The sequence below is a fragment of the Mycobacterium sp. MMS18-G62 genome (assembly GCF_053877835.1).
On the sequence record NZ_CM132662.1, the window covers coordinates 1,587,328 to 1,702,670 of the forward strand.

Genomic DNA, 115,343 nt, shown 5'->3' on the forward strand with positions numbered 1-115,343 from the left:
TGTCGGCGGTGGTGGCGATGCTGCTCACCGCGGCGGCGGGTCTCGCGGTCTTCACTTTGGCGTCGGCCGCCGTGGCCGGGCTGCGCAGAGTCGTCGACCGGGGGAGTCCCCGTGCCTGGTACGCGGCCACCGCCGCCATCGTCGTGGCCGTCTGCGTCGGCATCGGGGTTGCGTATCTACCACGCGGCCAGTTCCTGTTCGGGGAGAAGTACGACAGGGTGATCGTCGACCAGAAGGACTTGGACGCGTGGGCATATCTGGCCACGCTGCCGGGCGCACACGACACGTTGATCGGTGACGCGAACACCGACGGCACCGCATGGATGTACGCGGTCGCCGGGCTGCACCCGCTGTGGACGCACTACGACTACCCCGTCCAGCAGGGGCCGGGCTACCACCGCTTCATCTTCTGGGCATACGCCGACGACGCCGACACAGATCCGCGGGTCGCCGAGGCGGTCAAGGCGCTGAACATCCGCTACGTGGTGACGAGCACACCGGTGGTCCGCGGGTTCGTCATGCCCGACGGGCTAGTGTCGCTAGATAGGTCGCGGTCGTGGGAGAAGATCTACGACAACGGCGAGGCCCGCATCTACGAATGGCGCGGAGGGAAATGAGCACGAACACCGACGACGACAACATCGAAATCATCAACGGCGGGGCGCGTGCCGCGGCGGGGGAGGATGACGGCGACGGCAAGTCGTTGACCGATCTCGTCGAACAGCCGGCGAAGGTGATGCGGATCGGCACCATGATCAAGCAGCTTCTCGAAGAGGTGCGGGCAGCGCCGCTCGACGACGCCAGCCGCAACCGGCTGCGTGACATCCACCGCACCAGCATTCGCGAGCTCGAAGACGGGCTGGCGCCCGAACTGCGCGAGGAACTCGAGCGGCTCACGTTGCCCTTCACCGAGGACGGCGTCCCGTCGGACGCCGAACTGCGAATCGCTCAGGCCCAGTTGGTCGGCTGGCTCGAAGGCTTGTTCCACGGCATCCAGACCGCGCTGTTCGCGCAGCAGATGGCCGCGCGCCAGCAGCTCGAGCAGATGCGGCAGTTGCCGCCCGGTGTGGCGGGACCCGGACAGCGCGGCGGCCCCGGGACCGGTCAGTACCTGTAGGTCCTGTGACGTCTGCTTCCACGCCACACATCGCGACCCACAACGCGTGGGTGGAGTTTCCGATCTTCGACGCCAAGACGCGCTCGTTGAAGAAGGCGTTCCTCGGCAAGGCCGGCGGCGCGATCGGACGCAACTCCGACAACGTCGTCGTCATCGAGGCGTTGCGGGATATCACCATGTCGCTCGAGCTCGGCGACCGGGTAGGTCTGGTCGGGCACAACGGTGCGGGCAAATCGACTCTGCTGCGGCTACTTTCGGGCATCTATGAGCCCACCCGCGGAGTCGCGACGGTGACAGGCCGGGTGGCCCCGGTGTTCGATCTCGGTGTTGGCATGGATCCCGAGATCTCCGGCTTCGAGAACATCATCATCCGCGGGCTGTTCCTCGGTCAGACGCGCAAGCAGATGATGGCCAAGGTCGACGAGATCGCGGAGTTCACCGAACTCGGCGAGTACTTGTCGATGCCGCTGCGCACGTACTCGACCGGCATGCGGGTGCGCTTGGCGATGGGCGTAGTCACCAGCATCGACCCCGAGATCCTGCTGTTGGACGAGGGTATCGGCGCGGTGGACGCCGAGTTCCTGAAGAAGGCGCAGTCGAGGCTGCAGAGCCTCGTCGAGCGGTCCGGCATCCTGGTGTTCGCCAGCCATTCCAACGAGTTCCTGGCGCGACTGTGCAAGACCGCGATGTGGATCGACCACGGCACGATCAAGATGACAGGCAGCATCGAGGACGTCGTGCGCGCTTACGAAGGCGAGGACGCGGCGCGACATGTGCGCGAGGTCCTCGACGAACATCGCGCGGATTGGCCGGCAACGGTTGCCGATGACTGAGTCTGTATATGCGGTGGTGGTCACGCATCGGCGTCCCGACGACCTCGCTAAATCGCTTGACGCTGTTTCGGCGCAGACCCGCGCCCCGGATCATCTGGTAGTCGTCGACAACGACAACGACTCGCGTGTTCGCGACATCGTTCTCGGTCAGCCCGTGCCGACCACCTACCTCGGGTCGCGCCGAAACCTCGGCGGCGCAGGCGGTTTCGCGTTGGGCATGCTGCATGCGCTGGCTTCGGGTGCTGACTGGGTGTGGCTGGCCGACGACGACGGGCGTCCCCAGGATTCGGAGGTACTCGGCACGCTGCTGGACTGCGCTTCAAGGCACGGACTGGCCGAGGTATCGCCGATGGTGTGCGACATGGACGATCCGTCGCAGCTGGCATTTCCGTTGCGGCGTGGGCTGGTGTGGCGGCGTCATGTATCCGAATTGCGCACCGGTACTTCCGATTTGCTGCCGGGTATCGCGTCGCTGTTCAACGGTGCGTTGTTTCGGGCGTCGACGCTGGAGGCGATCGGCGTTCCGGACCTCCGGCTGTTCGTGCGCGGGGACGAAGTCGAACTGCATCGCCGGCTGGTTCGCTCCGGATTGCCGTTCGGCACCTGCCTGAACGCCGTGTATCTGCATCCGCAGGGCGGCGACGAGTTCAAGCCGATCCTCGGCGGCCGGATGCACACCCAATACCCTGATGACGAGACCAAGCGGTTCTTCACCTACCGCAACCGCGGTTATCTGCTCTCGCAGCCAGGTCTGCGAAAGTTGTTGCCGCAGGAATGGATTCGATTCGGCTGGTTCTTCCTGGTGTCACGCCGCGATCCGGCGGGGATGAGGGAGTGGATTCGGTTGCGACGGATGGGACGACGCGAAAGGTTCGGCCGATGACGTTCACCGACGCTGCCGCCCAATCGAAGACGATGACGCGCGCATGGGGCGACCTGGTGGACGGGTTCGCCAAGCGCGAATTGTGGCTACACCTCGGCTGGCAGGACATCAAGCAGCGCTACCGCCGCTCGGTGCTTGGGCCGTTCTGGATCACCATCGCTACCGGCGCAACCGCTGTCGCGATGGGGCTGTTGTACTCGAAGCTGTTCAAACTCGAACTGTCCGAGCATCTTCCATATGTCACGCTCGGCCTGATCATCTGGAACCTGATCAACGCCTCGATCCTCGAGGGCGCCGACGTGTTCGTCGCCAACGAGGGTTTGATCAAACAGCTCCCGACGCCACTGTCGGTGCATGTCTACCGGCTGGTGTGGCGGCAGATGATCCTGTTCGGGCACAACATCATCATCTTTGTGATCATCGCGATCATTTATCCCAAGCCGTGGAAGTGGACCGACCTCGCGGTCATCCCGGCGTTGGGTCTGATCGTGCTGAATTGTGTCTGGGTATCACTGTGCTTCGGCATCCTGGCCACCCGCTACCGAGACATCAGCCCGCTGTTGTTCTCATTGGTGCAGCTGCTGTTCTTCATGACGCCGATCATCTGGAACGAAGCCACCCTGCGGCAGCAGGGCGCCGGTGCGTACACCAAGATCATCGAGCTGAACCCGCTGCTGCACTATCTCGATATCGTGCGGGCTCCGCTGCTCGGGGCCGACCAGGAGCTACGTCACTGGCTCGTGGTGATTGCGCTGACGATCATCGGATGGGTCCTGGCGGCGTTCGCGATGCGGCAGTACCGGGCCCGCGTGCCGTACTGGGTGTAGTCAGCCGGCGACGCCGCCGTGGTCCGGCTCCGGCCCGAAGATGAACCGCCTGCCGCTGATGTCGGTCGGGGTGATGCGCACGAAGCGCAGCTTCTCCGTGGCGATCCACGGGTACAGCCCGGCATGTTCGGCATCGTGTATCTCGGAGGTGCTCGTCAGCACCCGAGCCGTGCCGCGCACGATGACGCTCCACGCCTCGGCGACGTTGTGGTCATCCGCCTCGAACACCACCTGGTTGTTCATGATCGCGCTCAGCAGCTTGGTGCCTTCGGCGGTGCGGAACAACAGGGTTCGGTGCTGCACGACGAAATTGACCGGGAAGATTTCGGCTCGGCCATCGAAAGTGGTGACCAGCCTGCCCAGCGCACTGCCGGACAACAGCTTCCAGCTTTCGTCCTCGTTGAGTTCTACGACCGGGTGGTCTATTGACGACGTCATGCTCCGATCGTCATGAGTTCCAGGGGTCGGTCGATAGGGCCAGCGGGCCCTGGAGCAGGGCCAAAGGTCCCGGTTATCCCCAGTCGCGATTTCATCCACAGGCAGGGCTTTGAGGTGTCTCGATCGTCGGCGATCTCGGGATAATCAAACATGTGTTCGAACGTTTGGCTGATGGCGAGCTGCTCGACTTGATGGGTGAGGCCCAGCGCGATGAGCGGTCGGCGCTCGCGCGTCAGCTGGTGGCGGTGGGCCGGTTCACGCAGCGCCGCATCGAGCAGGGAACCGACGAGCACAACTTCTGGTGCGTGGACGACTGGGAGGTCATCGCTGCCGAGATCGGCGCCGAACTCGGAATCAGCCGCAGCCGGGCGTCGTCGCAGATGGGATACGGCATCGCGTTGTTGGAGCGCTTCCCCAAACTCGCTGAGGTGTTTGTGGCCGGCCAGGTCGACTTTCGGGTGATCGCGGCGGCGATCTATCGCACGGACCTGATCAAGGACGCCGCGGCGCTGGCCGCCATCGACGAACGGCTGGCGGCCGAGGCGCCGGCGTGGAACAAGCTTTCGCGCGAGAGGATCACCGAGCTGGTCGACTGGATGGTCATCGAACTTGATCCCGACGCGCTGCGGGTGGCCAAGCAGCGCGATCTGGACCGCCACATCGTGGTGAAGCCCGGGCAGAACGGGATGGCCGAAATCTGGGGTGAAGTCCGCGGTCCGGACGCGGCCGCCGTCGATCAGAAGCTCGACCAGTTGGCCGCGACGGTGTGCGGCGATGATCCGCGCACCACGACCCAGCGCCGCACCGACGCGCTCACCCCGCTGGCCGCCGGCGCGAGCAGCATGCCGTGTCTGTGCGGATCGCCGGATTGCCCGGCCGCCGAGGCGGATCGCCCGCTGCCGGCGATCGTCATCAACGTGATCGCGGAAGCCGCCACCGTGCAGGGGACGAGTGACAAGCCGGGGTATCTGCCCGGCTACGGCGCCATCCCGGCCGCGACGGTGCAGGAGTTGGCCAAGTACGCGTCACTGCGTCCCGTTGCCACGCCGAAAGACCTCTCAGCCGAGCCGCAGTACCGACCGTCGGCCGGATTGGCACGGTTCATTGGGTGCCGGGATCTGACGTGCCGGTGGCCGGGCTGCGACCAACCTGCGATGGGCTGCGATATCGACCACACCGTGGCCTACCCATACGGCCCAACTCACCCATCGAATAACAAGCCATACTGCCGAATCCATCATCTGTTCAAGACATTTCACGCCGGACCCGCCGGCTGGACCGAGATTCAGCTGCCCGACGGCGCCGTTGTGTGGACCTCGCCGCGTGGGCGGACCTACACAACCACGCCCACCGGGCCCCGGTTCTTCCCGCAGCTGGCGATCCCGACCGCGAAGTTGGTGCTTCCGAACAGTCCTCCACTTAGTCCGCATCGCGAGCTGGCGATGCCGAAACGAAAACGCACCCGAACCCAAGAGCGGGCGTACCGGATCGAATACGAACGCGGACTCAACCGCGCCCGCTACGCCGCCGACCCGCCGCCCTTCTAACGCTTCGGGAACGGCTTGCGCGTGGTCACCCCGATGCGGTTCCAGGCGTTGATGGTCAATGCCATCGCGATGACTTGGCCAAGCTCGCGCTCCGAAAACGCCTCCGCTGCACGCGTATACACCTCGTCGGACACGTGGCGGTGGGTGAGGTCTGTCATCTCCTCGGTCAGGGCAAGCGCGGCCTGCTCCTGCTCGCTGAAGATCTCCCCGGCTTCCTCCCACGCGGACAGCAGCGCGATCTTCTGCTCGCTGATCCCGCGTTTGCGCGCATCGGCGGTGTGCATGTCGAGGCAGAACGCGCAGTGGTTCATCTGCGACGCCCGAATCTTGATCAGCTCGGCCAGATCCGGATCGAGGTCCTTGGCCGCCGCGTTGCTCAACGCGATCATCGCCTGGTAGAGCTCTGGCGATACGCGATCAAGTTGGATGCGGTTGACCTTGTCGATGGTGGTGGTCATCACGACTCCTTTTCTACGGCAAGCGGATTCAGCGGCGGGGCGGCTGCGAGCGGACGGTCACATTGATGCGGTTCCATGCGTTGATAGTGACGGCCATCGCGATGACCTGACCGAGCTCTTGATCACTGAACACCGCTGCGGCCCGGGCATACACATCGTCTGAGACGTGCCCGTGGCCGAGATCGGTGATGGCCTCGGTCAGCGCCAGCGCGGCCTGCTCGCGCTCGGTGAACAACCCAGCCGCCTCTTCCCACGCGGCCAGGACGTCGAGCTTCTGCTCGTTCACGCCATGCTTGCGCGCGTCCCGAACATGCATGTCGAGGCAGAACGCGCAGTGGTTCATCTGCGACGCCCGAATCTTGATCAGCTCGGCCAGTTCGGCATCGATGCCCTTGCTCGCGGCGTTGCCCAACGCCATCATCGCGTCGTACAGCTCAGGCGTCGTCTTGTAGAGCTTGAGCCGGGTCTGTGTCTCCAGTGTTTGCGTCATGTCAACAACGCTAATCATCAAAGTCCCATCTTTATGGTTCAATCTGACTATGGATTCGTGGGCCAATCTAGGCACCCGTGACCTCCACCTGGATCTGCGCGAAACCATCACGCCGGGCGCCAGGGGAGCCCGCGACCTCCTGCTCACCGCGCTACGCGACGCCGTACGCTCCGGCAGGCTCGCCCCCGGCACCATGCTTCCGCCGTCCCGCACTCTTGCCGCCGACCTCGGATTGGCCCGCAACACCGTCGCCGACGCCTACGCCGAGCTCGTCGCGGAGGGTTGGCTCGCATCGCGCCAAGGGGCGGGCACCTGGGTGGTCAACGTCAGCGGAAACGCACTTCCGGCAAGACCCCGCGGCGTGCGGGTGGTGCCCACCCATGACCTGATGCCCGGCACGCCGGATGTGTCGGAGTTCCCCCGCGCCGCGTGGCTGGCCGCGGCTCGTCGCGCTCTGACCAATGCGCCCACCGAGGCGTTGCGGATGGGTGACCCACGCGGTCGCCCCGAACTACGCGAGGCGCTCACCGAATACCTCGCTCGTGCCCGCGGCGTGCGCACCTCACCCGAGGTGACCGTGATCTGTTCCGGCGTCCGCCACGCCGTCGAACTCCTTGCTCGCGCACTCGGTTCCGCCCGCCCGATCGCCGTAGAGGCCTACGGGCTGTTCATCTTTCGCGACGCCCTCGCCGCGCTCGGCGTGCGCACGCTTCCGATCGCGGTGGACGATCGCGGTGCGGTGGTGTCCGACCTCGATCGGGTGGACGCGTCGGCCGTGCTGCTCACCCCGGCCCATCACAACCCGCTGGGCGTGCCGCTGCATCCATCCCGGCGCACCGCCGTCGTCGAATGGGCGCAGCGCACCGAAGGCTTCGTGTTCGACGACGACTACGACGGCGAATTCCGCTTCGACCGCCAAGCCGTCGGCGCCCTTCAGGCGTTGTGCCCGGACCGCGTCGCATATCTCGGGTCAACCAGCAAGAGCCTGACGCAGACGTTGCGGCTTGGCTGGATGGTGCTGCCCGAGGAGCTCCTGGACCCGGTCATCGAGGCGGCAGGCGGACAACAGTTCCACGTCGACGCCATCGCGCAGCTGACCATGGCAGAGTTCATCACCAGCGGCCAGTACGACCGTCACATCCGCCGGATGCGGGCACGCTACCGGCGCCGTCGGGACACACTCGTCGACGCATTGACCGGTTTCGACGTCGGCATCAGCGGTCTGTCCGCCGGGTTGAACATGCTGCTGACCCTGCCCGACGGAAGCGAGCGCGAAGTGCTGCAGCGGGCAGGCGAGGCCGGTCTCGCATTGCAGGGCCTGTCTCTCATGCGGCATCCGCTCGCCGGACCCGAGGTCCCGGCACCCGACGGCATCATCGTCGGCTTCGCCGCGTCCGCCGATCACGGGTTCAACCGAGCGATCGAGGCGCTGTGCGGGGTGCTGAGGTCCGCCGGCCTGGGTGGCTAAGCTGCCCGGGTGGCCGAGCCCCCGATGTCGCCGAACCTGAGCCTGACGACGCAGGCGTGGCGGTTCATCGTCACCGGCGGCTTCTCGGCGATCGTCGACTTCGGCCTCTACGTGCTCCTCTACAAGGCCGTTGGCCTGCAGGTCGACCTCGCGAAGGCCATCAGTTTCATCTTCGGCACCATCACGGCGTACCTGATCAATCGGCGATGGACGTTCCAAGCAGAACCCAGCACCGCCCGGTTCATCGCCGTCATGGTGCTGTACGCCCTGACCTTCACTGTGCAGGTCGGGCTCAATCATTTGTGCCTGCACCTGCTCGACTACCGAGCGTGGGCGGTGGCCGTGGCCTTCGTCATCGCGCAGGGCACCGCGACTGTGATCAACTTCATCGTCCAACGGGCGGTCATATTCCGGCTGCGCTGAGCCTTAAGCGCCAGGCGGTACCCTCGTCACGATGTTTCAGACCACTCCCCGGCGGCTCACCGGCTGGGCCCGCACTGCGCCGAGCGTCGCGCAGGTGCTGTCCACGCCGGATCCTGAGGTAATCGCCAAGGCTGTGTCGCAGGTCGGCGACCGTGGAGTAATCGCCCGCGGGTTGGGCCGGTCCTACGGCGACAACGCCCAGAACGGTGGCGGCCTCGTCGTCGACATGACCGCGCTCAGCAGAATTCATTCGATCGACGCTGACACCCATCTGGTCGACGTCGACGCCGGCGTGAACCTCGACCAGTTGATGAAGGCGGCGTTGCCGTTCGGTCTGTGGGTGCCGGTGCTTCCCGGTACCCGACAGGTCACCGTCGGAGGCGCCATCGCCTGCGACATCCATGGCAAGAACCACCACAGCGCGGGCAGCTTCGGTAACCACGTGCGGTCGATGGACCTGTTGACCGCGGACGGCGAAATCCGTGAACTGACTCCCGACGGCCCCGAGGCCGAGCTGTTCTGGGCCACGGTCGGCGGCAACGGCCTCACCGGCATCATCCTGCGCGCGTCCATCCAGATGACGCCAACAGAGACGGCGTATTTCATCGCCGACGGCGACGTCACCGCGGGTCTCGACGAGACCATCGCTTTTCACAGCGACGGCAGCGAGGCCAACTACACCTACTCGTCGGCATGGTTCGACGCGATCAGCGCGCCACCCAAGCTTGGCCGCGCGGCTATATCCCGCGGATCACTGGCCACTATCGATCAGCTACCCAAGAAGCTGCAGAAGAATCCGCTGAAATTCGATGCGCCGCAATTGCTTACGATCCCCGACATCGTGCCCAACGGCATGTTGGTTGGCAAGTACACGTTCGCGCCGATAGGCGAGCTGTGGTACCGCAAATCGGGTACCTACCGCGACAAGGTACAGAACTTGACGCAGTTCTATCACCCTCTCGACATGTTCGGCGAGTGGAATCGCGCGTACGGTCCTGCGGGTTTCGGCCAGTACCAGTTCGTGGTTCCGACCGAGGCCGTCGAGGAGTTCAAGGCCATCCTGCTCGACATCCAACAGTCGGGACACTATTCATTCCTGAACGTGTTCAAGCTGTTTGGTCCGGGAAACCAAGCGCCGCTGAGCTTCCCGATTCCCGGCTGGAACGTCTGTGTCGACTTCCCGATCAAGCCTGGGCTCAACGAATTTCTCAACGAGCTCGACCGTCGGGTGCTTGAGTTCGGCGGGCGGCTCTACACGGCCAAGGACAACCGCACGACTGCCGACATGTTCCATGCCATGTACCCGCGAATCGACGAGTGGATTGCCGTGCGCCGCAAGGTGGATCCCAACGGCGTGTTCGCCTCGGACATGGCCCGACGTTTGGAGTTGCTCTAGATGGTCCTCGACGCCGTAGGTAACCCGCAGACCATCCTGCTGCTCGGCGGCACATCCGAGATCGGGCTGGCGATCTGCGAGCGATATCTGCGCAATGCCTCCGCACGGATTGTGTTGGCCGAACTGCCTGATCATCCACTGCGCGACAAGGCCGTCGCGCAGATGAAGGAGGCTGGGGCCAAGTCCGTCGAGCTGATCGACTTCGACGCCCTCGACACCGAAAGCCATTCCAAGGTGATCGATGCCGCCTTCGCAGGCGGGGACGTCGACGTGGCGATCGTGGCGTTCGGCTTGCTCGGAAACGCCGAAGAGCTGTGGCAGAACCAGCGCAAGGCCGTGCAGGTCGCCGAGATCAATTACACCGCAGCGGTTTCCGTCGGTGTGCTGCTTGGTGAGAAAATGAAAGCACAGGGCTACGGCCAGATCATCGCGATGAGCTCGGCCGCCGGTGAACGCGTGCGGCGGTCCAACTTCGTCTACGGCTCCACGAAGGCCGGTTTGGACGGCTTCTACCTCGGTCTCGGGGAAGCCCTGCGCGAGCATGGTGTTCGGGTGCTCGTCATCCGGCCCGGACAAGTGCGTACGAGTACGACGCTCGAGCATTGGAAGTCCACGGGCACAAAGGAAGCGCCGTTCACCGTCGACAAGGAGTACGTCGCCGAACTGGCGGTCACGGCATCGGCCAAAGGCAAGGAACTGGTATGGGCGCCGGGAGCGTTCAGGTACGTGATGATGGTGTTGCGGCACATCCCGCGCCCCATCTTCCGCAAGCTCCCCATCTAGCGATGCGTGGCGCGCTGGCCGTGGTCGGCCAGATGGCGGTCGCTGCCGTCGTGGCGGTGGTGGTCGCGGTCATATCGCTAGTGGCGATTTCGCGTGTGGAGTGGCCCGCATACAACTCGTCGAACCAGCTGCACGCACTGACGACCGTTGGCCAATTCGGATGCCTCGCAGGGCTTCTTGTCTCTGGCTTGATCTGGAGACGCGGACGCCGCACCCTCGCCAAGGCCTGCGCGCTGGTGTTTCTGTCCGCGTTCTCCGTTGTCACGCTGGCGATGCCGCTGGGCGCAACCAAGTTGTACCTGTTCGGCATCTCGGTCGACCAGCAGTTCCGCACCGAATACCTGACCCGCCTCGCGGACACCGCAGCACCGCACGACATGACGTATTACGGCCTGCCGCCGTTCTACCCGCCGGGATGGTTCTGGCTCGGCGGCCGCCTCGCTGATCTGACCGGAACACCGGCCTGGGAAATGTTCAAGCCGTGGGCGATCATCTCCATCACGATCGCGGTGCTTCTCGCTTTCGTCCTGTGGGCCAGCATGATTCGCTTCGAGTACGCGGTCATCGTGTCGACGGCCACCACTGCGGCCACGCTGGCCTACTCACCAGCCGAGCCGTACTCCGCAATCATCGCGGTGCTGATCCCGCCGGTGTTCGTGATGGCGTGGTCCGGACTACGAGGCGCAACCAGAAGTGGCGGCTGGGCCGCGGTGATCGCCACGGGCATCTTCCTCGGTGTCACGGCGCTGTTCTACACACTGCTGCTCGCCTACAGCGCCTTCACGATCACGATCATGGCGTTCGTCCTCGCGGTGTCGCGCAGACGTCTAGAGCCGTTGATAAGGCTCGCGGTCATCGCGGTGATCGCCGGCGCCATATCCCTATTGGGCTGGGGGCCGTATCTCCTTGCCGCTGCGGGCGGTTCACCGGCCAGCTCCGGCACGGCCTTTCACTATCTGCCCGCCGACGGCGCACAGCTGTCGTTCCCGATGTTGCAGTTCACGCTCCTTGGCGGTCTGTGCATGGCCGGCACGCTGTGGCTGGTGGTTCGGGCCCGCTCGTCGACCCGGGCCGGTGCGCTCGCCGTCGGCGTTCTGGCCATCTACGCATGGGCGATCCTGTCGATGCTGACCACGCTCGCGCGCACTACCCTGCTGTCGTTCCGGCTGCAGCCGACACTGACCGTATTGCTCGCCGCAGCAGGCGCATTCGGGTTCGTCGAGGCCGCCGTCGCGCTTGCCCGCCGCTATAGCCCACAGACAGGCCGTCGCATCGTCGCCGCCGCAGCCGCCCTCGGCGCCGTCGGCGCGGTGGGGTTCAGCCAGGACATCCCGAACGTCCTCAAGTCCGACATCGTCGTTGCCTACACCGACACCGACGGGTACGGCCAGCGTGCCGACCGTCGGCCGCCCGGCGCCGAGCAGTACTACCGCGAGATCGACACGAAGATCCGGAACGTCACCGGCCAGCCACGCAACCAGACCGTCGTCCTCACCGCCGACTACAGCTTCCTGTCGTACTACCCGTATTACGGGTTCCAGGGACTGACGTCGCACTACGCCAACCCACTGGCGCAATTCGACGCAAGGGCCGCCGCGATCGAAAGCTGGGCCACGCTGAGCACCGCCGACCAGTTCATCGCGGCGCTGGACAAGCTGCCATGGAAGGCGCCGACGGTGTTTCTGATGCGCCGCGGCGCCAACGACAACTACACGTTGCGCCTGGCCTCGGACGTCTATCCGAACCAACCGAACGTCAAGCGCTACCACGTGCCCCTCGACGCCAAGCTGTTCGACGACCCGAGGTTCGACGTCTCGACCGTCGGCCCATTCGTGCTCGCGATCCGGAGGCCCTGATGGCCACCGAAGCGCCGCCGCACGCAGGCCAATTACCATCAAGCCCCGTGACCGCTGCGGGCAACCATCGCACCGCGCGACTCATCGCCATCGTGGCCGGGCTGCTCGGGGCGGCGCTGGCGATCGCCACGCCTCTGCTGCCAGTCCAGCAGACAACCGCGCAGCTGAACTGGCCGCAGAACGGTGTGCTGCAGAGCGTCAACGCGCCGCTCATCGGATACGTGGCCACCGACCTCACCATCACCGTGCCGTGCCGCGCGGCCGCGGGTCTGGCGGGGCCGCAAAACGCAGGCAAGACCGTGCTGCTGTCTACCGTGCCGAAGCAGGCGCCCAAGGCCGTCGACCGCGGACTGCTCATCGAACGGGTCAACAACGACCTCCTGGTCATCGTCCGCAACACCCCGGTCGTCAGCGCACCGCTCGACCAGGTGCTCAGCCCGGCGTGCCAACGGCTGACATTCACCGCGCACGCCGACAAGGTGACCGGCGAGTTCGTCGGTCTGGTGACGGGCCGCGATTCCGACAACCCAGGCAAGCCCTTGCGCGGGGAACGCAGCGGCTATGACTTCCGGCCTCAGATCGTCGGCGTCTTCACCGACCTCGCGGGTCCCGCGCCGCCAGGTCTTCAGTTCTCGGCGACCATCGATTCGCGCTACAGCAGCTCGCCGACGCTGCTGAAGATGCTCGCGATGATCATCGGGGTGGCGATGACGGTCATCGCGCTCGGCGCCCTTCATGTGCTCGACAGCGCGGACGGCCGAGGGGTGAAGCGCTTCTTGCCGCAGCGATGGTGGTCGGCGGGGCCGCTCGACGGGCTGGTGGCCGCCGTCCTGGTGTGGTGGCACTTCGTCGGGGCCAACACCGCCGACGACGGCTACATCCTCACCATGGCCCGCGTCTCCGAGCACGCCGGCTACATGGCCAACTACTACCGGTGGTTCGGCACACCGGAATCACCGTTCGGCTGGTACTACGACCTGCTCGCAATGTGGGCGCACATCAGCACGAACAGCGCCTGGGTGCGGTTGCCGACCCTGGTGATGGCGCTGCTGTGCTGGTGGCTGATCAGCCGCGAAGTGATACCGCGGCTCGGGCATTCCGTGAAGCAGAGCCGCGCCGCGGCATGGACGGCGGCCGGCATGTTCCTGGCGTTCTGGCTGCCGCTGAATAACGGACTGCGGCCGGAACCGATTATCGCCCTTGGCATTCTGCTGACCTGGTGCTCGGTCGAGCGAGGAGTGGCCACCAGCAGGCTCTTGCCCGTCGCGATCGCGATCATCATAGGCGCACTGACACTGTTCTCGGGTCCGACGGGTGTTGCGGCCGTCGGCGCGCTACTCGTTGCCGTCGGGCCGCTGAAAACCATTGTCGCCGCGCATACCTCGCGGTTCGGCTATCTGGCACTGCTGGCGCCGATCCTCGCCGCATGCACCGTGACGATCATCCTGATCTTCCGTGACCAGACGCTGATCGGCGAACTGCAGGCGTCCACGTTCAAGTCCGCCGTCGGGCCGAGCTTGAGCTGGTTCGACGAGCACATCCGGTACGAGCGCTTGTTCACCACCAGCCCCGACGGCTCGGTGGCACGCCGGTTCGCGGTGCTCACGCTGCTGCTCGCACTCGCTGTGTCGGTGGCAATGTCGTTGCGCAAGGGCAGAATTCCCGGCACGGCGCTTGGGCCGAGCCGTCGCATCGTCGGCATCACCATCATCTCGTTCCTCGCGATGATGTTCACCCCCACCAAGTGGACCCACCACTTCGGGGTTTTCGCCGGGCTGGCCGGATCGCTCGGCGCGTTGGCCGCCGTCGCCGTCACCGCCGCAGCGATGAAGTCGCGGCGCAACCGGGCGATGTTCGCCGCCGCGGTGCTGTTCGTGATGGCATTGTCGTTCGCCACCGTCAACGGCTGGTGGTATGTGTCCAACTTCGGTGTGCCGTGGTCGAACCAGTTCCCGGAGTGGCAGTTCGGTTTCACCACCATGCTGCTCGGCTTGTCGGTCGTCGCGCTCCTGCTGGCGGCCTGGTTCCACTTCTCCGGCCGTGACCATTCTCCGCCCACCCGCCACCGATGGCAGCGAATTATCCAGTCGCCCTTGGCAATTGCCGCGTGGTTACTGGTTTTCTTCGAAGTCCTCTCGCTGACACTGGCGATGATCGACCAGTATCCGGCCTGGAGCGTCGGCAGATCGAACCTCGAGGCCATGACCGGTAAGACCTGCGGGATGGCCGACGACGTCATGGTCGAACAAGACCCCAACGCAGGAATTCTCGCGCCCGTGGGTGTGCCCGTCGCTGACGCGCTTGGCTCCGTCACCAAAGAAGGCTTCGGCCCCAACGGAATTCCCAGCGACGTATCCGCCGACCCGGTGATGGAGAATCCCGGCGCCACCAACTTCGCCGACACCGAGACAGGCACGGTCAGCGCGAACGAGGCCGGCACCGAGGGCGGCACCACAGCCGGCGCGGGTGTCAACGGCTCCCGGGCCCGACTGCCCTACAGCCTCGATCCCGCCCGCACGCCCGTGATGGGCAGCTGGCGCAGCGGCACTCAGCAGCCGGCGGTGCTGCGCTCGGCGTGGTACCGGCTGCCGCCGCGCGATCAGTCGGGCCCGCTGCTCGTGGTGTCCGCCGCCGGGCGCTTCGACCCCGGCGAGGTCGTCGTGCAGTGGGCCACCGATGCACAGGCCGCCAAGGGTGAGCCTGGCGGCGGCATCGGATTCGCCGACGTCGGCTCCGCGCCCGCGTGGCGCAATCTGCGGGCGCCGATGGCGGCGATACCACGCGAAGCGACGCAGATACGGCTCGTCGCCACCGACGACGACCTCAATCCGCAGCATTGGATCGCGATCACCCCGCCGCGCATCCCGCACCTGCGCACGCTGCAGGACGTCGTCGGCTCGCAGGACCCGGTCTTGCTCGACTGGCTGGTCGGCCTGGCGTTCCCATGCCAGCGGCCGTTCGGCCATCAGAACGGCGTGATCGAGGTGCCGAAGTGGCGCATCCTGCCCGACCGGTTCGGCGCGGAGGCCAACTCGCCGGTGATGGACAACCTGGGCGGTGGGCCGCTGGGCATCACCGAGCTGCTGCTGCGGCCCACGACCGTGCCGACCTATTTGAAGGAAGACTGGTTCCGCGACTGGGGCGCGCTGCAGCAGCTCACGCCGTACTACTCGAACGCCCAGCCGGCACGGCTGGATCTCGGTTCGGCAACTCGTAGCGGACTGTGGAGCCCGGCGCCGCTGCGGCACTAACGACGTCGCCTACCATCGAGCCTCGTGCCTGCCCACCGCATCGCCCGCCTGATCGCCGTCATCGCGGGCATCGCGGGCGTGGTGTTGTGCGCACTGGCGCCGCTGCTGCCGGTAAAGCAGACCACGGCCACCATCCTGTGGCCGCAGGCGCCGGGCGCCGACGGCCTGGTCAGCGATATCACCGCCCCACTGGTGTCCGGTGCGCCGCAGGCCCTGGACGTTTCCATCCCCTGTAAGACCATCGCGAGCCTTCCCACAAGCGGCGGGCTGGTGTTTTCCACCGTTCCGCCCGCCGGCATCGACGCCAGCCGCAACGGGCTGTTCGTGACCGCCAACGCCGACGCCGTCGTCGTCGCGTTCCGCGACTCGGTCGCCGCAGTCGCGCCCCGCCCCGCGGTAGCCGCCGGCGCCTGCAGCACGCTGCACATCTGGGCCAACGTGGGCGGTGTCGGCGCCGACTTCGCCGGCATATCGGGCGCCACCGGCACGCTGGCCGCCGAGAAGCGGCCCCAGGTCGCAGGCGTGTTCACCGACCTGCACGTGGCCCCGCAGCAGGGCCTGTCGGCACGCATCGACGTCGACACCCGGTTCATCACCAGCCCGACCGCGCTGAAGCTCGCCGTGATGGTGCTCGGGGTGGCCTGCGTGGTGGCGTCGATCATCGCGCTGGCCGTGCTCGACCGGCGCTCCGGCCGCCGGGTGCGCGACGCATGGCGGCGGTTCTGGCGCGTCGGCATCTCGACGTGGCTGGCCGATATCGGCGTCGTCGGCACGCTGCTGCTGTGGCATCTGATCGGCGCGATCTCGTCCGACGACGGCTACAACCTGACCATCGCCCGGGTGTCCGGCGCGGCGGGATATGTCGCCAACTACTTCCGCTTCTACGGTGCCAGCGAGGCGCCGTTCGACTGGTATCAGAGTGTGCTCGCGCAGATGGCGACGATCAGCACGGCCAGCGTGTGGATGCGGCTGCCTGCCACCGCGGCGGCCATCGGGACATGGCTGATCATCAGCCGCTGCGTGATTCCGCGACTCGGCAGGCGGCTGGCCAACAACAGGGTCGCGGTCTGGACGGCGGGCGCGGTGTTCCTTGCGGCGTGGCTGCCGTTCAACAACGGCCTGCGCCCGGAGCCGTTGATCGCCTTCGGCGCGCTCGCGACGTGGATGCTCGTGGAGAGCGCGATCGCCACGCGACGGCTGTGGCCCGCCGCGATCGCCATCGTCGTCGCGATGTTCAGCGTCACCCTTGCTCCGCAAGGTCTGATCGCGGTGGCAACGCTGCTGGTGGGTGCGCGGCCGATCGCGCGCGTCATCGCCAGCAGGCGTCCCGTCGACGGGCTCGTCGCCCAGCTCGCGCCTCTGGCCGGCGCACTGTCGTTGATCTTCGTGATCGTGTTCCGCGACCAGACACTGGCCACCGTCGCCGAATCCGCGCGCATCAAGTACGTCGTCGGCCCGACCATCGCGTGGTATCAGGATTTCCTGCGCTACTACTTCCTGACGGTCGAGGACAGCGCCGACTCGTCCCTGACGCGCAGGTTCGCGGTGCTGGTGCTGCTCGTCTGCCTGTTCGGGATGCTTGCGGTGCTGCTGCGACGGGGCGGTGTCCCAGGCATGGCGAGGGGCCCGGTGTGGCGGCTGATCGGCGCGACCGCGATCGGCCTTCTGCTGCTGACCTTTACACCGACGAAGTGGGCCGTGCAGTTCGGCGCGTTCGCCGGGCTGGCCGGCGCGCTCGGTGCCGTCACGGCGTTTGCATTCGCTCGGGTCGGCCTGCACAGCCGCCGAAATCTCGCGCTGTACGTCACGGCGCTGCTGTTCGTATTGGCTTGGGCCACATCGGGTATCAACGGGTGGTTCTACGTCGGCAACTACGGCGTGCCGTGGTTCGACAAGCAGCCGGTGATCGCCGGCTCTCCGGTGACGACGATGTTCTTGGTGCTGGCCATCGCGACCGGCCTGCTGGCCGGCTGGCTGCACTTCCGGATGGACTACGCCGGCCACACCGAAGTCGCGAACACCCGGCGCAATCGGGTGCTCGCGTCGACGCCGCTGTTGGTGGTCGCGGTCATCATGGTCGTGCTCGAAGTCGGTTCGATGGCCAAGGGCGCCGCGCAGCGCTACCCCGTCTACACCACCGCCAAGGCCAACGTAAACGCACTTGCCTCCGGGCTGAGCAAGTCCAGCTGCGCGATGGCCGACGACGTCCTCGTCGAACCCGACACGAATGCCGGTCTGCTGCAACCTGTTCCGGGTCAGCGCTTCGGTCAGTTCGGGCCGCTGGGCGGGGAGAACCCCGTCGGCTTCACACCCAACGGCGTCAGCGACACCCTCGAACCGCCCGAACCGGTCACCGCCAACCCGGGCACGGTCAACTCGCCAGGATCGCCGAACGAACCGAACATCGGCATCGGCTTCGCCGCCGGCACCGGCGGCGGATACGGACCCGTCGGCGTCAATGGGTCCAACGTCTTCCTGCCGTTCGGCCTCGACCCCAAACGCACCCCGGTGATGGGCAGCTACAACGAGAACACCGTCGCGGCCAAGGTCACGTCGGCGTGGTACCAGCTGCCGCCCCGTAGTCCCGATCGTCCGCTGGTGACAGTCGCTGCGGCGGGGGCGATTTGGTGGTACGAGGAGGACGGCTCGTTCAACTACGGACAATCGCTCAAGCTGGAGTGGGGCGTGCACCGGCCCGACGGCAGTTATCAGCCGCTCGGCCAGGTGCAGCCGATCGACATCGGCCCCGGCCCGCAAAAGTTCTGGCGCAACCTGAGATTCCCGCTGACCTGGGCGCCCCCGGAGGCGAACGTCGCGCGCATCGTGGCCGACGACCCGAACCTGTCCAGCGACCAGTGGTTCGCGTTCACCCCACCGCGCGTGCCGGTGCTGGAGACGGCGCAACAGCTTCTCGGCTCGCAGACGCCGGTGCTGATGGACATCGCGACGGCGGCGAACTTCCCGTGCCAGCGCCCGTTCTCCGAACACCTCGGTGTCGCCGAACTGCCGGAGTACCGAATCCTTCCGAACCTCAAGCAGGTGGTGGTGTCGTCGAACCAGTGGCAGGCGGCCAGGGGCGGCGGTCCGTTCCTGTTCATTCAGGCGCTGCTGCGCACGTCCGCTGTTCCGACATATCTGCGCGACGACTGGTATCGCGACTGGGGTGCGATCGAACGCTACGACCGCGTGGTGCCGGCGTCGGCCGCGCCGAACGCCGTCATCGAACAAGGCTCGGTGCAGGTGTTCGGCTGGAGCCGAAGTGGGCCGATTAGGGCGCTGCCATGACGGCGACTATCAGCCGCGACGCGGCCCGCGATGTGCGCGATGTGAAGGTCACCCGCTGGGTGGCGACGATCGCAGGCCTCATCGGTTTCGTGCTGTCGGTCGCGACGCCGTTGTTGCCGGTCGTGCAGACCACCGCGACGCTGAACTGGCCGCAGCACGGTCAGCTCAATAACGTTACGGCGCCGCTGATTTCGCAGGTACCCGTGACCATGACGGTGACGGTGCCGTGCGACGTGGTCCGCTCGATGCCGCCGGCCGGTGGCATGGTGCTGAGCACGGCGCCCAAGGAGGGCAAACAGGCGGCGCTCAATGCGCTGTTCGTCAACGTCAACGCTCAGCGCGTCGACATTACCGACCGCAACGTCGTGGTGGCCAGTGTGCCGCGTGCGCGGGTCGTAGCACCCGATTGCCAGCGCATCGAGATCACCTCGTCGGAGGCGGGCACGTTCGCGACGTTCGTCGGGTTGACCGATCCCACCACCGGTAAGGAACTGCGGACAGGTTTCGCCGACCCTAACCTGCGGCCGGCGATCGTGGGGATCTTCACCGATCTCACCGGGCCTGCTCCGCCCGGGCTGAGCGCGTCGGCGGTAATCGATACCCGATTCTCCACGAAGCCAACACCTTTGAAGCTGGCCGCGATGGTGCTGGCGATCATCTCGACGATCGTGGCGCTGGTCGCGCTGTGGCGGTTGGACCGGCTCGACGGCCGCCGCATGCACCGGTGGATTCCGCAGCGCTGGCGCACCTTTACCGCGCCCGACGTCGTCGTCGTTGGCGGCTTCCTGTTGTGGCATGTGATCGGCGCGAACTCCTCCGACGACGGCTACATCCTGCAGATGGCCCGCGTCGCGGGGCATGCCGGGTATATGTCGAACTACTTCCGCTGGTTCGGGAGTCCAGAAGACCCGTTCGGCTGGTACTACAACTTGCTGGCGTTGATGACCAGCGTCAGCGATGCCTCCATCTGGATGCGGCTACCCGACCTGGCATGCGGAATTGTGTGCTGGCTCTTGCTTTCTCGCGAGGTGCTGCCCAGGCTGGGGCCTGCCGTCGCGGCGAGCAAGCCCGCGCTGTGGGCGGCGGGCCTGGTGCTGCTGGCCGCGTGGATGCCGTTCAACAACGGCCTGCGGCCCGAAGGTCAGATCGCCACCGGTGCGCTGATCACCTACGTGCTGATCGAACGAGCGATCATCTCGGGCCGCATGACACCGGCCGCGCTGGCGTTCATCTCCGCGGCGTTCACGCTCGGCATCCAGCCAACCGGTCTTATCGCGGTCGCCGCTCTGCTTGCGGGTGGCCGCCCCATTCTGCGAATCCTGGTGCGGCGGCACCGGATCGTCGGTACCTGGCCGCTGGTCGCTCCGCTACTGGCGGCCGGAACCGTGGTGCTGACCGTGATTTTCGCGGACCAGACACTGGCGACGGTGTTGGAGGCCACCAGGATTCGCACCGCGATCGGGCCGAGCCAGCCGTGGTACACCGAAAACCTTCGGTACTACTACCTGATCCTGCCGACCGTCGATGGATCCCTGTCGCGACGGTTCGGATTCTTGGTGACCGCACTGTCGCTGTTTGCGGCGATGTTCATCATGTTGCGGCGCAAGCGGGTTCCCGGCGTCGCGCGCGGACCGGTGTGGCGCTTGATGGGTGTCATCTTCGGCACGATGTTCTTCCTGATGTTCACCCCGACCAAGTGGGTGCATCACTTCGGCCTGTTCGCCGCCGTGGGCGCGGCGATGGCGGCGGTGGCCACTGTGCTGGTGTCGCCCGCGGTGATGCGGTGGTCGCGCAACCGGATGGCGGTCCTGGCCGCGGTGTTCTTCATGCTGGCGCTGACCTTCGCCACCACCAACGGCTGGTGGTACGTGTCGAGCTACGGCGCGCCGTTCAACAATGCCGCGCCGAAGATCGGCGGAATCACGGTCAGCTTCGTCTTCTTCGTGTTGTTCGCGATCACCGCGATCTATGCGGCCTGGCTGCACTTCGTGTCCAGGGACCATGGCGAGGGCCGCATTGCGCGGGCGTTGACGGCGGCACCCATCTCGCTGGCCGCGGGCTTCATGGTGCTGGTGATGGTGGGCTCGATGGTGGCGGGCATCGTGCGCCAGTACCCCACCTATTCCAACGCGTGGGCCAATCTGCGCTCCTTCACCGGCGGCTGCGGACTGGCCGACGACGTGCTCGTCGAACCCGATCCCAACAACGGTTTCCTGACCCCGCTCCCGGGTAACTACGGCCCACTCGGCCCCTTGGGCGGCGTGGGGCCGGTGGGCTTCACACCCAATGGCGTGCCGGAAAAGATTGTCGCCGAGACGATTCGGATGTCGCTGCCGATGCCCGGCACCGACTACGACTGGGACGCGCCGACCAAGCTCAAGACGCCCGGTGTGAACGGGTCGACGGTCCCGCTGCCGTACGGCCTTGATCCGGGGCGGGTTCCGTTGGCGGGCACGTACGTCGAGGGCCCGCAGCAGCAGAGCCGGCTGACGTCGGCGTGGTATCAACTGCCCCGCCCCGATGACGCCCATCCGCTCGTGGTCATCACCGCGGCGGGGACCATCACCGGGGACAGCGTGTTCAACGGTCGGACCGACGGGCAGACGATCGTGCTGGAGTATGCGCGCCCAGGCCCCGACGGTGCTCCCGTTGCGGCGGGCAGGTTGGTGCCCTACGACCTCGGACCGATTCCGTCATGGCGCAACCTGCGATTCCCACGTTCGGCGATTCCCGCCGACGCGGTGGCCGTGCGAGTGGTCGCCGAGGATCAATCGCTGACGCCTGGCGACTGGATCGCGGTCACACCTCCGCGCGTACCCGAGCTGCGATCGGTGCAGGAGTACGTCGGCTCGGAACAGCCCGTGTTGATGGACTGGGCGGTGGGGCTTGCGTTCCCGTGCCAGCAGCCGATGCTGCATGCGAACGGTGTCACGCAGATTCCGAAGTTCCGCATCACTCCGGACTACAACGCCAAGCGCAAGGACACCGACACCTGGGAGGACGGCCTCAACGGCGGCCTGCTGGGGATCACCGATCTGCTGCTGCGCGCGCACGTGATGGCGACGTACCTGTCGCACGACTGGGGTCGCGACTGGGGATCGCTGCGCAGGTTCGACACGGTAGTGGAAGCTGGGGCTGCCGAACTTCAATTCGGCACCGCGACCCACAGCGGCTTGTACAAGCCGGGCAAGATCCGCATCGGTCCCTAAGTGGCAGACCGCATTCGACTCGGCAACGCGGCTCTCACCCGCGTCGTTGAATGGCAGGTCGACAGCTTGCCGATGACGGTGTTTCCCGAGACACCCCCGGAGGCGTGGACCGGGCTCGCGGACGAGTTCGAGACGTTCTGGAGCGATGACCACTGGCGCATCGCGTTACAGGTCTGGGTTGTCGAAGTGGACGGCCTCATCGTCGTGGTCGACACCGGCGTCGGCAACGACCGAAGCCGCCCCCGGATGGCAGTACTCGATCACCTCCATACCGACTTCTTGGGGTCGCTGAAGGCCGCCGGCATCGCCCCGGCCGACGTCGACGTTGTCGTCAACACCCATCTGCACTTCGATCACGTCGGCTGGAACACCATGCGCGACGGCGACGCGTGGGTACCGACGTTTCCCAACGCCCGCTATCTTGTGCCGGACGCGGACTACCGGCACTTTCATCCCGACAGTGCTGCACAGCAGGCGGCGCCGCGTACCGAAGAAGAGCTGTCGCTGCGCGAGCACGTTCGAACGGTGTTCGCGGACAGCGTTTCTCCCGTCGAGGAGCAGTTGCAGTTGTGGTCCGACGATTATCAGCTGAGCGAGTCACTGCGTCTTCGTCCTGCACCTGGCCATACTCCGGGATCGTCGGTGGTGTGGCTGGATGCCGGTGAACCCGCCGTATTCGTCGGCGACCTCACACACTGCCCGATTCAGTTGCACCGGCCGAATGATCCGTGCGCTTGGGACGAGGACTTCGCCGCCGCCGCGGCCACCCGTAAACGTGTCCTGACAGAGGCGTCCCGTCGACGCGCTGTGGTCATTCCCGCGCACTATCCCGGACACGGCGGTGCGACGGTGGTCGCCCGTGGAGATGCCTTCATGGTCGACGACTGGATGGAGTTGCCGGCCATCTGAGGAGGAGCCCGGGGTCATGTGCTTATTGCCCGCCTCCGAGCGACAAAGTCGCCAGTGGCGACACTGTCGCCGGAAGGCGGGCAAGTCGACACAGTGGGGTAGAGCTACGACGTCGGCGTGGCAGTGGGTGTGGCCGTCGTGTTGCCCTGCAGGATGTCATCGTGACAGTCGAGGCGACTCTGGCCCGTCTGCTCCATGCAAACCAGGACCGGTGACTCGGTCTCCGACGGGTAGACCTCTTCGTTGGGGCCGGCGGTGACCGTCGGGCTCGAGATCTCGCCCGGATACAACGACCAGATCGTCGCGTTCGTCGTCGGAAGATGCGCACAGTAGGCTGGCGCACCCGCTTCGGTGATACCCGCCGCGCCCAGCGTCGCGCAGTTGGCGCCGACCACCACGACCGGCAATGCAACGCCTCCCGGCGGCGCGGGCGCAGTCGATGACGTCGGGTGCGGCCCAGCGGCCGCGCGGTGATCGCGGGTGCGGTCGAACACGACGAAAGCGACTGCGGCAAGGGCGATCAGGACCAACGCGACGGCCGCTGGAATCACGATGCGGCGCTTGGACTTCGCCTGTGTCCTGGAGTGTCGCGGGCCAGTCGCAGCGGCGGCCAGCATGGTCGCGTCGGCCTCGCTGTGCACCTCCGGCATACCGACGCGGTGTGCGAGCGCGCGGGCGAAGTCGATGCAGCGGTCGTACCGGCCCTGAGGAGACTTGGCGAGCGCTTTGTCGAAAACCGGTCCGAGGCTGGACAACTCGGGACGGCGCGTCCCGATAGCGGGCGGATCAGCGGTCAGATGCTGGCTGATCACCACTGCAGGATTGGAGTGCTGGAAAGGCGGCGTCCCCGTCAGTAGCTGATACGCCGTTGCCGCGAGCGCGTACTGATCGGCGCGCCCGTCGATCCCTTCACCGCGCAGCTGCTCCGGCGCGGCGTACGCGACCGTTCCGACCGTCATGTTCGTGCCGGTCAGATTGCTTGTGTCGTCACCCCTGCGCGCGATTCCGAAGTCGGCCAGCATGATTCGCTCATGCTCGGTGTCCGGGTTGGCCATCAGGATGTTGGCGGGCTTGACGTCACGATGGGTCAGATTGCGCGAGTGTGCGTAATCGAGGGCTTCGGCGACGGCCGTCACGATCCGCATGACCTCATCGGGCGGCATCCCGTCCGGATAGCGCTCGGCGAGCAACCGGGCCGCGTCAGTTCCTTCGACGTAGTCCATCGAGATCCACAACCGGCCGTCGACTTCTCCGCGGTCGTGGACTTCGACGATGTGCGGGTGCCACAGTGTGGCCGCGATATCAGCTTCGCGCTTGAACCGTTCGCGATACTCGCTGTCGGCACACACCGTCGCCGAGAGCACCTTGAGCGCATCATGTCGCGGCAACCGCGGATGCTGAGCCAGATACACCTCACCCATCCCGCCGGCACCGAGCGATCGCAGGATGGTGTACCCAGCGATCACCTGCCCGTCTGCTAGCGGCATGTGCGCATCCTCGAAATCCGCGGCTTAGATCGGGATCAGGCCGTGTTTGCGCTGCACGCGCTGAATCTGCTTGTCGCGCAGCAGCCGCATTGCCTTGCGAAGGTGCAAGCGAGTCTGGTGCGGTTCGATCACCGCGTCGACGTAGCCGCGCTCTGCCGCCACATACGGCGTCGCCATATCGCGGTTGTAGCCCTCGATGAAGTTGCGTCGAATCTCCTGCACCTCAGGCGCATTCGGGTCGGGGAAGCGTTTCACGATCAGCTGTGCCGCACCCTCGGCGCCGATCACCGCGATGCGCGCGGTCGGCCACAGGAAGTTGAAGTCGGCGGTCAGCTGCTTGGAGCCCATCACCGCGTACGCGCCGCCGTAGGACTTGCGAACGGTGAGCGTCACCTTCGGCACGTCGGCCTCGACGACGGCGTAGAGGAAACGGCCGCCGCGCTTGATGATGCCGTTCTTCTCCTGCTCGACGCCGGGCAGGAAGCCGGGGGTGTCGACGACGAAAACCAAAGGGATGTTGAACGAATCGCAGAACCGGACGAACCGCGCGGCCTTGTCCGAGGCTTCGTTGTCGATCGCACCCGACATGTGCATCGGCTGGTTGGCGACCACGCCGACGGGCCGGCCGTCGATACGGGCGTAGCCGGTGATGATGGCCTGGCCGGCCTGCGCGGCGACGTCGAGGAAGTCCCCGTCGTCGAAGATCCGCAACAAGATCTCGTGCATGTCGTAGGCGGTGTTGTCGGAATCCGGCACGATCGAGTCCAGCTCGAGGTCGTGCGGCGTGATCTCGGGCTCAAGGCCTGGGTTCACGATGGGCGGTTCGTCGAACGTGTTGGCCGGAAGGAAGCCGAGGTAGTCGCGCACGTAGGTGAACGCGTCCTTCTCGGACTCCACCACCTGGTGGATGTTGCCGTACTTGGCCTGCGCGTCAGCGCCGCCAAGCTCGTCGAGCGTGACTTCCTCGCCGGTGACGTCCTTGATCACGTCGGGTCCGGTGACGAACATGTAGCCCTGGTCGCGGACCGCCACGATGAGATCTGTCTGGATTGGTGAATAGACCGCTCCCCCAGCGCATTTGCCGAGGATGATGGAGATCTGCGGGACGAGCCCGGACAGCAGCTCGTGGCGGCGGCCCAGCTCGGCGTACCAGGCCAACGAGGTGGCCAGGTCCTGAATGCGGGCACCGCCGGAGTCGTTGATGCCGATGATGGGGCAGCCGACCATCGCGACCCACTCCATCAGGCGGGATACCTTGCGGCCGAACATCTCGCCGACCGAACCGCCGAAAACGGTTTGGTCGTGGCTGAATACGCCGACCGGCCTGCCGTCGATGGTGCCGTGTCCGGTCACCACACCGTCGCCGAACAGCGCGTTCGGGTCACCGGGTGTGCGGGCCAGCGCACCGATCTCGAAGAAGCTGCCGGGGTCGAGCAGGGCATGGATGCGGGCGCGGGGGCTGGGGATGCCCTTCTTGTCGCGCTTGGCGGCGGCCTTCTCACCACCGGGTTCCTTGGCCAGCTCCAGTTTTTCGCGCAGTTCGGCCAGCAGTTCCGCGGTGGTCTTGGTCGTCACTTGGCCTGCTTCTCCTCCGCCTCGATCCGGTTGATCGCCTCGCTCAGATGCGCGCCGACCTTCGCAATGTACGGCTCGTCAATCGCCTGGATGTGCTCGCCCCCGATCGGGACGACCTCCAGCTCGGACACAAACTCGCCCCAGCCTCCGTCGGGCTGACGGACCGCGTAGCGCGGCTCGAAGTAAATCGCGTCGTCGTGGTAGCGATCGGCCATATACAGCGTGACGTGCCCGTCGTACGGCTCGATCTTCGCGGTCTCGAGCAGCCGGTTGTCCAGGTAGGACGTCCGCTGGTGTTCGATGATCCCGCCGGGGATCTGCACGCCGCTCTGGCTCACCGCGTCGAGCACGAACTGCACCTGACCCTCGTCGTCGAGGTCCTCGAGCTGCTCGTACGGGATCGGCGGGACCTCGACGTTGAAGGTCCGCTCGGCGAAGCGGGCGTAGCGGTCCCAGCGGGCGCGGGTCTCCTCCTTGGTCTGGGGCACCTCTTCGCCTGGACGCACGGTGTCGATCAGCCCGACGAATTGCACGTCGGCGCCCGCACGCTTGAGGCCGATCGCGCACGCATAGGCCATCGCACCGCCCAGCGACCAGCCGGCCAGAATGAACGGCCCCTTGTGCATCTCCATCAGCTTCGGCACGTACTGTGCGGCGCGCTCCTCAACCGAGCCCTCGACCCGCTCGATGCCGTACATCGGCGTGTCCGCCGGCAGCCGCTTGAGCAGCGGCTCATACACGACGGTCGAGCCGCCGGCCGGATGGAACACGAAGACTGGTACTTTCGACGATCCCGCTGCGTCGTTTGACGGAGCCCGCAGGGTGCGGACGAAGCCGTCGAGCTCACCGGCCTCCAGGTGCTCGCGCACGACCGTGGCCAGCGCCTCGATGGTCGGCGACTTCTTCACGTCGTCGGCGGTGATGGTGCTTTCCGCGCGCTCCGAAAGCCGTTGTGCCAACTTCTCGGCCGTCTCGTCGTCGATCTCGGGCAGCGGGTTGAAGACGCCGCCCGGCGACTTGCCGGTGACGATCGCCCACGTCGCGAACGTCACACGCTCGGCGGCTTCGCGGGGCGGCACGTCGGCGCCAAGCGCCTCGGTGACCGCCTCCTGCGTCAGCACTTGGGCAGCGAGGCTGGCCGCTGACGGCTGGTCGGGGCCTGCGGGGTTGGTGGGTGGCGGCGGGATGCTCGGGCCGCTGGGATCGGTTGGGGGCGGCGGGATGTCGGTTTCCGGAGCGGTGCCAGCCGCGCTGGTCAATGCTTCCTCGAGCTCGGCCACCGTCGTCGCGCCGCCCATCAGCTCCGCTTGCTCCGCCGCGATCTCCTCGGGCGTCAGCGTCTTCTGGTGCTCGGCGATCTGGCTGACCTCGTCACGGTGTTCGATCGCGTACTCGATCAGCTTCTCGACGGCGTACAGGTTCGCGTCACGCACAGCCGTCAGCTGGATCGGCGGCAGGTCGAAGTCGTACTCGACGCGGTTCTTGATCCGCACCGCCATCAGCGAGTCGAGGCCGAGCTCGATCAGCGGCACCTCCCACGGCAAGTCCTCCGGCTCGTAGCCCATCGCACCGCCGACGATCGCCGCGAGCCGGTCGTGCACCGTCTCGCTCGAGTCCGGCGACCACTTGGCAAAGCCCGCACCGAGATTCGCGCCCTGAGTGAGGTGGTCCTGCAAAATCTCGGCGTCATCGTCTTCTTCGACGACGGGCTGCGCCGACGCCGGAGCCGTGACTGCCGTCGCTGCGCCGACCGCGGTCGGCAACGCGGCTGCATGGCCGTTACGGCTGACAACGGCGTCGTACACCAGCGTGAAGGACTCGTCGATGCGTGCATGCACCTGAACGGTCGCGCCTCCGGGGTGACGCGTCAGCGTCGTGACCAGCCGAGCGCCCTCACCGGGCACCGCACGCTGTTCGAACGCCGTCAGCTTGGCATCGGGAAGAACCTGGGCCGCAGCGGCTTTCACCAAGGCGGCCAGGTCGGGCTCGCCCTTCGGGGCGAACTCCCAGACATGGCGGCCGTCGGGGGTCGCGACGTGGTTGCCCGGCATCATCACCGAGCTGTCGCCGGTGAAATGCGCATCCAGCCAGTGCGGCTTGCGGCGGAAGCGGGTCGGCGGGATGTTCGCGTACTCGCCGGGCCCGAACAGAGTGCGCATGTCGAGGTCGTGACCGTAGACGTACAGCTGCGCCATCGCCGTGGTCATCGAATCAACTTCGTCCTGCTTGCGCGCCAGCGTGGCGATCAGCTGCGCATCGTGCAGACCGGCCGTGGCTGTGGTCAGGCCGACCTGCATCAGAGCAACCGGATTCGGCGCCAGCTCAAGGAAAGTGGTGTGCCCGTTGTCGACGGCGTTGCGGATGCCGTGGGTGAAGTAGACGCTGTGGCGCAGCCCCTTCTTCCAGTAGTCCACGTCGTGGATCGTCTCGCCGGGACGGATGTAGCGGCCTTCATGCACCGTCGAGAAGTAGCCGATGGTCAGCGGGTGGGGTTCGATGCCCACCAGCTCGGCGGCCAGCTCACCAAGCAGCGGATCCATCTGAGAGGTGTGGCTTGCGCCCTTGGTCTGGAACTTGCGGGCGAACTTGCCCTCCGACTCGGCGCGCTCGATGATCGCGTCGACCTGTTCGGGCGGGCCGCCGATGACAGTCTGGGTGGGCGCGGCGTACACGCACACCTCGAGATCCTTGAAGTCGGAGAACACCGTGTCGATCTCGTCGGCGGAATACTCCACCAGCGCCATCAGGCGAATCCATTCACCGAACAGCATGGCCTCGCCCTCACCCATCAGGTGCGAGCGTGAGCAGATGGTGCGGGTGGCGTCTTCCAGCGACAGTCCCCCGGCGAAATACGCCGCGGCGGCCTCACCCAACGACTGGCCAACCACCGCAGCGGGTTTCGCACCGTGGTGCTTGAGCAGCTCACCGAGCGCGATCTGGATGCCGAAGATCGTGATCTGCGTGGTCTCGATGCCGTAGTCCTGCGAGTCGTCCAGGATCAGCTCGACGATCGAGTAGCCGCGCTCGTCCTGCACCAGTGCGTCGACCTTGTTGATCCACTCGGCGAAGACCTCGTTGCGCAGATACAGGCTCTTTGCCATCTTGCGGTGCTGCGCGCCGAAACCCGCGAGCACCCACACTGGCCCGTTCGTGACCGGACCGTCGGCGGTGAAGACGTTCGGGTTCTGCTTGCCGTCGGCCAGCGCTCGCAGGCCCTTGATCGCCTCGTCGTGGTCGTGAGCCAGGACCACTGCGCGTGAGCGACCGTGGTTGCGGCGCGACAGCGAGCGCCCAATCGACTCCAGCGACGACGCCCGGCCCTCCGGGCTGTCGATCCAGTCGGCCAGCTCTGCGGCCGTGGCCTTCTTGCGCGATGTCAAGAAGCCTGAAACAGCCAGCGGCACAACCGGAGCGGGATGCTCCTCGGATTCGAACTCTTCACGCGCGATCTCGAGCAGCCGCAGTGCCTCGTCCGTCAGTCCGGGCAGTTCCGGTTCTTCTTCGATGCTTTGCGGCGGCCGGTCCAGATCGTCGTCATCTTCTGCGGAATCGATGAACTCGCCGTACTCGTCCATCCGCACGCCGCCGACGTACACGGCGTCGGCCGCGGACGGCTTCGACTCTTCGGGTTCGGCCTCCGGTTCCGGTTCGGGTTCAACGAGATCCGACGGCAGCACCTCGCGCAACACCAGGTGCGCGTTGGCGCCGCCGAAGCCGAAACCGGACACACCGGCGATCGCGTGGCCGCTGTAGCGAGGCCAGTCGGTGACGGTGTCGGCGACCTTCAGCCGCACCGCCTCGAAATCGATGTATGGGTTGGGGCCGGTGTAGTTGATCGACGGTGGAATCTTGTCGTTGCTGAGCGCAAGCGCCATCTTCGCCAGGCTGGCCGCGCCCGCCGCCGATTCCAGGTGTCCCACATTGGATTTCACCGCACCAAGCAGTGCCGGCTTGTCGACGGGGCGACCCCTGCCGACCACGCGGCCGAGCGCGTCGGCTTCGATCGGGTCGCCGAGGATGGTCCCGGTGCCGTGCGCCTCGATGTAGTCGACGTCGCGCGGGTTGATGCCTGCGTCCTTGTACGCCTTGCGCAACACCTCGGCCTGCGCGTCAGGGTTCGGTGCCAGCAGACCGTTGGACCGGCCGTCGTGGTTGACGGCGCTGCCCGCGATGACCGCGAGGATCTCGTCGCCGTCGCGCCGCGCGTCGGACAGCCGCTTGAGCACCAGCATGCCGCCGCCCTCGGAGCGGGCGTAGCCGTCGGCGTCTTGCGAGAAGGATTTGATCCGGCCGTCGGGCGCGAGCACGCCACCGACCTCGTCGAAGCCGATCGTCACCAACGGGGTGATCAGGGCATTGACGCCACCGACGATCGCCACGTCGGCCTCACCGGTGCGCAGCGCGGCCACACCCTGATGCGCGGCGACCAGTGAGCTCGAGCATGCGGTGTCGATGGCCATCGACGGCCCGCGGAAGTCGTAGAAGTAGGACACCCGGTTGGCGATGATCGAACTGGTGGTGCCGGTGATCGCGTACGGGTGGGCGACCGCGGGATCGGAGACCGAAAGGAAGCTGTAGTCATTGTTCGAGCTGCCGATGTAGACGCCGACGTGCCCGCCCCGCAGGCTCGACGCGGGGATGCGCGCGTTCTCGAGTGCCTCCCAAGTCAATTCGAGCGCCATCCGCTGTTGCGGATCGATGTTGTCGGCCTCCATCTTCGATAGCGCGAAGAATTCGGCGTCAAAACCCTTGATGTCCGTCAAGTAGCCGCCGCGGGTGCGGGCCTTGGCGACGCGCTCGGCAATACGGGGCTCGTCGAGGAACTCCTCCCACCGGCCCTCGGGCAGATCGGTGATCGCGTCGCGACCCTCCAGCAGCGCCTTCCACGTCTCCTCGGGGGTGTTCATGTCGCCGGGGAACCGCGTAGCGATGCCCACGATGGCGATGTCGTCTACCTCGCGCGTGCGCGACCAGTCCTCGCCGCTGTCGGACATGTCGACTTCGGGCTCGCCCTCGACGATGACCGTCGCGAGCGACTCGATTGTCGGATGGCGGAACGCGACGGTCGCGGTCAGCGTCACGCCGGTGAGGTCCTCGATGTCGCTTGCCATCGCGACCGCGTCACGTGACGACAGGCCGAGCTCGACCATAGGAGTGGACTCGTTGATCCCTTCCGGTGACTGGCCGGTGGCATTGGCGATCCAATTGCGCAGCCACTCGCGCATCTCGGCGACCGTCATGTCGCCTCTGGCCGGGGTCACCGGCTGCTCGGGCGGGAGGTTGATCTCGTCGTTGAGATTCGAATCGTCTTGTGTATCAGCCATGTTCAGCTCACCTCCGGGCGAGTGGGAAGCCCGTGTCGTGTGTCAACGAAGTTCAGCGTCAGTCGCTCTCGTCGGGGAACGCGTTAGCAACCTTGCCGCTGCGCAGGCTGCCGTCCAGGTAGGCGCTGCGGCAGGCGCGGCGGCCGATCTTGCCGCTGGAGGTCCGCGGGATGGCCCCCGCCGGCGTCAGCAGCACGTCCCGCACCGTCACGCCGTGGCGCACCGCGATCGCGGCGCGAATGTCGTCGGCGATCGGCGCCATGTCGAGTTTGTGTGCACCTGGCGCGCGCTCACCGACGATCACCAATTGCTCAGAAGTGTCGTCGGGATCGCGCTTCAGACCGGCGTGTGCATTCTCGAACACCTCGTCGGGCAGCTGATTCGCAGGAACGGAAAACGCCGCGACGAACCCTGTGCGCAGCGCCTTGGTGGCCTCCTGCGCGGAATATTCGAGGTCCTGCGGATAGTGGTTGCGGCCGTCGACGATCACCAGATCTTTGGTGCGGCCGGTGATGTAGAGCTCGCCGTCGTGGTAGGCGCCGAGATCACCGGTGCGCACCCATGTCGCGTCGTCAGCGGCGCCCTCGGCGTGCGACGGGTTGGTCCGCGACTTGAGAGTGTTTTGAAAAGTCGCGACGGTCTCGTCCTTCTTGCCCCAGTAGCCGGTGCCCATGTTCTGGCCGCTGATCCAGATCTCGCCGATCTGCCCGTCGGGCAGTTCCGTTGCGGTGTCGTGGTCGACGACGACTGCCCATTCGGCAACGCCAACCTTGCCCGCGCCCGCCTGCGCGACGGCCTTCGGCGAGTCCTCGGGTACCTCGATGAAACGATGGTTGTTCAGCTCGTCACGGTCGACGTGGATGATCCTTGGCTCGGCGTCCATCGGCGTGGTGGACACGAACAGCGTCGCCTCGGCCAGGCCGTAGGAGGGCTTGATCGCCTTGGGCTGGAATCCGTACGGGCCGAATGCCTCGTTGAACCGGCGCACTGTGGCGGCCGATATCGGCTCGCTGCCGTTGAGGATGCACTTCACGTTGGACAGATCCATCGGCGGCTCGCCGTCCTTGGGGACACCGCGCGCCGCGGCATGGTCGAACGCGAAGTTCGGGGCCACCGAGATGGTGCCGCCGGTGTCGTCGTCCTTGCGGGCGAGTTCGCGGATCCAGCGGCCCGGGCGGCGAACGAATGCGGCCGGGGTCATGAAGGTGACGTAGTGGCCGATCATCGGCGACAGCAGCACGGTGATGAGGCCCATGTCGTGGAAGAACGGCAGCCAGGACACACCCCGGTCGCCTTCCTCGCCGTCCAGGGCCTCGATGACCTGGACCACGTTGGTGGCCAGGTTCAGGTGCGTGATCTGCACACCGGTCGGGATGCGCGTCGATCCCGAGGTGTATTGGAGATAGGCGATGGTCTCCCGATCGACGTCCATGGACTCCCACGTCGCGCCGACGTCGTCAGGCACGGCGTCGACGGCGATGACACGCGGACGCTCCTTGGCAGGCCGGCTGCGGAAGAACTTCCGCACTCCCTCGGCCGCCTCGGTGGTGGTGAGGATCGCCGAGGGGTGGCAGTCGTCGAGGACGGCGTGCAGGCGGCCGACGTGGCCGGGTTCGTTCGGGTCGAACAGCGGAACCGCGATGCGGCCTGAATACAAGGTGCCGAAGAACGCGACCAGGTAGTCCAGGTTCTGCGGGCACAGGATCGCGACGCGGTCACCGGGCTGGGTGACCTGCTGCAGGCGAGCACCGACGGCGCGGTTGCGGGCACCGAAGTCGGCCCAGTTCAGGTCACGTGCAACGCCGTCGCGTTCGGTCGAGAAGTCGATGAATCGGTAGGCGAGTTTGTCGCCACGCACCTTCGCCCACCGTTCGACGTGACGGACCAGGTTGCCGTTGTCCGGAAACACGATCTGTCCGTTCTTGAGGAACGGGTTGTGGAAGGCCATCTGTATCTCCTGTCAAGCCACGCTCATTGCGAAGCCACTTCAGCTTTACCGGCGGGACGCCGCGGGCGCTGACCACTTATGGCCAACCGCGCGAACCCAAACCCCGAAGATCGTACCGGGGAGTAGACGATCACCGCCTTGAAGGGCTCTGACCTGCGTGTTCAGGCCACCTGTCGGCCACCGCTCTTAGTTTTTTCTTAATGTTAGGCGACCGCTTGTCGCAGGCCAAATCGGTCCGGGTCACATGTCAGCCATGTTTTGGGTGCGGAGCGTTATCGATCACGTTCTGCGCCCAACCCAGTGTCCACTGGGTGGAGGTCTGACCGTCGAGATTCCAGAACTGCGGTGTGTTGTACAGGGCGTGCACCGGTTGACCGGCGCCGCCGCTGAGCACCTCCAGCGTCCGCGGCAACTGCGTGATGTTGAACGCCGACTCCGGCGCCGCACAGATGAGGTCGCCGGACGCGCAGATCTCATTGGTGCGGTCGTTCAGCATCCCGAAGCCGCCCGGCCGTGGACCTGTCATCGTCAGGCCCATCGCCGACAGTGTCGGCACCTCCTGCAGCGTGATCTCTGCGCCCTGGCCGTCGGGATTGGGGCCGATGTCCTGCCCGACGTTGTCCTGGCGACGACCGTCGGCGATCAACGTCACGCCAAGCACCAAGTCCTCGTCGACCGGTCCGCGTCCATTGCCGATGTCGCTGGCCATGTCGCCCGCGATCACCGCGCCCTGCGAGAACCCGACCAATACATAACTGGTCAGCGGGCAGCGGTTGTTCATGTCCGTCATCGCCTTCACCGCGGCCCTGGTTCCCTCGGCGCGGCTGTCGTTGTACGACATCTGCTTGTCGGCCGACAGCGGATTGTGGAACTGCGCGGTGTACGGGACGGTGAAGATCTCCATCCGATCCGACCCGAACTGCTGGCGCAGCGGATTGGTCACGTTGAGCAGTAGCGCGATCGGGAACTGCGTCGGGTTGTACGGGTCGTCGGTCGGTGAAGACTCCCACGTGCCGGGGATCGAGAGCACCTGCACGTCGGGGCAGCTGGCGTCCTGGAATTCCGGGCGCGGCTTCTTCGTCGTCGGCGGCACCCCCGTAGGCGGCACTGCCGTGGGCGGCACGGCGCTGGGCGGGGTCTCTGGCTGGCGCAGCACCACGATCACGATCGCCACGATCAACACGACGACGAGGGCCATCGCCCCGGCTGCGACGAGCGCAAGGATGCGGTGGCGTTTCCGCCGATTGGTCTTAGGCATGGATGTTTTCTGCTCCTCGCGTGCGCGGTTCTTCTGCTAGCAGAGTCGTTCGGTTGCGATGCGAATGTAGTCGGCGGTCGTGCTGTCGACCTCACCCGTCGACGGCACCATCGAGCTCATCTTCGCGTCGCGCACGTCGTTGCGCACCAGCGGCACGACGAAATCCCACACCGCCTGATCGCTCTGTTTGGCGGCCCGAGCCTGGCACACGTAGGAGCCGATGCTCAACGCCAACAGGTCGCTCGACGGTCTTACCCCCGCGGCTTTGAGCGCATCGAGGTAGGCCCGCTGCTGCCCGGTCACGATCAGCGCATTGGACTCTCCGCCCGGTTGCGGCGGCCCCGGAGGATGCGCGCCGTCCGGCAAGTGCGCGGGCGCGGTCTCCGATGTGGGCAGCCCGACGGTGGCCATCATGTTGTCGGCGACCGAACACCCGGTCAACAGGGCCGCGGCCGAAGCTACCAAAAGCGAGGTCGCCGGCCACTTTGCCAGACCATCTGTTCGCCGTACCGCGTGCTGCACTCCTCCAAGGTACCGGCTCGAAATGCCCGTCCCCTGCTGGCGAATATCGCGGTGCGGCTACTTGATGGTGGCGGTCAGTTCACCTGACATCGCGGCTAGCTGCGGACCCCACGTCGACCAATCGTGGTTACCGTCGGCCGGGAAGTCGAAGTGGCCGTTGTGGCCGCCGACGGCACGGTAGTGCTGATAGAAGGTCCGGTTGCTGCCCTGAGCCTGATCGCAGTAGCCGATCATCGCGGCGGGATCGCTGCACCCGAGTGTCGCGGGAGAAAAGACCCACAGCCGGGTGTTGTTGTCCGCTAGCAGCTGCACGTGCACGTCGGGGTCATGCCACTTCCAGCGGCCCAGCTGTGGCATTCCCCACATATTGCGGGTGTCCACGCCGCCGAACTGTGCCAGACCGGCGGTGATCGCGCCGTTGACCGTCGTGTTGGACGGGGTCAAGAAGCCCGACAGGGAGCCGGCGAAGCGGTAGCGGTCCGGATGGAACGTCGCGATCGTCAACGCGCCGGTGCCACCCTGGGCCGCACCGACGATGCCGTGGCCGCCGGGAGCCAGGCCCTTGTTGGCGGCCAGCCAGTCGGGCAGTTCGTCGGCCAGGAACGTCTCCCACTGCCTGCTGCCGTCCTGCTCCCAGTTCGTGTAAAGGCTCCAGGCGCCGCTCGCCGGCGCGGCCACCGAGATGCCCTTACCGGCGAGCGCGTTCATCGCGTTGCCGGCGGTGACCCAGTTGCTCACGTCCGGTGCGGCGTTGAACGCGTCGAGAAGCACCACGGCGTGCGGGCCGCCGCCCTGGAAGGCGACGGGGATGTCGCGGCCCATCGCCGCCGACGGAACCATCAGATACTCCACGCCGTCGGCGTTGGCCGCGGTCGGCGAGGCGGACCAGAGCCCGGCGGCCAGCACCACGGTCAAGATCGTTTTCAACAACCCACGCATCAGCCCCACCTCACGCTCGCATCCGCCTAGCCCCGCCGGAAGGTAGTGAACCACATCGACACGACGGGCCGGTACTGAAACGGCTGACGGCGGCGACCCCCGAGAGGATCGCCGCCGCCAACTCAAATCGAATGCCGCTTAGCCGCCGTTGGCGCTGGCCGGAGCGGCCAGGGGGGTGGACGGTTGCGGTGAAGCACCGAGCACCCGCTGGATGTCGGGCTTCATCTGCTGCAGCTGGCTACCCCAGTAGTTCCACTGGTGCGTGCCGTTCTGCGGGAAGTTGAACACGCCGTTCTTACCGCCCGCGGCGATGTACTGCTCCTGGAACGTCTTGTTCGTCCGCAGTGTGAAGCCCTCGAGGAACTTCGCGTTGAACAGGTTGCCCGAGCTCATGCCGGCATCCAGCTCGGAAGGCTTGCCGTCACCGCAGTAGATCCAGATACGGGTGCCGTTGGCGACCAGCTGGCCGATGTTGACCATCGGGTCGTTGCGCTTCCACGCGCTGTTCGCGTCTTCGGTCTTGCCCCACATGTCGTCAGCCTTGTAGCCGCCGGCGTCACCCATCGAGATGTTGACCAGCATCGGCCACCATCCCTCGGACAGGTTCAGGAAGCCCGACAGCGAGGCCGCGTACTGGAACTGGTTCGGGTGGTAGATCGCCATGATCAATGCGGCCGAACCGGCCATCGAAAGGCCGACTGCCGCGTTGCGGTTCGGGTCGACGCCCTTGTTGGCGGCGAGGTAAGCAGGCAGCTCCTGGGAGATGAACGTCTCCCACTTGTAAGTGGAGCAACCCGACTTGCCGCAGGCCGGCTTGTACCAGTCGCTGTAGAAGCTGGACTGGCCGCCGACGGGCATGATCACAGCCAGGCCGGAGTCGAGGTACCACTCGAAGGCCGCGGTGTTGATGTCCCAGCCGTTGAAGTCGTCCTGGGCGCGCAGGCCGTCGAGCAGATAGACGCCTGGTGCGTTCGCGCCGCCATTTTGGAACTGGACCTTGATGTCTTTGCCCATGCCCGCTGACGGCACCATGAGGTACTCGACCGGAAGTCCCGGACGAGAAAAAGCCCCTGCAGTCGCCGAGCCTCCGACGACACCTATCAGGGCGGGCAGCACGGCGGCCACCACTGCCGCCACCGTGAGCCGGCGCGCCCAGGCGCCGCGCATCTTCCCAACGAAAGTCATGCTTCTACCTATCCCATCTGTCGTATGCCGCACGGCAGACACAAAGGCGCCGTGCCCGTGCAGTCAACCACACCTTCGTGTGATCCCTCCATTCAGCGTGTATCGTCCCTGGTCGCTCCTCAGCCGTTGAGGGTCGCGATCAGGTCTGGTTTCAGTGACGACAACTGCTGCCCCCAGTACGGCCACGCGTGGTTACCCGCAGGCGGAAACACGAAGGTCGCGTTGCTGCCGCCGGCCTTGGCGTAGGCCTCCTGGAAGTCCTTGTTGCTCTTGATGGCCATGCCCTCAAGGCTGTCGGCGTTGAACTGTTGGTTCGGGTCGGGATTCTCGTTGACGGGGCTGTTGCCGCCGGGCGCACAGTAGATCCACAGCCGCGTGCCGTTGGCCACGATCTTGCCGACCTGCTTGATCGGGTCGTTGCGCTTCCATGCCTGGTCCCACGGCGGGCCCCACATGTTGTCGACGTTGTAACCGCCGGCGTCGAGCATCGCGACGCGGATCGCCTGCTGCATGAACAGCGCCGACGGGTTCAAGAAGCCCGACAAGGACGCCGCGTACTTGAACTGCGCAGGGTGATACGCCGAAAGGATCAGGGCGGCGCCACCGGACATCGACAGACCCACGACGCCATTGCCGGTCGTCGAGATCTGCTTGTTGGCGGCCAGCCACTGCGGAAGTTCGTTGGTAAGGAACGTTTCCCACTTGTAGGTGTAGGGCTGCTTGTTGAAGCTCGACGGCGAGTACCAGTCGGTGTAGAAGCTGGACTGGCCACCGACGGGCATCACCACAGAGATTCCGGATTGGTAGAACCACTCGAACGCGGGCGTGTTGATGTCCCAGCCGCTGTAATCGTCCTGTGCGCGCATCCCGTCGAGGAGATACACCGCCTTGGGTCCTCCCGGCTGGAACTGCACGCGAATATTGCGGCCCATCGCGGTGGAATACACGTCGAGGTACTCGACGGGAAGACCCTCGCGGGAGAACGCGTGCGCGTTCGGCGCCTCGTCGATGACGGCCGTCATGGCAGACAACGTCAACGCGGCGACGGCCGCGACGAGACTGCGGCGGAGCCAAATTTGCGCAGCATTGACAACCGATGGCCTGGGCATCTGTTGCTCGTACCGTCCGTTCATGGTCCGTCGCCGTATGCACGGCGGTTTGAAATGGCTATCGCGCCAAGGTGGCTGCGGCGTTACCAAATTCTCGACAAACCGCAGGTGGCTAACAACTCGCGGGCGGTTACGGCCCGGTTGCCGGCATGCCAGTGTAAGGCGCGACTGTCGGTGCGGGCACATCCAATCCACAGCGGACGAGGTCGTAGAGCGGAACGCGATTGATTCGATACTTCGTGAATTGGTACGAATGCAGCAGGTTTGACAGGAACCGCCGCGGTCCCATCGGGCCACGAACGGACGTCAGCATTGCGTCAGTCGCTGGACACTTCAGCGCCTCCTGCGCCTGTGCGATCCAATCCCGATCGAGGTACGCCGGGATGAACGGCGGGATCTTCAGGAACGGCCCCTCGGCAACCGCCCAGTCGGGGAACAGGTTCTTGTCGTGGCCGATGCGGCCGTCTTCGAGGCGAGCGGTGTGCTGCGCCAAGGGATTTGCCAAACCGATCTGGTCGATCACCCGCACGTCGAGGCCGACATTCATGCCGAGCATGCCGAGATTCGTGAAAAACACTGTGTGCGGGCCCTTGTAGTCCTTGCGGACGTTGGGCGGCATGTCCGGCGGTGGCGGCACCGCAGGCACCACATCCCATTGGTCATAGTTGCCAGAGGGCAACAGCAGTGCGCCGTCTGGAGTGTTGTTCAACGCGACGAGCACCGCACGCATTCTCGGGTAGTCGAGATAGTCGGCGGCGGTCAACGGGTGTGCGTTGCCGGTGGCTTGCGAGTAGAACCGCCGCTCGTCGACGATGCCGGAATACGTGACGCGAGTCGCGTCTGAGCCCATCCCCGGCGAATTCGCCGCCCACAACGCCCAACCCGCGACCGCCAGCCACAGGACACCCGTCGCGCCGGCGAATAGGTATCCGGCGCCGCGTGGCATGCGCGTCGCGTCGGGCAGCACGACAGGAATGACCGCGACAGGCGCCACGAGGCAGAACAGCGGGGTCAACAACACGCGGCCGTGCATGAAGTCGCCGCCTTGACGGATCCAGTAGATCGCCTGCAGCAGTCCGCTGAAGATGATGAAAAGTACGACGGCCGAAGGGCTTTGCACCCGACGTGCAACCCATCCGTATCCCCGCGGAGTGCCCCGGCGGATCCACCACGGCCGGCCGTGAGTGAGCAACGCCATCGCCGCAAGCCCCGCGAGCAGGATGGCAGGCGCCCACAGCAGATAGGGGCGATTGAAGTTGGCCAGGTAGACGAACCCCTGGGCCCACTTCTGCCCCGAAGCATCCTTAGCGAGCGCCGTGCCGGGAAACAGCAAGCCGTAGTAGCCCATCCGGAAGATCTGGTAGGCCACGGGTACCAGGCCGCCGGCGGCGACGATCAGCAACCGCCGTTCCCAACCGCGCGCCGCAACCAGCATCATGACCAGAGCGAGTCCACCGATCAGCGCCAGTTCCGGGCGTACCAGCACGCTCAGTCCGGCCACGAAAGCCAATGCGCCGTCGAACAATCCACTTACCGCGTTCTGCGAGGGCGGCACAGGCGCCGACGCAGTCACCGGGGCTCTGCGGATTGTCGGTGGACCACCCCGTTGCGGCAGAAGCGGCGGCACGGGTTGGGTGCGCAGGGCTTGTGACCAGCACACCATCATCCACCACAGCAAGCCCAAATAGGCCAGCACCAAACCGTTTTCGAGACCCGATGTGGCGAAGTCGCGGGCGGGGGGCACCGCGATGTAGACCAGTGCACCGGCGGGCAGCAGCAGTGCGCGGCGACCCTGCAAACTCGGTGCGTACAGCCGGCCCGCTCCCAGCATGAGCAGCACCACGCCGAGCACGCTGAGTACGAGCGCGAACACCAACGCCACATATTCGAGGCGCACCGGCCCGCCGATCCAGCCGCCGAGGTAGACGAGATACGTCCAGATGGTCGACGTGTTCGCCTCGACACGCTCGCCCTCGTTGAACACCGGGCCGTTGCCCGCCAACAGATTTCGGACGGTGCGCAAGACGATAAGCCCGTCGTCGGCGATCCACCGGCGTTCCCAGGCACCCCAACCGAACAGGAACGTGACGGTCAGCACGCTGGCCCACAGGCTGAGCCGGACCGTCAGGTCATAGGGAAACGCGGGCCAGCGAGCCAACCGCCTGGCCAGCGTCGCGTTCAACCGGTCAGCTGAGGAAAACGGCGGCACCGATGGTTCCGATCCACGCCAGCAGCAGAAGCTGCAGCACCCGGTCCTTTAGTGCGATCTCTTCTGGCTCGCCGGCAAGGCCGCCGTCGACGTCGACGGCGTATCGAAGGATCGCGATCGTGATCGGGATGATCGAGACCGCATACCAGGATGCGTTGGTGCCGTCCCGTTCGAATGCCCACAGCCCGTAGCACAGAACCATCGCGGTGGCCGACAGCGTCCACACGAAGCGGAGGTAGCTGGCCGTGTAGCTCTCGAGCGACTTGCGAATCTTGGCACCGGTGCGCTCCGCGAGTTGCAGTTCTGCATAGCGCTTTCCAGCCACCATGAAGAGCGACCCGAAGGTCATGACCAGCAGGAACCATTGCGACAGTGGGATATTCGTCGCTGCACCGCCGGCGATGGCGCGGATGAGGTACGCCGAGGAGACGATGCAGATGTCCAGCACCGCCTGGTGCTTGAGGCCGAAGCAGTATGCCAGCTGCATGGCGATGTAGATCGCGGTGACCACCGTCAGATTGGGCGTCGCCAGCCACGAAATCGCCAGCGCCGCAACGCCGAGCACCGCCGCCGTGCAGTAGGCCAGCCACTCAGGCACCACACCGGCCGCTATCGGGCGGAACCGCTTCGTCGGATGCTGGCGGTCGGCCTCCACGTCGCGCGCGTCGTTGACGAGATAGATCGATGAGGCGGCCAGGCTGAAAGCGACGAATGCGATCAGCACCTTGATCGCGATTTGGCGGTAGTCGTAGTGGACGTTGCCGCCCAGGGCGGCCACCGGTGCCAACAGCACCAGCCCGTTCTTCACCCACTGGCGAGGTCGAGCCGCCTTGATGAGCCCCGTCACGACGTTGCGGGGCGGACCCTTGACCGGTGCCGATTCTTCACTCATCTGCGCCGCGCTCTCTGCACTGCTATCACTCGAGATGCTCATCCATCTCCTCCAACCCGGTCAGCGACTGCTCCGACCGTCTTCGCGACAACCGCCCCCACCGCGACGCCGGTAAGCACGTCGCTGGGGTAATGCACACCAAGCACCAAGCGCGACAACGCCATCGGCGGCACCAGCACCAGAGGCAACGGCAACCCGGTGGTGCGGGCCATCAAGATCGATGCGGCGGTGGTCGAGGTGGCGTGCGCGGACGGAAAGCTCAGCTGGCTGGGTGTGCCGACGTTCACGGCGACCGCCGGATGATGTGGCCGCTCCCGGCGCACCACCCGCTTGATCAGCACGGCAGTGGCGTGGGCGATAAATGCGCCGGCGCCGGCGGCCAGCCACGCGCGGCGGCGGCGAGGCTGCAGCAGCGCGCCGAGTACGGCAATGCCTACCCAGCCGATGCTGTGCTCGCCGAAATGCGACAGTGCACGCGCGCCTGCCAGCACGCCCGGTCGATCGGCCAGCGCCGACTGCACTGCCACCAGCGCGGCTTCCTCGCCGCGCGGGGTCCCCGCGGCGTCATCGCCGCGGAACACCTCAGCCATGTGCGGACGACGATTCCAGAAGCACGGTCTCCCACTTCTGCTTACTGGACATCACCGGAAGCGCTTCGCGGTAGACCTTGCGCATCTTGTTGAACTTGCGGGCGAGGAGTACCTGGCGCTTCAGCGATTCACGAAGCAGGGCAAACATTTTCGCGCGGTCGCGCTGCCGGTATACGACTCCGCGGCCGTCGGCGGTGGTGACGGTGACCCCGTCGACCCGGGACAGTGAGAACCATCGGGCGTCCTGAGTCGCGACGTTGATCTGCGGGCGCACATGGTGCGCGGGGTCGTGTGCCTTGAGCTGATGGAGGACACCGCGGGTCAGCCGGTACGAGATCGCCAGCGGGCTGGTGGGGATCCGCACCTTCTTGCGCCACCGCTTTTCCGACGGCGTCGGTAGCGCGGTCGCACTCGGCAGCACCACCGCGTCGGGATACTCCTGACGCATCTTGCGCACATCGGGCAACGCGGATTCCAGAATCGAGAAGATGTGTTCAGGGCCAGCCAGGAAGTCGTCCATCGCTTTGTTCTGGATCGCGACGGTCGAATATTCAAGGCAGAGAAGGTGTTTGCATGTGGCCTTGAAGTGGCTGGCGATCAGGCCGGTGACGTTGCCGTCCCAATGCAGGGCGGCGACCACCAAGCGGTTGCGCAGGTGGAAATACGCCTGCCAGTCGATCGCATCGTCCTTGTCGCTCCACGCCATGTGCCAGATCGCCGCGCCCGGCAGCGTGACGGTGGGATAGCCGTGCTCACCCGCGCGTAACCCGTAATCGGCGTCGTCCCACTTGATGAACAGCGGCAGCGGCTGGCCGAGTTCCTCGGCGACCTGCCGCGGGATCATGCACATCCACCAGCCGTTGTAGTCGACGTCGATTCGGCGGTGCAGGAGCCTGCTGCGGTACTCCTCTTCGTCATTGAGCTTGTACTTGGCGAAGTTGTGGTCATATTCGGTGTTGACCGCGTTGGTCCACATGAAGTTCTCCGCATCGACCATCTCGCCCATCACATGCAGGTGCGACGGCTCCTGCAGGTTGAGCATCTGGCCGCCGACCAGGGTCGGCTTTTTCGCGAATCGGTTCATCGCCAGCGCGCGCAGGATCGAGTCCGGTTCGATGCGAATGTCATCGTCCATGAACAGGATCTGCTCACAGTCGGTGTTCTTCAGCGCTTCGTACATCACCCGGCTGTAGCCGCCGGATCCGCCGAGGTTGGGCTGATTGTGGATCGTCAGACGGTTGCTCAACGGGCCGGCGGCCGCGGCGAAGCCCGGGTGGTCGACGGCCTTGTTGGTCCCCTGATCGGACACGATGACTGCGCCAATCACCTGATCTACCAACGGATCCGATGTCAGCGCGGCCAACGCGTTGACGCAATCGGCCGGCCGGTTGAAGGTCGGGATGCCGACCGCTACGTTGGCTCGTCCCGGCGCGGGCACCGGCGCGTACCAACCAGCGCTGTGCACGGTGACCTTGGTATTGGTGGTGATGTCGAACCAGATCCACCCGCCGTCCTCGAAGGGGTCCAGACCGATCTCGAACTCGACCACCGCAGGCTCGCCGCTGTCGTCGCCGCTGGAGACGGGGGTGCCGCCGACGGTGATCCGGGCGCCGGTGGCCTTGGACCGGTACACGTCGACGCGGGCCGTGCCGGTCAATTCGACGCGAAGAACCACCGATTCGAGCGTCGACCAGCGCCGCCAATAGCTGGCGGGAAACGCGTTGAAGTAGGTCGCGAACGACACTTCGGACTCTGCGCCGATCTCTAGCGTGGTCCGCGTCGGCGCATGCGCGCGACGGGCGTTGGTATCCGATTCCTCTATATAGAGCTTGCGCACATCGAGCGGCTCGCCCGGCCGCGGGAGAATGATGCGGGCCAGCAGACTGACGGCCCTGGGTTCCCCGGCCTCTAGGGCGCCGGATGGGATGTCACTCATGCTCTGCTGCTTTCATCGAGTGGAGCACCGTCGCGAAGATGCGGCGCAAGAACGTTGTCGTACATATTGAGTGCGCTGGCGATCGCCATGTGCATGTCCAGATACTGGTATGTGCCGAGCCGGCCTCCGAACAGCACTTTGTCCGAGGCGGTTTCGGCCTTGGCCCGAGCGCGATAGGCGGCGAGCAGCGCCCGGTCGGATTCGGTGTTGATCGGGTAGTAGGGCTCGTCGTCGTTGTCGGCGAATCGGGAAAACTCGCGCATGATCACGGTCTTGTCGGTCGGGTATGCCCGCTCGGGATGGAAATGCCGGAACTCGTGGATACGCGTGTAGGGCACGTCGAGATCGTTGTAGTTCATGACGGGTGTGCCTTGAAAGTCCCCGGTGTCGAGCACCTCGACTTCGAAATCCAGTGTGCGCCAACCGAGTCGACCCTCGGCGTAGTCGAAGTAGCGGTCAAGCGGTCCGGTGTACACGACGGGCGCATCGGGGTTTTCGGCGCGCAGCGCCTCGCGGACGTCGAACCAGTCGGTGCCCAGGCGGACCTGGATGCGATCGTCGGCGGCCATGTTTTCCAGCCACGCGGTGTAGCCGTCGGCCGGCAGGCCCTCGTAGGTGTCGTTGAAGTAGCGGTTGTCGAAGGTGTAGCGCACCGGCAGCCGGGTGATGTTGGCCGCTGGCAGCTCCCTGGGGTCGGTCTGCCACTGCTTGGCGGTGTAGCCCTTGACGAACGCCTCGTAAAGGGGACGGCCGATCAGCGAGATGGCCTTTTCCTCGAGGTTCTGCGCGTCCTCGGTCTTGATCTCGGCGGCCTGCTCCTTGATCAGCTGGCGGGCTTGATCGGGCGTGAAGTACTTGCCGAAGAACTGCGACACCAGGCCAAGGCCCATCGGGAACTGGTAGGCCTGGCCGTTGTGCATCGCGTAGACGCGGTGCTGGTAGCCGGTGAACTCGGTGAACTGGCGCACGTAGTCCCACACCCGCTGGTTGCTGGTGTGGAACAGGTGTGCGCCGTACTTGTGCACCTCGATGCCGGTCTGCGGCTCGGCTTCGGAGTAGGCGTTGCCACCGATGTGCGGGCGTCGGTCGACAACCAGAACACGCTTGTTCAGCTGCGTCGCCACGCGCTCGGCAATTGTCAGACCGAAAAATCCGGAACCGACGACAAAGAGGTCAAAACGAGCTGTCATCGGCAGCAAGGGTATCCGACCGCTCTCGTCCCGCCCGAATCCAGCGATCGACGAAGGTTGCGATCGGCTCACAATTCCGTATCGCCACTTTGGTACCAGCAGTCACACCAGTACCGTCGATCACGTTGGCACTGTTGGGCTCCACACCACCGGGTCCCGTAGCCGCTGACGGAACTGTTCACGAGCACCTATCACACGTAGTCCATATATTGAGGAGACTTCCGTGCCGAACCGACGTCGACGCAGGCTCTCGACAGCCATGAGCGCAGTCGCCGCCCTGGCAGTCGCAAGTCCAGTTGCAGTAGTCGCCATATCCGAATCGTCCCCGAGCGCCGACCCGGCGCCGCAGCATCGCGAGTTCGTCCAGGCCGCGATGGTGACCGATCTGCCTAACGAGCTGATGTCGGCGCTGTCGCAGGGGCTGTCGCAGTTCGGGATCAACCTCCCGCCGCTGCCCACCGGCCTGCTCACCGGCTCGGGCGCGTCGTCCCCCGCGACGATGACGACTCCCGGCATGACGACACCGGGCCTTACCGCACCGGGACTGACGACACCCGGGCTGACCACGCCTGGCCTGACCGCGCCGGGGCTCACCACTCCAGGTCTCACTGCGCCGAGCGCCAGCCTGTCGCCCGCCACGGCGACGGGGCCTGCGCTGAGCGATCCCGCGCTGACCAATCCGGCGTTGACGAACCCCGCGCTGACCAGTCCGACCGGTGCCGCTCCTGGGCTCACCACGCCAGGGCTCACCCCGCCAGGGCTGACCACTCCGGGATTGACCACGCCGGCAGCAGGCGCTAATCCGGCGCTGACCAGTCCACTCGCGACCGCGGGCCTGCCCGCGCCGAGCGAAGTGCCGATTTCGGCGCCGATCGGCCTGGACCCAGCAGCCGGTACGTATCCGATCCTCGGCGACCCGTCACTGGCCGCCGCGGCGCCGGCCTCAACCGGCAGCAGCGGGCTGATCGGCGACCTGAGCAGCATGGCCAATCAGCTGGGCGCGGGTCAGGCGATCGACCTGCTCAAGGGCATGGTCATGCCGGCGATCATGTCGGCCATCAAGCCCGCGGGTGCCCCGGACGTCGCGGCGGCCGCCGCACCGATCACCCAGGCCGCCGCTCAGGTGCCTGCAGCGGCGATGCCGCACGCAGGCCCGGCGCCGGTCATTCCGTAACGAGTCCTGCCCAAGACGGCACCGCAGAAGCCTCCCCCGCTCTGCGGTGCCGTTGCAGGACTTTTAGTCGGCCCAACTACCGTGTCGGAACAGCAGTAACAACTGACACATACGTAACATCGGGCCGTGCAGTGTCGTCGCCCCGCACCGCCGATCCTGTTCACCGCTATTGCGGCGACGGCGGTAATCCTCCCGTGGGCCATCAATGGGCTGCCGGGCGAGGGCGACAAGCCGCAGACGGTCCAGACGCCGCAACTCTCGCAGCAGCCACTGACCGGGCTCGGCGGCGGTGAGACGATCCGCGAGGTCCACCAGGACACCCCGTTCTCCATGGTCGCGCTGACGGCCGAGGATCTCAGCGGCACCACAGCCCGCGTCCGGGCCAAGAAGTCCGACGGTTCATGGGGCCCATGGTACGAAGCCGAGGCCTTCGACGGCGTCGGCCCTGACTCGCCGGCAGCGCGCGGCACCGAGCCGGTGTTCGTCGGACGCACGACCACCGTGCAGATCGCCATCACACGCCCCGCGGGTGCGCCCACGACCGGGCCGCAGGCGCCAACTCCGTCGGGCCCGCCGGGGCTTGGCTATGTGCCCGCCAACGTTGAGCAGCCATTCGGACAGAACATCAACGCCGTGCTGATCAGCCCACCGCAGGCACCGGTGGACACGTTGCCGCTGCCGAGTGCGGTCACCGTCGCCGGCCAGCCACCCGCCGTCATCGGCCGTGCACAGTGGGGCGCGGACGAGGCGATGCGATGTGGAAACACGGTGTATGACAACGGAATTCGGGCCGCAGTGGTCCACCACACCGCGGGCAGTAACGATTACGCGCCGCAGGACTCCGCGGGCATCGTCCGGTCGATCTACGAGTACCACACCCGCACTCTCGGCTGGTGTGACATCGCGTACAACGCGCTCGTCGACAAGTACGGCCAGGTCTTCGAAGGCCGCGCGGGCGGCATGGACAAACCCGTCGAGGGTTCGCACACCGGCGGCTTCAACCGCAACACCTGGGGTGTCGCGATGATGGGCAACTTCGACGCGGTGCCGCCGACGCCGATCCAGTTGGGTACGACGGGCCGGCTGATCGGCTGGCGGCTCGGCATCGACCACCTCGACCCGCGCGGCACGGTCGTGATGCCTTCTGCGGGCGGGTCGTTCACCAAGTTCCCGTTCGGTGCCACGCCGACGCTGCCGACGATCTTCACCCACCGCGACGTCGGCAACACCGACTGCCCGGGCAACGCTGCCTATGCGGCCATGGATCAATTGCGCGACATTGCGGCTCGATTCAACGACCCGCCGGGACCCGCGGACCTGGTGGACAGGTTGCGCGGCGGAGCCATCCTCGCGCGGTGGGAATCGCTTGGCGGGATGAACAGCTTGTTGGGAGCGCCCACGTCACCGGAGGCTGCCGGCGAGGGTGCGACCCGGTACGCCACGTTCGAGAAGGGCGCGGTTTACTGGTCGCCGGAAAGCGGCGCAGAGCCCGTCACCGGCGCGATCTACAAGGCATGGGGCTCACTGGGTTTCGAGCGCGGAGCGCTGGGCCTGCCGACGAGTGCCGAAATCCAGGAGCCGCAGTGGATCGTGCAAAACTTCCAGCACGGCACGCTGAACTTCGACCGTGAGAAGGGCAGTGTCACCCGCGTGATCGACGGTGTCCCAGTCGAATTGCCCAAGTCGGCGGAGGAAGCGGAGCCGATCCAGCTCGAGCGCTTCACCCACCCGATCAGCCCGGCTTAGCCCGCGTCAGAGCCACCAGCGCTCGAGAACACGCGCGAGGCCGTCGTCGGTGTTGGGCGCCGTGACCTCATTGGCGGCGGCCACCGCGTCCGGATGCGCATTGCCCATCGCCACCCCCAACCCGGCCCACAGCAGCATCGGTACGTCGTTGGGCATATCGCCGAAGGCCACGACGTCCGCGGCCGTGATTCCCAGCGGGTGGGCCAGCTCCTCCACGCCGGTGGCCTTGCTGACACCCAACGGCACGACCTCGACTAGGCCGTTGTTCGTCGAGTAGGTGATATCTCCTTGGAGCCCAATGTGTTTGGCCAACTCTGCGGCCATGTCCGAACTGCGCGCACCCGCCTTGCGGATCAGTAGCTTGATGGCGGGTGCGGCCAGCAGGTCTTCGAGGGACACCTCGGTGTTGTCCGGGTTGAGCCAGGCGTGCTCGTAGCCCGGCGAGCTGACGAACTGGGGCGTCGCTGCGTCGTGGGCACTGTTGCCGACCCGCTCGACCGCCAGGCCCGCGCCGGGGATCACGCGGGTTGAGATCTCGGCGAGCTCGCGCAATGCGTCGGCGCACAGTGTGCGCGCAGACAGGATGCGGTCGGCGGACGGGTCGTAGATCACGGCGCCGTTGGCGCACACGGCCATCGGCGCGAATCCGAGCGCGTCGACAACCGGTTGCACCCAGCGTGGCGGACGGCCGGTGGCCAACACGAACTGTGCGCCCGCATCGACGGCGGCGTTGACGGCCGCGCGCGTGCGAGCGGTGACCTTCTCGTCGTCGTCAAGCAGCGTGCCGTCCACATCGGAGGCGATCAGAGCGGGCAATGTCATCGCGGCAATCCGCCTTCGCTTCTTGCCTTGGTCATCGGCGGCTCTTCGCCTCGCGTTCCGCACGTTTGCGGGCACGCTCGGCCAGCTCTCGGTCCTCGAGCACCTTCGCCTCGTCCATCGTCGGCGCGGAGCCGCCCATCCGGCGCGGCACCCAGTACGCGCCCTCCGGACGCGGGTATTCCTCTTGGACGCGATGCAGCAACGTGTTCATCGCTTCACGCATCGCGGCGCTCGTCTCATCGATGGTGCCGGCAGCATAGAGAGGCGTCCCGGCCGCGACGGTGACCGGAATCTTCTTGCGCCCCATGTTCCTTGGATGATCCTTGGTCCACCGCCGTTGGGCGCCCCACACGATCAGCGGGACGATCGGCACATTGGCGTCGTGCGCCATCCGTGCCGCCCCGCTCTTGAACTCCTTGAGCTCGAAGCTGCGGCTGATGGTGGCTTCCGGGTACATGCCGACAATCTCACCTGCCTTCAGGCGCTCCACCGCCACCGCGTACGCGCCTCCCCCGGCCTGGCGGTCCACCGGAATGGTCCCGGAATGCTTGATCAGAAAGTTGACGACCTTCACGTCCTGCATCTCGGTCTTGATCATGAAGCGCATTCGACGGTGCCGCTGATATGCCGCGAGCGCCGCAGGCCACCAGTCGACATAACTCGTGTGGTTGATCGCGATCACGGCGCCGCCGCGTTCCGGGATGTTCTCCAGACCCTGGTAGGTGATTTTGGTCCCGATGGCCTTTGTCGCCAGGCTGACGGCAATCTCCAGCGTGCGGAAGACCGGCTCCATCGGCTACCCCGGCGCCTCGGTGGGATCGGCCCGTTGCGCCCGCCTCGCGGCTTTCTCCGCAGCCTCTTCCGCGTCCATCCGGTTGGCTTCCGCCAGCGACGGCGCTCCTCCGCCCAACCGGTGCGGCACCCAGTACTCGCCGGGCGGGTGCGGACCGTAGGCGTCCTGCACCCGCTCGAGCAGGTGTTGCATGCGCGAATGCAGCAGCGCGGTCAGCTCCTGCGGCGGCAGCGTCGGGGCGATCGGCTCGCCGACGGCCACCGATATCGGAACCTTCGGGCGCCACATGTTCTTCGGGTGGCCCTTGGTCCAGATCCGCTGTGCGCCCCAGATGATGTGGGGAACGATCGGCACGTCGGCCGCTATCGCCATGCGCGCCGCGCCGGACTTGAACTGTTTGATCTCGAAGCTGCGGCTGATGGTGGCCTCGGGGTAGACACCGACCAGCTCGCCTTCTTTGAGCCGCTGGCATGCCTCGTCGAACGAGGCCGCGCCGCTGTCGCGATCGACGGGGATGTGGCGCAGGCTGCGCATGATCGGCCCGGAGATCTTGTGGTCGAAGACTTCCTGCTTGGCCATGAACCGCACCTTGCGACCGCGGTGCTGTTTGTAGGCTGGCAGCCCTGCGAAGGTGAAGTCGAAGTAGCTCGTGTGGTTGATGGCGATGACCGCGCCGCCCGTGACGGGCAGGTTCTCCACGCCGGTGATCGTGAACGTCAATCCCTGTAGGCGCCATACCAGGCGCGCGAGTTGGATGACTGTTCCGTATACCGGCTCCACATCAGGCAGCCTAGTCGCGTGAGCGTTCCCAGCGAACCGGTGCCAGTTCCGGGCCAACGACATCGGCGGCGTGTGGCGCACCGAGATCTTCGACGCCCGCGGCATCGAGCCCGACGGCGACAGGCTCGCGCATTACCTCGCCCTGTGGAACGCCGGTGACATCTCCTCCCGTTAAGCTCGAACCGTCCTCCCCGTCCAGCCGAAAGGGCATTTGTGCAGGTCACGAGCGTGGGTCACGCCGGTTTCCGGATCGACACCAAAGCCGGAAGCATTTTGTGCGACCCGTGGGTCAACCCGGCGTACTTCGCGTCCTGGTTCCCGTTCCCGGACAACAGCCAGCTGGACTGGGACGCGCTCGGCGACGTGGACTACCTCTACGTCTCGCATCTCCACAAGGACCACTTCGACCCGAAGAACCTTCGCGACCACGTCAACAAGGACGCCGTCGTTCTGCTGCCCGACTTCCCGGTGCCGGATTTGCAGCGCGAGCTCGAACAGCTGGGCTTTCACCGGTTCTTCGAGACGACGGACTCGGTCAAGCACCGCGTCAGCGGACCGAAGGGCGACCTCGACGTGATGATCATCGCGTTGCGCGCGCCGGCCGACGGTCCGATCGGCGACTCGGGGCTGGTCGTCGACGACGGCGAGACGGTCTGCTTCAACATGAACGACGCCCGGCCCGTCGACCTGGACGTGCTGCACGCCGATTTCGACCACGTCGACGTGCACATGCTGCAGTACTCGGGTGCGATCTGGTATCCGATGGTCTACGACATGCCGGCCAGGGCCAAGGAGGCGTTCGGCATCCAAAAGCGGCAACGCCAGATGGACCGCTGCCGCCAGTACATCGCTCAAGTTGGGGCGACGTGGGTGATCCCGTCGGCCGGGCCGCCGTGCTTCCTCGATGACGAGTTGCGGGACCTCAACGACGACCACGGCGATCCCGCCAACATCTTCCCCGACCAGGTGGTGTTCCTGGAGCAGATGCGTGCGCACGGCCATGACCGCGGGGTGCTGATGGTTCCGGGTACCACAGCGGATTTCACTGGGCCGCAGCTTAATTCGCTCGATCACCCGTTGCCCGACGACGAGGTGCGCGCGATCTTCACGACGGGCAAGGCCGCATACATCGCCGACTACGCCGAGCGGATGGCCCCAGTGTTGGCCGCAGAGAAGGCCAGCTGGGCGCCGGCCGCGGGTGAACCACTGCTGGAGCCGCTGCGGGCGACATTCGAGCCGATCATGCTTCAGAGCGATCAGATCTGCGACGGCATCGGCTATCCCGTCGAGCTGCGGATGGGCGCCGAAACCGTCGTTCTGGACTTCCCGAAACGCGCTGTGCGCGAACCCATTCCCGACGAGAAATTCCGGTACGGGTTTGCGATCGCACCTGAGCTTGTGCGCACCGTGTTGCGCGACAACGAGCCGGACTGGGTCAACACCATCTTCCTGTCGACCCGGTTCACGGCGTGGCGGGTCGGTGGCTACAACGAGTTCCTCTACACCTTCTTCAAGTGCTTGACCGACGAACGCATCGCCTACGCTGACGGCTGGTTCGCCGAAACCCACGACGACACCGCGTCAATCAACCTGGACGGCTGGGAGATTCAGCGTCGCTGCCCACACTTGAAGGCCGACCTGTCGAAGTTCGGCGTGGTGGAGGACACCACGCTGACGTGCAACCTGCATGGCTGGCAGTGGAACCTGGAGAACGGCCGCTGCCTGACCTCCAAGGGACACGAGCTGAGGTCGCGGCGGATATGACGGCTCCGCGCCAGTTCTACGACGACGGCATGATCCAGCTGGACCGTGAGGCGATCACGTTGCGTCGCTATCACTTTCCGTCGGGAACGTCGAAGGTGATCCCGCTGCGGTCGATTCGCGGATACAAGGCCGAGCCTTTGGGCATGTTCACTCAGCGGTTCCGGATCTGGGGCAGCTCGGATCTGCGCCGCTGGTTGCCGTTGGACGTCTGGCGCCCGATCAAGTCGACGCTGGTGACGCTCGATGTGCCCGGCGTTCGGCCTCAGCCCGCATTCACCCCGCAGCGTCCGAAGGAATTCTTGGCCAGGCTGGACGAGCTGCTCGCGGACTAGCCTTTCGGCTCCAGCACCTCGGTTCCGACGAACGGCACCAACGCTTTTGGAACGCGCACGCTGCCGTCGGGCTGCTGGTGGTTTTCCAGAATCGCCACCAGCCAACGGGTGGTTGCCAGCGTCCCGTTGAGCGTCGCGGCCGTCTGCGGCTTGCCGTTCTCGTCGCGGTAGCGCACCGAAAGGCGACGCGCCTGGAACGTCGTGCAGTTCGACGTCGAGGTCAACTCCCGGTACGTCTGCTGTGTCGGGATCCACGCCTCACAATCGAACTTGCGCGCCGCCGAGGAACCCAGATCGCCTGCGGCGATGTCGATGACGCGATACGGCACCTCGATCTGTGCCAGCATTTGACGTTCCCAGGCCAGCAGTCGTTGGTGCTCAGCCTCGGCCTCGTCGGGCTTGCAGTACACAAAGCCCTCGACCTTGTCGAACTGGTGCACGCGAATGATGCCGCGGGTGTCCTTTCCGTGGCTGCCTGCCTCGCGGCGGAAGCACGAGGACCACCCGGCGTAACGCAGCGGCCCGCCGGACAGGTCGAGGATCTCGTCGGAGTGATATCCGGCCAGCGGAACCTCGGAGGTGCCGACGAGATAGAGGTCGTCGGCCTCGATGCGGTACACCTCTTCGCTGTGGGCGCCGAGGAATCCGGTGCCCGCCATGATTTCCGGCCGCACCAGCACGGGCGGGATGACAAGGGTGAAGCCGTTTTCGGTGGCGAGTCGCACCGCGAGCTGCAGCAGACCCAGCTGCAGGAGGGCACCTGCGCCGGTGAGGAAGTAGAAGCGCGCCCCCGACACCTTGGCCCCGCGTTCCAGGTCGATCAGGCCAAGGGCCTCGCCGAGTTCGACGTGGTCCTTCGGGTTTTCGATACCGCGGGGTTCGCCGACGGTGTCAAGCACGACGAAGTCGTCCTCGCCGCCCGCAGGCACACCGTCGATGATGACGTTGGAGATCGCCATATACGCTGCGGTGAAAGCTTTTTCGGCGTCGGCCTGCTCGGCCTGCGCGGCCTTGACCTTGTCGGCGAGCTCCTTGGCCCGTGCCAGCAGCGCGGGCCTTTCGTCGGGCGATGCCTTGCCCACCTGCTTGCTCGCGGTCTTCTGCTCGGCGCGCATATTGTCGGCGGCTGAGACCGCGGACCGCCGTGCGGCGTCGGCTTCGGCCAGCGCGTCGACGAGGCCCGGGTCTTCCCCGCGGGCACGTTGCGACGCGCGCACCACGTCCGGGTTTTCGCGTAGCAGCTTGAGGTCGATCACGGGCGCAACCCTACTTTTCCTCGCCCGATGTGGTCGGCATGGCCCCGCGCGTAATCGGAATCGACGTGCCTGTCAATTGGTGCCGGAGCACAACCACGTAACATTACAACTGCATCACTTGTCACAACGCCCGACACGCCTGTCACAATGGAGCGGATGTTGGAGGCACCCGAGCGCGAGGAAATCCTCGCTGAGGACGACGCACAGCCGTCGGAGCGGGTGGCGTGGTGGCAGAGTCTGCAGGCCGCGTCGACGCGCCGCGCGCTGTTGTTGACCGCGCTCGGCGGGCTGCTCATCGCGGGTCTCATCACGGCGCTGCCGCAGAGTGAGAACGCCGTGCCGGGGCTGAACAACAGCGCGATCTCGCTGGGCCCGCGCGGCAACGACACGTTCAACCATGCCAAGAGCGGCGACTGCCTGAACTGGCCCGAACGCACGCCCGACCAGGCCCAGATCGTCGAATGCAAGGATGACCACCGCTTCGAGGTCGCGGAGTCGGTGGACATGCGCACCTTCCCGGGCAGTGAGTACGGCCCCGACGCAGCGCCGCCGTCGGCCGCGCGCATCCAGCAGATCAGCCAGGAGCAGTGTTCGGCCGCGGTCAAGCGCTACCTCGGTGCGCGCTTCGACCCGAACAGCCGGTTCACGATCTCGATGCTGTGGTCAGGCGACAAGGCGTGGCGCCAATCAGGCGAGCGACGCATGTTGTGCGGTCTGCAGCTGCCCGGTCCGAACAATCAGCAGATGGCCTTCAAGGGCAAGGTCGCCGACGTCGACCAGTCCAAGGTGTGGTCCGCAGGTACGTGTCTGGGTATCGACCCGTCAACCAATCAGCCGACCGACATCCCTGTCGACTGCGCGGCACCGCACGCCATGGAGGTGACGGGCGCCGTCAACCTGGCCGAGAAATTCCCGGCAGGGCTGCCTGCGGAGCCCGAGCAGGACGGCTTCATCAAGGACACCTGCACCCGGATGACGGACGCCTATCTGGCGCCGATCCAGCTGCGCAGCACCACTTTGACGCTGATTTACAGCACCATCTCGCTGCCGAGCTGGTCGGCCGGCAGCCGCCAGGTGTCGTGCAGCATCGGCGCGACGCTCGGCAACGGCGGCTGGTCGACACTGCTGAACAGCGCCAAGGGGCCGCTGCTGATCAACGGGCAGCCTCCGATCGCACCGCCGGACATTCCCGAGGAGCGGCTGAACCTTCCGTCGATCCCGATCCCCGATGTGCCGGTGGACACGTCCAGCCAATCCAGCCAATCCAGCCAGTCGACCAGCTCCGACACCACCGATCCGGGTCAGCAGACCCAGCACATGCCGCAGCAGTCGACACCAGGTACCACGGCAACGCAGACCACCGCACCAGCACCTGCACCCGCGCCGGGCAATACGTTCCTCAACGGTCCCCCGCCGCCGGCCGGAGATGCTCCGCCGCCCGAAGGCGCACCGCCTGGCCCGGCCGCGCCGCCCGCTGGGGACGTCGCACCGCCTCCAGCGCCTGTCGAACCGGTGCCGCCGCCACTACCGGGGCAGTAACCGCGTGGCCGTGCGGATGAGCCCGCAACGGTTCGACGAGCTGGTCTCCGACGCACTTGACCTGATTCCGCGGGAGCTCGCGGCCGCCATCGACAATGTCGTCGTCCTGGTGGAGGACCGCAATCCCGACGAGCCCGACCTGCTCGGCCTGTATCACGGGGTGGCGCTGACGGAACGGGATTCGTGGTACGCCGGCTCGCTGCCGGACACCATCACGATCTACCGCGATGCGTTGCTCGACGTATGCGAGGACGAAGCCGAGGTGGTCGACGAGGTGGCGATCACGGTGATCCACGAGATCGCGCACCACTTCGGCATCGACGACGACCGGCTCCACGAGCTCGGCTGGGGCTAGTCAGCCCAGTACGGCAAGTGCCGCGGCCCGCGCATCGGCTGCCGTTGCGGTGGCCAGCACGGCGTCGGCGGCGTCACGGCATTGCTGCAGCGTGACCTGCGCCAGTTTCGCCCCGACACCTTGGATCGCCGCGGAGGCCGCCGACAGCGACGTCACACCGAGACCGGTAAGCACACACGCAAGCAGTGGGTCGGCCGCTGCCTCGCCGCATACACCGACGGGCTTACCGGCCGCGCCACCCGCGCGGACCGCCATCGCCACCAATGCCAGCACAGCCGGCTGCCACGGGTCGGTGAGCGTGGCGAGTTCGGCCGACATGCGGTCGGCGGCCATCGTGTACTGGGCCAGGTCGTTGGTGCCGATGGACAGGAAGTCGACGTGCTCGAGTATGCGGTCGGCCAGCAGCGCGGCGGCGGGCACCTCGATCATCACGCCGGGCGTGAGACCATGCGAACGCACCTGTGCGGCAAAGTGTTTGGCTTCCGCGGCGGTGGCGATCATCGGCGCCATCACCCACACGTCGTTGCCGGTGCGATGCGCCGCGGTGGCGATCGCTTGCAGCTGCCGGTCCAGCAGCCCTGGATTGCCCTCGGCGATGCGGATCCCCCGCACGCCCAGCGCGGGATTGGCCTCCTCAGGGTGGCCGGCGAACTTCAGCGGCTTGTCCGACCCCGCGTCGAGCGTCCTGATCACCACCTTCTGGCCGGAAAACGCGTCGAGCACCTCGGCGTAGATGTCCGCCTGTTCTTCGACGCCGGGTTCGGTGTCGCGGTTGAGGAAGCACAGCTCGGTCCGGAACAGCCCCACGCCTTCGGCCGGCGTTTCCCGGGCAGCCCGGGCCGCCGCACCATCCTGGACATTGGCAAGTATCGACACCGCATGGCCGTCGGCGGTAGCGCCCGGACCCGCCCAATGCGCGGCGCGTTCAGCTTCCCGGTGTGCCGTAGCGACGGCCTCGGCCGCGGCGGCCTCGTCCGGCGACACGGTGACCGTGCCGAGCGTGCCGTCGACAAGCACCATCGTGCCGGCTGCGACGGCATCCAATCCGCTCACGGCAACCACGCAGGGGATGCCCAGCTGGCGGGCGATGATCGCGGTGTGGCTCGTCGGTCCGCCGAGCGTAGTGGCAAGTGCGACAACAAGTTCGGGATCCAGGCCCGCGGTGTCGGCAGGCGCGAGGTCCTCGGCACACAGGATCGACGGGCTGGCTGGCAGCGGCACACCCGGCTCAGGCAGGCCCGACAGTTCGGCGATCACCCGGTCGCGAATGTCTTGGAGATCGGTGACCCGCTCGGCCATCAACCCGCCAAGTTGCGTGAACATGCCGACGAACTGTTCTACGGCCGCAGCCACAGCCCGGACGGCGGGCATGCCTTCTTTGATCCGCTTCTCGGCGGCGCCGAGCCATGCCCGGTCCTGCGCGAGCGTCGCCGTGGCGGCCAGCACCTCCGATGCGGCTCCCGTCGCGTTGGCCGCGCGATCGCGCAGCCGGTCGGCGACGGCGGTGGCGGCAGCGGAGAAGCGGGCCGCTTCGGCAGGACGGTCGGATTCGTCGACGTCCGGCGACGTTAAGTCGTCGACCGCAGGCAACCGGCCCGGCCGAATCACCGGGGCGTATTGCACACCGGCGACCACCGGCACACCACGAAGAACGGTGCCGGCCGGGTAGTGGCCGACGCCGGGATCCGACGGCAGTGACGTAGGCGGAGACGAGGTGGACATGTGAATCAGGTTACAAGGAAATCTTGACAAGTCAACACGAACAGTAGTAAAACCAAACATAACCACATCGAATCGGGCCGATAACCACACAAACGGAGCCTCATGTATGCCGAAGAGCGTCAACAAGCGATCGCCTCGCTGGTGATCAGCAAGGGCCGCGCCTCGGTGGCCGAGTTGGCGCAGGCGTACGACGTCACGACCGAGACGGTCCGACGCGACCTGGCCGTCCTCGACCGGGCGGGTGTGGTGCGGCGCGTGCATGGCGGCGCCGTTCCCGTCCGGGCGTTGCACCTCGTCGAGCCCGGAGTGGGTGAACGCGAAGCCACCCGCGCCGAATACAAGGACGCCATCGCGGCTGCCGCTGCTGAGTTCTTTCCCCTCAGCGGCGCCAGCGTCTTGTTCGACGCCGGGACGACCACCGCACGGATCGCGGCCCAGTTGCCCACCGACCGCGAACTCGTGGTGGTGACGAACTCGGTGCCCATCGCGGCCCGGCTTGCGGCCATGCCGTCGGTCTCGCTGCAATTGCTTGGCGGACGGGTGCGCGGTCTCACCCAGGCCGCCGTCGGCGAACAGACGCTGCGGGTGCTCGATACGTTGCGCGTCGACATCGCATTCATCGGCACCAACGCGATCAGCATCGGGCACGGTCTGTCCACACCGGACAGCGACGAGGCCGCCGTCAAGCGTGCAATGGTCAACGCCGCGAATTACGTTGTGGTGGCCGCGGACTCGTCGAAGGTCGGCCGCGAGGATTTCGTCAGCTTCGCACCGATCTCCAGCGTCGACACGCTCATCACCGACTCGGAGATCGGCGACGGCGATCGCAAGCAGCTCACCGAACACGGCGTCGAGGTCGTGGTCGCATGATCGTCACCGTCACCCCCAACCCGAGCATCGACCGCACTGTCACCCTCACGGGGCCGCTCACCCGCGGTGCGGTTCACCGGGTCTCTTCCGTCACCACCGAGCCGGGCGGCAAGGGCGTGAATGTCGCCCGCGCGTTGACGCTGGCCGGAGTGGAAAGCGTCGCATTGCTGCCGGCTCCGTATGACGATCCGCTCATCGCGGCGCTGCAGGCCAGTGCCGTGGCCTTCCGATGCGTGACGTCCACCGAGGCGGTGCGGACGAATCTCGCGATCACCGAACACGACGGCACCACAACCAAACTCAACGAGCCGGGCGCAACACTCGATCCGGCGGTCATCGAAGCGCTCACCGCAGCGGTGATCGCCAACGCAGAGCAAGCGTCCTGGGTGGTGCTGTCCGGTTCGCTTCCGCCAGGGATGACCGACGACTGGTATGCCGAGGTGGTGGCCCGGCTCGCGCCGTACCCATGCCGAGTCGCGGTCGACACCTCGGAAGCCCCGCTGACGGCACTCGTGGAGTCGTTCGGCCGCGCCGCACCGGACCTGATAAAGCCGAACGCCGAGGAGCTGGCGGGCGTGCTGGGCTACTCACCGCAGGCACTGGAAGCCGCTGTTGCACAAGGTGATCCAGAGCCCGTCGTGACAGCGGCGCGCGAACTCGTGGACCGCGGCGCTCGCGCGGTACTCGCCACACTCGGCGCCGCTGGTGCCGTTCTGGTCGACGAAACCGGCAGTTGGATGGCTTCGCCGGGCCCGATCATCCCGAGCAGCACGGTCGGCGCGGGGGACGCGTCCCTAGCCGGATACCTGCGGGCAGAGGTGGGCGGCGCCGTTCCTCCACAACGCCTCCAGATGGCAGTGGCCTACGGCAGCGCCGCCGCCGCGCTGCCGGGCTCCGCCCTGCCCACGCCTTCCCAGATCGACCTGAATGCCGTTCGGGTCACCACGATTTCACCGACTCCAGCCACGTCGTAACAACCACACGAAGGTATTGCCATGACACGCTCAACCGCTTCACAGCCGATCATCAGCACCGATCTGGTGCTGCTCGACATCGACGTAGAGGGGGCTGCCGGCGACCTTAAAAGGGCGGTGATCGGCCGGCTGGTCGACCGGTTCGCCGACGCCGGTCGCACCGCCGACACCGAAGGACTGCTGGCCGCCGCGATGGCCCGCGAGGAGCAGTCCGCCACCGGTCTGCCCGGCGGAATCGCGATCCCGCACTGCCGATCGCCGTATGTCGACACCGCCTCGATCGCGTTCGCGAGGCTGAACCCAGCCGTCGATTTCGGCGCGCCCGATGGTCCCGCCGACCTGGCGTTCCTGATCGCGGCCCCGGAAGCCGGCGGTGCCGAGCACATGAAGCTGCTGTCCAGCCTGGCTCGTGCATTGGTGCGCAAGGAATTCGTCGAATCACTGCGCAACGCGTCGAGCCCCGCGGAGGTCGTCGAGCTTGTCGACGGCGTGGTGAATCCGGCACCGACCGCTGAAAAGCCACAGCCAAAGGCCGAACCCGCGCAGGCGAAGCCCAAGACGTTGGTCGCCATCACCGCCTGCCCGACGGGCATCGCCCACACCTACATGGCCGCCGACTCGCTGGTCGCCGCGGCCAAAAAGGCCGGCGCCACACTGCATGTAGAGACGCAGGGATCGTCGGGCAGCACACCACTGTCCGCGTCGACCATCGCGGAAGCCGACGCGGTCATCTTCGCCACCGACGTCGGCGTCAAGGACAGGGGCCGGTTCGCGGGCAAGCCCGTTGTCGCCTCGGGTGTCAAGCGCGCCATCAACGAACCCGACAAGATGGTGGCCGAAGCACTCGCCGCCGCAACCGATCCCGCCGCTGCGCGAGTCCAGGGTGACGCGAGCGCACCGGCACCCGCCGCGTCCTCGGCCGGCGGTGTGGGGTGGGGCACCCGTCTGCGACAGATACTGCTGACCGGCGTCAGCTACATGATCCCGTTCGTCGCCGCGGGTGGCCTGCTGATCGCGCTCGGCTTCCTGTTCGGCGGCTACGGGATCGCAAACAAGCCTGACGGCGAAAAACCCTCACTGCCTTATGGATTCAGCTCGCTCGGACATGTCATCGCCAGCAATAACTCGCTGACCAACCTGCCATCGGGCGGTTTCACCCAGTATCTCGGAGCGGTCCTGTTCACGCTCGGCGGCCTGGCGTTCATGTTCTTGGTGCCCGCACTCGCCGGCTATATCTCGTTCGCGATCGCCGACCGGCCCGGCATCGCTCCCGGGTTCACGGCGGGCGCGGTCGCGGTCTTCGTCGGCGGTGGCTTCATCGGCGGCATCGTCGGCGGTCTGATCGCCGGATTCACCGCACTGTGGATCAGTCGCATCGCCGCACCGCGCTGGCTCAGAGGCTTGATGCCCGTCGTGATCATTCCGCTGTTCGCGTCGCTGGTCGTCGGCCTGCTGATGTTTATGCTGCTCGGACGCCCGCTGGCCTGGATCACCACCAGCCTGACCAACTGGCTCGGCGGAATGACGGGCACGTCGGTCATCATCCTCGGCATCGTGCTTGGCCTGATGATGTGCTTCGACCTCGGCGGCCCGGTGAACAAGGCGGCGTACGCGTTCGCCACCGCCGGCCTCAATGTTTCCGATCCGGCGTCGCTGCGGATCATGGCGGCGGTGATGGCCGCAGGGATGGTCCCACCGCTGGCGATGGCTCTGGCCTCCACGATCCGACCGGGCCTGTTCACCGAACCGGAGCGGGAAAACGGCAGGGCCGCTTGGCTTCTCGGCGCGTCGTTCATCTCGGAAGGTGCCATCCCGTTCGCGGCGGCCGATCCACTGCGGGTGATCCCGTCGATGATGTTCGGCGGCGCCGTCACCGGCGCGCTGATCATGGCCTTCGACGTCACGCTGAAGGCCCCGCACGGCGGCATATTCGTGTTCTTCGCCATCGGTCATCTGCTGTGGTTCCTGGTCGCCCTCGCGGTCGGTACGGGCGCAGGCGCGTTGGCCGTCATCGCCGCGAAAGAGTTCATCAAGCCCAGCGCCAAGGCTGAGGAAGAGCCCGCGCTGGCCACTGCATAGACCCACACCAACCACCGATTAGGAGAACCCATGCCTTCAAAGACCGTCATCGTCGGCTCGGCCATCGGGCTGCATGCCCGACCCGCCGCGATCATTGCCGAAGCCGTCGTCAACGCCGGCGTGCCAGTCACACTGTCCATGGACGGCGGTGAGCCGGTCGACGCCGGCTCGGCGCTGATGATCATGACGCTTGGAGCGGGCAACGGCGCAGAAGTGACCGTCGCCAGCGACGACGAAGAGGCGTTGAAGACGGTTGCGGAGTTGGTCCAGCAAGATCTCGATGCCTAGCAGCAGGCAAATTCTCCTCTGAGCTGGCCCGAAGCGTCAGCGAACGAGCCTGGCTGGCAAGAAACCGGAACCGCCCACTTCGGCACCCCCTTAAGATTGCTTGCGTGCAATCGGCCAATCGGCTTGACGTGAGAATTTGTGCCGTCCACGGGGCGGCGCTTGGTTTGCTGCGGGAGCGCCAGCACACATTGCGCTGGCCCGGCATCGAGGGGGGTGGAGACGCGTGCACCGCATCGGTGTGCTGCTTGCAACGCTGATTCTGACGTTGTTGAGTGCTCCCCCCGCCGTCGCGATCGAACCTCCGACCATCGATCCGGCCGTAGTGCCACCGGACGAGTTGGGTCCCGACCAGCCGACCGAACAGCGTCGCGTCTGCTCGGCGCCGACGGCGTTCCCGAATTCGAACTTCGCCGACAAGCCGTGGGCCGATGACTACCTGCGGATCAACGAGGCGCAGAAGTTCGCAACGGGCGCGGGGATAACTGTCGCCGTCATCGACACCGGCGTCAACGGATCGCCGCGGGTGCCCGCGGAACCCGGTGGCGATTTCGTCGACAAGGCGGGCAACGGAATGAGCGACTGCGACAGCCACGGCACACTCACCGCGTCGATCATCGCCGGCCGACCAGCCCCCACCGACGGGTTCGTCGGCGTCGCACCCGATGCCCGCATCCTGTCGCTTCGCCAGACGTCGGAAGCGTTTCAGCCGGTCGGCTCGCGCAGCGATCCCAACGATCCGAACACCACGCAGACGGCCGGCTCGCTGCGCAGCCTCGCGCGAGCCGTCGTGCACGCGGCCAACATCGGCGCCCAGGTGATCAACATCAGCGAGGCCGCCTGCTACAAGGTCACCAGGCCGATCAACGAGTCCGGCCTTGGCGCGGCGATCAATTACGCCGTCAACGTCAAGGGCGCGGTCATCATCGTCGCGGCGGGCAACACCGGGCAGGACTGCAACCAGAACCCGGCCCCCGATCCTGCGATCCCCGCCGACCCCCGCGGGTGGAAGCAGGTGCAGACGATCGTCAGCCCGGCGTGGTACTCGCCGCTGGTGCTGACGGTCGGCGGCATCGCGCAGAACGGCCTGCCGAGCAACTTCTCGATGCACGGACCGTGGGTCAGCGCGGCGGCGCCCGCGGAGAACATCATCGCGTTGGGCTATGACGGCGCGCCGGTCAACGCGTTGCAGGGTCAGGACGGCCCGATCCCGATCAACGGCACGTCGTTCGCGGCGGCGTATGTGTCCGGACTCGCGGCGCTTCTCCGACAGCGGTTCCCCGACCTGACGCCCGCCCAGATCATCAACCGCATCACCGCCACAGCGCGGCACCCGGGCGGCGGGGTCGACGACGAGGTGGGCGCAGGTGTCATCGACCCGGTCGCGGCGTTGACGTGGGATGTACCCGCAGGCCCGGCGACCGTTCCCTACAAGGTCAAGCAGCTGCCGCCACCGGTGTACGTGCCGCCGCCCGACCGCGGGCCGATCACCGCAGTCGTCGTGACGGCGGCCGCCTTGGGGTTGGCCCTCGGATTCGGCGCCCTCGCCCGACGCGCACTGAGGCGCCGATGAAAAGATTCCTGAGTCTGTTCGGCCTGCGATTCACGACGGGCCACGCCATCTGGGCGGCGGCGTTGATCCCGGCCTGCATAGCGCTGTTCAGTCAGCTCAATCTGTTGTGGCTCGGCATCACGCTCTCGGTGCTCATCGTGATCGCGACGGTGGTGACGGTCCGTGGGCGACGGCTCACCGGCTGGGTCGCAGCGGTGTTCTCGTGGCGTCGGCGCCATCGCAACGTCCCCGACATGCCGTCCGAACCGGCGGTCGGCGCCACCGTGTTGCCGGGCGATCACGTGGCGGTCCGGTGGCACGACGACTATCTGGTTTCGGCCATCGAGCTGGTCCCCCGGCCGTTCACGCCGACGGTGATCGTCAGTGGCTCGGCGTACACCGACGACGTTGTCGACACCCGGCTTGTCGAGCAGCTGGTCGCCGCGCACTGCCCGGATCTGGAGGCCGACGTCGTCTCCGCGGGCTACCGGGTGGGCAAGACGGCGCCGGCGAGCCTGGTCGCACTTTACGAACAGGTGGTCGGGCCATACCCCGCGCCGGCGAACAGACGGACGTGGATCGTGCTGCGCGCCGATCCCGAAGACACCCGCAAGTCGTCGCAGCGAAGGGAAGCCGGCGTGGCAGGGCTGGCTCGTTATCTGGTGACCTCGGCGACTCGTATCGCAGATCAGCTGGCGAGCAACGGAATCGACGCGAGGCCGCTGCGTAGCTTCGACGATTTCGACCGTGCCACCGAGATCAGCTTCGAACGGGAGACGTGGTCGGCAATCAAGGGCCGCAGCACGTTTACCGCCGCATACAGTGCGTCTGGCGGCCCGGATGTGTGGTGGTCGGCGCGGGCGGATCACACCATCACCCGGGTGCGGATCCGGCCCGGCTTGGCGCCGACGACGACGGTGTTGTTGACGACGCTCGCGAATCCGTCTACACCACGCGGGTTTTCGTGTCTGTTCGGTGGGCAGCGAGCGGCATTGCAGGGCATCAGCCCGGTGACCGATCGGCATTACGAACTTCCGATCGGATCGGCTGGTGTGCTGGTCGGCGAGACGGCCGACCGGTATCCGGTGTACATGCCTTTCGACGACGTCGACGTGAGCATCAACCTTGGCGACGCGCGATTGTTCACCCAGTTCGTGGTGCGGTCGGCGGCGGCTGGCGCAGTCGTGACGCTCGGCTCGCAGTTCCGGGAGTTCGCCGGGTTCGTCAACGGCCGTATCGGTCAGGTGGCCAAGGTGTCGTGGCCCAATGCGACGACGTACCTCAGCCCTCATCCGGGCATCGGCCGAGTTGTGTTGCGGCAGAACTTCATCGACACGCCGCGGCATCGGCAGCTCCCGATCCGGTTGATCAATCCGCGTGAGGAAAGCCGCTACCAGATGGCTCTGGAGGGCTAGAGGATGGCAGCGCCCAGAAACAGAAGGGGGCGATAGCGATGGCTGGACCGAGGGTCGAACCTGGCGCCCTGAGGGGCCGCGCAGCGGAGATGCAGGCGCAGGCCTGGACGAACCCCAACGCTGAGGCTGCGCTGCCCCCGGACACCCTTCCCTCGACGAACGATGCAATCGCCAATCTCAACGAAAACGCCGACACTCTCGAGAAATACCAACAGTGGGCCGAAGTCGAGAACAAGCGCATCGCCGAGATGCTGACCATCGCCGCGGAGGCCTACGAGAACGTCGACAGGACATACGGGCAGGCAATCTCCTCAGAGCGTGAAGCCGCAGTGGACTCGATTCCGGTTCCTGCTCCGTCGACGCCGCCCGCTCCCATTCCGTCAGCACCGCCGGCTCCGAAGCTGCTGAGCGCGACCGGCTACAGCGACGTGCCACAAACACAAAGCGCTTTGATGGGCGGCGACCAGGGCGCCTCGCTGAAAATGGCCATGCTGCAGTGGGGAGTAGCCGCCCAGCGGGTAGCTGGCAATGCACCGAAACCGGTCGGTGGAGATTGGGAAGGCGAGGCGGCCGATGCCGCGTACTCCCGAATGAACGAATTCGGGAGTTGGCTACAACAACTTTCAGACGCATGGCATGACCTTGCCGAGGCGGCGTCCAAAATCATCGACGCGCACGAAGCCGCACTTGGTGAACACACCGAGATCTTCTCGAAATATGTTGCCGCAGAGGCTCAGCTGAAGTATTTGGCGGCACAGGGCGCTTTGGGCAATGGCATCCAGATGTCGCAACTACAGCAGGAATTGGAAGAGCTTCAGCGCCGGTCCGACGAAGTTCGCGAAGAGTACGCGAAGAACGCCACCTTTTCGCCGGTCAAACCAGCGGATCCTCGACCATCCTCGGCAGGCACCCCGTCGACGGCCGCTCCAGGCGGTGGTGGAGGCGCTGGCGGCGACGGGTCCGGGCAGCCTGCCGAGGATCCGGCGGCTATGGCGCAACGGATGGGTCAGTCGTTGGGACAACCGCAGTCTGGCTCGCCCGCCGGTGGCGGTGCTCCGTCGGGTGGCGGAGCGCCCTCGGGTGGCGGCGCGCCCTCCGGAGGAGGTGCGCCATCCGGAGGTATGCCGGGCGGGCTCCCGTCGACCGGATCTCCAAAACTTCCAACGGATCCGAGCCTAAAGCCCGCCGCTGCGCACGGCGGCGGTGGCGCGGGCGGCGGCGGTGCAGGCGGAGGCGGAGGTGCGCCGACGATGCCGTTGTCGCCCGCGGTGAGTGCCGAGACCGTCGCTGCCGGACCCCCAACACACCCGGCATCAGCCTCTCCCGCGGCGTCGACAGGAGCGGCCGCCGGCGGCGGGATGGGTGGCGGCATGGCACCGATGCACGGAGCCGGCCACCAAAATCAGGGCAAGGAAAAACGTCGCGATCCGAACCTGTCGCCCGACGAGGACTTGTACACCGAAGACCGTGAATGGACCGAAGGCGTCATCGGTCTGCGCCGTCGCAAAGACGTGCCGGACGGCAAGGACTCCAAGTGACCGACGAGATGCATCCGCAAGTGGCTGCGGTTCTCCGCCAGGCACAGCAGCTGCAGTCGATCGTCGACGATCAGCTGAACCGGATGAACAACCAAACATTCACGGCCACAGATGAATCCGAGACCGTCGAGGTGACGCTGGACGGACATCACCACCTGAAGGGCGCCTTCATCGAAGAGGGCCTTTTGCGGCTGGGCGCCCAGGCTGTGGAGCAGCGGATCAACGAGGCGCTGCAGAAGGCCCTGGCGGCAGCGACGGCGTCCATAGAGGCTGACCGCGAGCGGATCGACGCAGCCGTCACGGAAATTACTGCCGAATTGCAGAGTCCCGACCCGATGTGACGGCAACGATCTCGGTGGTGGCCGGGTCACAGCCCGATGGCCTTGTCGACGCCGCAGGCCGGATACGCGCCTCGATCGAGAGACTTGAGGCCCAAATAGCCTTGCAGCAACAGGCTTTAGCGCAGCTGTTCACCGAGTGGCACGGCTCGGCCGCTGATGCCGCGGCGGGCCGCGCCGAGAAGACCATGCAGCATCAACTCGAATTGCGGGCGCGGCTGGAAGTGATGCAGCGGGCGCTCACCACGGGCGGCGGTGAACTGTCGGCGTTGCGCGCACAGATTCTCAACACGGCGGCACAGGCGACATCGCTTGGCGGTCTGGTCAGTGACGACGGAACGGTACAAGCAACGGGCACTGGTCAATTGATGACGCCGACGATGGCCACCGCCTACACCTTGCTGCTGAAGGCGTTGCTCAGGACGTTCGACGCGGTGGACCAAGCGACGGCCGCAGCGCTGAATGGCGCTGTGCCGCAAGCCCCCGCGCAGCCGTCCGGTCCCCATATTCCGCCGGAAGGCACAGATCCAATAGCGGTCAAACGCTGGTGGGATTCGTTGAGCGATGCGGACCGACAGAGGGTTCTGCAAGAGTAACCTGAGCGCATCGGAAATCTCAACGGTGTTCCGGTAGACGCCCGCAGCCAGGCCAATCTCGCGGTGATGGGTGCCGACCTGCGGAGGGTGACGCAGACCGCCGCCGATCACCACGTATCGAACGACGAAGTCGTGGCACATCCGGAACGCTACGGCCTGAACGCGGCAGATATCACGCGCTACAACAACGCCCGTCGCGTTCAAGAGGGGCTGCTGAGGGACGGGCTCGCGCGAGACGAGCGTGGCAAGAAGGCCAGCGTCTACCTGCTCAAATATCAGCCGGACGTATTCAACGGCGAGGGTGCGGCGGCCATCGCGATCGGCAACCCGGACACGGCGGACAACACCGCAGTGATCGTTCCCGGCATGACGACCAGCGTCGCCGGCGGCACGATGAACGGCCCAGACGCCATGAACCTCTACGAGGAAGCCGCACGCGCGGACTGGAACAAAGACACCGCCGTCGTGATGTGGATGGGTTACGACGCGCCGGACGCCCTACCGGACTTAAGCGTGGCGTCACCGGATATGGCTCGCGCCGGCGCGAAAATCCTTGCCGCAGATGTCAATGCATTAGATGTGACCCATGGCGGCAGTCCGTCGCATCTGACGGTGCTCGGACATTCGTATGGATCCACCACGACCGCCGACGCGGCCGCCGGATTTGGGATGCGTGCCGACGATGTGGTGCTCGTCGGTTCACCTGGCACTGATCTGGCCCGATCGGCCGCCGACTTCCATTTGCCTGCCGAGGGACATCTTTACGTCGGAGCCGCATCGACGGATCCAGTTACCCATTTCGGGAAGGGTCAGCTTTCGGCTCCGGGGTTATCAGTCGGATTAGGAACGGATCCGGCGATCGACGGCTTCGGCTCGACACGGTTCAAGGCCGAGGTATCGACGTGGAGCGCCAACCCGTTCCACGACCACAGCGAGTACTTCGCAGCGCAATCGGAATCGCTGTTCAGTGTTTCCGACATCGTGTCGGGCCACGGCGATGCGCTGGAACACGACGGCATGACAGCGCCACATCGGGTTGGATTGCCCGGAGACATCTTCGACAACATCGACCCTGAGAAGTGGCGGTTGCCCACAACGGGCCACCAGCACGGCGGGCCTGGGAGCTGAGTTGCGGATTCGACGGCGAAGGAGAGGAATGACCAGTGCGGGTCAACCGGATAGCGGCGATGCTCGTCGCCGCGCTTGCTGTCAGCGGATGTAGCGACGTCGTGACCAACCCCATCTCACCGGACCAGGCACGCGCGCAGGTGATGGACGCCGCCCGCGACATCGTCAACACACTTCACGCAGACGTCGTCAGCGCGGACTTCTTCTTCGATTCGTGCAGCGACGAAGGTCGCGGCCCGTACAGGGGAAGAGTGAAATTCTGGTTCTGGATGCCTGCGGATCACAGCGCGCCGGTGCCGGAAGCCGCGGTCATCGAGCCGTTGACGGCGAATGGCTGGCGGACGAATGCCGACACGAAGTCACATGCTCCGACGCTCGCCCGCAACGGCGTAGACGCGATTGTGACGGTAGCGCCGGCGACGGAAGGGAATGGGCACGCAGGCGTGGACCTACTCGGCGAATGCCGGGATACACATGACCACAACGCCGACCACACAACGGTCCCGGAGGACGTGACCAGTCAGCTTCAAACTCGCTAATTGTTGTCGTCGTAATTCTCGGGGCGTTTGCTGCGGATTGTTATGGTGCCGATTAGCCAGTGCGGGTAGAAGTGCTTCTCGAAGGTAATGCGTTAGTTTCCCGGCGCAGGACATCTGTCGTCTCTTGCCTGGTAGATGACGTTCCGGCTCTCTGCATTTCGTGGTTCTGGTTGGACGGAATTCGTGCGGTTGTGGGTGTTGCTGTTCAGGTAGCATTTTCTTGATGTCGCCTGAGGGGGCTTGCCAATGCATGCCGGGGTCTCAGGCGGACGGTGACCGCGTGCGACCGTTGCGGTGACCACGTTGCAGGGCGGAGCAATTTGTGACTGAGACGTTGCGGATCGATACGTCGCTTGTGGGTGAGGCGGCTGGGAGGCTGCAGGAGATGGCGGGCGAGATCCCGCCGCCGCCGACGGCCTTTAGCCCGCAGGGAGCGGACGGATTGTCGGTGGCGATCGCGGGCAAGGTCGCCGAGGTGGTTGCTCCGGTGATTGCCCAGCTGCCGGTGACCAAAGCAGAGCTGACGCGGTACGCGCAGAACGTGCTGAACGCCGCGAATACATACGACACCACGGATCGACAGCTGGCCGAAGAGATCCTCAAGCGTCTGGAACAAATGGACTCGACCGGTGGTCCGGGTGACGGGTCGCCGAGCGGTGGCAGCGCTGCGAGCGGCGCGGGTGCAGCGACGTCCGCAGCCGGAAGCGCGGCTTCGCCGGCAGCTGGAGCCGCGAACGCGGCGAGTCAGGGCGGTCAGCTCGGACAGATGATGGGCATGCCGATGCAGATGGCGCAGCAAGCCGCGGGTATGGCGGCGTCTGCTCCGCAGGGTCTTATGCAGGGTGTGCAGGGCGCGATGCAGCAGGTCGGTCAAGTGTCGGAGATGGCTGGCAAGGATCAGAAGCCGGAAGACGGCGGCGAGGCAGATCCAGCCGATGCGGCGCACGGGGCGGATTCTGAAGCGGCGCCAGGCAATACGGGAGGCGAGCGGGTACCGGAACCGCAGCCTGCGAGGGGTTCGGCTGAGTCGCCGGAGACCGCGCTGTGAGCTTTCAGCCGCCGCCGGGTGGAGCGCCGCAGCCACCGCCCGGTCAGCCGTGGCCGCAGCAGGGCTATGGCGGACCGCCGCAGCAGCCGTGGCCGCAGCAGCCGTGGTCGCCAGGGCCGCCGCCGAAGAAGCGCGGCAACGGCTGGAAGTGGGGACTCGGTGCGGTTGCATTGCTGGCGGTCATCGGAGTGACTGCGGCAGTGACGATTTCGGTGACGAAGGATGGTGGGAGCACGCCGTCGTCTCCGACGTCGACCAACGACTTCGGATTGGCGAGCGCCAACGACAAGGGGCCGGCCAACATCATCACGGAAGACCCGAGTTGCGCGGCGTGGCGTCCAATCAATGACACATTCGTGGCTATACAAGGAAAGGGTTGGGACAAACGCGATCCCGCTGTAGCCGCGTCGGATTGGACGCCAGATCAACGCAGGCAGTTCGAGGAAGTCGGCCGAGCTATGCGCGATGCGTCCGACCAGACCGTACCGCTTGCGAAGCTGACTCCCCATCGGCTCATGCGCGAAGTTTACGAGCAGTTCATCGCATACGCGCGGGCCTACAGTGACGCGATCCCTGCCTACAAACCAAGTGATGAGCATTTCGCTGATGCTGTCATCGCCACCGGAATTGTTCTGGTCGATATCTGCGCCGCCATCGAGTGGCATTCGGCACAGGCACGAGCACCCCTGGTTTCCGCTCCGGCTGCACCTTCGGAGTTCGCCGCGCTCACGGACCCCAGTGATCCGAAGATCTTTCTGACAACGGCTGATCCGACGTGCGAAGAGTGGGATCGGCTATTGAATCAGTTCAAGACGGATACGAAAGCGTGGCAGTCCTTAGATCCGAGCATCCCAGCGAGCAACTGGAGCTCGGACCAGCGCGCAGTCGCCGACGCCGTAACGCCCGTGATGAATGATTACGCGGACCGGATTGAGAAGTTGGGGCGAAGCAGCACCAATCCACTGATCCAAGATTTCGCGGTCGCCTCTGCGCAGTATCGCCGAGCTTATGCGGCGGGGTTGCCTACGTACACGTCTGCCGATTTTTATCTCGCGGAGGCGGCCCTGCGCGCAACCTCGATTATCTATGCAGCATGTAATGCGGTCGGCGGCTAACTATGGGTATTGGCAGGCCCCCTGATCCATACGGCATGACGGCGCCACCAGCATGGCCCGACGTCGATGAGGATGTCTTGAGTAGGTCAGCTGAAACATTCGACTCGATTGCGAAAACCGTCCAAGCGCAGTTGGAGGCCGCGCAGCAAGAACGAACGCATCTCTTCGACGGTGTAGGACTTTGGTCGGGCGGCGGCGCAATTGCGGCGCGCAACAAGCTCGATGGACGCATTGCCGACCTTGAAGGTGTCAGAAAGAACCTAGAGAAATCGGCACAGCTCTTTCGCGACAGCCACGACGCAGTCGTCAGCGCCAAGAACCAGATCATCGACAACGTCAACGCTGCGAACCGTGTAATCGAGAACATCAAGAGCAACGACGACGCTTCGGAAGACGCCAAGGCAGCCGCGATTCAAGCGACCGTTAATGCAACGCGCAACGAAAACATCGGCGTTGTCGCTAACGAAGGTTTCCGTCTAAATCCGGCTACCATGCCCGACGCCCCCAACTCAAATGGAGCTAGTCACTTTTGGTCCGGTTCCGGCCAACCCGAGGGAAAGCCCGTCCTCCCAGCCGGCAATCCAGGTAGCCCTGGATTGCCAAGTGCGGGATCTCCGGCCGCACCGCCACCGCCTCCGCCGGAAGGTGCCCCTATCCCGGTAAGCGGTCCCGCCGATCCAGAAGTACCAACCACAGGCACCACCACGCCTGCTCCACCGCCGCCCCAGAGCGGGGGACCCAGCCCCGTTTCCAATCCCAACGACGCGGGGGTACCGGATGAAGGTTCGATCAGCCCTGCTCCGCCGGTGATTTCCGGCGGGCAACCTCCTGTCCTCGGCCCAGGTCCACAGACTCCCCCTACAGCCGGATCTCCGGGGCTGCCCAGCCTCCCCGGCAGCCCAGGCGCGCCTTCAGCTCCAGGCCGCGTCGGCGTGCCGTCGACGCCGTTGTCGGGCCCCTCGGCGCCTTCACCGTCGGCGCCGAGCGTCCCAAGCACTGCAAGCCCCGCCGCAACAACGGCTGGACAGGCGCAAGCCGCCGAGTTTCAGCGCGGGCTTACGGACGCGGCGAAATCCGCTGCGGCACAGCCTCCTATCCCTCAAGCGCAACCGTCGGCATCACCGCTTGGTGCTCCGACTGCCGCCCAACCGCCTATTCCCCCGCCGGTTCCCGATACGCCCCCAGCACCTGCGCCGCCTCAGGCGCCTGCAGCCCAAGGCCCGGGTGCTGGCGCCGGCGCCGCTCCCGTCACGCCGACGCCCACACCAGGATCTCCCTCGGGTCCCGCGATGCCGCTCGGTCCGCCTCCAACACCGCCTCCCGCCGCACCGGTGCCGCCGGCCACTCCCGTCGGCCCGAGCGTGGCGCCCGCCGCAGCGGCCGGTGCTTCGAGCGCAGTCGGCGCGCCCGCGCCAGTGCCTGTTTCGGCTGCCCGCGCGGAACGCGAGGCCATCGCCGCCGCCTCGACAGCCGGCGCCCTTAGACGACGCTCGACCGGCAACGATCCTGTGCAGCTGGCCCAACGAATAGGTGCTGCCCTTAACGTCGGCATTTCCGACGTCGGCTTCTTCTGGGTGACCGGGCTCGCGAAGGACGGGACCATCGTCGTCGCCAACAACTACGGCGTGGGCTACATCCCTGAAGGTGTCAACCTGCCCGAGCACGTCAAGATGGCCAGCGCCGATGACTCCGTCCCCGCAAACGTTCGCGGCACCTGGACGACGTATCCCATTCTCGCCCTTCATGGTTGGGCGCAGCATCACGGCACTGAACTGCGGGCGGTGATCGCCACCGAGGACCAATTCAAGGGCTTCGATCCCGGCGCCCCGAAGGTCACGCTCAGACCGGACGACATCCCGGAGAGCGGACAGATGGAGGGACGCAGCCGATTGCAGGTGATCGCACCTGATGCCGCGCGACAACTCGCGGCCGTCAGCGATGCCAGCCTCGCTGAGGTGCTTCCCCCGCCGCCCGCCAATGCAGAGCCTCCAGAGGATCAGCGCTCAGCGTTGTGGTTTGAGGTGTTCCGGCCTCTTCTCAGCAATGCGCCGGACCGGGCGACACCCCACTTGCAGGCCTTCGTCGCATACGCGGAGCATGCGCAGGAACTAGCGTTGCACCGCGCTCACACCGCTCCAGACGCTGCCGCCCAGCGCGAAGCCATCGCCGACTGGATCTATTGGCAGCATCTCAGCGTTCTGATGTCGGACGCGATCTCCACCGACGCGACCGTCTGACACTTGGCCCGGCTTGTAAATGAGGTGAGCTGATGAGCGTGGTCGATGGGTTCTTGACGACGTGGTCGAATGCGCGGCAGACGTTCGGTGAAGGCAGTCCGCAGACGGGCGACCAATACGACAAGAGCGCGACGTTCACCCAGCTGCAGTCGACGGTGCAGACCGCGGCGCCGGGGTCGAAGTGGAGCGGTGGCGCAGCAAACGCCTACGACGCGGCCAACACGCAACACGGTCAGGTCTTGGGCAAGCTTGCCGGGCTGGACCAGCGGCTTGCCGCCCATGTGAACCAGTCGGCCGAGGTGGTCGCCGCGGGACGTCAGAACCTGGATTCCATCCGCAAGTGGGTCGTCGATGCTTCGGCGAGTGTTCCGGAAGGCAAGGCCGGCGACCAGATGCGGCTGGCGATCGTGCAGAAAGGACTGACGCAGCTGCAGCAGGTGATCCAGCAGTCCAACGGAGACCTCAACAAGATCGCCGGACAGATGGGCGGCCTGCGCGGCGAATTCGAAGCGCTGAGTGATCAACGTTTCGGAGGTCCAAAAGAACGAGGCGGATTGCAGACGGTCAGCGGTCTCGATTTCAAGACTGGGGACCCTCCGCCAATGATGCCTGGTCAACCGATTGATCCGACAAATCCATTCATCGGTGATCAGCGTTTTGGCCACTGGGAGGACGTCATTCCTCCGCCCTATACCGGCGCAACCCCTCCTCCGTTGAAGCCGGAGTACCGACCATTTCCGGACGGCACGCCGGCGAAGACGGGCGGTACCACTGGTTGGTACACACCAGGCAAGACTTGGATCGGTGATACCGATCCGCCATATGCGCAACTCCAAGAGGAGTATCGATTCCGCATCGCGGGTACCGAGGCCACGACCTACACACGAATGGTCTACGAAAACGGAGCATGGCATCAGCAGCGCTGGGTCCAGAATGTCTATGAATACCAACGGAATACGCAACTGGTGCTCGGCGGCGACATTTCCGTCAAGGGCAAGTCAGGCGACATTGGTGGCTTCCCGACGATCCCCAACATCGACCACGAGTGGAAGCCGATCGCACCGAATCAAATCGCTGTGTTGTCTGCCAACAATATGGATGTCACCTACTACATACCTGATGGGTGCGGCGGACAGTTCACGTATGAGGGCGGCGTACCGGTCGGCGGAGTCAGCGGCCTGCCGCCGTCACCGCCGATCATGACGGCACCTCGCTGATGCCACGACGCCGCTGGTGGATTGGGGGCGGGGTAATCGCGGCGGCCTTGATTGTCATCGCCGTGCTGACCGTTGTGTTCCTGGCGAATAACAGAACGCCAGACTGCACCACCGTTCGGTCCATGATCACTTATAACGACCAGTTCAACCAGGGCATCGAATCTGCCACTGCCGCAAATACACAACCAAGTGTGGAGGATTACCAGAACTGGGCATCGCAACTGGAAAAGTACGCGGGCGAGATTCATGACCAGTCGCTTGCTCAGCATGCAAACGCTATGGCCGACCTCGCTACAAGAACCGTCTCAGTCGTGAAGCAGTTCCGCTCAGACCCCCAGACTGATGAAGCTCCACCTTCAGCCCCGCCACAGTACGCAAAGGATTACGCTCAACTCGGCCAGGAATTCAACACGAATCTCGTTGCGCTAGAAGACGCGTGCAGGACCTAATCGGTCCCTAGCGTGTCGGCGGTTTCGCGTCGTCTGGCGGTTCCGATCGCCCCTCAGCGTCGGTCCAGTGCGCCCAATCGGGCAACGGCGTCGGCGGCACCACACCCATTTGTCCCAACGGCCCAAGAGTCGAATCGGGCCCTTGGCGGAACCTCACCGTACGACTCCGCCTGATATACGTGACCACGATCGTGAGAACGCCGACACCAATGAGCACCAGAAGAGCAATCTTGAGGATCAAGAGCCACATATAGGACCAGTTCCCTCCGAATTACCTTGGGATATCGACCTTCTTGATCGCTTCGGCCGCAGCCTCGTCGCGCATCTCATACCACCGAGCTGCCGACTCCAGGCTCTCGCTGAACTGCCGCGCCCGGTCGGCCGCCGCTGCGGTCTGCGCGGCCAAGTCGGCCTGAGCCCTGCGGCATGCCTCGGCCGTATGTAGTCGCGAGACCGCCGCGGCTGCATCCCCTAGCGGCGCGTCAGCCTGCAATCCAGAAAGCCCATCGGCTGCCCGACCAACCGCCTCCGCAGCAGTCTGCAGCTCCGCCGGGTCTACCTTCAGCGGTGGCACGTCAGTGCCCTAGTCGCAGATTCCGTAGCAAGTCGTACACGCTGGCGATCCACAGCAGCATCGGGATGACCGCGGCGATCGCTGCGCCGTCAAGCAATTCGAGGATGCGCTTGGTCACCGGCGACACGCGACGCACACTCTCTGTCGCCCCGACGATAACCATCGCGACGATCGCCACTGCCACATAGATGCTTAGCACCAGCCACGCACTGTTCGGGTACCACAAGCTGAGCTTGGCCATCACACCAGTCGGGACGATAACCGCCGCGGCCAAAAGTGCCCACGCACACCATCTCTCGGCGTATAGCCGCGATCGGAACCCACACACAACAGCCACCAGCCCGGCCACGATGAGGCTGTGCATGAAGAAATGTCCTTGCATCACAACAGCAATCGCGCCCGCAGACAAAACCAAGGCGCCAGCTGTCACGAAGCCGATCAGCAGCCTCTTCGCCAATTGGCTCCGCTCATGCAGCCTCGCCGCCGAGTCGGGTACCGATGCGATGATCGCCTGCCACGTCGGCGATTCCTCGTCGGAAATATCCGACGCGACCGGATCCAGCAGCTCGTCGTTGGAGACCGTCTCGCCCGGCGCAGGGATCGGCGGCAGTGCGATTCGGGCCACCGCGACGGTCAGCTTCGCAGCGTTGGTCACCACGATCAGGCCGAACGCGATTGCTCCTGCTGGAACCCAGTACTCCCATCCATACCCGTATGCAATTGCCGCGCCGGTAACGGCGATCGACGTAATCGACAGGAACGACGCCAATTCGGCCCGTCTGCGCGGTCCACCGCGTGTGGCCAACGTCAGCAACAACACAACCGCGCCGGCGCCGGCGATCTGGGGAGCGCCAAGCGAATCCACGCCGCGCGGTAGCGGAACCGCCAACGCCGCCGCACCGGCCAGCGCCGGAACAGAGGCGGCCAACAGGCTCTCTGCCATGTCGACGTTGGAGAAGCGGTTCTTGGCCATCGCGCTGCCGCCCAACAGGCACAGGCCAAGGACGGCAAGTGCCAATGGCCAGTACCAGCTGTGGCCGGTCCGCGACCACGCCAGCAACGTCATGACGGTGAGCACCAGCATAGCCAGTGGAATGGCAAGCCCGACAAAGCGATTCAATGCAGTCCGGTCGAACTCCGGTGACTCGTCGAGGACCGCGATCGCATCGATCACATCTTCGACCAGTGGCCGGTACCGCTCGGTGCGGCTCACCGACACCAACGTCAGCAGCGCACCGTCGACGACGCCCGCATCGTCCAACGACTCGCTGGCCTTCAACGGAGGAGCGCCCGGCCGCGCAAAGGCCCACACTCCCTGTGCTGAAAAGTCGAACCCGGCCAGCACGTCCTTAGGCGTGTCCTCCAGCAGTTCGGCCAACACCGCAACTGTTTCGTCGATGTAGCTTTCGATCGGCGCCGCCGCCGGCAGCACCAGGTCGGTCATACGCCGACCAGTCAGGATCGTCACACGCGTGGTCGACGGCCGACCCGGGGTGACGCTAGACGTCGATGCTGCTGCGGCAGTGGAGGTCAACGGCGCTCGAGCCTGTCGAAGTCATCCGACAGCGCCGCTGCCAGCTCGACCACCCGTCGCCGGAACTGATTGCTGAGCAGATCGAGCTGGATTTCGGTACCTGCCGCGATGTGCTTGTCGTACGGGAGGACAACTACCCGGCCTGGCGGCACGTGCCGCTCGAACTGCTGAACCAGATCGTCGACGTCGATGTTCGGCTTACCAGGAACGACGTGGTTGATCACCACGCAGGAGCGGCCGAGCAGATCCTGATATCCGTTCTGCCGCAACCAGTCCATCGTCACCGCCGCCTGACGGGCACCGTCGATCGACGCGCTCGCAACGATCACCAAACCCGACACCGTCGACAACACGCTGCGGGCGGCCGGCTGGAACAGCCCAGCTCCGCAGTCGGCGAGCACGAGGTTGTAGTAGCGCGACACGATGTTCGTCGCGCCCTGCCAGTCCTCGTCGTTGAACTCGCGTCGCGCACCGCTGTACTCCTCGGAGGACAGCACCTCCAGATTCGAACTATTCATGCTCGTGTAGGCGCGAATGTCGTTGTAGCGCGCCAACTCTTGGTCGGCGAGCAGATCCGCGATCGTCGCTGCGGACTGACGTCCGGCGCGGTCGGCGAGGTTACCGCCGTCTGGGTCCGCGTCAACCGCCAGGATCCGGTCGCCGCGCACCTTGGCCAACGCCGAACCGAGCGCGACGGTGACCGCGGTCTTGCCGACTCCGCCCTTGAGGCCGAACACGCCAATCTGGTAGGAATCGCGGGCATTTCGACGGATCCGTGTGTGCAGATCCATCTCGTACATCTCATCCGGCGACAGGCCGAGGTTGATCCGCGTCATCAGATATAGCCAATGCCGCCAGCCGCGCTGAGACGGCATCTTGACGGCGGACTTGACACCGACGTGCGACAACGCGTCGATCGCGCGGTGGTTTCCCATCGTCGCCGCGGACGTCGGCGCCGGTTGATTCGCTGCGGAGTGAGCCGAGCGTCGGACGCTCTTCTCCTGTTGCGACTCCGCGAAATGCTGCGTCGGCGAAGGAGCGGGTGCGGGCCGCGGCGGTGGCGTCGGTGCTGGACGCGGCTGCTCGTAGCGCGCGCCAGCAGGCCCCGTTGATTGTGGCGCCCTCATCATCCCGTTGGGCTGCCTCTGCTGAGGAGCCGTACGTGTGGGCGGCATCGTCGTGGTGATCTCAGACTGCCGCGGCGGCGGAGCGGCCGCCGCCTGAGTCTTGGCTCCCGCGATGGGCATCGGGGGCGGCGTTGCGTCGCCGCGGCCCGGTCCACCGGTGGGCATCGGCGCGGCGGCGTCACGATCCGCGTTGGCCGATTCGTCCTCGGCTGTCTGCACAGCATCTCCCGAGGAGTGGAAAAGCCGGTCATAGTCAGCCGACATGGCTACCTCTCATTGCTAATTCACGCCGAGACGCACGCGGTGGGAGGGTCGCCCTGAGGGTAGACCCGCCCACCTGCGTGCTCGTCGTGTTAGGCGAACATCCCGGTCACGCCGGCTTCGGTCTGAGCCATCGTGGCACTCGACTCACTGATGGTCGTAGCCAGGTTCTGCAGGGCCGAGTTCAGCTCGGCAGAAGTGCTGTCCCAGCGCATCTGCACAGCCTGGTAGGCCTCAGAACCGCTGCCGCCCCACACCGCGGCGAGTGCCGCGAGGGAACCCTTGCCCTCGTCCAGCAGGCCGGCAGTGGTCGCGACGGACCCCTGAATATCGCTCGCTCCGCCTTCGATGCCGGCGAAGTTCCACAGCTGTTCGCTCATATCGTTGCTCCGTTTCTGTAAGTGGTCGTGGTCAGTGGAGGTTCATTGCGCCGGCGAGCGTCGAGGACTGGTCCTCGTCGGTCGACGTGTACTGCACACCCGAGGTGTGGATGTTGGCCGAAATGTCGTTCAGCTCCTGAACCTGGCGTGCGGCCGCTTCGTGGAAACGGACCAACGCCGCCTGTGCCGCTTGGCCGGCCTGGCCGTGCCACTGGCCGGCGAGGGTGCCGGCGACGGACTCAACATGCGAGATGACGCCCTTGAGCTCGCCCGAGATTCGCTCGAAGTTCGCTGCCTCCTTGGCGAGGACAGCGGCATCGGTATTCATCTGTGCCATTGCTGGATATTTCCTTCTCTTCCTGTGTCCTCACCACGGGAATGGCGAGTCTTTCCGACCGGGTGGCCGGGAAGTCTTCGGTGGGCGATTACCAGTCGTCTTCGTCGTCTTCGCCCAGGTTTTGGGGCAGCGGCGCCGGTGCCGTCAACCCTTGCTTCGTGCTGCCGCTTTGAGCGCCGTGGCCCATCGCTCCCATCGGGCCCATGCCGCCACTGCCTGCGCCGACGGGTGCAAGACCCGCGGCACTTGCACCCGCCGCGGCGCCTGCCGCCACTCCTACGGGTGACACCGTCGGTTCGATCTCGGCACCGACGAGCTTGGCCATCAACGGCGTTCGCGCCGACGTGCCGCCAGCACCGGGCAGCGACGCCGCCCGGACCAGTCCAGCGCCTGCGCCTGCGCCCGAACCACCAACCAGCGGATGGTTGGACAACGGGCTGGCGCCGATGAGCCCCATCTGTGCGCTCTTGTCGCCGAGACCCATCTGGCTGAACATCGACGTCACCTGCTGCAGCGGCTGGGTCAGCTGCTGCATCGGTTGCATGACCATTTGACTTGCTTGCTGAGGCAGCTGCCCGAGCGTCGATCCGAGCTGGCTGGCCATCTGCATGCCCATCTGCATGCCCTGTTGGGCGCCCTGTTGCATCTGGTCCTGGTTGGCGAACTGCTGGGCGTTCTGCGTTTTCTGCGCCTGACCTTCGGCCGTGGTCGCCACCTGATTGGCTTGCGCCACCCCGCGACCGGTCTGCAGGCCTGCCGATTCGACGGTCGCCTGGGCACCGACGTGTGCGAACGCCGTCTCACGTGCAACCGCGCCTGGCGCCTGCGCCGCGATCTGGCCCAACGCGGTCCCGACGGTGGTCTCACCGACCCCGGGCATCACGATCGGCGTCATCGGCGGGATCGGCTCGAACAGTGTGTTCGCGACCGTCTCCGCCTGATAGGCGTCCATCGCGCCCGCCGCCTGATTCCACATCCGGATGAGGTAGTCGGCCTCGTTGACCGCGATGGGCACCGTATTCACGCCGAGGAAGTTCGTGGCTTCCAGGACTCCGTGCGTGATGTGGTTTTCCTCGATCTCCGGTATCGGAGGCGTCGTCGCCATCGCGGTGGCGTACGCGCTTGCCTGCGCCGTCGCCTGCAGCGCCCGCTTTTGCGCTTGCAAGGACGTGGTCCTTAGCCAAGCGACCATCGGCATGGTTGCAGTTACGGCGCGTTCGCTTGCTGATCCGCTCCAGCTGGATGACAGCGCAGCCAAGCTCCCGGCCAGTTCGTCGGCCTGGGTCTCCAGAAAGATCGCAAGCGCTTCCCACCCGGCGGCTGCCTGGAGCATCGGCGCATCGCCGGCGCCTGCCATCAACCGCGCGGTGTTCAGTTCTGGCGGCATTCCATGCCAGATCATCGCGACTATCTGAGGAAGTGTTGGCATCGCTGTTTCTCTGTTGTCGACCCGACGGTTGCGGGGTTACGACAGAACGCTGGCGTTTTCTCCGTCGACCGCGGTGTAGATGCCCGCAGCTTCCATATATGCAGCTCCAGCGCGCGAGAGCTCTTCTTGCGCGAAGGCGTTCAGCGCTGCGGCCTCGACACCTTCGCTCGCAAACGAGAGCGCGGCATGCGCGGAAACCTCGTCGGCACCAGCAGGGGCGAGTGCGGTGACCTCCGCGGAAGCTGTCGTGCCGGCCGCCAGGCCCCTTGCACCGTTTGCGACTACTTGCGCCCCGATACCAACGGCACCCGGATTGTGCTGCATGGGTTGCATTTGCGGTGACTCCTTACTTCCCTAGAACAACCTGGATATTGTTTTGTCCGCGCGTCAACGACGGTTGCCTATGCATACCGGGATCAATCCCCCGACCCCTTTGCTGGCGGCTAACCACCAAGTTTGCTGAGCGTCTGGATATATCTTAACCGCCCCCCGGAGGTGCTGCGAACACTTCTTCTTCCGGTGGATCGACGTAGGCCGCTTGAATGACCTCTTTCGCGTCGGGTGAGACGAGAAATGCCTGGCCAGGAGGCCGACGCTTCAGCTTGATCTCGCTGGAGGGGAACTCCTGCTTCTCGCCTGACAGGAACATCGTCGGCGAACCGGCGCCGTAGGCGGCACCGACGAACTTGTCCATGGTGGCCCGGTGCGCTTGGCTCATCTGGCACGTCACGACGATGTGCAGCCCGATGTCGGCCGCCGCGGGTAGCAGCGGGAACAGCGGCGCCATCGGCGGCACCACGCCGCTGGCCGCGACGATCATGTGCCAGTCATCGACCAGCAGCACGACGTCAGGACCCGTCCACCACGAGCGTGCCCGCAGCTGGGCCGTGGTCAGATCCGGCGGCGGCAACCGTTTCTGCAGGTTGAGGGCGAGCGCCTTGATCGCCGCTTCCAGCGTCGCGTTGTTGCGGTTGACCGCTCCCGCGTCCAGAAGGTGGCTCTCCGGCACCGCGTCCAGCAGGCCGGAACGGTAGTCGGCCAGCATGAACCGCACCTGCGCCGGGCTGTTGCGGGCGCAGATCGCTTGCGCCACCGCGTGGGCGATCCGGGTCTTGCCAGACTTCGGGGCGCCGAAGATCAACAGGTGCGGCGTCATGTACATGTGGTTGTAGGCCACGGTCAGGTCCGACTCGCGGATTCCGAGTGGCACCGTCCACCGGGTGCGGTAATCGGCCTCCGGCCCCGGGGGATTCGGATCGAGCTCGTGCAGGTAGATGCGCTCGGGCAGCACCCGCACGAGTGGCGCCTGCTCGGTATTGCGCGCCGCGATGATCTGCACGGCCTCCGATATCGCCGACACCATGTTGTCGGCGCTGTGCACTCCGTCGAGCCGCGGCACTCCGATCATCAAGTGATGCTTTTCCACCGATATCGCCCGCCCCGGACGGTTGGCCGGAATCTCGCGGGTGATCCTGTCGATCTGGGTTTCGTTCACGTCGCCGAGCCGGAACTCCACCTTGGTGCCCAGGTAGTCGCGGACACGTGATTTCAACTCAGTCCAGCGCGGCGTCGAGATCACCGTGTGCACACCGAACGCCAGACCCTGGCCGGCCAGATCCTGCACGACGGGCTCGAGGTCGGGGAATTCGGCTACGAACGCGGGCCAGCCGTCGATCACCAAGAACACATCGCCGAACGGGTCGGCGGCCGCAGGGTGGTTGGGATCCTCACGCATCTGCCGGTACGCCGCCATCGAGCCGACGCGGTACTGCTTGAACATGCTTTCGCGTTGGCGCAGAACGGCTTTCATCTCGGCGACTACGCGATTCACTCGGTCGGGCTCCGACCGGGTTGCGACACCGCCGACGTGGGGCAGGTCCTCGAGGTACATCAGACCGCCGCCACCGAGGTCGACGCAGTAGAACTGGACCTGCTTCGGGGTGTGCGTCGCCGCCGCCGACAGGATCAGCGTTTGCAGGAACGTGGATTTGCCCGTCTGTGGGGCACCACCGACGGCGATGTTGCCCGCCGCGGCCGACACATCGATGCCCCACACCTCCTGGCGATGCCGGCGAGGCTCGTCCATGATTCCGAGTCCGAAGCGCAGGGGCCGCCGCTGGTGGTCGCGCTCGACGAGCTCGTTGACCGGCGTCGGATCGGCCAACGGCGGCAACCACATTCGGTATGCGCGGATCTCGCCCGTGGTCAGCTGTTCGAGCACGACCTCACGCAGGACGCGCTGTTCGGATTCGATGGTCATGATGTCACCGCTGTATCGAAGATCGGCGCCGCCGTGAATTTGTGGATGCGCATCTGGCTTTGGCTATGGGTGCGGGGCTTGACATCGCCGTTCTCCTGCACCGGCGCTGTGGGCACATAGGGCACACCGGTGTAGACGCTGTGGAATTTGACCGGGTCTTCCATACCCACCCGCAGAAAACCGACGCCGCTTTCCTTGTTCGTAATGTATTGCGCCTCGGGCGTTCCGATGACTGCCTTGGACTCCGCCGAGCTGGTGGTGCGCAACGCGATGCGATACGTCAGGTTGGGCTCCAGCTTGTCGATGCGCACGCCGCCGGTGTTCAGCGACTGCGTTGCGAGCAGCAGGTGCACCCGCAACGATCGGCCGACGCGGCATATGCGGTCGAACAGGCCGATGAAGTCCGGGTGGTTCTGCAACAGTTCAGCGAACTCGTCGACGACGACGAAAAGCGTTGGCAGCGGCGGCAGGTCAGCGCCGCGCTCTCTGTGCTTCTCGTATTCGGCCACACCCGAGAGCGCGCCAGCCGCGCCGACCTGCATGCCGGCCTGCCGAAGGATCGACTGCCGTCGGTCGAGCTCGCCGGTCAGCACCTCGCCCATGCGGCTGACGAGCTCGGCTTCCTCTTCCATGTTGGTCACGACGGCGGCGGTATGCGGCAGCTTCTCCATACCGAGGAATGTCGAGCCGCCCTTGAAGTCCGTGAGCAGCAGGTTGACCTGATCCGGGTGATGCGTGGCCGCCAGCGACAGGATCAAGGTCCGCAGGAACTCCGACTTACCCGAACCGGTTGTCCCGATGAGCATCCCGTGCGGACCGCCACCGAACTCAGCGCCCTCTTTGATGTCGAGATACATGATGTCGCCGGTTTTGAGTTCGTGGCCGAACGGGATGCGAAGGCGGTCGCGATCGGTGTCGGTGAACATCCGCCAGCGCGCCGGTGTCACTTCCTCGATGGTCTGGGCGCCCACCAGCTGATGCCACTCGGTGGCGACCTTCTTGTGAACCCGCACGCTCTTGTCGATGATCGTGCCGGTGATGGACCAGCCGGCGAGCTTGCGCGCGATACGCGTGGCCTGTTCCGGGGTCATCCGGTCGACCACCGACGTCACCAGTCGGAACGACTGGTTGGGCAGCTTGTCGTCGGCGGTGCCGTCGGCGTCGACGCGGATGCGGTACAGCGATCCGCGGTGATTGCCGAGGGTGATGACGGTGACGCCGGCCCGGCCGTCGACGGGGAAACCCGCCTTGCCCCCGGAGAGGTCGATGACGACGACGTACGGGCCGCTAGGAGTCGCGTCGGCGGTGTGCGGGCCGCGCGCGGTCAGGTCACTCAAACCGTCCGGACGGGTGAACACCAGCCGTGTAGCGCCTGCGGCGTCGGTGTCGGTCTGATGCTGGACGTGCGGTAACCACTTGAGCCAGGCCCAATTTGGATCTTCCGGATTGTCAGTGAGCACGCGGATTTGCAATAGGTCCGGCGGATGAAACACCGCGAGGTGGCAGATCATCGCGGTCAACAGCCCGGCCGCGCCCGCCGGGTCACCACCGACGGCGATCGTCGGAAATGTCCGCAGCTGCACCAGCTTCGGGCAGTCGTGAATGAGGCCGTGCGTACGCAGGAACTTCGTCACCCACATGTGGCTGACCGGTTCGAGGTGAGGCTGCGGCGCGCCCTGCGGTCCGGCCAACTCGCCGCCGACCGCAGGCTTCAACAACCGGTCGACCGCGGGTTCGGCGCCGATGCCGATCCGGGTGGCGGCGTAGAAGTCGGCGTTCACCTGACGCGACCATTGCCGGTGGGTGCCGATGATCGACAGCAGATCATCGGGATGCGGGGCGTGATAGTTGAAAAACGTCACCTGCGCTGCAGCAGATGACGTCACGCGCGTCCGCAAACCCGCGAGATATCGCAGATACTCCTTACGGTCGGCGTTGATCTCCGGCACACGCTTTCCACCCGGTCCGCCGCCGGCCATGAAACCGACCGTGGCCATGACCATCATCAGCGGCATCATCAGCATGTACGGCGAAAGTTGCCGCACGCCGGTGAAGATCATGATCGCGATCATCCCGAGCATGCCGCCGCCCATCACCCACGGCAGTGCCTTCTGGATGCCCGACGGCGGGATCTCGATGCCGAGATCGTCCGGCGGTGTCACGTTGATTTCGCCCGGCGTCAAACGCGGTCCGCGCTTGATGATCGGGGTGAATTTCTTGGTGGTCATCAGCCGCCTCCGGCTTCGACTTTGCGGGGATTGGGGTCGGCGGGCAAGGTGTCGTGCTCGAGAAGAGCCGCCTGCTTCGACAGCACCGGTCCGTCGACGAGAAGGCTGACGACTTGCCACGGCGCGGTTTTCGGTCCGGTCAACCCGACTGTCTTGGCGGTCTCCTCGTTGGGCAATCCGTACCGCACACCTTGAGGATCGATGTAGTAGAGGCTTTCGCCGTACCGCGGGTCGGGCGATTGCAGCCGCACGAATTGGCCGCCGTCGATGTAAACCGTTGAGTTGCCGCCGATCTGGTTGATGCCTGTGGTCAGGGCGGACGACGCGATCGGTAGGTGGCGGCCGCTGATCACGGTGATCTTCGGCGCCTGATCGCCCGGTTCGCGTTGCCAGGACCAGCACAACGTCGGCGCGTCTTCGCGCAGCAGGATATCCATCGGCTTGTCCGGCAGGGGCGAGGCGTAAACCTGCTCGGGGATCCTTGCCACCACGCTGGCCTCCACCGACGGCGGTGAGATCAAGCCCCACGAGTTGGTGGCCCGCAATGCCGCTGCCGTGGTGTCGTTGACCTTCGCCACGCCGTCGGGCAGCACGACGTAATGCTGAGGGCCGGATTCCGTCAGCGCCTGGAACACCGATCCGATCACCAGATTGGCCGGTAGCCCAACGGTATTCGGTGCACCGGCCGACGGAAATCCCGGCAGCTGCCATGGGCCCGCGTTGCTCAGCGCGTTGAACAAACCTTCCGAGATCGGCGTCGCCTTGGCAGTCACCGGAATGCCCACCGCCGATGTGACGGCGCGGTCAGCCAGGTCGATCGCGTGACGCCCGTCCTTGGTGATGAGCCAGTCGGCGCCCTTGAACGACACCAGCATGCCTTGATCCGGGCCCATCGGCCCGACCGAGCCATCGATAGCCAACGGGTGCACGATCACCGCGGTATCGACGGTGGGGGCCACGCTCTCCGGCTTGGCCACCGTGTCACACAACGTCCACATCGACTGTGCGACGCCCGCGACCGGGGTGGCGTACGGAGCGCCGGGGATGCCGATGGCTTGGCCCTTGGGCATCCTGTTCAATTCGTCGGACTTCACCGCGACAGGGCTGGCGGCGTTTCCAAGCACGAGGCGCGCCGACGTGAGGTTGTACACCGGTCGCAGTTGCGACGTGCCCGGCATCACCACATAGAGCTGATTGGTGCTGCGGTCGACGAGAAGTGTGTCACCGCCACGCTTTCCGAGCGGTTTGAAGTAGGCCAGCAGCGCAGCGCCCAGACAGACGAGAACCGCGATCACGATTCCCGCCGACACCGCGCGGCTGTAGAACTGCAACGGATCGTCGAACATACGGGTGTCCCGGCGCACGATCGCGTGCTCGACGCGCCGCAGCAGGAACCGCCAGCCGCTGACCTGAACCTTGGTGGTAAGCCGGAAACTCGCCATGCCTCACTCGCCGATATTCAGTCGTGCATGGATCGCTGATATCGCGGCGGCCATGTCGTCGCCGTTGATCTCGCTGAGTTGCTCCACGCCAAGGCTTTCGAAGTCCAGCGACCGGGCCAACCGCATATCGCGGTTCTGTTCGCCCGCCTCCACCAGTTGTCGGGCGTAGCGGCCGTTGCCGGCGATGTCCAACGCCGGCTTGCCGTTGAGCGCCCGCTGACTCAACAGTGTGGCCGCCTCCAGCACTCTCTTCGAGGCTTCGTCGGCCAGCGCCGAGTCATTCGCGGCGGCAATCACTTTGGCGATATCGACGATTTCGTCTGGGGTGTACGAGTCGAATTCGATGCGTGTCGCGAACCGGGACCGCAGGCCGTCGTTGGATTCGAGCAGGCGGTCGATGTCGGCGCTGTAGCCCGCGATGATCACCACCAGACGGTCGCGGTCGTTCTCCATCCGAGCCAACAGGGTCTCGAGTGCTTCGGTGCCGAACGGATCGGCGCGACCATCGCGTTCCTGCACCAGCGTGTAGGCCTCGTCGATGAACAGCACACCACCGACGGCTCGGTCGATGGTCCGGCTCGTCTTCACCGCAGACTGGCCCTCATATTCGGCGACGAAGTCCTTCCGTGAAGACTCGACGAGCTTCGGTTCAGAAATCACGCCCAAGCCGGCCAAGATGTTGGCCACCACACGGGCGATCGTCGTCTTACCCGTGCCCGGCGGGCCTGCGAAAATCATGTGCTTGGACGCCTGCGCGACCTTCATCCCGCGGGCAGCGCGGATCTTCGCCATCTGCGTCGCGGCGCGATAGGCCTCGATCTGCTCCTTGACCCTGCTCAGCCCGATCTGGCGGTCCAGCTCGGCCTGCGCGTCGGCGAGCAGCCTCTCCCGCCCCGACGTGTCGGCTACCACGCTGTTCGGATCCCACGGATCGCTACGAGAAGCGATCTTCTCCGGAGTCGTAGTCACCATGCGGTAGGTTGGATCTTTCAGCGCCGCAGCGACTTTGGGTTCAGGATGGGTCGCTTGCAGCCATTCCAGCAGAGCCACCGCGGCCTCTTCGTTGCCCTGGCTGCGGCGCGTCATCGCCAGATACCAGGCGATCGCCGGTGCGCAGGCTTCGCCCGCCTGTGACGAATTCGATTCGGTCAGCCGACGTTCCGCCTCGGTGAACAATCCCAGATTGGCCGCCGCCACCCCGTGCGCGACACCCGCCGCGGCCGCCAGGAACTTGTCGGGCCAACCACCGGCGCCCCTGACTTCATCGATCACGTCGGTCCAGCGCTCCGCCGCGCCGTAGATGACCGCCTTGACCCAAGACACCAAATGCTCGGCGCCGGCGGACGGAACGTCGTCCAAAGCTTCCATCGCGTCGGCGTAATTGCCGACGGCGGCTTCGTTGACCGCGAAGCCCATCGTGATCGCCAGCGGCGAGTTGATCGGATAGGTGATGTCGCCGAACTGCCCACCGATCGGGACCCTGGCCCCGAGACTGTTCATCGAGATTTCGGCGGCGCCGGCGAGCTGACCGAGGTTCGACCGTGAATACCAAGCACGGAACAGCGTCACACGATCGGTGTCGCCGCAGCGGATACGGCCCACCCATGCGTCGCAAGCGGTTTCGTCGATCGTCGTGATCTCGGTGAAGATCTCGAACGAACGCGCCGGGGCGCTGGGCAGCATGCCAACGGCGCTACCGAACATGCTGGCGAGGTGCTCACTCATAGCTACCTGCATATCGCGTCGAGAAGACCTGCGCCCGAGCGGCTTTCGCCTCCTCCGGGGTCGGCAGATCCAGGTCACGGGTCAGGAAGTCACGCGTCGCCACGTCGTCGTGGCCCTGTTGGCGCATGCCTTCGAGCATGTAGGCGTACTGGGCGGATTGGGCGTCTTGGGTAGCCAGACCCGCAACAACGACGATCTCTTCGGCGAGATCTGCTTCCGTCATGTCGGTTACCTTCGGCGATAGTTCGATCTGCTTGACGCGACCGTCCATGTAGGTGCTCACCGTCACGGTCCCCGGTGGATTCGTCACGGCGAACACCGGTGCGCCGCCGCCCTCGGCCTCGTTGTCAGTGGCCGCATCGACGGCGTACTCACTCAGCGCATCAAGAGCCGATTCGTCGGACTCATCTTCGGGGACGGAGAAGTCGAGCGCGGCCATGTCGTCGCGCTCGTCATCGGAATCGTGTGGCGCGCTGTCAGCCACGCTCGCATACCTTTCTCAATCACACCTCAGTCCGCGTAATGCTCGGCTTCGTTCTTCTCGAACCACGCGCCGGAGGGCAGGAATTCGATCAAGCCGTCGAGGGCCCGCTGCAGGTTCTCTTGTGTGCCGGGCAGAAAACTTCCGAACAGTTCGCCGTTGACCCGGCGCGGAATCGACACGATGCGTCCGTGCCGCGAGTCGAGAACGCCGGCCGCGACCTCGGGCTGGGTATAGGTGCCTCCGGGATGGCGTTCGTTAGCGGTGATTTCCACCCAGCTGGTGGGTTCCGCGATGGCATCGGCATAGGTGCGCGCCGACGCTGGGGCGACGCCGTACTTCGAGAGCTGATTTGCGGTTCTGCATTCCGCCAATTTGCTCGCCACACCGGTCAGCGGTTCCACGTCGGCCGCGGTCGCCGGGCCGAGCACCGTCGTCACCATCGCCGCCAACCCAACTTGAGGCGCGACGCGCTGCAGCACAAGCATGTCACCGTCGCGCGCGGCAACAACATGGCGATCCCCCTTACGACACACCACGAAGCGCACCATCTTGCCACCGACATCACGGCGCCACCAGCGGCCTTCCAACGTCCGGTCAGCCCGGCTGAGCGTGTCGACCATTGCGGCGACTTCCGGGTGGGGTTCGCCGAACAGGTCCAGCACGCCCTGGGCGGTGAGATCCCGCGCGACCTGGTCCCAGACGATGTTGCGCAGTTCGACTTGGGGGATGTTGAGCCGGATACCGAGCGCAACCGGGAAGTCCATCAGGTGAAGACGGTCGGCGATTACCAACATGCCGTCGATCGTTACTTCGACGCCGACGACGTCATCGATGTGTGTGGCGCCGCGATGCGGGGAGTGCGGGCTGCTCATGCCTATCCCGTTTGCATCCGCGTGTGCAGGGCGGTGTCGCCAGACATCAGTCCCCTTCCCCGGCCCAGGTGGATGTCTTAGTCCAACCTAACTGTGCGCGGAGCGTGCAGCGCGTCGTGGGCGACGCCGTCTGGACGGCATCGCGACGGGCAACACTTTGCCACGGCACGCCGATTTCCCCGACTGACTTGTACACGCATACCCCTTCGCCGCAACACAGCGTACCAGCGCATCAACGGTGGTCCGTGCACCAATCTGACGGTCGAAAACGGCGGTATTCAGCCGCGTCGCATAGCTATCAGCAAACTTTGAAACCTGTTCTAGTCATGCTCACCTGACTTATTGTGCCAATCAGCGAATCTGGTGGCGCGTGATTGTCGAGCAGCCGCCGCACGGTCCTTGCCAGGACGGAGGGTGGGGGTCGCGCTACCCGCAATCGGCGTCTATCCGTGCTCGCCACGGCCATATCGGGACAGTTGATCATCGGTGACATTTATTTGCTGAGGTGCCGCCGCGCGCCGGTGCGGCCTGCTTCGATCGGTTCGACGCCGTGTAGTTGATACTTGAGAGTGGCCGACATTCGCGTCGTCTGACATCCCGAGGAGAGTTTTGCAGTGACCGACCGCGACGACGCCCTGCGCCGAGAGCTGGGGTGGACCGGTCCGGAGGAGTCGGATTTCGAGCCGGACACGGGGCCGGCCGAACCGCCACCTCCGCCCGCTCCGCCGGTGCCGCGCAGGCCCCCGGTCGATTTCGTGCCGTCGCGGCCCCCCGAATCTGCCGACGGACCAGCGTCCGCTGACGAAGCTCCATCGTTTTCCACCGGCGCGAAAAGGTCGCCGGCTGAACCGCCCACGCCTGCCGCACAGCAGGAGAGTCCTCGCGGACATGGCGAAGGACCGCCACCGCCCTTCCGTAACCCAGACCATCCGCGCGCCAGCTTCCGCGAGCCACCGCACCTCGCCCCTGCCCCGCCGCCGCCCGCGCGAGATACACGGCAGTTCCCGCCCACGACCGCTCACCCCGACAGCGCGCAGTGGGGCCCGCCCCCAAGTTGGCAGCCCCCGCGCCCCCCGCGCGCTCCCGCACAGCAACCGCCCCAGCGCCAGCAGCCGCCGGGCGGGCGCCAAGGCCAGCCGTGGCCCGCCCCCTCGCATGGACAAGAGGGCGGTGCGCCGCCGCCGCCCGCCAGCTCGTACGCCGATCGGATCCGGGCCGACGAGTTGATGCCGCCCCGGCGCACGCCTCCGGGTCGCGGCTGGCGCCTCGCGCTGTACAAGGCCACCTTCGGGCTCGTCAACTTGGGCCAGTCGCCCGACGAGATCCGGCAGGCCGAGCTAGAGGCAAAGATCAAGTCGGTCCTGCGGGGGCACTACAAGGTCGGCGTGATGGGCAAGGGTGGCGTCGGGAAGACGACCGTATCTGCAAGTGTCGGTTCGGTTTTCGCGGAGCTACGCCAGGACGACCGCGTGGTCGCGATCGACGCCGACACAGCATTCGGCAAGCTTGGCAGCCGCGTGGACCCGAAGGCGCAAGGCTCGTATTGGGAACTGGCGTCCGATCAGCACCTCGAGACGTTCGCCGACGTGCGGAGCCGGGTGGGCAATAACGCGGCCGGGCTATTCGTGCTGGCGGGCGAGGCGACGCCCGCACGCCGCCGCGTGCTGGATCCCGCGATCTATCGCGAAGCGACGTCGCGGCTCGACCGCTACTTCACGATCTCGATCGTCGACTGCAGTTCCACGATGGACGCCCCCGTCACCCAGGAGGTGCTGCGGGATCTCGACGCGCTGATCGTGGTGTCATCGCCGTGGGTGGACGGCGCCGCGGCGGCAGGTCAGACGTTGGACTGGCTGGCCGCCCGCGGACTGACCGGTCTGCTGCGGCGGACGGTCATCGTGCTGAACGATTCCGACGGGCACGCCGACAAGCGGACCCGGTCGATCCTGGCGCAGCAGTTCGCATCCCAAGGCCAGGTGGTCGTCGAGGTGCCGTTCGACGGGCACCTTCGGCCCGGCGGCGTCATCGACCGAACCGCCGAGATGTCTCCCCCAACACGACGCCGCTTCGTGGAAATTGCCGCCGCGCTGGCCGAGCACTTCCCGTCTCAAGACGACCGGAATCGCGAGCGGTACTGAGCTAGTCGATCTGCTTGAGCAGTGACTCAATTGCGTCGATCGCTGTGGTCGAAACAGGTTCTTCTGCTTCGGCTTTGAGCAAGTCGTCCTCGGAAACTCCTGCGGCTTGCGCTGTTTCGGCGAGGGTGAGATTCGCTCGGCGCCGGGTCGCGTAGATCCGCTGACCCAGCGTGGCACGCGGCGCCCGTGCTGCGCGCATGGTCAACTCGTCGATCTGCCGTCGCACGGTGCCCAGCGCCTTGATGAGTGTGGGTGTCACCCTGCTGATGCGGGTGGCGCGCGCGGCCACCGCCTCGAGCTGGCGCAGGTCCGCCAGGATGGCCGTCACCCGAGGTGTGAAGTCGGAGTCCTCGACTGCGGGCAGCGCCTCGACTGCGCCGTCGAGGGAATGGACCGCGGTGATGACGGCCTGTGCGATCAACTGACCTTCGTCTGCGCCTGGCGCCGGCTCGGTATCGGTCTTGCGGGCGACGGGTTCACCGTGGCGGAGCCGTTCGATCGTCCCCGGTGGCCACTGCAGCACCTCCTCGAGCTTTGCCCGGGTCCGTTCGCGCGGCCAGCTGCGGCCCTTTTCGAAGGCGATGAGGGCGCCGGCGTTGATGATCCCGTCCGCTGCCAGGCTTCGCTGGCTTATGTCGAGTTCGCGGCGGCGGGCCGCTGCGGCCGCGCCCGCGCGAACGACTCCCGCGTCCAGAACATCGGACGTGTCAGCCGTCGGCTCCGCGTCGGTCATGTGCGGCGATTCCTCGCTGAATGGTGGCGGCAGAAGTGCAGCAATAGTAACCATTGCTAATGGAACTGCTACGCCTTGGTGCCATGTTTTGCCGTATCGATATGTGCTGAAAGCTACGTCTTTGTGGCTCTGAAACCGTGTCGATGCTACGGATTGAATCCGCGATCGAGCAGCGGTATCCGCAGGAAAATTGCTCCTAGGGTGGCTTTTCGGTGCGGGTATATCCCATCGATGTGATACGCCGGCGGTTTCATTGCCGTGATCCAACTGTTGCATCGCTACGGTTTATCCGCTACGGTTAGCGGCATCGCGGCGGAGAACGCCGCAGAGCGTGCAGAGGAGCTACAACGATGAACGCATCGGAGTGGGAAGAGACACCGATCGGCGCGTGCACCCGAGATCCCGAACGGTGGACGACGACAGCCGACGAAGAGGCAAAGGCGCTCTGCCGGTCATGCCCTCGCCGTTGGATGTGTGCGCGTGACGCCTGCGAACTGCCGCGCGCCGAGGGGCTGTGGGCGGGAATCGTGATCCCGGAAGCGGGCCGTGGTCGCACGTTTGCCCTCAGGCAGCTTCGCAATCTCGCCGAACGCAATGGCTACCCGGTGCGGGACCGTCGCCTATTCGCCGAGACCGCCTGATCCGCTGATCGTTCGCCGCCGGGTCGGGGGGTTGGCGGCGAACGGAATATCCCGTCGGTTGGCTCGGTTAGACGATGCGACGGTGCCGGGCATCCCCCGGGCTCCAACCAAATTTGTCGCTTCGAGCGACCACTCGCCGAGAGGCGCCATGGCGGCACCGTCCCCACTTACCAGGTATCGATGAACCGGCGTTCCCGGTGTTGATGTTGATCCGCGGTCGCGGCCGCGAACGTCGCGGCGATCAGCCCGCGGGTATCCGCGGGATCGATCACGTCGTCGATCTCGAAGATCTGAGCTGCGTTGAGCGCCTTGGCATTTTCCTGCGCGGCGGCGGTTGCCTGGCGCACCCGTTCTTCACGTTCGTCGTCGTCCGCGATCGCCTCGAGCTCTTTGCGAAGACCCAACCGGACGGCCCCCTCCAGACCCATCGGTCCGAGGTGAGCGCCCGGCCAGGCAACGGTCAGCAGCGGTTCGTGCAGACTGCCACCCGTCATCGCCTGCGCGCCAAGGCCGTACCCGCGGCGCAGTACGACCGAGACCAGTGGCACCTGCATAGCGGCGCCGGCGACAAGCATCCGTGACCCGCGGCGGACGAGCGCCTCCGCCTCGGCCGCCGGCCCGACCATGTATCCCGGACAGTCCACGAGGGAGACGACGGGAAGCCCGAATGCGTCGCACAGTTGAAGAAACCGCGCCGCCTTGTCGGACGCGGCCGCGGTGATCGCCCCGGCCATCACCATCGTGTTGTTGGCGATGACACCCACCGCACGGCCTTCGATACGAGCCAGCGCCGTCACCATCTCCTGCGCGAATCGTGGCCGCAGGAAGGTGACCGATCCATCGTCAGCCAGCGTTTCGATGACCGGGGCGACGGGGTAGGCGCGGCGGGCACGTTCGGGAACCATTGTGCGCAAAGACGTTTGGTCGCCTGCGTGGCTGGCTGCGACTGAACCCTGGAAATAGCCGAGCAGTGTCTTGGTGACGGCGACGGCTTCGGCCTCGTCGGCGACGACGATGTCGACCACGCCGTTGGGCTCCTGCACGGAAATCGGTCCGACGTCGTCGGGGTCCACGTCACCGAGCCCGCCGCCGGCGATCATCGCCGGCCCGCCCATACCGATCGACGTGTCCTCCGTGGCGACGATCAAGTCGGAACAGCCCGCAATCACAGCGTTGCCCGCAAAGCAGCGGCCCTTCACGATCGCGATGCGCGGGACCACACCCGACAACGCCGCCCACAGTTTGAATGCGCGGGCATCGAGCGCAGAGACGACGGGATAGTCGGTGTCACCCGGTCGCCCGCCGCCACCTTCGGCGAAGAACACGGTGGGCAGCCGCATCCGCTCGATCAGTTCGAACAACCGATCCTTCTTGCGATGACCGAGTGCGCCTTGTGTGCCGGCCAGCACGGTGTAGTCGTAGGACAACACGGCGCAGGCGCTGCGTTCGACGCCGAAGAGGTCACCGTTGACGCGGGCGGTTCCCGCGACGAGCCCGTCGGCCGGCGTGCGCTCGATCAAGTCGGCGATGTCGCGGCGAAACCGCTGCGCCGCGATCGCGAAGCGCCCGTACTCGACGAACGAGCCGGCGTCGACGAGATCGGCGATGTTCTCGCGCGCGGTGCGTCCGTTCGCGGCATGCCGTCGTTGGACGGCGTCGGGCCGGGCCGCATCCTCGGTCAGAGCGCGCCGGCGCAGCAGCTCGGCGTTATCGTCGCGAAGCGGTTCGTCAGGCATCGAGTTGCGCGATCGCCGCGGCGATCTGGTCGAGCATCGCGTCGACCTGTTCCTCGTCGTAGCCACGCTTGCCGAACGGCGGTTTTCCGAACCTGACGCCGCGGACGTCGTCGGCGGACAAATGGCCGCGGCCGTCGAGCCGGCGCGCGGCGAGCGCCAGGAAGTCGTTCACCGACTTGGGGTCATACCCCCGCTTGTTCCATGGCGACTTCTCGAACGTCGCGCCCCGAAGATGCTCTGCCGTCAAGCCGCCGTCGCTCATGGCGTCTGATGCTAGACACCGCGTCGAGAAGTTATCCACAGGTTGCCGCCCGACACCGCGATTCTGTCGGCCGTAGTGCTTAGCGTGCGGTCATGACGAACTGGATCAACACTGTGAGCCGCGACCACGTCGAGCGGGGGGTTCGCGGCCGTTTCACTCAGGCCAACCATGGCAAGCCGAACATGTTGCGGAAGATGGCCCGCGGCGACTGGATCATCTTCTACTCGCCCAAGACGGTCCATCCCGACGGGGAGCCGCTGCAGGCGTTCACCGCCATCGGACAAGTCGCCGACGACGAGCCGTATCAGGCCGAGATGGCGCCGGACATCCAGCCGTGGCGGCGCAACGTCGATTTCCTCGAATGCGCCGAAACGCCGATCCGGCCGCTGATCGAGGATCTGGACTTCATCGAGGACAAGTCCCGTTGGGGGTACAAGTTCCGCTTCGGCGTATTCAAGATCAGCGATCACGATCTGGAGGTGATCCGGTCGGCGATGACGGGCTGAGGACCTAGGGGCTACCGTGAATGCGTGAGCAACACCGACACCGCGCCCGCCGAAGTCGCCTGTGCTGCTTCGCCGTTCGCCGGTGTGCTGCATCCCCGCGAGGTGCCGCTGGGTGGGCCGCGAGCCATCCGGGTGCGCCGCACGCTGCCGCAGCGCGAGCGGTCGCTGATCGGCGCATGGTGCTTCGCCGACCACTACGGCCCGCATGACGTCGGAGGCGGCACGGGAATGGACGTCCCGCCGCATCCGCATACGGGGTTGCAAACCGTCAGTTGGCTTTTCAGCGGCGAGGTAGATCATCGCGACAGTGCGGGCGTGCACGCGATGGTCCGTCCCGGCGAGCTCAATCTGATGACGGCCGGAGCGGGCATCTGTCATTCGGAGGTTTCCACACCGGCCACCACGATCCTGCACGGCGTCCAGCTGTGGGTGGCACTGCCCGACGCCGACCGTGACACGGGCCGCGACTTCGCGCACTACGTTCCGCAGCCGCACCCGATCGAGGGTGCGACGCTGCGGGTGTTCCTCGGTGAACTCGCGGGTGACCGTTCGCCTGTGCACACCTTCACGCCGCTGCTCGGCGCGCAGATCGACCTCGACCCCGGCGCCGATCTGACGCTGGACGTCGATCCCGCGTTCGAGCACGGGGTGCTGCTAGACCAGGGCAGCGTCGAGGTCGCAGGCGCGGCACTCGCCGTCGCCGACCTCGCGTTTCAAGCCGCGGGGAGTGGCCAGTTGACCGTGACGAACCGGGCTGAGGACCCGGCGCGCGTGCTGCTGCTCGGTGGTCCACCGTTTCCCGAACAGCTGGTGATGTGGTGGAACTTTGTCGGGCGCAGCCACGACGACATCGCGGCGTACCGGCAACTGTGGGAGGCCCACGACGACCGTTTCGGCGCGGTGCACGGTTACCGGGGATCACGCCTGCCCGCTCCTCCCCTGCCCAACGCGACGCTGCGTCCGCGACCGAATCCCGGGGTATAGGAGTCAACATGACCACCGACAAGACCGGCGCACCTACGAAGGTCGCCGCCGAATCCGATCGCTACACGATCGCCGTCGACGGGCGGTCCGTCGGACTGACCGAGTTCAAAGAACGCGACGGCCAACGCATCTTCACGCACACCGAGGTCGACGACGCATTCGAAGGCCGCGGTCTGGCAACGATTCTCATCGGTGAGGCCCTGCAATCCACCCGCGACGCGGGCCTGCGCATCGTCGCGGTCTGCCCGATGGTCGCGAACTACATCGACAAGCACGCCGAATTCCAGGACGTCGCGGACCCGGTGGACCGCGACATCAAACGCTGGCTGGCGAACTCTTAGATGACCTAGCCCGCTATCGTCGGTCGCAATGACGACACAGGACCGGGCGGCCGACGCTCCGGCTTCACGCAGCGGGCCATCGGCATTCTTCGTTGCCGATGGCGACATGTTCGTACCGCAGTCCATCGCCCGCGGGCCGTGGGGCCAGACGATCAGCGGCAACTACGTCGGCGGCCTGCTCGGGCATGTCCTCGAGCGCGACGCGGGCGATCCCGAGTTCCAGCCCGCACGTCTCACCGTCGACCTGTTCCGGCCCGCCGCACTGGCGCCGGTGCGCGTCGACACCACAGTCTCTCGCCAGGGCCGCCGGCTGAGGTTGGTCGACGCGGTGATGACGCAATCCGACACCGTCGTCGCCCGCGCGAGCGGCTTGTTTCTGCGCCGCGGCGAGCAGCCGACCGATGAGATCTGGTCGTCGCCGGTGACCATGCCGCCCATTCCACCCACACCCGATCCGATCCCACGGGGCTTGGCGATGCTGGTGTGGACCTACGGCAAGAGCGAACACACTCCGGGCCCCGGCTTCGGGCTCGATGCGTGGCAACACGCGGGACCGAAGTACATATGGGTGCGCGACATCAGGCCTCTGATCGACGGTGAAGAACTGACGCCCTTCACCCGAGCAGCGATGGCCGGAGACATGGTCAGCTCGTTAACCCATTTCGGGGCAGAGGGTTTGCAGTTCATCAACGCCGACTACACGCTGACGCTCAGCCGCCTACCCGAAGGGCCGTACCTCGGGTTGGCGGCGCTCACCCATTACAGCCACGCAGGCGTCGCGACCGGAGTCGCCACGATCGTCGACCAGCACGGCCCGATCGGCAGCGGCGTGGCCAACGCATTGTCGAACCCCGGCTTCGACCCGCCGCATCCTTAACGCGGCGACAGGACCACCACGGGAATCTGACGGTCAGTCCAGGACTGGTAATTGTCGAAGTCCGCGTAGAGGTCCACGAGCTTCGGCCAGAGCCGCGCCCGCTCCTCGGGGCTCGCCGTGGCGGCGTGCACCGCGCGCCGGTCGGCGCCGATCTCGACATAGGTCTCCGGATTCGCCGTCAGATTGCGGTACCACTGCGGGTCCTCGGGCCGTCCACCCTGCGACGCGACGATCACGACGTTCGGCCCGTCGAACATGTACAGCAATGGCGTGACAAACACCTTGCCGGACTTGCGGCCGCGGTGCTCGAGCAGGAGCGTCGGCACCGGCTTGCGAAAACCCGCGCCGATGCGCCACTTTCCGCCGATCTTCCCGCCGGTGCGCCGGTAGACCCACACGTGCGCCTTTCCGGCGTACTTGAAGATCTTCGGCAGTAGCGGCGAGTCCAGCTGCTTCGGACGTTCCTGCGGCATCAGAGGTACTGCGCCGTGCTGCCGCCGACAGGCATCGCCGGCATGCCGAGCTTGCGATGGTCCCAGCTGCGCATCCGCTCCGGCACCACCCGCACGCAGATCCGGTTGTTCATCATCTGGTCGATGAACGGGCGCATCTCGTCGGTGTACGGCCCTGTGTAGCGCTCCCAGACGCTAATGCCAACGCGCAGAATGGTTTCCGGGTCGTCGACGATCTCGGCTTTTCCGTCGATCGACACGCCGCGCAGCGTGTCGTAGGTCTGGCCGTCCTCGATCATCACCGTGATCGTCGGATTGCGGCGCACATTGACGGCCTTCTGCGATTTCGCCTTCGTCTCGAACCAAATCTCGCCGTCGACCACCGCGTACCACATCGCGACCAGGTGCGGCCGGCCGTCGGCCAGCAGGGTGGCCATCGTCGCGGTCCGGCTGCGCTCGATGAATTCCGCGATCTCGTCGTCGGTCATGACGATCTTCGCGCGTTCGTTATTGCCCACGCCTAATGCCTATCAGGCGCCGACGGCGGTGACCGTCACCGGGATGCCGTTCAGTGCGCCGTTCCCCGACGGTTCGTCGATGAATGTGGGCGGCGACAGAATGTTGGTGTTCACGCCCGGCGAACCGTTGGCAATATTCATGCGCGTGCCCGTCTTGCCGTGGCCCCAGCCATGCGGCATGGACACCACGCCCGGCATGATCGCGTCGGTCACCTCGACGGGTACCTCGATCTGCCCGCCCGCGGACGTCACTGTGACCACGTCGCCCGTCACCAGACCACGCTTCGTCGCGTCGTCCTCGTGGATCAGCAGGGTGCAGCGGTCCTTGCCCTTCATCAATGGCGCGACGTTGTGCAACCACGAATTGTTCGACCGCAGATGGCGTCGGCTCACCAAGACCAGTTCATCGGGGGCGCGGTCGAGCCGCTCGGCCAGCCGCGGCAAGTCGTCGAGCAGGTACTGCGGGGCCAGGCGGATCTTGTGATCCGAGGTGCCCAGAATTTCGGGTACTTGAGGAACCATCGGCCCGAAGTTGATGCCGTTCGGCTCGGATTTCAGCTTGTCCAACGTCAGGCCGTCAGGGTTTTCGCCGTATCGATCCCCGAATGGACCGGTGCGCAGGGTCAAATCGAGGATCCGCTCCGGCCCGCCGCGCTCGTAGTGCTGCCGGATGGTCGCACCGTCGAGACCCTGGGTGAAGGCCATGTAGTCGAAGAACCCGTCGTCGATGGCGGCGACGTCGACGTCCTCCGCGGGGGTGCCGGTGCACAACCCGGTGAGCCGGATGAGGATTTCCCACTCCTCGGGGCGGTCGGGGTCTTCGGGTTCGAAGACCGGGCGTGAGTAGTTGGCGATGCTGTTGATCGCGAAGTTCAAGATCAGGTCGTCGTGGTGCGGCTGCTCCAGCGGAGATGGGGCAGGCAGGATGACGTCGGCGTGGCGGGTGGTCTCGTTGAGCCACATGTCGACGGCGATCATGGCGTCGAGCGTCGGCAGCACTTCGTCGAGTTTGTGCCCCGCGGGTGTCGACAGGACCGGGTTGCCCGCGACGGTGATCAGCGCCTTGATCTGGCCCTCCCCCGGCGTCGCGATCTCTTCGGCCAAACACGACACCGGCACTTGGCCCAGTACTTCCTTGGCGCCGCGGACGCGCGTCCGGAACCGGCCGAATTCGGGCGCCCCGTCTTCGAGGCCAGGGATGGGCTGCACCGTGACGGACCACGCCGCGGCGCGCGGAAACATAGATCCGCCAGGAGTGTCGAAGTGGCCGGTGAGGATGTTGACCACGTCGACGAGCCAGCTGGCCAGGCTGCCGAATTCCTGGTTGCACAACCCGATTCGGCCGTAGACGACGGCGCGCTCGGTGGCGGCCAGGTCGCGGGCCAGTGCGCGGATACGGTCCGCGGCGATTCCCGTGGCGGGTGCGACGCGTTCGGGCGACCACTCGACGGCTACCGCACGCATCCGCTCGACACCGTCGACGTGCTGCGCGATATCGCCCAATGACACAAGCTTCTCGTCGAACAGTGTGTGCACGATGGCGAGCAGCAGCGCGGCGTCGGTGCCCGGCGTGATCGGCAGCCAGTCGTCGGCGCGGTCGGCGGTGGCAGTGCGGACGGGGTCGATCACGATGACCTTGCCGCGCTTGCGAATTCCGTCGATGATGCCCATCACGTCCGGCGCGGCGAGCAGTGAACCCTGCGAAGCGGCCGGGTTGGCTCCCATCACGATAAGTAAGTCGGTGCGCTCGATGTCCGGTACCGGGAACGTCCACCACCCGCCGTACATCAGATGCGACGACAGGTTCTTCGGCCACTGGTCGACCGTGCCCGGCGAGTAGCTGAGCGGGATACCCGACATGCCGAGCAGCACGCCGGTGTAGCGGCCCAGAGAGAAGGAGTGCGCGAGCGGGTTGCCGGTGTAGCAAGTCACCGCGCCGATTCCGTACTTCTCGATGACCGGGGCGAGCAGCTTCGTGCAGCGCCGGAAGGCCGCGTCCCAACTGACCTCCTGCCATTGCCCGTCGACCTTGATCATCGGCCGGCGGATCCGGTCGGGGTCCTCGTGAACCGCGCCGAGTGTGGCGCCCTTCGGGCAGATGTGGCCGTGGCTCCAGGTGTCGTCGTGATTGCCGCGGATGCTTGCCACCCGCCCGCCGTCGACCTGAATCTCCAAGCCGCACATGGCTTCACAGAGGGGACAGGTGTAGACGTGCCGGCCGTCTTCGCCGATGTCGGCCAAGGGTTGGGTCAGTCTGGCGGTCATCGCTGCCCTCCATCGATTTGTTGTGACACACTGTAACGACAAATGCGGCGAGGGGGAATGGTGGACGCGGATACGGCGGTGCGGCGACACCGGCGCCAGGGCTCACGGCGTGACCCGGCGATCGATGCTGCGGTGCTGGCCGCGACGAAACGGCTGCTCATCGAGCGTGGCTACGCGGCCACGACCATCGACCTGATCGCGACGACTGCGGGCGTGAGCAGGCCCGCGGTGTATCGCCGGTGGAGTTCCAAGGCGCAGTTGGTGCACGAGGCGCTGTTCCCCGACCTTGGCCCCGAAGCGCCTGAGGACGACTTCATCGCCGAGATCACCCGGTTGTGCCGCGGCGCGCTGAGGATGTACGGCGATCCCGCGGTGCGGGAGGCAATTCCGGGACTGCTCAACGACTTACGGTCGGATCGGCGGATGCGCCGGGTGCTCGGCGATCGCCTGGAGGCGACGGCACGGGGCCAGCTTGCCGAGCGAGTCGCTCAGGCGGTTGACGCCGGCACGGCGCGGCCGGGCATCGGCGCGGACACGATCATGGACGTCATCGCCGGCGGCGCGTGGTACGCGGTGTGCGTGCGGCGCGTCAAGGACGTCGACTCCGCGGCCAGCGAGCTGGCCGAACTGGTGCTGCGTGGAGTTCTTGCCTAGGGCCCTCAGCCCTTGAGCAGCATTGCGTACTGCGCAGCGATCTGCTGCCGTGCATCCAGCAGGTTCTTCGACGTCGTCTCGATCGCGTACTTGTCGGCCGCGCCCAGGCAGTAGAAGGTCTTGTCCTCCAACTGAAGACAGCGGCTACCCGGCAGGTTCACCACGGCGTCAGCGGGCTGCGACGTCGGTTGCAGTTCCGCGAAGAACCCGTCGACGATCTTGGCCGCTCCCCCGGCATCCTTGGTCTGGTAGACATTCGTCTTCGCCATCGCGACCAGATCCATTCCGGTATCCGAGAACAACTTCGCCGAGCGCGCCGGGTCGCTCTGGAATTGCAGCGCGCCGCGCTGTTCGTACGTCGTGTTCTGGACGACGGTGGCTTCCTTCTCCGGCACCGGCAGTGTGCGGGCCAGCAGCCCGGTCGGGTCGATCGAAATGTCGGCGAACTCCGCGGGATCGGTCGCCCGGAACTTGTCGATCAACGGTCCTTGCATGTCAAGCGTTTTCGCCACGAGCCCGAGCGCCACATCCACGCCGTCGACGACCTGGGCCAGCTGCATGAACACATACGACCCGTGCGCGGTAAACGAACGCACCGCTGCCCACTGCTTGCCGGTCTTGTTCTCGGTGACGCTATAGCTCGTCGCCTGCGCATCGGAATGGCCGGGGATCGCCGCGCGCTGCACGGGCGGAGTCCCTGTCTTTTGCGCAACATCGCTCAGATCGGCTGCGGCTGCACCCGCCGAAGCGTCGTCGCCGAACCTCAGCACCGCGTTCAGCAGGATTTTCTGATCCTCGGCAGCACGGGAAGTCGCGAACCCGTTGATGAAGTCGTGTGCGCCCACGGCCGGTGCGAACTGCTCCGGGCCGATCAACGTAAGGGCGTCGGGGCTCTTCAACACCATCGCGCCCAGGCCGAACCACTTCGTCAGCGTGGAATCGACCTCCCACGGACCGACGACGTTGTTGGCCATCCGCTGCGCCTCGATCAGAGCGCCCCGCATCGGGTTACCCGCGACCCCCAGTGGCGCGCTCGGTTCGGTCGGGTACGGCCCGACATCGAGCTTGCTGATATCCACCGAGGGCGGCGGCGGGGCTTTCTCACCCTTTACCGCGGAGCCTTCCACCGCCGTGGAGCACGACGGCACCAGAGCCATGACCGATACAAGCGCGATGCACGCGAGCCGCATTCGCAAAAAGCTACCGTGCGCGCAGCCGAATACCACGCGCCCGCGGCGTGATGTCCGAACACTCAAGAAATTGCGCTCCGCCGGTTCGTCGAGATCTGCAGAACGGTTGAACCGTTCGAGTATGTGAATCGTCTATGGATTGCCTGGACGTCTGCTGAGCCGGGTGGTCCTCTACTGTCACGAAGGAGCGCGATGAGCAACGCTGTGCAACAGACGAATCCACGAACAAATTCACTGGCGGTCGTCGCGTTGGTGCTGGGTTTCGTCTTCCCCCTGTTAGCCATCCCAACCGGGCATATCGCGCGAGCGCAGATCCTCCGGACCGGCGAGCGCGGCGACGGTTTGGCTCTGGCAGGGCTTGTGCTCGGCTATCTAGGGCTCATCGCGGTGGTGGTCGCTGTAATCGGAGTCATCGCCTACAGCGTGTAAGGCACGTCGGCCCACACGATCAGGGGACATCGATGCACCCGCTTACAAACGGCTACGCTCTCACGTTCGACGTCGACTATCCGCAGCAACTGAGCCGCTGGAAGACGGCATTCCGCCTCGTTCTCGCATTGCCGATACTGGTGCTGGTCGCAATTCTTGTCGGGGCAAACGGATTTGGCGGATTGTCTGCTTCATGGGGCGTTGAGCCGTGGACAGTGACAGTCCCCAATTTCTCCTATGTCGGCGGCGTGTTGGTTCTCGCGCCGCTGCTGATGATCGTGTTTCGTCGCAAGTACCCGCGCTGGTGGTTCGACTGGAACGTCGGGCTTCTGATGCTGCAAAGTCGGGTCGCGGCCTATCTCTACCTGCTACGCGACGAGTACCCGTCGACCGACGAGGCTCAAGCTGTTCACTTGGCGGTCCGCTACCCCGATGCCTCGCAGGAGTTGAGCCGCTGGTTGCCGCTCGTGAAATGGTTGCTGGCGATTCCGCATTACATCGTGCTGCTAGCGCTCACCGTGGTGTCGACGGTTGCCGTCATCATCGCGTGGTTCGCCATCGTCATCACCGGGCGTTACCCGCGACCTTTGTTCACCTTCAGCGTGGGCGTCCTGCGCTGGAATTACCGGGTGATCGCGTACGCATTCCTGCTGGCGACGGACAAGTACCCGCCGTTCCGTCTCGGTGCCTGAACCCGCGGCCCGCGGCGGGCCCAATTCAACCCACTAAACACCAAGGCCACGAAGCCTTTTGGTTTCGTGGACTTAACGTCGAACCGCTATTTGTGTGGGCGAAGGGGGACTTGAACCCCCACGTCCCGAAGGACACTGGCACCTGAAGCCAGCGCGTCTGCCATTCCGCCACTCGCCCCAACAACCGGGGGAGCCTATCACGCACCCCACCGTGCTCCCCAACCGTACGGAGGCTTGCCAGCGCCTGCCAGTAGTTCAAGATCGCGCGGCTGACCTGGCTCGATTCGATTCTCAGAATTCTGTTGGTCCCGCACCGCTGCGCTGGGCCGATACCATGCAAGTACGCGATGTGGCCACGCGACACGCTGGGCCGCGGGCGCGTGAGCAGGACTGACGGAAACTACGAGCGAGGCGGGCGGTGATATGGGTCTAGTCGACCGCATCGAGCGCAAACTCGAATCAACCGTCGGTGATGCGTTCGCCCGGGTTTTCGGTGGATCAATTGTGCCGCAAGAAGTAGAGGCAATGCTTCGCCGGGAAGCCGATACCGGAGCACGCGAAGTGCTTGGCGGACGTATTTTGGCGCCAAACGACTACGTCATTACTCTCAGTGTGCCTGACTATCAGAAGGTGAGCGCTGATCCGGACCTCACATCAACCGCTTTCGCCAAGCACTTGGAGGGTTACATCCATGAGCAGGGATGGCAAACGTATGGTGATGTGGTCGTCAGATTTGAGCAGTCACCGAACCTGCACACCGGACAATTCCGCGCGCGTGGTGCGGTCAATCCCGATTCGACCGCTGGCGAGCCCGCCGCAGACCAACCCAATCGTGCGTTCACCGCAGAACCAGGAGTAGCACCGATGACCGACAATCCGAGCTACCGCGGCGGCCAGGGACCGGGACGGCCCGCCGACGAGTACTACGACGAGCGGTACGGCCGCCACGAGGACGATCCGCGAGGCCAGGAGCCGCGCGGCCCATACCCCCCGCAGGAGCAGGGCGGCTATCCACCGCAAGGCGAGCAGGGCTATCCGCCGCGTCCGGCTTACCCCGATCAGGGCGGCTACCCGGACCAGGGTGGCTATCCCGACCAGGCCGGCTACCCGCCGCAGTCATATGAGCAGCGCCCGCCCGCCGGGTACGGCCCTCCGGCCGGCGGCGGCTACCCCGACCAGGGCTACCGGCAGCAGCCCGGTGGCTACGGCCCACCGCAGGTTGGCGGCCAAGGGTATGGCGCTCCGGCCGGCGACTACGACTACAGTCGCCCGCCAGGCCCGGGTCGTCCCGACGACGCCGGCTACGGCCGTCCCGAGCCGCGGCCGGCCTACCCGGACCAGGGTGGCTATCCCGACCAGGCCGGCTACCCGGACCAGGGCGGCTACGGCGGCCAGCCCTACGGCAGGCAGGACTACGCCCAGCCGGACTACGGACGCTACGGCGAGCCGGCGGGCGGCGCCGGTTACGCCGAGCCGGGCTACGCCGAACCGGCCGGTGGCGGATACGACTACGGCCCACCTGCAGGGCAAGGCGGCTACGGCGGCGGTTACGGCCAGGGCGACTACCCGGCCGGCGGCACCAGCGTGACGCTGCAGCTCGACGACGGCAGCGGCCGCACCTACCAGCTGCGTGAAGGCGCCAACGTGATCGGCCGCGGTCAGGACGCGCAGTTCCGCCTGCCCGACACCGGTGTGTCACGCCGGCACCTGGAGATCCGCTGGGACGGCCAGGTCGCACTGCTTTCCGACCTCAATTCGACCAACGGCACGACGGTGAACAACGCACCCGTGCAGGAGTGGCAATTGGCGGACGGCGACGTGATCCGGCTCGGCCACTCCGAGATCATCGTCCGAGTTCACTGAGGGCCTAGGCCGGCCGAAGCGGAGGGCGAAGCTGATCGCTTCCCCTTCACGTCGCTCGCCGTCCAAGTATCGTGACGTTGCCGATGGTGGCTGAACCTATTCTGGTGCCGGCGCAACGAGAACGGGACGGGGACGGAGAGGACGTCAGATGCAGGGGTTAGTACTGCAGCTGACGCGCGTCGGTTTCCTGTTGTTGCTGTGGCTGTTTATCTGGTCGGTATTAAGGATCTTGCGAACAGACATCTATGCGCCGACCGGAGCGGTCATGGTGCGGCGGGGACTGGCGTTGCGCGGTTCGTTGCTGCCCAACCGCGGCCGGCGCCACGTGGCACGCCAGCTCGTCGTGACCGAGGGCGCATTGGTCGGCACCCGCATCACGCTCGGCAGCCAGCCGGTGCTGATCGGCCGTGCCGACGACTCCACGCTGGTGCTCACCGACGACTACGCGTCGACGCGGCACGCCAGGCTCTCCCCACGAGGTTCGGAATGGTACGTAGAGGACCTAGGATCGACCAACGGTACATACCTTGACAGGGCGAAGGTGACGACGGCGGTACGCGTTCCGATGGGCACGCCGGTTCGAATCGGCAAGACGGTAATCGAGCTGCGCCCGTGACACTTGTCCTTCGATACGCCGCTCGCAGCGACCGCGGTTTGGTCCGCGCCAATAATGAGGACTCGGTATACGCCGGCGCGCGCCTACTTGCCCTGGCCGACGGAATGGGTGGGCACGCCGCCGGAGAGGTGGCCTCTCAACTGGTGATCGCCGCGCTCGCCCATCTCGACGACGACGAGCCCGGCGGCGACCTGCTGTCCAAGCTTGACGCCGCGGTACGCGAAGGCAACTCGGCCATCGCCGCGCACGTGGAAGCAGACCCCGAACTCGAGGGGATGGGCACGACGCTCACGGCAATCCTGTTCGCGGGCAACAGACTTGGGCTTGTCCACATCGGCGACTCCCGTGGCTATCTCATGCGCGACGGAGAGCTAACCCAGATCACCAAGGACGACACATTCGTCCAGACGCTGGTCGACGAAGGCCGCATCACCGCCGAGGAGGCGCACAGCCATCCGCAGCGGTCACTGATCATGCGCGCGCTCACCGGGCACGAGGTCGAGCCCACACTCATCATGCGCGAGGCGCGCGCCGGCGACCGTTACCTGCTGTGCTCCGACGGGTTGTCCGACCCGGTGAGCCACGACACCATCCTCGAGGCACTGCAGATCCCCGACGTGGCCGAAAGTGCCGACCGGCTGATCGAATTGGCGCTGCGCGGCGGCGGACCCGACAACGTCACCGTGGTGGTGGCCGACGTCATCGACTACGACTACGGCCAAACCCAGCCGATCCTTGCGGGCGCGGTTTCCGGCGACGACGACCAAGTTGCCCCACCCAATACCGCGGCGGGCCGGGCGTCGGCGTTCAACCCCCGCCGCAACGCCGCCAAACGCGTTGTGCCGCAACCAGAAGAAGAGCCTGCGCGGCGGCCGCGATCACGTCGTCGCATCCTGATCGCCGCAGCGCTCGTGGTTCTGGTGGTGTTGGCGGGTCTGGCCATCGGCCGCGAGATCGTGCGCAGCAACTACTACGTCAGCGAACACGACGGAACCGTGTCGATCATGCGGGGTGTCCAGGGGTCTTTTTTAGGCATAGCGCTTCAGGAGCCTTATCTGTTGGGCTGTCTGAACGCGCGAAGTGAACTGTCGCTCATCAGTGCCGGCCAAGCCAAGGACAACCTCGACTGCCGGATGCTCGCTGTCAACGACATGCGGCCGTCGGAGCGGGCCCAGGTGATCGCAGGCCTCCCGTCGGGCACCCTGGACGACGCCATCGCCCAGATCGAGGAGCTCGCTCGAAGCTCGGTCCTGCCCACGTGCGCGCCGCGCACGCCGACGCCCACCACGACGACGCCCCATCTCCCGGATACGCCCGCCAATCCCGGCATTCCCGAATCAGGCAGTGGCACACCGGCTCCCGAGACTCCCACGACAGTGACGGCGCCGCCACCTCCACCGCCGGGGCCAGCACCACCACCAGCCCCGCCTGCACCGCCGCCCCCGCCACCGACGTCGACCCCGGCGCCAACGGTCACCGCCCTTCCTCCCCCACCACCGCAACCGGGAACGAACTGCCGGGAAGTGTCATGACGACCCAGCCGCAGTCCCCCGTCGCGGTGATGCCGCCGCTGCCGAATCGGCGTAATTCAGAGCTGATTCTGCTTGGCTTCGCGGCACTGATCACCACGGTGGCGCTGCTGCTGGTCGAGGCCAACCAAGAGCACGGTCTGCATTGGGATATGGCCCAGTACACCGTTGCCTACCTTGCGCTGTTCACCGGCGCGCACCTGACCGTCCGGCGGTTCGCCCCGTACGCCGACCCGCTGCTGCTACCGGTCGTCGCGCTGTTAAACGGCCTGGGGCTCGTCATGATTCACCGGCTCGACCTCGCTCAGGGTGATCGGGCGTCACGGGGTTTGGGCGGAACCGCCAATCAGCAGATGCTGTGGACCCTGGTCGGTGTGGTCGCGTTCTCGCTCGTCGTGATCTTCCTGAAGGACCACCGAGTCCTCGCCCGCTACGGCTACGTCTGCGGATTGACCGGCCTTGTCCTCCTGGCGATTCCCGCGGTGCTCCCCCGGTCGATGTCGGAGCAGAACGGCGCGAAGATCTGGATTCGGTTGCCTGGCTTCTCAATTCAGCCCGCGGAGTTCTCAAAGATCTTGCTGCTGATCTTCTTCGCGTCGGTGCTGGTGTCCAAACGCAGCCTGTTCACAAGCGCCGGTAAGCACTTCGCCGGTATGGATCTACCGCGTCCACGAGACCTCGCGCCGCTGCTTGCGGCCTGGGTGGCGTCGATCGGCGTGATGGTCTTCGAGAAGGACCTCGGCACGTCGCTGCTGCTGTACGCGTCGTTCCTCGTCCTGGTCTACATCGCGACTGAGCGGTTCAGCTGGGTGGCCATCGGGCTGGCCCTGTTTGCCGCGGGAAGCGTTGCGGCGTATTACGTTTTCGACCACGTCCGCGTCCGCGTGCAGACGTGGATGGATCCGTTCGCGGACCCCGACGGCGCCGGCTATCAAATGGTGCAGTCGCTGTTCAGCTTTGCGACCGGCGGGATATTCGGGACCGGCCTCGGCAACGGCCAGCCCGGCACGGTGCCCGCCGCGTCCACAGACTTCATCGTCGCCGCGATCGGGGAAGAGCTCGGCCTCGTCGGTCTGGCCGCGGTGCTCATGCTCTACACCATCCTCATCATCCGCGGCCTGCGCACCGCGATCGCCGTGCGCGACAGCTTCGGAAAGCTGCTCGCCGCGGGCCTTGCATCGACGCTTGCGATCCAGTTGTTCATCGTCGTCGGTGGGGTCACCAAGCTGATCCCGCTGACCGGCTTGACGACACCGTGGATGTCGTATGGCGGCTCGTCGCTGCTGGCGAACTACGTCCTGCTGGCGATCCTGGTCCGCATCTCGCACGCCGCCAGGCGGCCGATCGACACGCGGCCCCACAACACGTCGATCGCGGCAGCCGGTACCGAGGTGATCGAGAAAGTATGAACACCTCGCTGCGCCGCATTTCCGTCACGATCATGGTGTTGATCGTGCTGTTGTTGGCCAATGCCACACTGACGCAAGTGTTTAGGGCCGACGGGCTGCGATCGGATCCGCGCAACCAGCGTGTCCTTCTCGACGAGTACTCGCGCCAGCGGGGCCAGATTTCGGCGGGCGGCCAGTTGCTGGCGTATTCGGTGTCGACCAACGGACGCTTTCGATTCCTGCGTGTGTATCCCAATCCGCTCGCCTATGCCCCGGTGACCGGGTTTTACTCGCTGCGGTATTCGAGCACCGGCCTGGAGCGTGCCGAGGACAGCATCCTCAACGGTTCCGATCAGCGGTTGTTCGGCCGACGGCTGGCCGACTTCTTCACCGGCCGTGACCCTCGCGGCGGCAACGTCGCGACCACGGTCAATCCGCAAGTGCAGCAAGCCGCGTGGGACGCGATGGAGCACGGCTGCAACGGAGGATGCAAGGGCGCAGTGGTCGCGCTCGAGCCCTCGACCGGCAAGGTCCTCGCGATGGTGTCGGCACCGTCGTACGACCCGAACCTGCTTGCGACGCACGACGTCGAACAGCAGTCGCAGGTGTGGCAACAACTGCGGGACGACCCGAACTCCCCGCTGCTGAACAGGGCGATCTCAGAGGCCTACCCGCCCGGTTCGACGTTCAAGGTGATCACCACCGCGGCGGCGCTTCAGCACGGTGCCGCCGAGAACACACAGCTCACGTCGGCGGCACGGATTCCGTTGCCCGACAGCACGGCGACGCTCGAGAACTTCGCCGGCTCGGCATGCGGCCCAGGCGCGACCGTCTCACTGCACGACGCGTTCGCGAAGTCGTGCAACACCGCATTCGTACAGCTCGGCATCAACACCGGTGCCGAGGCGCTGCGGGCGACGGCCTTCTCGTTCGGCCTCGACAGCCCTCCCCCTCCGATTCCGCTCGAGGTCGCCGAATCCACCGTCGGCCCGATGTCCGATGCCGCGGCGGTCGGCATGTCGAGCATTGGGCAGAAAGACGTCGCACTCACTCCCCTACAGAACGCGCAGGTGGCCGCAACCATCGCGAATAAAGGGGTAGCGATGCGGCCGTACTTGGTCGATAGCCTGAAGGGACCCGACCTTTCCAACATCGCCACCACGGCCCCGCAGCAAGAGCGACGGGCGGTGTCGGAGCAGGTCGCAGATACACTTACGGATCTGATGGTCGCCGCCGAGCAGGTGACGCAGCAGAAGGGAGCCATCGCCGGCGTGCAGATCGCATCCAAGACCGGCACTGCGGAGCACGGTACTGACCCCCGCAACACTCCGCCGCATGCCTGGTACATCGCCTTCGCACCAGCTCGAGCTCCCAAAGTTGCGGTTGCCGTGCTGGTCGAGAACGGCGGCGACCGGCTCAACGCCACCGGAGGCGCCGTGGCGGCACCGATCGGACGGGCCACCATCGCGGCGGCCTTGCGGGAGGGATCATGAGCCCGCGAAGGCGAACGCGAGTGAGGATCGCAGCGCGGAACGCGCGAGGACCGGTGGGCCCACGCCCGCAGGGCAGGGGACGAGCGGGAGACGAGCAATGAGCCCGCGCGTCGGAGTGACGCTGTCCGGCCGCTACCGGCTGCAGCGACTGATCGCCACCGGCGGCATGGGCCAGGTGTGGGAAGGCATCGACTCGCGGTTGGGCCGCCGTGTCGCGATCAAGGTGCTCAAGGCGGAGTACTCCACCGACCCCGAATTCGTCGAACGGTTCCGCGCCGAGGCGCGCACCGTCGCGATGCTCAACCATCCCGGCATCGCCAGCGTGTACGACTACGGCGAGACCGAGATGGACGGCGAAGGCCGAACGGCCTACCTGGTGATGGAACTGGTCAACGGTGAACCGTTGAACTCGGTGCTCAAGCGGACCGGCCGGCTGTCGCTACGGCACGCCCTGGACATGCTGGAGCAGACCGGCCGCGCGTTGCAGGTCGCGCACACCGCGGGGCTGGTGCACCGCGACGTCAAGCCCGGCAACATCCTGATCACGCCGACGGGTCAGGTGAAGCTGACCGACTTCGGCATCGCCAAGGCCGTCGACGCTGCGCCGGTGACCCAGACCGGCATGGTGATGGGCACCGCGCAGTACATCGCACCGGAGCAGGCGCTGGGCCACGACGCCACGGCCGCCAGTGATGTGTACTCGCTGGGAGTTGTTGGCTACGAATCGGTTTCAGGCAAACGACCGTTCACCGGCGACGGCGCGTTGACCGTGGCGATGAAGCACATCAAGGAGACGCCGCCGCCGCTTCCGGCCGATCTGCCGCCGAATGTGCGCGAGCTGATCGAGATCACGTTGGTGAAGAACCCGGGCATGCGGTACCGCTCGGGCGGGCCGTTCGCCGACGCGGTGGCCGCCGTACGGTCCGGCCGCCGGCCACCGAGGCCCAACCAGGCGCCGTCGATCGGACGCGCCACGCCGGCGGCGGTGCCGTCGGCCGCGCAGGCACGCGCGGCAGCCGATCTGACGGGGCGGTCCCCGGCGACCGCTGCCCGGGTGCGACCGGCAACCGGAAGCCACCGCAGCACTCCCCCGCCCCGGCGCACCTTCTCGTCGGGTCAGCGTGCGCTGCTGTGGGCGGCAGGTGTGCTCGGTGCACTGGCGATCGTCATCGCGATCCTGATCGTGCTCAACGCGCAGGATAAGAAGGACAAGGGCCCGCCCCCGCCGACGGTGACCAACACGATCACCGAGACGACCCCGTTCCAGACGCCGTCAGCGATGCCCGACTGGACCCGTGGCGGTGCCGTCAGTCATGGTGGGGAAGAATTCGGGGTACCCCGACTCGATGCGTTTTTGTCTCCTGCAACGGTGCAGGTGACGCGATTGGCTTCTGAACAGACATGGCAATGACGACCCCACAGCACCTGTCCGACCGGTATGAGATCGGCGAAATTCTCGGTTTCGGCGGTATGTCCGAGGTGCACTTGGCCCGCGACCTGCGGCTACACCGCGACGTCGCGATCAAAGTGCTGCGCGCCGACCTGGCCCGCGATCCAAGTTTTTATCTGAGGTTTCGCCGCGAAGCGCAGAATGCGGCGGCGCTGAACCATCCGGCGATCGTCGCGGTGTACGACACCGGAGAAGCCGAGACGCCGACGGGTCCGCTGCCCTACATCGTCATGGAGTTCGTCGACGGGGTCACCCTGCGAGACATCGTGCACACCGACGGGCCGATGGAGCCCAAGCGTGCCATCGAGGTCATCGCCGACGCGTGCCAGGCACTGAACTTCAGCCATCAGCACGGCATCATCCACCGCGACGTCAAACCGGCCAACATCATGATCAGCAAGAACGGCGCTGTGAAGGTGATGGACTTCGGCATCGCCCGCGCGCTGGCCGATTCCAGCAGTGTCACCCAGACCGCCGCGGTGATCGGGACGGCGCAGTACCTGTCGCCCGAGCAAGCCCGCGGTGAGAAGGTCGATGCCCGCTCCGACGTGTACTCGCTGGGCTGCGTGCTCTACGAAATACTCACGGGGGAGCCACCTTTCGTCGGTGATTCACCCGTCGCGGTGGCGTACCAGCATGTGCGCGAGGACCCGGTGCCGCCGTCGCAGCGGCACAACGGCATCTCGCCAGAGCTCGATGCGGTGGTGCTCAAGGCGCTGGCCAAGAACCCCGACAACCGCTACCAGACGGCCGCGGAGATGCGCGCTGACCTGGTGCGCGTGCACAGCGGCGAGCCGCCGGAAGCGCCGAAGGTGTTCACCGACGCCGAACGCACCTCGTTGCTGGCCTCGACGCCGTCGCAGTACCGCACCGAACCGATCGATCCCGAGCCCGGTCGCGGGCCGGGATACGACGACAAGGAACGCGGCGGATCGGTGGGCCGCTGGCTGATCGCCGTCGCGGTGCTGGCGGTGCTGACGGTCGCCGTGACTGTGGCGATCAACATGTTCGGCGGCAACACCCACGACGTGCAGGTCCCCGACGTACACGGCCAGAGCAGGGACGAGGCGATCGCCACGCTCCAGAACGCCGGCTTCAAGACGAAGACCAACCAGCAACCGGACAATTCGACTGCGGTCGATCACGCCATCAGCACCGATCCCGCTGCCGGTGCTTCCGTCAGCGCGGGAGACGAGATCACAATCAACATCTCCACCGGCCCGCAGCAGCGCGAGGTCGTGGATTGCAAGGGACTGACCTACGCCGACTGCGTCCAGAAGCTCACACAGGCTGGATTCGGCAAGTTCGAACGAGCGACGAACCCTTCACCTCCCGAGTTGAAGGACAAGGTAATGGCCACCAATCCGCCGGCCAATCAGACGACGGCGATTACCAACCAGATCACGATCGTCGTGGGCGGCGGCCCCACGACCAAGCCAGTCCCCGACTGCACTGGCCAGACCGCCGATGTCTGTACACAGATCCTCAAGGGCGCAGAGTTCACGAACTCGCTATCGACACAGGTCGACAGCACCGCGCCAGTCGGTCAGGTGGTCGGAACCAACCCGGCCGCGGGTCAGATCGTGCCGGTCGACACACAGATTCAGATCCAGGTGTCACGAGGAAATCAGTTCATCATGCCGAATCTGGTGGGGCAGTTCTGGATTGACGCCGAGCCGAATCTGCGCGGCGCCTTTGGTTGGACAGGGCAGCTGGTCAAGCTGCCCAACGTGGACAACAGCGGCCAGCGGTCCAACGCTGTGGTAACTCAGTCCCCGTCGCCGGGCACCCCGGTGAACAAGGACGCAAATATCACGCTGGCGTTCGCGTCGTAGCGGCCTGCACGGCGTTCGCGACCTCGTCCTCGAGTTGTTTGACGAGGGCTTCGGCTGGAGCCGCGCCGCAGTAGCCGAGCCAGTTGGCCAGCATGCGATGTCCACCCTCGGTGAGGATCGACTCGGGGTGGAACTGGACGCCGTGGATCGGCAGCTCGGTATGCCGCACGCCCATGATGACGCCGCCCTCGGTGCGAGCGATCACCTCGAGCTCGGCGGGCACGGTGTCCGGCAGGATCGTCAGCGAGTGGTACCGCGTCGCGGTAAACGGGTTCGGAAGGCCTTGCAGCACACCAGCATTGGAGTGGAAGACCGTGCTGGTCTTGCCGTGCAGCAGTTCGGGCGCGCGGTCGACGGTGCCGCCGAACGCCACGCCGATGGCTTGGTGACCGAGGCACACGCCAAGCAGCGGCGTCTTCGTCGCGGCGCACGCTTTCACGAGCGGGATCGACGCTCCGGCACGCTCTGGCGTGCCAGGGCCGGGGGAGAGCAGCACACCGTCAAACTGCTCGGCGGCCTTGGCGATGTCGCCGTCGGTGGCGAGGCGGTCGTCGTCGTTACGCCACACCTCCGCGTGCACACCGAGCTGGCCCAGGTACTGGACCAGGTTGAACACGAAGCTGTCGTAGTTGTCGACGACGAGGACCCGCATCGGACCAGGCTACTGGGAAACCCGGGTTCACTCTGCGGTGAGGGCGTCGGCTACTCGCACTTTTGCGCCATAGGCGCAGAGCGAACAGCTGCTCAGTAGCCGATCGGGCCCGCCGGCTTGGCGTACTTCATCCGCACCGGATCGGTGTGCCCGACGAGGTCGACTTGCGCCCGCGGCACTTCGGAGTAGCCCAGCCCGAACCGGACGACATACTGCTTGTACAGAGTGACGAGTGGGGCCGCGGCGAGCGCCGCCTGCATCGCGGGAACGTCGCCGATCGCAATGACGACGTACGGCGGGCTGTACGTGCGTCCGTTGAGTAGAAGCGTATTGCCGACACAGCGGGGCGCCGACGTGCCGATGATCCGCTGATCCTGCACCTGAATGCCTTCGGCGCCCGCACTCCACAGCGCATTGAGCACCGCCTCGATGTCCTGCTGATGCAC

General features: G+C 65.9%; 99 protein-coding genes, 1 tRNA gene and 1 pseudogene (2 of these 101 only partly in view). 54 read left to right on the forward strand and 47 right to left on the reverse strand.

Going from position 1 to position 115,343, the window contains the following annotated elements; genetic code table 11:
* The 5 genes in view from ACWW36_RS07970 to wzm are tightly spaced (at most 5 nt apart) and all read left to right on the forward strand, a layout consistent with a single transcriptional unit that may run on beyond the window.
* A protein-coding gene (locus tag ACWW36_RS07970) for a DUF6541 family protein (protein WP_456141017.1) crosses the window boundary here: on the forward strand, positions 1-617 show its 3' end. Its footprint begins 1,333 nt before the window's first position; 617 of the gene's 1,950 nt are visible here — the last part of the coding sequence; its start codon lies beyond the left edge, outside the window; its stop codon occupies positions 615-617.
* Complete coding sequence (locus ACWW36_RS07975) at positions 614-1,117, forward strand: bacterial proteasome activator family protein (protein ID WP_456141018.1); 504 nt, start codon at positions 614-616, stop codon at positions 1,115-1,117. The genes ACWW36_RS07970 and ACWW36_RS07975 overlap by 4 nt, the downstream gene beginning before the upstream one ends.
* 5 nt (positions 1,118-1,122) lie before the next feature.
* Positions 1,123-1,950, forward strand: a complete 828-nt coding sequence (wzt, locus tag ACWW36_RS07980) for a galactan export ABC transporter ATP-binding subunit Wzt/RfbE (protein WP_456141019.1) — start codon at positions 1,123-1,125, stop codon at positions 1,948-1,950.
* Positions 1,943-2,833, forward strand: coding sequence for a galactofuranosyltransferase GlfT1 (gene glfT1 / locus ACWW36_RS07985; RefSeq protein ID WP_456141020.1), 891 nt, complete (start codon positions 1,943-1,945; stop codon positions 2,831-2,833). The genes wzt and glfT1 overlap by 8 nt, the downstream gene beginning before the upstream one ends.
* Positions 2,830-3,660 carry a galactan export ABC transporter permease subunit Wzm/RfbD gene (wzm, locus tag ACWW36_RS07990; RefSeq protein WP_456141021.1) on the forward strand — a complete coding sequence of 277 codons (831 nt, stop codon included), beginning with the start codon at positions 2,830-2,832 and terminating at the stop codon, positions 3,658-3,660. Before glfT1 ends, wzm begins: the two co-directional genes overlap by 4 nt.
* Here the strand turns inward: wzm and ACWW36_RS07995 are convergent, their stop codons facing one another.
* Positions 3,661-4,098 carry a pyridoxamine 5'-phosphate oxidase family protein gene (locus ACWW36_RS07995; RefSeq protein WP_456141022.1) on the reverse strand — a complete coding sequence of 146 codons (438 nt, stop codon included), beginning with the start codon at positions 4,096-4,098 and terminating at the stop codon, positions 3,661-3,663.
* Between the two features lie 152 nt (positions 4,099-4,250).
* Here ACWW36_RS07995 and ACWW36_RS08000 point away from each other — a divergent pair, with 152 nt between their 5' ends.
* Complete coding sequence (locus ACWW36_RS08000) at positions 4,251-5,645, forward strand: HNH endonuclease signature motif containing protein (RefSeq protein ID WP_456141023.1); 1,395 nt, start codon at positions 4,251-4,253, stop codon at positions 5,643-5,645.
* On the opposite strand, the gene ACWW36_RS08005 is transcribed toward ACWW36_RS08000, so the two are convergent.
* Together ACWW36_RS08005 and ACWW36_RS08010 are read right to left on the reverse strand one after the other, a co-directional pair.
* Positions 5,642-6,103 (reverse strand): carboxymuconolactone decarboxylase family protein, encoded by a 462-nt coding sequence (locus ACWW36_RS08005; RefSeq protein ID WP_456141024.1) that lies wholly within the window; start codon positions 6,101-6,103, stop codon positions 5,642-5,644. The genes ACWW36_RS08000 and ACWW36_RS08005 overlap by 4 nt on opposite strands.
* Positions 6,104-6,131: 28 nt before the next feature.
* Positions 6,132-6,593, reverse strand: coding sequence for a carboxymuconolactone decarboxylase family protein (locus tag ACWW36_RS08010; protein ID WP_456141025.1), 462 nt, complete (start codon positions 6,591-6,593; stop codon positions 6,132-6,134).
* Between the two features lie 49 nt (positions 6,594-6,642).
* On the opposite strand from ACWW36_RS08010, the gene pdxR reads away from it, so the two are divergent.
* Genes pdxR through ACWW36_RS08055 form a run of 9 tightly spaced genes read left to right on the forward strand, consistent with a single transcriptional unit; the run spans position 6,643 to position 23,173 of the window.
* Entirely contained in the window at positions 6,643-8,061 is a 1,419-nt protein-coding gene (pdxR, locus tag ACWW36_RS08015) for a MocR-like pyridoxine biosynthesis transcription factor PdxR (protein WP_456141026.1), read from the forward strand.
* Positions 8,062-8,085: 24 nt separating this feature from the next.
* Complete coding sequence (locus tag ACWW36_RS08020; protein WP_456142409.1) at positions 8,086-8,484, forward strand: GtrA family protein; 399 nt, start codon at positions 8,086-8,088, stop codon at positions 8,482-8,484.
* Positions 8,485-8,515: 31 nt separating this feature from the next.
* Positions 8,516-9,880: an FAD-binding protein gene (locus ACWW36_RS08025; RefSeq protein WP_456141027.1), complete on the forward strand. Its 1,365-nt coding sequence runs from the start codon at positions 8,516-8,518 to the stop codon at positions 9,878-9,880.
* Complete coding sequence (locus ACWW36_RS08030) at positions 9,881-10,663, forward strand: decaprenylphospho-beta-D-erythro-pentofuranosid-2-ulose 2-reductase (protein ID WP_456141028.1); 783 nt, start codon at positions 9,881-9,883, stop codon at positions 10,661-10,663. It begins immediately after the preceding gene.
* A gap of 2 nt (positions 10,664-10,665) precedes the next feature.
* Positions 10,666-12,519 carry a galactan 5-O-arabinofuranosyltransferase gene (locus ACWW36_RS08035; RefSeq protein WP_456141029.1) on the forward strand — a complete coding sequence of 618 codons (1,854 nt, stop codon included), beginning with the start codon at positions 10,666-10,668 and terminating at the stop codon, positions 12,517-12,519.
* Positions 12,519-15,770: an arabinosyltransferase domain-containing protein gene (locus ACWW36_RS08040; RefSeq protein ID WP_456141030.1), complete on the forward strand. Its 3,252-nt coding sequence runs from the start codon at positions 12,519-12,521 to the stop codon at positions 15,768-15,770. Before ACWW36_RS08035 ends, ACWW36_RS08040 begins: the two co-directional genes overlap by 1 nt.
* A 24-nt stretch (positions 15,771-15,794) precedes the next feature.
* Positions 15,795-19,055: an arabinosyltransferase domain-containing protein gene (locus ACWW36_RS08045; protein ID WP_456141031.1), complete on the forward strand. Its 3,261-nt coding sequence runs from the start codon at positions 15,795-15,797 to the stop codon at positions 19,053-19,055.
* Positions 19,052-22,264, forward strand: a complete 3,213-nt coding sequence (locus ACWW36_RS08050) for an arabinosyltransferase domain-containing protein (RefSeq protein ID WP_456141032.1) — start codon at positions 19,052-19,054, stop codon at positions 22,262-22,264. The genes ACWW36_RS08045 and ACWW36_RS08050 overlap by 4 nt, the downstream gene beginning before the upstream one ends.
* A complete protein-coding gene (locus tag ACWW36_RS08055) occupies positions 22,265-23,173 on the forward strand; it encodes an MBL fold metallo-hydrolase (protein ID WP_456141033.1) in 909 nt (302 codons plus the stop codon). It begins immediately after the preceding gene.
* Between the two features lie 104 nt (positions 23,174-23,277).
* On the opposite strand, the gene ACWW36_RS08060 is transcribed toward ACWW36_RS08055, so the two are convergent.
* From ACWW36_RS08060 to glf, 14 genes are all read right to left on the reverse strand, one after another.
* Positions 23,278-24,660, reverse strand: a complete 1,383-nt coding sequence (locus ACWW36_RS08060; RefSeq protein ID WP_456141034.1) for a serine/threonine-protein kinase — start codon at positions 24,658-24,660, stop codon at positions 23,278-23,280.
* Positions 24,661-24,684: 24 nt separating this feature from the next.
* Positions 24,685-26,235, reverse strand: coding sequence for an acyl-CoA carboxylase subunit beta (locus ACWW36_RS08065; RefSeq protein WP_456141035.1), 1,551 nt, complete (start codon positions 26,233-26,235; stop codon positions 24,685-24,687).
* Complete coding sequence (gene pks13 / locus ACWW36_RS08070) at positions 26,232-31,475, reverse strand: polyketide synthase Pks13 (RefSeq protein ID WP_456142410.1); 5,244 nt, start codon at positions 31,473-31,475, stop codon at positions 26,232-26,234. Before pks13 ends, ACWW36_RS08065 begins: the two co-directional genes overlap by 4 nt.
* A 142-nt stretch (positions 31,476-31,617) precedes the next feature.
* Positions 31,618-33,507: a long-chain-fatty-acid--AMP ligase FadD32 gene (gene fadD32 / locus ACWW36_RS08075; RefSeq protein ID WP_456141036.1), complete on the reverse strand. Its 1,890-nt coding sequence runs from the start codon at positions 33,505-33,507 to the stop codon at positions 31,618-31,620.
* Between the two features lie 247 nt (positions 33,508-33,754).
* On the reverse strand, positions 33,755-34,765 hold the full coding sequence (gene culp6 / locus ACWW36_RS08080) for a carboxylesterase Culp6 (protein ID WP_456141037.1): 1,011 nt from the start codon (positions 34,763-34,765) through the stop codon (positions 33,755-33,757).
* 36 nt (positions 34,766-34,801) lie between these two features.
* Complete coding sequence (locus tag ACWW36_RS08085; RefSeq protein WP_456141038.1) at positions 34,802-35,287, reverse strand: DUF732 domain-containing protein; 486 nt, start codon at positions 35,285-35,287, stop codon at positions 34,802-34,804.
* Between the two features lie 57 nt (positions 35,288-35,344).
* Positions 35,345-36,226, reverse strand: coding sequence for an esterase family protein (locus tag ACWW36_RS08090; RefSeq protein WP_456141039.1), 882 nt, complete (start codon positions 36,224-36,226; stop codon positions 35,345-35,347).
* A gap of 138 nt (positions 36,227-36,364) precedes the next feature.
* Complete coding sequence (locus tag ACWW36_RS08095) at positions 36,365-37,411, reverse strand: esterase family protein (RefSeq protein ID WP_456141040.1); 1,047 nt, start codon at positions 37,409-37,411, stop codon at positions 36,365-36,367.
* 119 nt (positions 37,412-37,530) lie between these two features.
* Complete coding sequence (locus ACWW36_RS08100) at positions 37,531-38,520, reverse strand: alpha/beta hydrolase (protein WP_456141041.1); 990 nt, start codon at positions 38,518-38,520, stop codon at positions 37,531-37,533.
* A gap of 130 nt (positions 38,521-38,650) precedes the next feature.
* Positions 38,651-40,729, reverse strand: coding sequence for a flagellar motor control protein ZomB (zomB, locus tag ACWW36_RS08105; protein WP_456141042.1), 2,079 nt, complete (start codon positions 40,727-40,729; stop codon positions 38,651-38,653).
* Positions 40,707-41,621, reverse strand: coding sequence for a decaprenyl-phosphate phosphoribosyltransferase (locus ACWW36_RS08110; RefSeq protein ID WP_456141043.1), 915 nt, complete (start codon positions 41,619-41,621; stop codon positions 40,707-40,709). The genes zomB and ACWW36_RS08110 overlap by 23 nt, the downstream gene beginning before the upstream one ends.
* A gap of 38 nt (positions 41,622-41,659) precedes the next feature.
* Positions 41,660-42,211 carry a phosphatase PAP2 family protein gene (locus tag ACWW36_RS08115; protein WP_456141044.1) on the reverse strand — a complete coding sequence of 184 codons (552 nt, stop codon included), beginning with the start codon at positions 42,209-42,211 and terminating at the stop codon, positions 41,660-41,662.
* Positions 42,204-44,147 carry a glycosyltransferase gene (locus ACWW36_RS08120; protein ID WP_456141045.1) on the reverse strand — a complete coding sequence of 648 codons (1,944 nt, stop codon included), beginning with the start codon at positions 44,145-44,147 and terminating at the stop codon, positions 42,204-42,206. Before ACWW36_RS08120 ends, ACWW36_RS08115 begins: the two co-directional genes overlap by 8 nt.
* Positions 44,144-45,337, reverse strand: a complete 1,194-nt coding sequence (glf, locus tag ACWW36_RS08125; protein ID WP_456141046.1) for a UDP-galactopyranose mutase — start codon at positions 45,335-45,337, stop codon at positions 44,144-44,146. Before glf ends, ACWW36_RS08120 begins: the two co-directional genes overlap by 4 nt.
* Before the next feature lie 223 nt (positions 45,338-45,560).
* Between glf and ACWW36_RS08130 the strand changes: the two genes are divergently transcribed.
* Complete coding sequence (locus tag ACWW36_RS08130) at positions 45,561-46,511, forward strand: hypothetical protein (RefSeq protein WP_456141047.1); 951 nt, start codon at positions 45,561-45,563, stop codon at positions 46,509-46,511.
* 126 nt (positions 46,512-46,637) lie between these two features.
* A complete protein-coding gene (locus ACWW36_RS08135) occupies positions 46,638-48,257 on the forward strand; it encodes an N-acetylmuramoyl-L-alanine amidase (RefSeq protein WP_456141048.1) in 1,620 nt (539 codons plus the stop codon).
* A gap of 6 nt (positions 48,258-48,263) precedes the next feature.
* Here the strand turns inward: ACWW36_RS08135 and ACWW36_RS08140 are convergent, their stop codons facing one another.
* Genes ACWW36_RS08140 through ACWW36_RS08155 form a run of 4 tightly spaced genes read right to left on the reverse strand, consistent with a single transcriptional unit; the run spans position 48,264 to position 50,785 of the window.
* A complete protein-coding gene (locus ACWW36_RS08140) occupies positions 48,264-49,079 on the reverse strand; it encodes an HAD family hydrolase (protein WP_456141049.1) in 816 nt (271 codons plus the stop codon).
* Positions 49,080-49,110: 31 nt separating this feature from the next.
* Positions 49,111-49,872 (reverse strand): lysophospholipid acyltransferase family protein, encoded by a 762-nt coding sequence (locus ACWW36_RS08145; RefSeq protein ID WP_456141050.1) that lies wholly within the window; start codon positions 49,870-49,872, stop codon positions 49,111-49,113.
* Positions 49,873-49,875: 3 nt separating this feature from the next.
* A complete protein-coding gene (locus tag ACWW36_RS08150) occupies positions 49,876-50,652 on the reverse strand; it encodes a lysophospholipid acyltransferase family protein (RefSeq protein ID WP_456141051.1) in 777 nt (258 codons plus the stop codon).
* 10 nt (positions 50,653-50,662) lie between these two features.
* Positions 50,663-50,785 carry a hypothetical protein gene (locus ACWW36_RS08155; RefSeq protein WP_456141052.1) on the reverse strand — a complete coding sequence of 41 codons (123 nt, stop codon included), beginning with the start codon at positions 50,783-50,785 and terminating at the stop codon, positions 50,663-50,665.
* 80 nt (positions 50,786-50,865) lie between these two features.
* On the opposite strand from ACWW36_RS08155, the gene ACWW36_RS08160 reads away from it, so the two are divergent.
* Complete coding sequence (locus ACWW36_RS08160; RefSeq protein ID WP_456141053.1) at positions 50,866-52,416, forward strand: Rieske 2Fe-2S domain-containing protein; 1,551 nt, start codon at positions 50,866-50,868, stop codon at positions 52,414-52,416.
* On the forward strand, positions 52,413-52,748 hold the full coding sequence (locus ACWW36_RS08165; protein ID WP_456141054.1) for a hypothetical protein: 336 nt from the start codon (positions 52,413-52,415) through the stop codon (positions 52,746-52,748). Before ACWW36_RS08160 ends, ACWW36_RS08165 begins: the two co-directional genes overlap by 4 nt.
* Here ACWW36_RS08165 and serS read toward each other — a convergent pair.
* A complete protein-coding gene (gene serS, locus ACWW36_RS08170; RefSeq protein WP_456141055.1) occupies positions 52,745-54,004 on the reverse strand; it encodes a serine--tRNA ligase in 1,260 nt (419 codons plus the stop codon). The two genes, ACWW36_RS08165 and serS, sit on opposite strands and share 4 nt — an antisense overlap.
* A 147-nt stretch (positions 54,005-54,151) precedes the next feature.
* On the opposite strand from serS, the gene ACWW36_RS08175 reads away from it, so the two are divergent.
* Complete coding sequence (locus tag ACWW36_RS08175; RefSeq protein WP_456141056.1) at positions 54,152-55,543, forward strand: septum formation family protein; 1,392 nt, start codon at positions 54,152-54,154, stop codon at positions 55,541-55,543.
* Between the two features lie 4 nt (positions 55,544-55,547).
* Positions 55,548-55,898 (forward strand): metallopeptidase family protein, encoded by a 351-nt coding sequence (locus ACWW36_RS08180; RefSeq protein WP_456141057.1) that lies wholly within the window; start codon positions 55,548-55,550, stop codon positions 55,896-55,898.
* Here ACWW36_RS08180 and ptsP read toward each other — a convergent pair whose 3' ends face one another.
* Positions 55,899-57,680, reverse strand: a complete 1,782-nt coding sequence (gene ptsP / locus ACWW36_RS08185; RefSeq protein ID WP_456141058.1) for a phosphoenolpyruvate--protein phosphotransferase — start codon at positions 57,678-57,680, stop codon at positions 55,899-55,901. It abuts the gene before it with no gap.
* Positions 57,681-57,722: 42 nt separating this feature from the next.
* On the opposite strand from ptsP, the gene ACWW36_RS08190 reads away from it, so the two are divergent.
* From ACWW36_RS08190 to ACWW36_RS08245, 12 genes are all read left to right on the forward strand, one after another.
* Positions 57,723-58,490: a DeoR/GlpR family DNA-binding transcription regulator gene (locus ACWW36_RS08190; protein WP_456141059.1), complete on the forward strand. Its 768-nt coding sequence runs from the start codon at positions 57,723-57,725 to the stop codon at positions 58,488-58,490.
* Complete coding sequence (locus tag ACWW36_RS08195; protein WP_456141060.1) at positions 58,487-59,464, forward strand: 1-phosphofructokinase family hexose kinase; 978 nt, start codon at positions 58,487-58,489, stop codon at positions 59,462-59,464. The genes ACWW36_RS08190 and ACWW36_RS08195 overlap by 4 nt, the downstream gene beginning before the upstream one ends.
* A gap of 21 nt (positions 59,465-59,485) precedes the next feature.
* Positions 59,486-61,543 (forward strand): PTS fructose transporter subunit IIABC, encoded by a 2,058-nt coding sequence (locus tag ACWW36_RS08200; protein ID WP_456141061.1) that lies wholly within the window; start codon positions 59,486-59,488, stop codon positions 61,541-61,543.
* A gap of 30 nt (positions 61,544-61,573) precedes the next feature.
* On the forward strand, positions 61,574-61,831 hold the full coding sequence (locus ACWW36_RS08205; protein WP_456141062.1) for an HPr family phosphocarrier protein: 258 nt from the start codon (positions 61,574-61,576) through the stop codon (positions 61,829-61,831).
* Positions 61,832-62,054: 223 nt separating this feature from the next.
* Positions 62,055-63,401: a type VII secretion-associated serine protease mycosin gene (gene mycP, locus ACWW36_RS08210; RefSeq protein WP_456141063.1), complete on the forward strand. Its 1,347-nt coding sequence runs from the start codon at positions 62,055-62,057 to the stop codon at positions 63,399-63,401.
* Complete coding sequence (eccE, locus tag ACWW36_RS08215; protein ID WP_456141064.1) at positions 63,398-64,795, forward strand: type VII secretion protein EccE; 1,398 nt, start codon at positions 63,398-63,400, stop codon at positions 64,793-64,795. The genes mycP and eccE overlap by 4 nt, the downstream gene beginning before the upstream one ends.
* Before the next feature lie 38 nt (positions 64,796-64,833).
* Positions 64,834-66,333, forward strand: a complete 1,500-nt coding sequence (locus ACWW36_RS08220; protein ID WP_456141065.1) for a PPE domain-containing protein — start codon at positions 64,834-64,836, stop codon at positions 66,331-66,333.
* Positions 66,330-66,674: a YbaB/EbfC family nucleoid-associated protein gene (locus ACWW36_RS08225; protein WP_456141066.1), complete on the forward strand. Its 345-nt coding sequence runs from the start codon at positions 66,330-66,332 to the stop codon at positions 66,672-66,674. The genes ACWW36_RS08220 and ACWW36_RS08225 overlap by 4 nt, the downstream gene beginning before the upstream one ends.
* A complete protein-coding gene (locus ACWW36_RS08230; RefSeq protein ID WP_456141067.1) occupies positions 66,671-67,267 on the forward strand; it encodes a hypothetical protein in 597 nt (198 codons plus the stop codon). Before ACWW36_RS08225 ends, ACWW36_RS08230 begins: the two co-directional genes overlap by 4 nt.
* 66 nt (positions 67,268-67,333) lie before the next feature.
* Positions 67,334-68,395, forward strand: coding sequence for an alpha/beta hydrolase (locus ACWW36_RS08235; RefSeq protein ID WP_456141068.1), 1,062 nt, complete (start codon positions 67,334-67,336; stop codon positions 68,393-68,395).
* 35 nt (positions 68,396-68,430) lie between these two features.
* The gene (locus tag ACWW36_RS08240; RefSeq protein ID WP_456141069.1) at positions 68,431-68,934 is read left to right on the forward strand and encodes a hypothetical protein; all 504 of its coding nucleotides are present in this window, start codon (positions 68,431-68,433) and stop codon (positions 68,932-68,934) included.
* A gap of 322 nt (positions 68,935-69,256) precedes the next feature.
* The gene (locus ACWW36_RS08245; RefSeq protein ID WP_456141070.1) at positions 69,257-69,982 is read left to right on the forward strand and encodes a hypothetical protein; all 726 of its coding nucleotides are present in this window, start codon (positions 69,257-69,259) and stop codon (positions 69,980-69,982) included.
* Between the two features lie 64 nt (positions 69,983-70,046).
* Here ACWW36_RS08245 and ACWW36_RS08250 read toward each other — a convergent pair whose 3' ends face one another.
* A complete protein-coding gene (locus ACWW36_RS08250) occupies positions 70,047-70,334 on the reverse strand; it encodes a hypothetical protein (RefSeq protein WP_456141071.1) in 288 nt (95 codons plus the stop codon).
* Positions 70,335-70,440: 106 nt separating this feature from the next.
* On the opposite strand from ACWW36_RS08250, the gene ACWW36_RS08255 reads away from it, so the two are divergent.
* The 5 genes and pseudogenes from ACWW36_RS08255 to ACWW36_RS08275 all read left to right on the forward strand — a co-directional run bounded on the left by ACWW36_RS08255 (position 70,441) and on the right by ACWW36_RS08275 (position 75,000).
* Positions 70,441-71,097: a hypothetical protein gene (locus ACWW36_RS08255; protein WP_456141072.1), complete on the forward strand. Its 657-nt coding sequence runs from the start codon at positions 70,441-70,443 to the stop codon at positions 71,095-71,097.
* Positions 71,098-71,132: 35 nt separating this feature from the next.
* Positions 71,133-71,429, forward strand: a pseudogene (locus ACWW36_RS08260) (WXG100-like domain-containing protein); the annotation flags it as partial.
* Between the two features lie 957 nt (positions 71,430-72,386).
* Positions 72,387-73,334, forward strand: a complete 948-nt coding sequence (locus tag ACWW36_RS08265) for a secretion protein EccK (protein WP_456142697.1) — start codon at positions 72,387-72,389, stop codon at positions 73,332-73,334.
* Positions 73,335-73,366: 32 nt separating this feature from the next.
* A complete protein-coding gene (locus ACWW36_RS08270) occupies positions 73,367-74,551 on the forward strand; it encodes an EspA/EspE family type VII secretion system effector (RefSeq protein WP_456141073.1) in 1,185 nt (394 codons plus the stop codon).
* Positions 74,551-75,000 (forward strand): hypothetical protein, encoded by a 450-nt coding sequence (locus ACWW36_RS08275; protein ID WP_456141074.1) that lies wholly within the window; start codon positions 74,551-74,553, stop codon positions 74,998-75,000. The genes ACWW36_RS08270 and ACWW36_RS08275 overlap by 1 nt, the downstream gene beginning before the upstream one ends.
* A gap of 271 nt (positions 75,001-75,271) precedes the next feature.
* Here the strand turns inward: ACWW36_RS08275 and ACWW36_RS08280 are convergent, their stop codons facing one another.
* From ACWW36_RS08280 to ACWW36_RS08340, 13 genes are all read right to left on the reverse strand, one after another.
* Positions 75,272-75,574: a type VII secretion target gene (locus ACWW36_RS08280; RefSeq protein ID WP_456141075.1), complete on the reverse strand. Its 303-nt coding sequence runs from the start codon at positions 75,572-75,574 to the stop codon at positions 75,272-75,274.
* Position 75,575: 1 nt separating this feature from the next.
* Positions 75,576-77,108: a type VII secretion integral membrane protein EccD gene (gene eccD, locus ACWW36_RS08285; RefSeq protein ID WP_456141076.1), complete on the reverse strand. Its 1,533-nt coding sequence runs from the start codon at positions 77,106-77,108 to the stop codon at positions 75,576-75,578.
* A complete protein-coding gene (locus ACWW36_RS08290; RefSeq protein WP_456141077.1) occupies positions 77,105-78,499 on the reverse strand; it encodes a MinD/ParA family ATP-binding protein in 1,395 nt (464 codons plus the stop codon). Before ACWW36_RS08290 ends, eccD begins: the two co-directional genes overlap by 4 nt.
* An 89-nt stretch (positions 78,500-78,588) precedes the next feature.
* Positions 78,589-78,876 carry a WXG100 family type VII secretion target gene (locus tag ACWW36_RS08295; protein ID WP_456141078.1) on the reverse strand — a complete coding sequence of 96 codons (288 nt, stop codon included), beginning with the start codon at positions 78,874-78,876 and terminating at the stop codon, positions 78,589-78,591.
* A gap of 31 nt (positions 78,877-78,907) precedes the next feature.
* Positions 78,908-79,213 (reverse strand): WXG100 family type VII secretion target, encoded by a 306-nt coding sequence (locus tag ACWW36_RS08300; RefSeq protein ID WP_456141079.1) that lies wholly within the window; start codon positions 79,211-79,213, stop codon positions 78,908-78,910.
* 88 nt (positions 79,214-79,301) lie between these two features.
* On the reverse strand, positions 79,302-80,615 hold the full coding sequence (locus tag ACWW36_RS08305; protein WP_456142411.1) for a PPE family protein: 1,314 nt from the start codon (positions 80,613-80,615) through the stop codon (positions 79,302-79,304).
* Positions 80,616-80,678: 63 nt separating this feature from the next.
* A complete protein-coding gene (locus ACWW36_RS08310) occupies positions 80,679-80,975 on the reverse strand; it encodes a PE family protein (protein ID WP_456141080.1) in 297 nt (98 codons plus the stop codon).
* A gap of 145 nt (positions 80,976-81,120) precedes the next feature.
* The gene (eccCb, locus tag ACWW36_RS08315) at positions 81,121-82,902 is read right to left on the reverse strand and encodes a type VII secretion protein EccCb (RefSeq protein ID WP_456141081.1); all 1,782 of its coding nucleotides are present in this window, start codon (positions 82,900-82,902) and stop codon (positions 81,121-81,123) included.
* Entirely contained in the window at positions 82,899-85,130 is a 2,232-nt protein-coding gene (gene eccCa, locus ACWW36_RS08320) for a type VII secretion protein EccCa (protein ID WP_456141082.1), read from the reverse strand. The genes eccCb and eccCa overlap by 4 nt, the downstream gene beginning before the upstream one ends.
* Positions 85,130-86,572, reverse strand: a complete 1,443-nt coding sequence (eccB, locus tag ACWW36_RS08325; RefSeq protein WP_456141083.1) for a type VII secretion protein EccB — start codon at positions 86,570-86,572, stop codon at positions 85,130-85,132. The genes eccCa and eccB overlap by 1 nt, the downstream gene beginning before the upstream one ends.
* Positions 86,573-86,575: 3 nt before the next feature.
* Entirely contained in the window at positions 86,576-88,297 is a 1,722-nt protein-coding gene (eccA, locus tag ACWW36_RS08330; RefSeq protein ID WP_456141084.1) for a type VII secretion AAA-ATPase EccA, read from the reverse strand.
* The gene (locus ACWW36_RS08335) at positions 88,290-88,781 is read right to left on the reverse strand and encodes a YbaB/EbfC family DNA-binding protein (protein WP_456141085.1); all 492 of its coding nucleotides are present in this window, start codon (positions 88,779-88,781) and stop codon (positions 88,290-88,292) included. Before ACWW36_RS08335 ends, eccA begins: the two co-directional genes overlap by 8 nt.
* 26 nt (positions 88,782-88,807) lie before the next feature.
* On the reverse strand, positions 88,808-89,653 hold the full coding sequence (locus ACWW36_RS08340) for an ESX secretion-associated protein EspG (RefSeq protein ID WP_456141086.1): 846 nt from the start codon (positions 89,651-89,653) through the stop codon (positions 88,808-88,810).
* A 614-nt stretch (positions 89,654-90,267) separates the two neighbouring features.
* Here ACWW36_RS08340 and ACWW36_RS08345 point away from each other — a divergent pair.
* Complete coding sequence (locus ACWW36_RS08345) at positions 90,268-91,791, forward strand: nucleotide-binding protein (RefSeq protein ID WP_456141087.1); 1,524 nt, start codon at positions 90,268-90,270, stop codon at positions 91,789-91,791.
* A 1-nt stretch (position 91,792) separates the two neighbouring features.
* Here the strand turns inward: ACWW36_RS08345 and ACWW36_RS08350 are convergent, their stop codons facing one another.
* Positions 91,793-92,524: a transcriptional regulator gene (locus ACWW36_RS08350; RefSeq protein WP_456141088.1), complete on the reverse strand. Its 732-nt coding sequence runs from the start codon at positions 92,522-92,524 to the stop codon at positions 91,793-91,795.
* Between the two features lie 350 nt (positions 92,525-92,874).
* Here ACWW36_RS08350 and ACWW36_RS08355 point away from each other — a divergent pair, with 350 nt between their 5' ends.
* The gene (locus ACWW36_RS08355) at positions 92,875-93,165 is read left to right on the forward strand and encodes a WhiB family transcriptional regulator (protein WP_456141089.1); all 291 of its coding nucleotides are present in this window, start codon (positions 92,875-92,877) and stop codon (positions 93,163-93,165) included.
* 167 nt (positions 93,166-93,332) lie between these two features.
* Here the strand turns inward: ACWW36_RS08355 and ACWW36_RS08360 are convergent, their stop codons facing one another.
* Positions 93,333-94,901, reverse strand: a complete 1,569-nt coding sequence (locus ACWW36_RS08360) for an acyl-CoA carboxylase subunit beta (RefSeq protein ID WP_456141090.1) — start codon at positions 94,899-94,901, stop codon at positions 93,333-93,335.
* Entirely contained in the window at positions 94,894-95,163 is a 270-nt protein-coding gene (locus tag ACWW36_RS08365) for a DivIVA domain-containing protein (RefSeq protein ID WP_456141091.1), read from the reverse strand. Before ACWW36_RS08365 ends, ACWW36_RS08360 begins: the two co-directional genes overlap by 8 nt.
* A 92-nt stretch (positions 95,164-95,255) precedes the next feature.
* Between ACWW36_RS08365 and ACWW36_RS08370 the strand changes: the two genes are divergently transcribed.
* The 4 genes from ACWW36_RS08370 to ACWW36_RS08385 are packed head-to-tail and all read left to right on the forward strand — an operon-like array spanning position 95,256 to position 97,871.
* Positions 95,256-95,669 (forward strand): EVE domain-containing protein, encoded by a 414-nt coding sequence (locus tag ACWW36_RS08370; RefSeq protein ID WP_456141092.1) that lies wholly within the window; start codon positions 95,256-95,258, stop codon positions 95,667-95,669.
* A gap of 24 nt (positions 95,670-95,693) precedes the next feature.
* Positions 95,694-96,653, forward strand: coding sequence for a pirin family protein (locus ACWW36_RS08375; RefSeq protein ID WP_456141093.1), 960 nt, complete (start codon positions 95,694-95,696; stop codon positions 96,651-96,653).
* 8 nt (positions 96,654-96,661) lie between these two features.
* Positions 96,662-96,994: a GNAT family N-acetyltransferase gene (locus ACWW36_RS08380; RefSeq protein ID WP_456141094.1), complete on the forward strand. Its 333-nt coding sequence runs from the start codon at positions 96,662-96,664 to the stop codon at positions 96,992-96,994.
* 28 nt (positions 96,995-97,022) lie between these two features.
* A complete protein-coding gene (locus tag ACWW36_RS08385) occupies positions 97,023-97,871 on the forward strand; it encodes an acyl-CoA thioesterase domain-containing protein (RefSeq protein WP_456141095.1) in 849 nt (282 codons plus the stop codon).
* Here ACWW36_RS08385 and ACWW36_RS08390 read toward each other — a convergent pair.
* From ACWW36_RS08390 to ACWW36_RS08400, 3 genes are read right to left on the reverse strand one after another with little or no spacing between them, the layout of a single operon-like run.
* Entirely contained in the window at positions 97,868-98,344 is a 477-nt protein-coding gene (locus tag ACWW36_RS08390; protein ID WP_456141096.1) for a nitroreductase family deazaflavin-dependent oxidoreductase, read from the reverse strand. The two genes, ACWW36_RS08385 and ACWW36_RS08390, sit on opposite strands and share 4 nt — an antisense overlap.
* Entirely contained in the window at positions 98,344-98,841 is a 498-nt protein-coding gene (locus ACWW36_RS08395; RefSeq protein WP_456141097.1) for a pyridoxamine 5'-phosphate oxidase family protein, read from the reverse strand. The genes ACWW36_RS08390 and ACWW36_RS08395 overlap by 1 nt, the downstream gene beginning before the upstream one ends.
* Before the next feature lie 12 nt (positions 98,842-98,853).
* Complete coding sequence (locus tag ACWW36_RS08400) at positions 98,854-101,106, reverse strand: molybdopterin-dependent oxidoreductase (RefSeq protein ID WP_456141098.1); 2,253 nt, start codon at positions 101,104-101,106, stop codon at positions 98,854-98,856.
* Between the two features lie 57 nt (positions 101,107-101,163).
* Between ACWW36_RS08400 and ACWW36_RS08405 the strand changes: the two genes are divergently transcribed.
* Positions 101,164-101,760: a TetR/AcrR family transcriptional regulator gene (locus ACWW36_RS08405; RefSeq protein WP_456141099.1), complete on the forward strand. Its 597-nt coding sequence runs from the start codon at positions 101,164-101,166 to the stop codon at positions 101,758-101,760.
* A gap of 5 nt (positions 101,761-101,765) precedes the next feature.
* On the opposite strand, the gene ACWW36_RS08410 is transcribed toward ACWW36_RS08405, so the two are convergent.
* Positions 101,766-102,950 carry a DUF7373 family lipoprotein gene (locus ACWW36_RS08410; RefSeq protein ID WP_456141100.1) on the reverse strand — a complete coding sequence of 395 codons (1,185 nt, stop codon included), beginning with the start codon at positions 102,948-102,950 and terminating at the stop codon, positions 101,766-101,768.
* A gap of 192 nt (positions 102,951-103,142) precedes the next feature.
* On the opposite strand from ACWW36_RS08410, the gene ACWW36_RS08415 reads away from it, so the two are divergent.
* Together ACWW36_RS08415 and ACWW36_RS08420 are read left to right on the forward strand one after the other, a co-directional pair.
* Positions 103,143-103,379, forward strand: coding sequence for a DUF4190 domain-containing protein (locus ACWW36_RS08415; protein ID WP_456141101.1), 237 nt, complete (start codon positions 103,143-103,145; stop codon positions 103,377-103,379).
* 32 nt (positions 103,380-103,411) lie between these two features.
* Positions 103,412-104,071: a DUF4389 domain-containing protein gene (locus ACWW36_RS08420; RefSeq protein ID WP_456141102.1), complete on the forward strand. Its 660-nt coding sequence runs from the start codon at positions 103,412-103,414 to the stop codon at positions 104,069-104,071.
* Positions 104,072-104,166: 95 nt separating this feature from the next.
* Here the strand turns inward: ACWW36_RS08420 and ACWW36_RS08425 are convergent.
* Positions 104,167-104,249, reverse strand: a tRNA-Leu gene (locus tag ACWW36_RS08425).
* 245 nt (positions 104,250-104,494) lie between these two features.
* On the opposite strand from ACWW36_RS08425, the gene ACWW36_RS08430 reads away from it, so the two are divergent.
* The 7 genes from ACWW36_RS08430 (at position 104,495) to pknB (ending at position 114,245) form a co-directional block, all read left to right on the forward strand.
* Positions 104,495-105,934 (forward strand): FhaA domain-containing protein, encoded by a 1,440-nt coding sequence (locus ACWW36_RS08430; RefSeq protein ID WP_456141103.1) that lies wholly within the window; start codon positions 104,495-104,497, stop codon positions 105,932-105,934.
* Positions 105,935-106,082: 148 nt separating this feature from the next.
* Positions 106,083-106,550 carry an FHA domain-containing protein FhaB/FipA gene (locus ACWW36_RS08435; protein ID WP_456141104.1) on the forward strand — a complete coding sequence of 156 codons (468 nt, stop codon included), beginning with the start codon at positions 106,083-106,085 and terminating at the stop codon, positions 106,548-106,550.
* Complete coding sequence (locus ACWW36_RS08440; RefSeq protein WP_456141105.1) at positions 106,547-108,082, forward strand: PP2C family protein-serine/threonine phosphatase; 1,536 nt, start codon at positions 106,547-106,549, stop codon at positions 108,080-108,082. The genes ACWW36_RS08435 and ACWW36_RS08440 overlap by 4 nt, the downstream gene beginning before the upstream one ends.
* Positions 108,079-109,488, forward strand: a complete 1,410-nt coding sequence (locus ACWW36_RS08445; protein ID WP_456141106.1) for an FtsW/RodA/SpoVE family cell cycle protein — start codon at positions 108,079-108,081, stop codon at positions 109,486-109,488. The genes ACWW36_RS08440 and ACWW36_RS08445 overlap by 4 nt, the downstream gene beginning before the upstream one ends.
* On the forward strand, positions 109,485-110,960 hold the full coding sequence (pbpA, locus tag ACWW36_RS08450) for a D,D-transpeptidase PbpA (RefSeq protein ID WP_456141107.1): 1,476 nt from the start codon (positions 109,485-109,487) through the stop codon (positions 110,958-110,960). Before ACWW36_RS08445 ends, pbpA begins: the two co-directional genes overlap by 4 nt.
* Before the next feature lie 97 nt (positions 110,961-111,057).
* Positions 111,058-112,371 carry a protein kinase domain-containing protein gene (locus ACWW36_RS08455; RefSeq protein WP_456141108.1) on the forward strand — a complete coding sequence of 438 codons (1,314 nt, stop codon included), beginning with the start codon at positions 111,058-111,060 and terminating at the stop codon, positions 112,369-112,371.
* Positions 112,368-114,245, forward strand: a complete 1,878-nt coding sequence (gene pknB / locus ACWW36_RS08460) for a Stk1 family PASTA domain-containing Ser/Thr kinase (RefSeq protein WP_456141109.1) — start codon at positions 112,368-112,370, stop codon at positions 114,243-114,245. Before ACWW36_RS08455 ends, pknB begins: the two co-directional genes overlap by 4 nt.
* Here pknB and ACWW36_RS08465 read toward each other — a convergent pair.
* Positions 114,223-114,897: an aminodeoxychorismate/anthranilate synthase component II gene (locus ACWW36_RS08465; RefSeq protein ID WP_456141110.1), complete on the reverse strand. Its 675-nt coding sequence runs from the start codon at positions 114,895-114,897 to the stop codon at positions 114,223-114,225. The two genes, pknB and ACWW36_RS08465, sit on opposite strands and share 23 nt — an antisense overlap.
* Before the next feature lie 92 nt (positions 114,898-114,989).
* Positions 114,990-115,343, reverse strand: partial view of a DUF881 domain-containing protein gene (locus ACWW36_RS08470; protein ID WP_456141111.1) — the 3' end only. Its footprint extends 396 nt past the window's final position; only the last 354 of its 750 coding nucleotides appear in the window; its start codon lies off the right edge, out of view — the gene reads right to left on this strand; the stop codon is at positions 114,990-114,992.

Coding starts and splice junctions, on each gene's coding strand:
- ACWW36_RS08430 (WP_456141103.1), top strand. CDS start 104,495: ATGGGTCTAGTCGACCGCATCGAGCGCAAACTCGAATCAACCGTCGGT.
- ACWW36_RS08410 (WP_456141100.1), bottom strand. CDS start 102,950: ATGCGGCTCGCGTGCATCGCGCTTGTATCGGTCATGGCTCTGGTGCCG.
- glfT1 (WP_456141020.1), top strand. CDS start 1,943: ATGACTGAGTCTGTATATGCGGTGGTGGTCACGCATCGGCGTCCCGAC.
- ACWW36_RS08235 (WP_456141068.1), top strand. CDS start 67,334: ATGGGTGCCGACCTGCGGAGGGTGACGCAGACCGCCGCCGATCACCAC.
- ACWW36_RS08020 (WP_456142409.1), top strand. CDS start 8,086: ATGTCGCCGAACCTGAGCCTGACGACGCAGGCGTGGCGGTTCATCGTC.
- pks13 (WP_456142410.1), bottom strand. CDS start 31,475: ATGACGGTCGCCGAGATGCGCGAGTGGCTGCGCAATTGGATCGCCAAT.
- ACWW36_RS08255 (WP_456141072.1), top strand. CDS start 70,441: ATGCGCGATGCGTCCGACCAGACCGTACCGCTTGCGAAGCTGACTCCC.
- ACWW36_RS08100 (WP_456141041.1), bottom strand. CDS start 38,520: ATGCCCAGGCCATCGGTTGTCAATGCTGCGCAAATTTGGCTCCGCCGC.
- ACWW36_RS08165 (WP_456141054.1), top strand. CDS start 52,413: ATGACGGCTCCGCGCCAGTTCTACGACGACGGCATGATCCAGCTGGAC.
- ACWW36_RS08295 (WP_456141078.1), bottom strand. CDS start 78,876: ATGAGCGAACAGCTGTGGAACTTCGCCGGCATCGAAGGCGGAGCGAGC.
- ACWW36_RS08010 (WP_456141025.1), bottom strand. CDS start 6,593: ATGACGCAAACACTGGAGACACAGACCCGGCTCAAGCTCTACAAGACG.
- ACWW36_RS08405 (WP_456141099.1), top strand. CDS start 101,164: ATGGTGGACGCGGATACGGCGGTGCGGCGACACCGGCGCCAGGGCTCA.
- ACWW36_RS08220 (WP_456141065.1), top strand. CDS start 64,834: ATGGCTGGACCGAGGGTCGAACCTGGCGCCCTGAGGGGCCGCGCAGCG.
- ACWW36_RS08030 (WP_456141028.1), top strand. CDS start 9,881: ATGGTCCTCGACGCCGTAGGTAACCCGCAGACCATCCTGCTGCTCGGC.
- ACWW36_RS08310 (WP_456141080.1), bottom strand. CDS start 80,975: ATGCAACCCATGCAGCACAATCCGGGTGCCGTTGGTATCGGGGCGCAA.
- ACWW36_RS08275 (WP_456141074.1), top strand. CDS start 74,551: ATGCCACGACGCCGCTGGTGGATTGGGGGCGGGGTAATCGCGGCGGCC.
- eccE (WP_456141064.1), top strand. CDS start 63,398: ATGAAAAGATTCCTGAGTCTGTTCGGCCTGCGATTCACGACGGGCCAC.
- ACWW36_RS08365 (WP_456141091.1), bottom strand. CDS start 95,163: ATGAGCGACGGCGGCTTGACGGCAGAGCATCTTCGGGGCGCGACGTTC.
- ACWW36_RS08155 (WP_456141052.1), bottom strand. CDS start 50,785: ATGCGCGAGCCTGTCGCCGTCGGGCTCGATGCCGCGGGCGTCGAAGAT.
- pknB (WP_456141109.1), top strand. CDS start 112,368: ATGACGACCCCACAGCACCTGTCCGACCGGTATGAGATCGGCGAAATT.
- ACWW36_RS08005 (WP_456141024.1), bottom strand. CDS start 6,103: ATGACCACCACCATCGACAAGGTCAACCGCATCCAACTTGATCGCGTA.
- ACWW36_RS08175 (WP_456141056.1), top strand. CDS start 54,152: ATGGAGCGGATGTTGGAGGCACCCGAGCGCGAGGAAATCCTCGCTGAG.
- ACWW36_RS08115 (WP_456141044.1), bottom strand. CDS start 42,211: ATGGCTGAGGTGTTCCGCGGCGATGACGCCGCGGGGACCCCGCGCGGC.
- ACWW36_RS08435 (WP_456141104.1), top strand. CDS start 106,083: ATGCAGGGGTTAGTACTGCAGCTGACGCGCGTCGGTTTCCTGTTGTTG.
- ACWW36_RS08300 (WP_456141079.1), bottom strand. CDS start 79,213: ATGGCACAGATGAATACCGATGCCGCTGTCCTCGCCAAGGAGGCAGCG.
- eccCa (WP_456141082.1), bottom strand. CDS start 85,130: ATGACCACCAAGAAATTCACCCCGATCATCAAGCGCGGACCGCGTTTG.
- ACWW36_RS08200 (WP_456141061.1), top strand. CDS start 59,486: ATGACACGCTCAACCGCTTCACAGCCGATCATCAGCACCGATCTGGTG.
- ACWW36_RS08205 (WP_456141062.1), top strand. CDS start 61,574: ATGCCTTCAAAGACCGTCATCGTCGGCTCGGCCATCGGGCTGCATGCC.
- ACWW36_RS08270 (WP_456141073.1), top strand. CDS start 73,367: ATGAGCGTGGTCGATGGGTTCTTGACGACGTGGTCGAATGCGCGGCAG.
- ACWW36_RS08095 (WP_456141040.1), bottom strand. CDS start 37,411: ATGACTTTCGTTGGGAAGATGCGCGGCGCCTGGGCGCGCCGGCTCACG.
- ACWW36_RS07995 (WP_456141022.1), bottom strand. CDS start 4,098: ATGACGTCGTCAATAGACCACCCGGTCGTAGAACTCAACGAGGACGAA.
- ACWW36_RS08445 (WP_456141106.1), top strand. CDS start 108,079: ATGACGACCCAGCCGCAGTCCCCCGTCGCGGTGATGCCGCCGCTGCCG.
- ACWW36_RS08145 (WP_456141050.1), bottom strand. CDS start 49,872: ATGGAGCCGGTCTTCCGCACGCTGGAGATTGCCGTCAGCCTGGCGACA.
- ptsP (WP_456141058.1), bottom strand. CDS start 57,680: ATGTTTGGTTTTACTACTGTTCGTGTTGACTTGTCAAGATTTCCTTGT.
- ACWW36_RS08290 (WP_456141077.1), bottom strand. CDS start 78,499: ATGTCGGCTGACTATGACCGGCTTTTCCACTCCTCGGGAGATGCTGTG.
- eccCb (WP_456141081.1), bottom strand. CDS start 82,902: ATGACCATCGAATCCGAACAGCGCGTCCTGCGTGAGGTCGTGCTCGAA.
- ACWW36_RS08090 (WP_456141039.1), bottom strand. CDS start 36,226: ATGCGTGGGTTGTTGAAAACGATCTTGACCGTGGTGCTGGCCGCCGGG.
- ACWW36_RS08355 (WP_456141089.1), top strand. CDS start 92,875: ATGAACGCATCGGAGTGGGAAGAGACACCGATCGGCGCGTGCACCCGA.
- ACWW36_RS08110 (WP_456141043.1), bottom strand. CDS start 41,621: ATGAGTGAAGAATCGGCACCGGTCAAGGGTCCGCCCCGCAACGTCGTG.
- pbpA (WP_456141107.1), top strand. CDS start 109,485: ATGAACACCTCGCTGCGCCGCATTTCCGTCACGATCATGGTGTTGATC.
- ACWW36_RS08040 (WP_456141030.1), top strand. CDS start 12,519: ATGGCCACCGAAGCGCCGCCGCACGCAGGCCAATTACCATCAAGCCCC.
- pdxR (WP_456141026.1), top strand. CDS start 6,643: ATGGATTCGTGGGCCAATCTAGGCACCCGTGACCTCCACCTGGATCTG.
- ACWW36_RS08265 (WP_456142697.1), top strand. CDS start 72,387: ATGCCGCTCGGTCCGCCTCCAACACCGCCTCCCGCCGCACCGGTGCCG.
- eccA (WP_456141084.1), bottom strand. CDS start 88,297: ATGAGTGAGCACCTCGCCAGCATGTTCGGTAGCGCCGTTGGCATGCTG.
- ACWW36_RS08340 (WP_456141086.1), bottom strand. CDS start 89,653: ATGAGCAGCCCGCACTCCCCGCATCGCGGCGCCACACACATCGATGAC.
- glf (WP_456141046.1), bottom strand. CDS start 45,337: ATGACAGCTCGTTTTGACCTCTTTGTCGTCGGTTCCGGATTTTTCGGT.
- ACWW36_RS08400 (WP_456141098.1), bottom strand. CDS start 101,106: ATGACCGCCAGACTGACCCAACCCTTGGCCGACATCGGCGAAGACGGC.
- ACWW36_RS08195 (WP_456141060.1), top strand. CDS start 58,487: ATGATCGTCACCGTCACCCCCAACCCGAGCATCGACCGCACTGTCACC.
- ACWW36_RS08190 (WP_456141059.1), top strand. CDS start 57,723: ATGTATGCCGAAGAGCGTCAACAAGCGATCGCCTCGCTGGTGATCAGC.
- wzm (WP_456141021.1), top strand. CDS start 2,830: ATGACGTTCACCGACGCTGCCGCCCAATCGAAGACGATGACGCGCGCA.
- ACWW36_RS08465 (WP_456141110.1), bottom strand. CDS start 114,897: ATGCGGGTCCTCGTCGTCGACAACTACGACAGCTTCGTGTTCAACCTG.
- ACWW36_RS08120 (WP_456141045.1), bottom strand. CDS start 44,147: ATGAGTGACATCCCATCCGGCGCCCTAGAGGCCGGGGAACCCAGGGCC.
- ACWW36_RS08385 (WP_456141095.1), top strand. CDS start 97,023: ATGACGACACAGGACCGGGCGGCCGACGCTCCGGCTTCACGCAGCGGG.
- ACWW36_RS08035 (WP_456141029.1), top strand. CDS start 10,666: ATGCGTGGCGCGCTGGCCGTGGTCGGCCAGATGGCGGTCGCTGCCGTC.
- culp6 (WP_456141037.1), bottom strand. CDS start 34,765: ATGCCTAAGACCAATCGGCGGAAACGCCACCGCATCCTTGCGCTCGTC.
- ACWW36_RS07975 (WP_456141018.1), top strand. CDS start 614: ATGAGCACGAACACCGACGACGACAACATCGAAATCATCAACGGCGGG.
- ACWW36_RS08060 (WP_456141034.1), bottom strand. CDS start 24,660: ATGCCGCTAGCAGACGGGCAGGTGATCGCTGGGTACACCATCCTGCGA.
- ACWW36_RS08370 (WP_456141092.1), top strand. CDS start 95,256: ATGACGAACTGGATCAACACTGTGAGCCGCGACCACGTCGAGCGGGGG.
- ACWW36_RS08420 (WP_456141102.1), top strand. CDS start 103,412: ATGCACCCGCTTACAAACGGCTACGCTCTCACGTTCGACGTCGACTAT.
- ACWW36_RS08415 (WP_456141101.1), top strand. CDS start 103,143: ATGAGCAACGCTGTGCAACAGACGAATCCACGAACAAATTCACTGGCG.
- fadD32 (WP_456141036.1), bottom strand. CDS start 33,507: ATGGCCTTCCACAACCCGTTCCTCAAGAACGGACAGATCGTGTTTCCG.
- ACWW36_RS08050 (WP_456141032.1), top strand. CDS start 19,052: ATGACGGCGACTATCAGCCGCGACGCGGCCCGCGATGTGCGCGATGTG.
- ACWW36_RS08350 (WP_456141088.1), bottom strand. CDS start 92,524: ATGACCGACGCGGAGCCGACGGCTGACACGTCCGATGTTCTGGACGCG.
- ACWW36_RS08455 (WP_456141108.1), top strand. CDS start 111,058: ATGAGCCCGCGCGTCGGAGTGACGCTGTCCGGCCGCTACCGGCTGCAG.
- eccB (WP_456141083.1), bottom strand. CDS start 86,572: ATGGCGAGTTTCCGGCTTACCACCAAGGTTCAGGTCAGCGGCTGGCGG.
- ACWW36_RS08380 (WP_456141094.1), top strand. CDS start 96,662: ATGACCACCGACAAGACCGGCGCACCTACGAAGGTCGCCGCCGAATCC.
- ACWW36_RS08140 (WP_456141049.1), bottom strand. CDS start 49,079: ATGACATTGCCCGCTCTGATCGCCTCCGATGTGGACGGCACGCTGCTT.
- ACWW36_RS08360 (WP_456141090.1), bottom strand. CDS start 94,901: ATGCCTGACGAACCGCTTCGCGACGATAACGCCGAGCTGCTGCGCCGG.
- ACWW36_RS08025 (WP_456141027.1), top strand. CDS start 8,516: ATGTTTCAGACCACTCCCCGGCGGCTCACCGGCTGGGCCCGCACTGCG.
- ACWW36_RS08305 (WP_456142411.1), bottom strand. CDS start 80,615: ATGATCTGGCATGGAATGCCGCCAGAACTGAACACCGCGCGGTTGATG.
- ACWW36_RS08390 (WP_456141096.1), bottom strand. CDS start 98,344: ATGCCGCAGGAACGTCCGAAGCAGCTGGACTCGCCGCTACTGCCGAAG.